Genomic DNA, 107,663 nt, shown 5'->3' on the forward strand with positions numbered 1-107,663 from the left:
CGCACAGAAAAAAGCCGTTACCTGGGTAACGGCTTTTTCGTTTCAGCTGGGGCTCTTGGCCTTGCGCCGCCGCTCCTGGCGCTTGCGCCAGTTATGCCGGACCCACCAGTGCCAGTAGGTGTTGGTAGCCAGGTAGCCGACGACGCCGAGCAGCAGGCCCAGCACCAGGGAGCCGAGGTACAGCGGCTGCCAGTGGCTCTGCAGCACCTGGCCGATCCAGCGCAGGGTGACCTGGTCGGGCAGGTGCAGGGTCGGGGTGTTGGTCATCCAGGCGCCGAATTTGTAGCTGCAATAGAACACCGGTGGCATGGTGATCGGGTTGGTCAGCCACACCAGGCCGACCGAGATCGGCAGGTTGGCGCGGGCCGGGATGGCCACCACGGCGGCGGCGATCATCTGCAGCGGCATGGGGATCATCGCCCAGAACAGGCCGATGGCCATGGCCCGGGAGACCGAGTGACGATTGAGGTGCCAGAGATTGGGGTCGTGGATCAGCGTGCCGAGAAAGCGCAGGGACTTGCTGCCCTTGATGCGGTCCGGGTGGGGCATGTAGCGCTTGAAGAAACGACGCGGCATTGGGGGTCTCTGGCGGGCTGAAAAGCGCAGTTATTATGCACAGATTCGGAACCGGCTGCTTTTTGAGTTTGTGACAGCAAGTACGTAGCAGTCGGTGGTCGGCCTGAGTCCATGGATGGCTCTTCAGGAGTGTAAGGCGATGCGCCTAGGGATGCTCGCGCTGGTCGCAGGTTTGCTCGTGCTGCGATTCATGCCGGTTCTGCCGCCGGCCTGGTTGCTGTTTCTGTTGGCGCTGGCGGGGCTCTCGTGCCTGCCATTTCGAAGCTATCCCGTGGGCTGTTTCCTGCTCGGTTTCGCCTGGGCCTGCACTTCGGCCCAGTGGGCCCTGGACGACCGCCTGGCGCCCGAGCTGGACGGTCGCACGCTATGGCTGCAGGGGCGGGTGGTCGGGCTGCCCGATGTGAACGACGGCGTGGTGCGCTTTGAACTGCACCAGGCCAGCTCTCGCCGAGCCCAGCTGCCAAGGCTGATACGCCTGGCCTGGTACGGCGGGCCGAGTGTGGGGAGGTTCTAGATTTGGCACAGGCCCGAAAGCCGGTGGGATGAGCCGGGACGAACCGGGATAAGCCATGACAGCCAGGCGTGGCGCGGGTTTCGGTGGAGTGCGCCTGGGGTGGCCGGTGCCAAAGGGCCGCTAAGCGGTGAACATCCATTTCAATCAGAGGGCCCGCTGTTTAGCGGGCTCTTTGGCATCTGCGGCTCAGACCATCCAGCCGCCGGCCCAGACTACGCGACCGATGATCTGCAATTCGCCCAGCCGGTCCTTGGGCACGGTCATGGTCTGATAGTCCTTGTTCTGGCTGATGATGCTCAGCGAGCCGTCGAACTGGCGCTGCAGGCGCTTGGCGTAGAGGTGGTCGTCCAGGTGGATGACGTAGATACCCTCGCCCTCCAGGCTGTTGCGCTTGTGGTCGATCAGCACGGTGTCGCCGTCGTCCAGCAGGGGCTCCATGGAGTCGCCATTGACCTGGATGGCCGAGAGGTTGTCCGGGTTGAGGCCCTTACGCTGCAGCGAGTAGCGAGTGAACGCCAGGTGGGTCCATATCTTAGCGCCCTCATTCCAGGCGCCATCGCCAGCGCTACAGCGGGCGTCATAGAGCGGAACATAGACGTACTTGTCATCGGCAGAGGCGCCGCTGCTCTGCGATGGCCGCATTTCTCCCTCACCAGAAGCCAGCCATCCGATATCGACTCCTACGGCCTTGGCTATCTCTACACAGCGCGCCACTTTGGGCTCGCGCTCTCCAGTTAAGTAGTACTCCAGCGTTCGCCTCGGGATTGCCGATAAGCGTGCAAGTTCGTCGCCGCTTCCGGCTATGTCGGCGCATTGCCTGATGCGTGCTGCCAGCCCTTCGCTCATTTCGCTTTCTCCACCTGTGAATGCGAAATGGCGCCTTCCAAGAAAACGAAATTTCGCTTTCCCATAAATTCCTTTAAAAACAATGACATGGCCGTTTAGCTCTATTTTTTGCCGGTTCCGGCAAAGCGAAATGCCGTTTTTCGCTTTACCCGTTAGAACAAAGCGGCTATGTTTATGCCGTAAGTGACGTTAGACACCCCAAAAAAACCACCCCGCAGGTGGTTAGAAATGGACGCCAGGCATGAACAAAACCGATATCCCGCTTGACCCGACCCAGCGCTGGGAATGGATCAAGTATCAGCTGCGCGCCAAAGGCACCTCACTGGCCAAGCTGGCGCGTGAGCTGGGCGTTTCCGATACCGCCGTGAAGAACGCCAAGCGCACCGCCTATCCGCGCATGGAGCGGGCCATTGCCAAGGCGTTAGGCCTGAAGCCTATCGACCTGTGGCCCGAGCGGTGGACCAGCAACGGTCAGCCGCACCGAATTCGGAAGCAGCGCGCGGAAAAGAACGCAACTTCTGGCCAAGAGCATAGCGAAGTTTATGCCCTTGGACACCGTAAAAGCGGCAGGGAGGCCTAGACATGCGTCACGGAAAAGACGATCGCACCCTGGACATCTTCGAAGTCCCCCAGCCTGTTCTGACCGTGCCGGGCTGCGGCAACTACGCCGCCCAGGTGAGCGAACTGGTCAGCGAGATGCTGAAAGGCACCGAGCTGGACCGCTACGAGATCGCCGCGCGCATGTCGCGCCTGTCCGGCGACGACGTGAGCAAGAACATGCTCGACGCCTGGGCCAGCCCGGCCCGCGCCGACCACAACCTGCCTCTGTATAGAGCCGCCCTGCTGGAGGAGGTGTGCGCCAGCCATGCACTGACCAACTGGCAGGTCAATCTGCGCGGCGGTCGGGTGGCCTACGGCCGCGAAGCCCTGGACGCCGAGCTGGGGCGACTGGAGCGTGTCGCCGCCGACGCCTCACGCAAGGCGCGAGAGCTGAAGCGCCTGCTGGGAGATCACCATGCGTAACTGGTATTCCGCCCAGGAACTGGCCGGGCTTCCCGGTATGCCTGGCACCGAACGCGCCATTCAGATCCGCGCACATCGCGAAGGCTGGGAAGGCCAACGCCGCCTCGGCAGCAAGGCCATCGAGTACGCCTTCGCCGTGCTGCCCAAGGAGACCCAGGCCGCCCTGATCGCCGCTTCGGTGTCGGCAGACGCGCCAGCGGAAGCCCCCGAAACCGCGCCAAGTCCTGTGCAGCGTGACGCCGTTCCCGCGTCACGCCTGACAGAAAATCAACGAGCGGTGATGATGGCGCGCCTGGCCTTCGTCCGCGAGATCGAGCGCATGAGCCAGGTCACCAGCCAGCAGCGGGCGATCCTGACCCTGGTTGGCCTAGCCAAAAGCGGCGAGCTGAGCCCCTACCTGAATGACCGGGTGATCCGGGCCAACGACCGCAAGAGCGAAGATCGCACCCTGTCCGAGCGCACCCTCAAGCGCTGGCTGGCCGACTACCGCAAGCACGGCGAAACCGGCCTGGCGCCGGGCCGCCGGCAGCAGGACTTGGCCGTGCCGGACTGGGCCAAGGACTTCCTGCGCTGCTTCCAACGGCCGACCAAGCCCAGCGTCGAAGCCAGCTATGCCGAGTTCGCCAGCAAGTGCCAGGGCGAGCGCCCGAGCATTCACCAGGTACGCCGCTTCCTCAACAAGCTGAGCCCCGAGGCCCGCGAGCAAGGCCGCCGCACCCCGCAGGAACTCAAGGCGCTGCAGCCCTTCAAGCGCCGCGACACCAAGAGCCTGCGCCCCTGCGACGTGTTCACCGCCGACGGCCACAAGTTCGACGCCGAAGTGCTCAACCCGCGCACCGGCAAGCCGTACCGTCCCGAGACCACCACCGTGCTCGATGTCGCCACCCGCAAGGCCCTGGGCATCTCCATAGGCGAGGCCGAGTCGACCATCGGCGTGATGGACGCCCTGCGCGACGCAGTGCAGCGCGGCGGCATGTTCGCCGTCTTCTATGTGGACAACGGCTCGGGCTTCGCCAATGACACCGTGCGCGAGGTGGTCGACCGCCTCGGCGGCACCATGACCCACGCCCTGCCGTACAACAGCCAGGCGCGCGGCCTGATCGAGCGTGCCCACCAGACCATCTGGGTCAACGCCGCGAAGAAGCTCACCAGCTACATCGGCGCCGACATGGACAAGCACGCCGGCACCCGCGTGCACCGCATCAGCCGCCAGCAGCTGCGCGAAACCGGCAGTACCCGGTTGATTCCGACCTTCGCCGAGTTCATGGCCGGCATCGAGTACGAGATCGAGGTCTACAACAACCAGCCGCACCGCGGCCTGGCGAAGATCCGCGACCCGCAGACCGGGCGCATGCGCCACATGAGCCCCAACGAAGCTTGGGAGGCGGCCATCGCCGATGGTTGGGAGCCGATGCTGGCCCCGGCTGAGCTGGTCGCCGACCTGATGCGACCGCAAGTGATCCGCCCGACCCGGCGTGGCGAGGTCACCTGGGCCGGCCAGCGCTACTTCCTCAACGCCCTGCGCGACTTGCATGGCGAAGAGGTCAGCCTGGCCTACGACGTGCGCGACGCCTCCCGCGTGTGGGTGCGCACCCTGGCAGGCGAGCTGCTCGGCGAAGCCCTGCTGGACGGCAACGCCAGCGACTACATGCCCAAGACCATGATCGAAAAGGCCGTCGAGAAGCGCGAACAGGGCCAGCTCAAGCGCGCCGTCGACAAGCTGGAAACGCTGACCGGCAAGCGCGTGGCGATGCTCGCCCCGGCCAGCGCACCCAGCGCCACCCTGGCGCCGGCCCAGCTAGCCAGCGCCCAGCAATACGCCGCCCAACTGATGGCCGAGGAGACCGAGGCCTTCGTAGTGCCCGGCGACTCCATGGCCCGCTACCGCCTGTGGAAGCAACTCGACAGCCGCCTGGTAGGCGGCGAACCCCTCACCGAAGACGAAGCCAGGTGGCATGGGCGCTACCCGAACCACCCGGACTTCGCAGCCATTCAACGCATGTTTGACTTCGCGGACGAACAGGCCCGCGCTTGACCAAGGGAGCTACACCGATGAGCGTAACCAAGATCGTACCTCTAACCAACGTCGGCCTTCTGGCCAGTGCCATTGAGCGCGCCATGATGCGCCCCCAGGGCCTGCCGGGCCTGGTCGTGAAGTACGGCCCTAGCGGCCTGGGCAAGAGCGTGGCGGCCGCCTGGGCGGCCAACCAACACCGCGCCTACTACGTCGAGTGCCGCGACACCTGGAGCAAGAAGGCCTTCCTGCTCGCCATCCTGCGCGAGATGGGCATCGCCCCGCAGCGCACCCTGTCGGAGATGGTCGACCAGGTCGCCGAGCAGCTCAGCCGCAGCGGCCGCCCGCTGCTGATCGACGACGTGCAGTATCTTCTCGACAAGGCCGTGGCCAACATCCTCACCGACATTTACAACGCCAGCCAGGGCACCATCGTACTGATCGGCGAGGAGCGAGTGCCGGCCAGCCTGGCCAAGCTGGAGCGCCTGCACAACCGCGTGCTGGAGTGGGTGCCGGCGCAACCCGCCACCCTCGACGACCTGCGCAACCTGGCCAGCGCCAGCTACCCGAAGCTGCACATCGCCGACGACCTGCTGGACAACCTGCGCCACCAGGTGCGCGGCTGCCTGCGCCGGGTGGCGGTCAACCTCTACCGGGTGCACAGCGAGGCCCAAGCCCTGTGCCTGGACAGCATCGACCTGGCCCAGTGGGGCAAGCGCGGCTGGTTCACTGGCGAAGCCCCGGCGCGGAGGGTCGCTTGATGACAGGCCGAAAGCGTATCGACCTGGAAATGCAGGGAACAAAAGGTAACCGTCAGCGCTGCTGGGAGGCCATGCGCGCACGCCGCGACGGCTTCACCAGCTACGAGATTGCGCGAGCAGCCAAGGTGCATGACTCCCAGGTACTCACCTACATAAAGGCGTTGATCGCGGGGGGCTTTGTTGAGGTGGTCAGCGGCGGGGTCGCCGGAAAGCGTGGCCTGATTGAGGAGCGCACGTTGCGGATCATCCGCGACATCGGTGTAGAAGCCCCGGCAGTCACCCCAACTGGCAAGCCGAGTACAGCTGGGCTGGGTAACGAGGCGCTCTGGAGAACTCTGCGCATCCTGGGCGAGGTTGATGCACGTCAGTTGGCCAGCCACGCCTCTGTCGCGGTGCCGGTCAGCTTGCATGCCGCGCGCTTCTTTCTGAAGTGGCTGAAGCGTGCCGGGTATGTCCAGGTGGTGGTACCGAGCAGGGGCGGCAAGCAGGAACGCTACCGCCTGGCTCCAGGGCGCTACACCGGCCCTAAGCCGCCGATGATCCAGCGCCTCGGCCAGGTGTTCGATCCCAACCTGGGCGAGGTGGTGTACCGCCACGAAGCGGAAGCGGGGGTGGAGGCATGAGCGCCGTTCGCCTGGAAGCCTGGGGCGAGCAGCCACCGCTGTTCGTCCAGCTGCTGGGTGCCGAGGTGGCGCGCAGCAACATCACCGAAACCGGCAAGCGCATCGGCATGAGCCGCACCGCCGTCAGCCTGGTACTGGCCAACCGTTACCCCTCGCCCAGCACGGCCGGTGTCGAGCGCCGGGTGATGGATGCCCTGGGCCGCCTCGACTGTGTCGCCCTCGGCGAGGTGGTGACTGTCGAGCAGTGCCAAAGCTACCGCGCAAAACCGGCACCGACCCACAACCCGCAGGCCATGCAGCACTGGAAGGCCTGCCAGCACTGCGCCTTCAACCCCAACTGCAGCAACGCCCAGGAGAAGCCCCATGCACGGCACAACTGAACGCCCCCTGAAAGTGCTGACCCCGCAGAACGCCGAACGCCTGCGCGTGTTCAACAGCGCCGCCCGCACCCTGCAAGGCATGGGCATCCGCCTGCTGCAGATCGTGCCCCAGGACAACCGCCTGGTGATCGCCCCCGAGGACGGCCAGCACCTGTTGAGCAAGCGCCTGACCGAGGGCTACCAGCGCCATGCCTCGGCCGGCAGCACCCGCTACACCGTGCTGTTCCAGGGCGTGACCCTGGAATGGCGCGAACCGATCAGCCACACCCGCCCGGCCGAGTACGCCGGCATCACCCTTCACTGAGGACACGCCGCATGCACGCACAACCGCAAATCCCCGCCGGCTTCCGGCAAGACGCCCAAGGCCGACTGGTACCCGAGGCCATGATCAAGCCCATCGACCAAGAGCGCGATCGCCTGGTGCGCCACCTGGTCGACCGCGCCAGCGAGCTGAGCAGCGAACTGGCCGACTTCAAGACGGCTGCGTTTGGCGACATCCGCGCCTTCATCGACATGAGCTTCGAGGAGTACGGCGCCAAGGTCGGCGGCAAGAAGGGCAATGTCACCCTGCTGAGCTTCGACGGCCGCTACAAGATCCAGCTCGCGGTGCAGGAAAGCATCGCCCTGGACGAGCGCCTGCAGGCAGCCCGCGCGCTGATCGACGAATGCCTGCGCGAATGGACCACCGGCGCCCGACCCGAGGTGGTCACCCTGGTCAACGACGCCTTCCGCACCGACACCAAGGGCGAGATCCGCACCGCCCGCGTGCTGGCCCTGCGTCGCCTGGAGATCGGCGACGAGCGCTGGCAGCGCGCCATGCAAGCCATCGGCGAAGCCTGCCAGGTGGTCGGCTCCAGGTCCTACATCCGCATCTACGAGCGGGTCGGCGACACCGACCAGTACCAGGCCATCAGCCTGGATATCGCCAGCCTGCAAGTGGCGGGGGTGTGACATGCAGCGCTACCACGAACCCCGCCACGACCCGCTGCCTCTGCGCTCGCCTTACCACGAAGCCGAGAGCCAGCGGATCGAGCAGTTGACCCAGGCGTTTCTCGCACGCGGCGGCCAGATCGAGCAGGTCGGCCATCGGATGAGCGAGGCCCCGGCCACCTTCGTCATCAACCCCGAGCGCACGCCGGTCTATGCCCACCTGTTCACCTCGCCCGCGGTTGAGCCGGAGGCCTCGCCAGAGCCGGCGGAGCTGGAGCCCGAGCAGGGTCAGGACGGTGACATCGAGGTCAAGCAGGCCGCCCTGGTCATGGCGGCCGCCGCCCTGGGCGACTCGCCCAAGTGGATCGCCAAGAAGCTGCACATGACCGAAAAGCGCGTGCGCCAGCTGGCCCGCGACTACCACATCGACTTTCGCGCACAGCGCTAAGGAGGGCCCATGGCCAAGCACACCATCACCATCAGCGACGAAGAAGGCGGCGGCATCTGCATCCGCCTGGGCAGCGAGGGCTCCCTGGAGAGCATGGCCGGCATCACGGCCGCCGGCTTGATGTTGCTCGCCAAGAAGATAGTCCCGGTTGCCGCGAAGACGGCGGCAGAGCGCAACGTCTGCCCCTGCGTCAAGTGCCAGGCCGCCCGCGCCTCGCTGGAGATTCCGCCCGGCACCACCATCCACTGACCACCACATTGGAGGCCGCCATGCTCTCACTCGCCTGGTTCATCTTCGCCTACCTCCGCGCGCCCCGTGCCCGGCGCCTGGAGGTGGTCTACCACTTCGCGGCACAGGAGCAGCCAGCATGAACCACGGATTGGCGAAATCCGCCTGTCAGCTGCGCGTCGAGCGCCAACTGGCGGAGTCCATCGAACTGCTGCGGCGCGCCCACCGCTACGTCAGCGTTCATCCCACCATCGGAGGGCAAAAACTCGGCGATGAGATGCACGCCTTCATTGTTCGCCCCCGGCCTGAACTGGCGGCAGAGGAGGACAAGCCGACCTTGCATTGAGCCCGTGCGAAACCATCCGCAAGGATGGTCTGCCCAGCGTGGTGGCTGGGTACTGATGAGCAGCTGAGGACGATATGGACCACAAGAAAGCCCTGGAGAAGATCAAGAAGTGCCTGCGCCTAGGGGCGAGCAGTAACCCGCATGAGGCCGCCGCTGCGATGCGCCAGGCCCGCTTGCTGATGGAGAAGCACCAGATAGACGAAGGCGATGTTCTGGCTTCCGAGGTGCAAGAGTGCGCCACCCGCAGCGGCGCCAAGAACCGCCCAGTGGCCTGGGAGATCAAGCTGGCGGCCATCGTCAGCCGGGCCTATGCCTGCCGTTACTTCTTCATGGCCGGCCAGGGCGAGTACCGCTTCATAGGTGAGATGGCCGAGGTGGCCAGCTACACCCTGACCTTGCTGCTGCGCCAGGTCCGCCAGGCGCGCCGCGACTACATCGCCGCCCACCTGACCCGCTGCAAGGCCGCCACCAAGACCAAGCGCGCCGACGTGTTCTGTGATGCCTGGACGTATGCCGTGCACTCGAAGGTGCTGGAGTTTGCTGGTAGCGAACCCTCTGCCGCCGTCGAGGCGTACATGGCCAAGAACCATCCGGACCTGGTGACCGGCAAACCCACCGAGCGCAACGCCAGCAAGGGGATGAGCCAGCGCAGCATGAAAGATGCGCTCAACGGAATCGCCGCCGCAGGCGATGTACGCCTGAACCATGGGGTGAAAGGTGCGGAGCAGTTGGCACTGAGTTAAGCGAAACCTAGCCCCGCGAGGGGCGACGGTCTGCCGGGCGTGGTTGTCCGGTACTGATGAGCAGCCAAGATGAGCACGAAACCCCGAACCGACCGTATCCGTCAGCAGGATGCCGACCGCCAGCAAGCCAGGAGCGACCGCGTGGCCGCGCACAAGCAGCGGGTCGGCGCCGAGGTGATCAAGATCGAGATGTACGCCGGCACCCGCCGCGACCTGGAGCTGATGCAGCAGGTCGCGGCTATGAGGAGGCGAGCGAAGCCCTAACCCTGGCCATCCGCTATATGGCTGGCCTGGCCCGGCGCGACCCGGCGGCGTTCCGCCAGGCCATGGACCCGAGGAATCCCCTATGAGCATTGCCCAAGGCCTGGTGCCGGCCCCGCCCAAGCAGCGTGCGGTCTGGTATGGCATCGAGCGCTTCTGCCCGCGCTGTGGCGAGTACTGGCCGGCCGACGAGGAGTTCTTCCACGGCCGCCCAGGCGGCAGGCTGGACTCCTGGTGCCGCGCCTGCTCCAACGAATACCGCCAGCAGAAAAGGAAAGCCAAGTGAGTCTGGCCAAGATCCACATCGCCAAGGCCCAGCTCGGTCTGGATGACGACAGCTACCGGGCCCTGCTGGCCCGCGTAGCCGGTGTGCGCTCGGCCAAGGACCTGACCAAGCGCCAGGTCGGCGCGGTGCTGGCCGAATTCGAGCGCCTGGGCTTCCAGCCCAAGCCGGCGAAGAAGGCCGGCCGCAAGGCCCCCAAGCCGACGCCCGACCGCCAGGCGCTACTTGGCAAGATCGAGGCCTTTCTGGCCGAAGCCAAGCGCCCCTGGACCTATGCCGATGCCATGGCCTTGCGCATGTTCAAAGTCGACAGGCTAGAATGGCTCGATTCTGACCAGCTGCGGCGCCTGATCGCCGCGCTGGCCTACGACGCCAAGCGCCACGGGAGGCCGACCGCATGAAGATCGACCAGGTGAAAGAGCTGCTGCCCAAGCAGCTCCTGGATATCGCCGAGGCCATTGGCCTGCCGGCCACCCAGCGCCTGGTCGACGAACTCGGCGGCACCACCTGGCCGGTGGCCAAGGGCGTGCGCCGGCTCGGCATCATCCGCCATGCAGCGCTCACCGACGTGATCGGCGAAGAGGCGGCCGGCATCATGGCCAAGCACTGGGGCAGCGTGCCGCTGTACATCCCCAAGTGCGACAGCGCCATCCGCCGCCTGCGCGATCTGGAGATCAACAACCAGTTCGAGCAGGGCGTGCGCGAAGGCATCAGTGCCAACACCCTGGTGGCCGAACTGGCGCGCAGCTACAAGCTGAGCGATCGGCGGATCTGGGAAATCCTCAAACAGCCCTCGCCCGAGGCTACGGGCGATCTGTTTCATTAAGGAGAATGAGCATGCAGCGCATTTATAAGGGAATTGCTCTCGCTGCCAGCCTCTGGCTGGCCAGCCTCTGCGTGGCCAATGCCGGCCAGGACGCGTTCGCGGAAATGGCGCTCGAATCGTTCAGGGAAACGATGACGACTCACCCTGTTCAGTCTGCGGAGCTATCGGTTGAGCAGCAGGCCAAATACCTGATGCTGGTCAAGAATGGACTTTCCTTGTACCGGGATGGTGTCCTGCAGGCCGAAGACAAACGCCACCTTGTCGCTCTCGTCGAACAACAGGTGACGGTATCGAGCACCGCGCTGGGTGGTTCACAGTTGCCCGTAGAGCAGAAGGAGCTGGCCAAGCGGATGCACACAGCGGCGCTGGCAGCCAAGCAGCTCCTGGAGCTACAGCCGGCCGCACCGGAGTTCGCCGGGCTGATGGACAACTACCATGACGGCATTGGATACGATGCCTATCGACTCGCCCAGGACAGCGGTATCGAACAGTATTGACCGACTGTTTAGGTATCTCCCCCAAGCCCCGCCCAGTGCGGGGCTTGTGCTTTCTACTGAACCCCTTCCACCTGTTTTGACCGTTCGTCGCCGCTGACCATAGCGGCATGACCAATCAAGCCGCCTCTCGCCCACTGCGCCATGCGCGCGACTACGCCCAGGCCATCGTCGACGCCCAGGGCGACGTGGCGCGCCAGCGCGAGATCTTCGCCGCCTGCCCTCAGCATTGGCGTGCCCAGGTGCGCGACCTGGCCAAGAGCGCGATCGCCCTGGCCGAGCAGCGTACCCAGCAACTGATCGAGCACCGCCGCCTGATTCGCCGCGCTGCCGAGCGTGACCCGGCGCCGCTGGTGCCTACCCGCAGCGTGACCAGCCTCACCAAGTCCAGCCCGGAGGTCGGCCGAGCGCGGCTGGCCGAGTTGCGGGCGGCCATCGGCAAAAAGGAGTCTGCATGAATACCCGCCTTCCTCGCGGCATCCGCAACTACAACCCTGGCAATATCGACCGCGTCGCCGGTACCCGCTGGCAGGGCCAGGCCAAGGAGCAGCGCGACGAACGCTTCGTCACCTTCCTCGACCCGGTGTGGGGCATCCGCGCCATTGCCCGGGTGCTGATCACCTACCAGGACAAGCGCCGGGCCAAGGATGGCAGTCGCATCGACAGCGTGCGCGAGCTGGTCGAGCGCTGGGCCCCGGCCAGCGAAAACAATACCGACGCCTATGCCAAGCAAGTCGCCAAGGCGCTGGGCATCGACCCCGATCATGAGTGCGTGGATGTCTACGACTACCTGACCATGCGCACCCTGGTGCAGGCCATCATCCGCCATGAGAACGGCCCCGGTCCGCTGCCCGGCGGGCACTGGTACGGCGAACCGCTGATCGCCGACGGCCTGGCTCGGGCCGGCATTGTGCCGGGGGTGCGCCATGGCTGAATGCAAACACTGGTGTCGCAGCCGCACCCTGTGGGTCAACGCCATCGCCGCCGGGCTGGTGGCCCTGGAGGCCAGCACCGGCCAGCTGCAGCCGCACCTGCCGGTCAACCTCTACACCGCGCTGGCCGTGACCCTGCCGGTGGTCAACGCCGTGCTGCGGGTGATCACCACCCAGGGGGTGCGCGCATGATCCGCGTCTTGATGGGCTGGTTTGACAGGCTGTTTGGCACTGGCCCGCTGTGGGTGCCGCCTTGTTTACACCTGGTGCAATGGCCGCGCGTGCGCCCCGGCAGGAGCGGTGTCGCCGCCGCCCGGCGCAAGGCGCGCAAGCTGCGCAATCGGCGGAGGGCGCGACGTGCTTAAGCCCTTGATTCCTGACCTGCCGTCCGGTCTGACCTTAGGCCTGCTGGCCTGCCTGGTGTGCGGCGCTGCCGGCGCTGGCCTCGGCTATGGATTCGGCTATCGCTTCGCCGCCGCCTTGGGTGATTCGGCGCTCAAGGATCTGCAAGCCGCGCACGCAACCCAGGCGGACAAGGTCTCGCGAGAAAACAGCGCCCTGCTGTGGCGCGAGGTTCAGCGGGCCAACGCGGCCGAGGCCCAGTTATTGGCCGATCAGCAGGCCAATGCCGGCGACCCCCACGGCATCGAGGAGCGAATTCCCTATGTTGTCACCCAGTACCGCCCGGCGCCGGCTGCTGCGCCTGAGCCTATTCCTCATTGCGTGTTCACTGTTGGCTGGCTGCGCGACTACAACACCGCCCTCGGTGTGCCCGGCGCCGCTGTCGGCCCCGTTACCGGCCTTGGTGGCACAACCCCCTGGGCCGCCGCCAGCACTGACGCCGAACTATTGGAAAGCGGCGTCACCCAGGCCGACATCCTCGCCCACGCCCGGGACTACGGACGCTGGGCCCGCAACCTCGCCAGCCAAGTGACGGCTCTGCTCAACACCAAGGAGGGCCGCGCGCCGTGACCTTTGAACTTGAACTCGGCCAGCTGATCGGCTGGGCCGCCGGCCTGCTGAGCCTGTTCGCCTCCGTGGTGACCGGCCTGGTCAAGCTGCTGCTCAACCAGTTCGAGCGACGCCTGGGCGATCGCTTCGCCGCCCAGGACTCCGCGCGCCAGGCCGCCACCCGGCACTGGGAGGAGAACTTCGCCAAGGTCCTGGAGCGCCAGGACAAGGACGCCGAAGCCGTGGCGCAGCTGGAGCGCAGCTTCCTGCGCTTCCAGGCCGAGCTGCCCATCCAGTACGTGCGCCGCGAAGACTGGGTGCGCAACCAGACCATCATCGAAGCCAAGATCGACGCTGTTTTCTCCAAGCTCGAAGTCATCCAGATCAACGGAGCACGTAACCATGATTGAGATCGATACCGCCAAGATCCGTCGGGAGTCCATGCGCTGGTACATCCTGCTGACCCTCAACAACGCCCGCCCGGTGGACCCGCACGAGGCCCTGGTGCTGTCCACCATCCAGGGCATCTATGCCGATGCCACCCAGCATGAGGTCCGCCGCGAGCTGGATTACCTGAAAGACCGCAGCCTGGTCACCCTCGACAAGCAGCCCAGCGGCGTGTGGATCGCCGGCCTGACCCATTACGGCGTCGACATCGCCGAGTACACCATCCCCTGCAACCCCGGCATCGCCCGCCCGGCTCGGGGCGCCTGACATGCCGCCGCGCAGCAAGGTGGCCGGCCTGCCCGCCGAGGTGAAAGCCTGGCTGGACCAGGCCCTGGCCGAGAACAACTTCAGCGACTACGAAGCCCTGGCCGCCGAGCTGACCCAGCGCGGCTTCGCCATCAGCAAAAGCGCGCTGCACCGCTACGGGCAGGACTTCGAGGATCGCCTGTCGGCCTTGAAGGTGGCCAGCGAGCAGGCCCGCGCTGTGGTCGCCGCCGCCCCGGACGAGGAAGGCGCGGTCAACGAAGCGCTGATGCGCCTGGTTCAGGAACACCTGTTCAAGCTGCTGATGAGCGAGGGCAGCCAGATGGACCTGCCCAAGGTGGCCAAGGCCGTGGCCGAGCTGGGCCGCGCCAGCGTGGTGCAGAAGAAGTGGCAGGCCGAGGTGCGCGCCAAGGCCGAGGCGGCCGCCAGCCAGGTGGAGAAGATCGCCAAGAAAGGCGGCCTGGATGCCGCCACCGTGGCCGAGATCCGCCGCGAGATTCTGGGGGTGGCCGGATGAATTACGTGATGGCCTTCATGATCTGCATCGCCCTGACCAGCCTGTCGGCGAATGAGGAAAACCTGCGCCTGCTGTTGATCAGCGATTTCAATGTGGCGATCTTTTTGGCACTGGCGTGGTTCCTGGAACGGCGGAGAGTGCAATGACCATTCCCGCCGTCCTGGAGAACACCGCCGCCCTCGATGTGCCGGCCGTGCTGCTCGACTACCAGAAGAGCTGGATCGGCCTGCGCTCGCCGCTCAAGGTCGGCGAGAAGTCGCGCCGGATCGGCCTGACGTGGGCCGAGGCCGCAGACAACGTGCTGGTCGCCGCCGCCAGCCGCCAGGCCGGCGGGCAAACTGTGTACTACCTGGGCTACAACCAGGACATGACGGTGGAGTACATCCAGGCCTGCGCCATGTGGGCGCGGGCCTTCAACTACGCCGCTGGGGAGATCGAGGAAGGCATCTGGCCGGACGAAGATCCCGACAAGCACATCAAGACCTACACCATCGCCTTCCCCTCGGGCTTTCGCATCGTCGCCCTGACCAGCCGGCCGTCCAACCTGCGCGGCCGCCAGGGCATAGTAGTGATCGACGAGGCGGCCTTCCACCAGGACCTGGCCGAGCTGCTCAAGGCGGCCCTGGCGCTGCTGATCTGGGGGGGCGAGGTGCATGTCATCAGCACCCATGACGGCACCGACAACCCCTTCAATGAGCTGATCGAGGAGATCCGTGCCGGCAAGCGCAAGGGCAAGCTGTTCCGCTGCACCTTCAAGGAGGCGGTGGCGGACGGCCTCTATAGTCGGGTCTGCCTGCGCAAGGGCATCACCTGGACGGCCGAGGACGAGGCCGCCTGGGTCCAGGACGTGTACGACTTCTACGGCGACGCCGCCGAGGAAGAGCTGGACTGCGTGCCCAGCCAGGGTGGTGGCGCCTACCTCAGCCTGGCGCTGCTCGAGCAGCGCAGCAGCCGTGAGGTGCCGGTGCTGCGGCTGGCCTACCCGCAAGGCTACGAGACCATTGCCGAGCATCTGCGCCTGGCCGACTCCCTGAGCTGGTGCGAGCGCGAGCTGCTGCCGCTGCTGGAGACCATCCCGGCCGAGGCGCGCAGCTTCTACGGCATGGACTTCGGTCGTTCCGGCGACCTCTCGGTGATCGTGCCGCTGCTCCAGGAGCAGGACTTGCGCCGCCGCCAGCCGTTCCAGGTGGAGCTGCGCAACGTGCCGTTCAAGCAGCAGGAGCAGATCCTGTTCTTCATCGTCGACCGCCTGCCCAACTTCCTCGGCGGCGCCAACGATGCACGTGGCAACGGCCAGGCGATCGCCGAGGCAGCCGCCGTGAAATACGGCCACACCCGCATCCACCAGGTGATGCTCACCGAGGGCTGGTACCGGGACAACATGCCGCCGTTTAAGGCCGCCCTGGAGGACGGCACCCTGTACGACCTGCCGGCCGACAAGGACACCATCGACGACTACCGCGCGCTCAAGGTGATCAAGGGCGTGCCTCGGGTGCCGGACAGCCGTACCACCGAGAAAGGCGGCGGCAAACGCCACGGCGACGCCGCCGTGTCTGGGGTGCTGGCCTATGCGGCCAGCCGCAATCCGTCGGCACCCATCGAATACACCGCCGTGCCGCCCCGTGCCGACCGCTGGGCCGAGGCCGACCGCGACGACCAGCCCGGCGGCTGGAACGGCGCCTGGTGAGCCCTATGGCAACGACAACCCCAGGCCGCGAGCTGCTGATCACCGGCTGCCGCGATCCGCTCATGTGGTACGCCGACCTGGTCGGCCAGCGCGTGCCGCTGGTGCGCATCGAGGCCGACTGCTACCTGAGTCGCGAGCCGGCCGGCTGGACCAACATGGTTTACAAGACGGACGCCGAGATAGTCCCGGCCCTGCAGGCGAACAAGGAACACGACACATGACCCGCATCGTCGACATACACGGCAAGCCCTTCGAGCAACAGACCCTGCGCGAACAGCAGACCGCCAGGCTGAGCCAGCTGCACGAAGAGTTCGCCGACCATCCGTCCAGCGGCCTCACGCCGCCACGCCTGGCCGCCATCCTGCGCGCCGCCGAGCAGGGCGACATCAAGGCGCAGTGCGAGCTGTTCCAGGACATGGAGGAGAAGGACGCCCACCTGCTGGCCGAGATCGGCAAGCGCCGCCGCGCGCTGACCACCGTCGACTGGGCCGTGGTGCCGCCGCGTAACCCCAGCGCCACCGAGCAGGCCGAGGCCGACTGGCTGAACGAAGTACTGCAGGATCTGCCGGACTTCGAGGATCTGCTGTTCGACCTGCTCGACGGCATCGGCAAGGGCTTCGCCGGTATCGAGCTGAACTGGGCCCGATACGGCCGCGAGTGGATACCGGCGGCCTTCGATTACCGCGAGTCGTCCTGGTTCCAGCTCGATCGCGCGACCCGTACCCAGCTGCGCCTGCGTGACGGCAGCGCGGACGGCGAGGCGCTGCAGCCGTTCGGCTGGATCATGCATCAGCACAAGGCCAAGTCCGGCTATGTGGCGCGCGGCGGCCTGTACCGCGTGCTGAGCTGGCCCTACCTGTTCAAGAACTACGCGGTGCGCGACCTGGCCGAGTTCCTGGAGATCTACGGCCTGCCGGTACGCCTCGGCAAATACCCCAATGGCGCCACGCCAGACGAGAAGGCCACCCTGCTGCGCGCGGTGGTCAACATCGGCCACAACGCCGCCGGCATCATCCCCGAAGGCATGGCCATCGACTTCAAGGAAGCCGCCAAGGGCCAGCACGACCCGTTCGACTGGATGGTGGACTGGGCAGAGAAGTCCATGTCCAAGGCCATCCTGGGCGGCACCCTGACCAGCCAGGCCGACGGCAAGAGCAGCACCAACGCCCTCGGCGCGGTGCACAACGAAGTGCGCCACGACCTGCTCAAGAGCGATGCCAAACAGATCGCCACCACTCTGCGTCAGTACCTGCTGTACCCGCTGCTGGTGCTGAACCGGGGCGGTGAGCGTGACCCGCGCCGGCTGCCGCGCTTCCAGTTCGACCTGGTCGAAGCCGAGGACATGGAGACCTACGCCAATGCGCTGCCCAAGCTGGTCGAGTCCGGCATGCAGATCCCGGTCGCCTGGGCCCACGACAAGCTACGCATCCCGCTGCCGGGTAAGGATGACGCGATACTTGGCACTGCCCAACCGGCCGCGCCGGCCAGCGCCGCCACGCGCATGGCCGCGCTCAAGGGAGAGCTGGACGGCGACCCGCTGGACGATCTGGCCGAGCGGCTGGCCGGCGACTGGCAGCCAGTGGCCAACCTGGTTGCCCCGGTGCAGCAGCTGCTGGCCAGCTGCAAGAGCCTGGAGGAGTTCCGCGACCGTCTGCCGGAGGTGATCCCCCAGCTTGACGCCGAGCAGCTCACCGAGCTGATCGCCCAGGGCCTGTTCGCCGGCACCCTGGCCGGCCGCACCGGGGCCGCCTGATGGTCGACCTCGTCGCGCTGCCGCCCCAAGAGGCCATCGAGTACTTCCGCCAGAAAGGCTTCGCCATCGGCTTCGACCACCGCGACGTGTGGCAGGCCCAGCACCAGGCGGCCTTCACCGTGGCCAAGGTGATGCAGCTGGACATCCTCCAGGACATCCGCGCCGAGGTGGACCGCGCCCTGGCCGAGGGCACCACGCTGCGCGACTTCCAGCAGCGCCTCACCCCGGCCCTGCAGGCCAAGGGCTGGTGGGGACGCCAGCCGCTGCGCGACCCGTTGACCGGAGAAACGCCGCAGGTGCAACTGGGCAGCCCGCGCCGGCTCAAGACCATCTACGACACCAACCTGCGCACCGCCCACAGCGAAGGCCAGTGGCAGCGCATCCAGGACAGCAAGGACGCCTTCCCCTACCTGGAGTATGACGGCGCCAACTCCGAACACCCGCGGCTGCAACACTCCGCCTGGGACGGCCTGACCCTGCCGGTGGATGATCCGTTCTGGCTGGATCACTTTCCGGTCAAGGAGTACGGCTGCAAGTGCCGGGCTATTCCGCGCACCGCGCGCCAGGTCGAGCGCTCCGGCAAGCCCATCGGCCCGGCGCCTGAGGTGCCCAAGCAGCCTTATGTGAACGCCCGCACCGGCGAGGTGCAACAGATCCCGGCCGGTGTGCATCCCTCTTTCCATTACCCGCCGGGCGGTCGCCGCGCCAGCCTCAACCGCCACCTGGTGGACAAGCTGGAGGTGGCCGACCCGGCCCTGGCTCGGGCCAGCATCGCCGACCTGGTCGGCGGCCCGGCCTTCGCCGAGTGGTACCGAGCTCCGGCTGGCAGCTTCCCCCTGGCCTACCTGGGCCGTGAGGTGGCCGCGCGCTTGGGCAGCAAGACCCAGCTGGTCGGCCTGTCCGGGGAGACCCTGGCCAAGCAACTGCGCGAACACCCGGAGATCACCCTGGACGAATACGCCAAGGTGCAGGTGGCGATAGATCGCGGCGAGGCCATCCTGGACGCCAGGGACGGCTCGTTGATCTACATCCTAGAAGAGGACAGCTATGTCACCGTGATCAAGGCGACCAAGAGCGGCAAGGCCGTATTCATGACCAGCCTGCGCCGGCTGAGCAGCCGGGAAGCACAACGGGATCGGGAGTTGCTGCGCCTCAGAAGCAAGGCGAAGAAGAAGGGGTGAGGCAGACGGTGGGGCCTCCCAGTCCGACCGAGGTCGGGAACCCCACATAGCCATCCGCAGCATGCTGCGTCGTACGGCCGGGAGAATTTCACCGTGTCACGTCTGCCCAGCCCCACTATAGCACTCTAGCTGGGCGAATCAGGCGACCGCCTAGGCGGCCGCTGGTTGCGTTTTTGACGCGGGGGGCGGGCAATGTCTGCCGCCTGATGGGATTGGCGCGCTATGACGAATCTAACGCGCGTCTAACGCGGCAGCTTGGTTATTCGGGATCGGCGGCTTCGGAGATCAACTCAATGGCAGTGATTTGCACCGGCTCCATCTTCTTGGTCCTATTGCTCATGCGGTACAGAATTTCGACATCGGCACGGACCTTGAATTTTCCTGCCAGATCCTCCGGCTGGATATTTTCGCCGAGCTTCAACTTGACCCGTCGCTCTACCAGGCCGGGGATGATTGCCGCCCAGCCACGCTGCAAGGAGTCCAGGTCGGTAGCCCGGATCTCAAGATCAACATCACTATGAGGATCGGTAATTTCGAAGGGGTCGAAGTCAACCGTATCAGGGATAGCTTTGACGACGTCCGTATCGACCTTGAGCGACTCATTGTCATCAAGGACAACGGTGGCACCTTCCTCGCTTTTGGCGGGGGCGATGATCTTGGCAGATTGTTGGGCAAGCTTCTTCTTATCGTGACCGGCTACACCCTCGATGATCTGGAGAAAGTCTTGCGGATTTTTACCGTAGGACTCCGCGCCGATGATGATGATGGTGTTATCGGTCAGCGTTGTCACGGAAGCGGGGGGCGCCTCATTCGTGGTTGCGATGGCCCAAGCGGCGCCGACAAGAATCAACGTGCCCAGCGCGGCCGAAACCACTACGACTCCTTTCATCACCGGATAATCCCCCCCTGGAGCACGCTTGTAGATGTCACGTAGTTTTTCCCTTGAGCTGTCGAGAAATTTCTCCAGCTCTTGCTCATCACGGAAGAACAGCTTCACCAGTACCTTTTCAATGAAGGAGCCTTCCTCCAGGCCTTCCACGTACAGCTCGGCGCTTACGATATCGGCATTGGACAATGCTGAGAGCGTAGACGGGAGAAAGTGAACCGATACCTTCTCCAGCGCCTGGAGCGAGTCCACAACCTCGCGCACTGTTAACGGCTTGGAATTTGTGTACTTGAGGGTGTGTTCAACTAGCAGCGAGACTTCAGACATGCCCAGATCCTTTGATGGTCACAGCCAGCATCAACGGGATGCTCATCACTCCATTGATGGGGCCGTAACTCTAACGGCAGGTATCTCTGACCGCCAGGGTTATTACTGAACCCCTTCAATCTGTAACGCCCCCACCATGCCGCCGACACTGGCGGCATGAAGACACCACACGCCCTCAAAAAGCCCGCCATCGCCGCCTGCACCTTCGAGATCCAGGCGGACGGTGCTGCCATCCAGCTGTTCCCGGCCGGCGCCTTCAAGGCGCGCGACGGGCGGCCCAAGGATGTGCAGGCCGGTCACTGGTACATCGACGCCCAGGTCGCTGCTCAGGTGATGGCCCGAGCCGCCACCCGCAAGACCGATTACGTCATCGACTACGAGCACCAGACGCTCAACAGCGAGAAGAACGGCCTACCTGCGCCTGCTGCAGGTTGGGTCAAGGGCATCGGGCTGGAATGGCGCGAGGGGCAAGGCCTGTTCGCCACTGAACCCGATTGGACGAGGAAGGGCGCGGACTATATCGAATCCCGCGAATACCGCTACCTCAGCCCGGTATTCACCTACGACACCCGCACGGGTGCCGTCCTGGAGCTGCTCCACGTCGCCCTCACCAACTACCCCGCACTCGACGGCATGGAATCCCTGCCGGCGCTGGCGGCTGCCCGCTTTCAACTGGCCGACCCGGCCGCCCCATCCGCAGAGGAGAACCAAAGTGTGAACAAGGAACAACTGATCGCTCTGCTGGGCCTGTCTAGCGACGCCAGCGAGGAAGATATCCAGACCGCCCTGACCGCGCTCAAGGCCGACGCCGGCAAGACCCAGGAGCTGCAGACGGCGTTGGCCGCCGCCAAAGCCCAGGGCGAGCCCGACCCGGCCAAGTACGTGCCGGTGACCGTGGTCGAGGACCTGAAGAAGGACATCGCCGCGCTCAAGGCCACCCAGCTGGGCGGTGAAGTCGACGGTCTGGTGAGCGCCGGCCTGGCCGACGGCCGCCTGCTGCCAGCCCAGGAGAAGTGGGCGCGGGAGCTGGGCCAGAAGGATGTCGCCGCGCTCAAGACCTACCTGGAGCAGACCCCGGCCATCGCCGCGCTCAAGGGCCAGCAAAGCCAGGCCCGCCAGGCGCCGGCGCTGACCACGGTCGAGCAGCTGGACGCCGAAGCCTTGGCCGTGTGCAAGGCCATGGGCATCGAGCCGACCGACTACCTCGCCACCCTGAACGCTTAAGGAGCCCCCATGACCGCGCTCACCCGTGACCGCAACACCCCGCTGAAGAACGCCGAGGTTATCGGCGTGCCGGCAGCCGCCAATGCCGTCATCCATGCCGGCGCCATCGTGGTGGCCAACGCCACCGGATTTGCCGCGCCTGGCAGCACCGCCACCACCCTGACCTACCTCGGCCGCGCCGAGGAGTCGGTGGACAACACCGGCGGCGCGAATGGCGCGGCCACCGTGCTGGTGCGTCGGCTCAACGCCTTCAAGTGGGCCAACGACGGCTCCATCACCCAGGCCCACCAGGGCAAAACCGCCTACATCGTCGACGACCAGACCCTGGCCGCCACCGATGGCACCGGCACCCGTTCCGCCGCTGGGCGCATCGTCGGCATCGACACCGACGGCGTCTGGATCGAGTAACCAGGGAGATCTCCGCACATGCTCATCAACAAAGCAGCCCTCGGCGCCGTGTTCCTGGCGCTGAAAACCACCTTCAACAAGGCCTTCATCGCCGCGCCGAGCACCTGGCAGAAGATCGCCATGGAGGTGCCGTCCAACAGCGGCCAGAACGATTACACCTGGCTGAGCAACTTCCCGAAGATGCGCCGCTGGATTGGCGCCAAGGTCGCCAAGGCCCTGGAAGCCTACAAGTACGTGGTGGTCAACGAAGACTTCGAGGCCACGGTGGAAGTCGACCGCAACCACATCGAAGACGACCAGCTGGGCATCTACCAGCCGCAGGCGCAGATGGCCGGCTATTCGGCCGCACAGCTGCCGGACGAGCTGGTGTACGAGGCAGTCAACGGCGGCTTCACCAAGCTCTGCTACGACGGCCAGTACTTCTTCGACACCGACCACCCGGTGGCCGGTGCTTCGGTCAGCAACAAGATCACCGCGGTGCTCTCCAACGCCACCCTGGCGGCGGCTGCGGCTGGCTATGGCGCGGCGCGCACCGGCATGAAGAAGTTCAAGGACGAGGAAGGCCGCTCGCTGAACATCACCCCCAACGTGCTGCTGGTCGGCCCGGCCCTGGAGGACACGGCGCGCATGCTGTTGACCAACGACAAGCTGGCCGACGACACCCCCAACCCCTACAAGGGCACCGCCGAGCTGGTGGTGGATGCGCGCATCGAGTCCGACACCGCCTGGTTCCTGCTGGACACCAGCAAGCCGGTCAAGCCCTTCGTCTACCAGCCGCGCAAGAAGCCGGTGTTCGTCTCGCAGACCAACCCGGAAGCCGAGGACGTGTTCAACCTGAAGAAGTACAAGTTCGGCGCTGAGGCACGGGCGGCGGCGGGTTACGGCTTCTGGCAGCTGGCCTTCGGCTCCACCGGCACCGGCGCCTAAGGGAGGGCTTGAGCATGGCTAAAGCAACCACCCGCGCAGCGGCCAAGCCCGCTGCCGCCAAGCCGGCCGCGCAGAAGCGGGCCGCTGAATCCGAGCTGCTCGACGGCATCTTCGTGCGCAGCCTGCCGGCGACCTTCCGCCGCGCCGGCTTCACCTTCACCCGCGAGGGCGTCGGCCTGCTGCTGGCCGACCTGAGCCCGCAGCAGCTCGATGCCATCGAGGCCGAGCCAATGCTCAGCGTGACCCAGGCGCAGTTCCCGGCCACCGCCGAAGCGGACGCCAGGCTGGCCGAGCTGGCCAAGGCCCAGGCCGCTGCCAGCGATGCCAATGACGACGCAAACAAGCCGCCGGCTGATGACGGTGCCGGCGACAACCCTGCACCTGAAAACCAGGAAGGTAACGCCTGATGTACGCCAGCGCCGCCCAACTGCTCGCCCGCTACAACGCCGAGGAGATCGCCCAGCGCGCCGACGCCAGTGTGCCGCCCATCGTGTATGGCGAGCTGCTGAGCAAGGCCGCGAATGGCGAGGACCTGTCCGGCTATACGGCAGAGGAGCAGGCAGCCGCTGTGGCGGCGCTGGCCAAGGTCAACCGCGCCCTGCAGGACGCCGAACAAACCATCAACGCCTATCTCGGCGGCCGCTATCAGTTGCCGCTGAGCAACGCCCCTCAGGTGCTGGAACGCATCGCCGGACAGATCGCCCGCTTCGTGCTCTATGACGACGCCGCCACCGAGCAGGTGACCACGCTCTACAAGGGCTCCATCAAGTTCCTGGAGGACGTGGCCAGCGGCAAGGTGCAGCTCGGCCCGACCGATAGCGGGGCCACCGCGCAGCCCTCGGCCGGCGCCGAGATGGTCAGCGATGGCCTGGTATTCAGCCGCCCCCGCAGCCGAGGCTTCATCTGATGGCCGTGAGCATTCGCATCAACTCCAACCTGCCGCTGGTGCAACGGCTGTTCAAGGCCATGCGGCAAATGGGGGCCGACCCACAGCCGCTGCTGCGCGACATCGCCTTCCTGGGCGAGAGCAGCACCCGCGAGCGCTTTCGCAGTCAGTCCGGGCCGGACGGCCAGCGCTGGAAGCCGAGCCTGCGCGCGCAGCTGTTCGGCGGCAAGACGCTTACTCAGGACGGCCACCTGGGCGACTCGATCACAAGCACCGCCGACCGCACCACGGCGGCCTGGGGCACCAACCGCATCTATGCGGCCATCCACCAGTTCGGCGGCGAGATCAAGGCCAAGGGCACCGCTGGGCTGCGCTTCAAGATCGGCGAGCGCTGGGCCACCAAGCGCCAGGTATCCATCCCGGCGCGGCCGTTCCTCGGTGTTTCCGCCGACGACGCGCAGGACATCCTCGACCTGGTCAGCGACTACGTCAGCAACCTGGTACGGCGCAGCGCGCCCGGAGGTGCCTGATGCTCGGCGACCTGGAGAACCAACTGATCGCACTGATTAAGGACAGTCCGCTGGGCCTGAGGTTAAAGACCGTCGACAGCCTGCCGGACACCCCCGACAAGGACGTGATCAAGCGCTGGGGCCTGGATGCCCCGGCGGCCTATGTGGTCGCCATGGATGGCTCTATTTCGCAAGCTGTCGCCACCCCGCAGTTCGTGGTGGTGCTGGTGGCACGCAATGCCCGTGGCCACCAGGCCGCGCGGCGCGGCGACGGCAAGACCATCGGTCTGTACCAGATGCTCGATGCCGGCATCGCCGAGCTGCATGGCGGGCAGACCGAGGACGCCAGTTGGCAGGTCAACCGCTACCAGTTCCTGCAGGAGGACGCCCTGCGCGAGCAGGGCCTGCACGTTGCCCTGGTGCAGCTGCAGGCCGACACCGACCCGCCGCAGAAGGAGGCGGTGAACCTCGGCGAGTTCCTGGAGTTCCATGCCGACTACGACCTGGAGCCGCACACCCCGGCCGAGCACCCGCGCTGGCTGGACGAAAACCACGACGCCCCGGCGCCGGACATGCACTCGCACATCAACCCTCAGGAGGGCACATGAGCCAACCCGTTTACCTGAAGCCCGCCGAGGGCCTGAAGGTGCGCCACCCGCTGGGCGGCCACCTCAAGGCCGAGGGCGATCACGTGGTGCTGGACAGCTACTGGCGCCGGCGCCTCGCCGAGCAGTCCGTCAGCATCGCCAAGCCGCCCAAAGACAAGCCTGCGGCGAGCAAGGAGTAACCCATGGCCGAGAACGTCAGCTTCAACGAAATCCCGGACAACATCCGGGTACCGGGCATCTACATCGAGATCGACCCGAGCAAGGCCGCCGGTGGCGGCGCCGTCATGGAGCGCCGCCTGCTGCTGGTCGGCCAGCGCCTGGCCGGCGGCACCGTCGCCGCCCTGACCGCCACTCGCCTGGGCAGCCAGGCCGGCGACCAGGCCGCCCAGGCCTTCGGCGAGGGCAGCATGCTGCATGGCATGGCCGCCGCCGCGCGCAAGGCCAACGACTACGTGGACATCTGGGCGATCGCCCTGGATGACGACGGCGCGGGCGCCGCCGCCACTGGCACGGTCACCCTCAGCGGCACGCCGACCGCCACCGGCAGCCTGGCGCTGTACATCGGCGGCCACCAGGTGCGCATCGCCGTGGTCGCCGCCGAGGCGGTGGCCACCCTGGCCAGCCGCCTGGCCGACGCCATCAACGCCGACACCAGCCTGCCAGTCACCGCCTCGGCCAACCTGGGCGTGGTGACCCTGACCAGCCGCTGGAAGGGCGAGACCGGCAACGACCTGGATCTGCGCCTGAATTACTACGGCGAGCAGACCCCGGCCGGCCTGACGGCGGTCATCGTGGCCATGGCCGGAGGCACCGCCAACCCGGACGTGCAGCCGGCGCTCGATGCGATCGCCGGGCAGCAGTACTACAGCATCGTCTGCCCCTACCTGGATGGCGCCAACCTGACCGCCCTGGAGACCGAGCTGGCCAGCCGCTTCGGCCCGATGGACGTGCTCACCGGCCACCTGTTCAACGCCAAGGTCGGCAACCACGCCGCACTGACCACCTGGGGCGACGGCCGCAACTCGCCACACGTCAGCACCCTGGGCCTGTACGACGTACCGACCGCGCCCTGGGTGGTGGCCTCGGTGTGGGCCACGGTGGCCGAGTTCAGCGGTGCCAATGATCCCGCCAGGCCGTTCCGCAGCCTGGTGCTGCCGGGCGTATTGCCGCCGCCGGAGAAGAGTCGCTTCACCCGTGCCGAGCGCAACCTGGCGCTTTACGACGGCATCAGCACCTTCACCGTCGATGCCGGCGGCCAGGTGCTGATCGAGACCATCATCACCAACTACCAGGTCAACAGCTTCGGTCTGCCGGATATCGGCCTGCTGCGCCTGGAGACCAAGTGGACCGCCGATCTGATCCGCTTCCGCTTCAACGCCGCCGTGGCCCGCGACTACCCGCGCCACAAGCTCGGCGATGTCGCGGTGCCGGGCCAGGCCTACGCCACGCCGACCACCGTGCGCGCCACATTGATCGCCGAGGCGGTGAAGCTCGCCACCCAGGACGGCCTGCTCGAGGACATCGAGGGCTTCAAGCGCGATCTGCTGATCAAGCGTTCCACCCAGAACCCCAACCGCCTGAACGCCGTGCTGCCGCCGAACCTGGTCAACCAGTTCGACATCTTCGCGGCCGCCGTTCAGTACCGCCTGTAAGGAGCCCCTATGAAGCACCACGGCCGCGCCACCATCGCCTACAACGGCAAGCGCTTGCGCTCCAAGCCGGGCGCCACCCTCAACCTGGGCGGCACCGGCCGCACCCCCGAGCCGCTTGACGACGGCTCGGTGGGCTACATGGAAGCCACCGTTGCGCCGGAGCTGACCTGCACCGTGCCGCTCACCGCCGACCTGAGCGTGCAGGAGCTGCGTGACCTGACCGACGCCAACGTGGTGTTCGAGAGCGACACCGGCAAGAGCTGGGTCATCCGCGAAGCCTTCACCGTCGACACGGTCAGCGTCGGCGCCGACGTATCCCTGAAATTCAGCGGCCAGCCCGCTGAGGAACTCTAAGGAGCCCCCATGCAGCAGCTCACTACCACCGGCAAGTTGCCCCATGGCCTGGTGATCACCGGCGTCATCTACACCGCCTTCGAAATGCGCGAGGCGCTGCTCGCCGACATGATCGAGGCCGAGCTGGAGTCCGGCGGCCCCGGCAATGCCATCCACTACAACGCCCAGCTGGCTGTGCGCCAGTTGACCAAGGTCACCAGCGCCGACGGCCAGGAGTTCAAGGGGCCGTTCGTGGTGGACATGGTCAAGAAGCGCGGCGACTTCCTCGCCCTGCGCAAGGCCCAGCTCGACCTGGACGAACTGGGAAACGGCGCGCCGAGCGACTCCGCGGGCACTGGGACGCCGTCCAGCTGATCGCCCTGCGGCACCACTGGTCGCGCGAGCAGATCCTCGCGCTACCGCCCCGAGAGTTCGCCCACTACCTGAGCAACCTGGCCAAGCCCAATGAGTAACCGCGACCTTAACCTGGCCCTGCGCCTGACCGCCGATGCCACCCGCCTGCTGGGCGGGCTGGCCAAGGGCGAAGGCGGCCTGCGCAAGTTCGGCAGCGCGGCCAAGCGCGAGATACAGGCGCTCGGCCACTTCGCCGGATCGGTGGAGGGCAAGCTGGCGCAGTTGGGCCTGGGCGTTTCGGCGATCGCCGCCGGCATGCAGTCGGCACGGTTGGACAAGGACCTCAAGCAGCTGCAGCTGACGGCCGGAGCCACGGCCGACGAGGCCAAGCGCCTGCGCGCCGAGCTGCTCGGCGCCCAGATCGCCACCGGCCAGGGTGCGGACGAACTCAAGGCCGGCGTGGATGCGCTGATCGCCGGCGGCCTGAGCATGGCCGAGGCGACCGCCACGGTCGCGCCCATGTCGGAAACCCTGGCCGTGGCCAAGACCAACGCCGATGCGCTGGCCAAGGCCATGGGCGTGGCCGGCAAGCAGTTCGATATCGACCTGAGCAAGACCGAGGACGCCCGGCTACTGCTGGACAAGATGGTGGTCGCCGGCCGCGCCGGTAATGCCGAGCTGGAGAACCTGCCGGACATCTTTGCCCGGGTGGGCAGCAGCGCCAAATCGTCCAACCTCAGCCTGGACCAGACCCTGGCCCTGGTCGAAACCCTGTCCCTGGTGGAACCGAACGCCGAGCGGCTGGCGACGCTGGCAGACAGCACCCTGCGCGTGTTCACCAACGCCAACTATATGAAGGCTGCCGGCAAGGCGACCGGCATCAAGTTCTTCGACGCGGATGGCTCGCGGCGCGATGCCCTGGCAGTGCTCGGCGACATCAAGACCCAGTACGACAAGCTCGACTCAGATCGGGCGCGCTTCGGCTTCATCGATAAGGCCTTCGGCAAGACCGACCTGGACACCCAGCGCGGTATCAAGAGTCTGCTCGACGGTAACTCGCTGTCGCGCCTGGACGGTATCTTCAGCGATATCAACGGCGCTGGCGGCACCATCGCCCGCGACCTGCCGGAGGCGATCGGCAACGCCGTCGACCAGACCGGCCGCCTGAAAGGCGCCCTGCGCGAGGCCGCCGACGGCTTCGCCCAGCCCATCAACGATGCCCTCAGCGAAGCCATCAAGTTCGGCCTGGATCGCAAGGCCAACGGCGGCCTCGGCCTGGACGGCACCGACATCCTGGTCGGCGGCGCAGGCCTGGCGCTGGGCACGGCCGCCGCCGCCCGCTACGGCGGCAAGGCCATCAAGGGCCTGGCCGGCAAGATCGGTGGAGTGGGTGTCGGCGTGGCCACCGGCAAGGCGCTGGAGGCGGCCGCCGGGGTGCAGCCGGTGTTCGTCGTCAACATGCCCGGCGAGGGGATTGGCGGAACACTTGGCACAGCCGACAAGCTGGCCAGCAAGGCTGGCGAGCTGTTCAACCCCAAGACCTTCAGCAAGCTGAAAACCACCATTGGCCTGCTCGGCAGCACGTCGCTATCTGCCTTGCCCATGTACGGGGCGGGCGCTATGGCCACCGCCGGGGCTGCCGTCGCAGGTGCCGGTGCGGCCGGTTATGGCATCGGTACGCTGCTCAACGACTACCTGATCGACGGCACCGCCGTCGGCGATGCCATCGGCAAGGCCGTGGCTCATGCCATCTCGCCGTTCAGCGAGGAGGCCCGCGCGGCCATTGCGGCCAATCAGCGTGCCGCCGAGGTGGCCGGCAAGATCGAGATCCACGTGACCAGTGAAGGCAAGGCCAAGGTCACCCAGCTGCAGAGCAGCGGCGGTCCTGACCTCAACGTCTACACCGGCGCTACCGGGGTGGGTCGCTGATGGCCTGGCGCGACGACTACCGGCCGGGCGCATTCCGCGGCGTGCCCTTCCATCTCAAGAGCAGCAGCTCAAGCGGTGGGCGCCGTACTGTGCTCAACGAGTTCCCGCTGCGCGACGAACCCACGACCGAGGACCTGGGCCGCCGGGCGCGCCAGTTCCAGCTGAGCATGACGGTGATCGGCCCGGACTACATGGCCCAGCGCGATCGCCTGATCGAGGCGCTGGAGACGGCTGGCCCCGGCACCCTGATGCACCCCTTCCGTGGCGAGCTGCTGGTAGCCGTGTACGGCGACTACAGCTGCGAGGAGAGTACCGAGCGCGGCGGCCTGGCACGCATCAGCGCGACCTTCGTCGAGGCCGGCGCCACTCCGCGCCCGGACAGCCAGCTGGCCCAAGGCAGCGCCGGCAATGCCGCCGCCGACGCCTTGCAGGCCGATGCCCAGGCCGAGTTCGAGGAGGCCTTCAGCGTGGCCGGCTTCGCCAGCTTCGTCGCCGAGGGCACCATCGACAGCTTGCAGGCGGCCACCCAGTCGGTTCTCAATGCCGGTGGCCTGCTGCAGGGTGCCGGCGAATTCGGCTCCCTGTACCGGGGCCTGACCAGCAACCTGCAGCAGCTGATCCTGGCTCCCGGCAACCTCGGCGGCCAGCTGCTCGGCCTGGTGCGCGGCCTAAGCGGGGGCTTCGGCAACCCGCTGCAGGCGCTCAGGGCACAGGCGACGCTGTTCGGCCTGGGCGACAAGGCCAAGCGCGTCACCGGGGCGACGGCCTACCAGCCTCCGGCCCGCGCCCAGTTGGCCGCCAACCAGGCGGCGACCTATCGCCTGATCGAGCGGGCTGCCGTCAGCGAGGCCGTGCGTCTGGCTGTGAGCAAGCCCGCTGCCGGCGTCGACTACGACAACCGTGACCAGGCGGTGCAGATCCGCGATCAGTTGCTCGAGGAGCTGGACCGCCAGCAACTGGCCGCCAGCCCCCAGCGTTATCGCCAGCTGGCTCAGCTCAGCGCCGCACTGGTCAGCGAGATGAATCAGCGCGCGGCCAGCCTGGTGCCGCTCACCCGCGTGACCCCGGCCACCACCATGCCCGCGCTGTTGCTGGCCCACCGCCTGTACGGCAATGCGCGCCAGGCCGAGCAGATCGTCAGCCGCAACCGCCTCAGCCATCCAGGCTTCGTGCCGGGCGGCGTCTCGCTGGAGGTGCTGAAGAATGCCTGAAGTGCGCCTGGCCGTAGACGGTACCGAGTGGGGCGGCTGGCAGAGCTACCGCATCAACCTGGGCATGCAGCAACTGGCCGGCAGCTTCGAGCTGCGCCTGACCGAGCGCTGGGCCGGCCAGGATAGCCGCCGCGCCCTGCGCTTCGGTGCGCCCTGCACCCTGCATTACGACGGTGAGCTGCTGATCACCGGGTACCTGGACAATGTGGCGCCCACCTATAACGGCCAGGACCACAGCCTGATGGTCGCCGGCCGCGACAAGACCGCCGACCTGGTGGACTGTTCGGCCCCGGCCACCCAGTGGATAGGCCGCAGCCTGGCCGCCGTCGCCCGCGAACTTTGCGCGCCCTTTGGCATTGCCGTGATCGATCTGGCCGGCGCCAATGCACCGTTCCGCAGCCTCAAGCCCAACGATGGCGAGACGGTGTTCGAGATGCTCGATCAGGCCGCGCGCATCCGTGGCGTGCTGCTGATCACCGACGGTCGGGGCAACCTGGTGATTACCCGTGCCGGCACCGAGCGCGCCAACGACGCGCTGCGCCTGGGCGACAACATCCTCAGCGCCTCGGGCAACTTCGACCTGCGCGACGTGTTCAGCAGCTACAGCCTCAAGGGCCAGCAGCCAGGCGACGACTGGCTGTCGGGGGAGACGGCCGCCGCCGTGCTGGCCAAGGCCAGCGACAGCCGCATCAAGCGCCACCGCCCACTGACCCTGATCGCCGACGCGCCCCTGGACGCGGCCGGGGCCCGCGACCGAGTGATCTGGGAGCGCAACGTGCGCTGGGGCCGTTCGCAGAGCGTCACCTACAGCGTGCAGGGTCACCGCCAGCGCAACGGTGCCCTGTGGCGACCGAACATGCTGGCCCCGGTGTTCGACGCCTATCAGTTCCTGGACGGCGAAGAGCGCCTGATCACCGACCTGACCTACATCCTCGACGAGCAGGGCGAGCGTAGCGACCTCACGGTGATGCCACGCGAAGCCTTCGACCTGGTCGAGCAGCCCGAGCCGGAGGCCACCGATGCAAGTTGGTAACCGCGTGCTCGGCCCGATCCGTCGCCGCCTGGCCCACCTGGTGGCCCGCGCCGTGGTCACCCTGGTCAACGATGCCGCCAAGATGCAGACCCTGCAGCTCGGCCTGCTGGCCGACGAGGCTCTGGACGGCGCCGAGCACTGGCAGCCCTATGGCTACACCTACAAGCCGCACGCGGGCGCCGAGGCCCTGGTGCTGGCCGTCGGCGGCCACCGCGCGCACAGCGTGGTGATCGCCTGCGCCGACCGCCGCTACCGCCTGACCAGCCTGGAAGACGGCGAGGTCGCGCTCTACTCCGACGAGGGCGACAAGGTTCACCTCAAGCGTGGCCGGGTGATCGAGGTGGTGACCGAGACCCTGAACATCAGCGCCAGCTCGGCGGTGAACTTCGACACTCCGGTGATCAACACCACCGGCCAGATCGTCTCGGCCGGCGACCAGGTGGCCGCCGGCATCAGCCAGACCGGACACGTTCATGTCGGCGTGCAGTCCGGTGGCGAGAGCACAGGGGCGCCGCAATGAGCGATATCGCCCTGATCTGGGACGGCCACGGCTGCGACCTGGCCCTGGACGGCAACGACCTGCAGCTGGATGACGGCCTGCAGACTTCGATCCTCATCAGCCTGTTCAGCGATCGCCGCGCCAGGGCCGACGACCAACTGCCCGGCGAGGACCGCGACCGCCGGGGCTGGTGGGCCGATGCCTACCCGGTGATCGAGGGCGACCAGATCGGCTCGCGCCTGTGGCTGCTCGACCGGGAAAAGGAGATCCAGGAAACCCTGCGCCGGGCCAAGGAGTACGCCGAGGAGGCACTGGCCTGGCTGGTTGTCGACGGCATCGCCGCCCGCGTAGAGGTCAGCGCCAGCGTGCCGCGCCGGGGCGTGCTCGGTCTAGCAGTGGCGGTCAAGCGGGTGGATGGCCGCCTGGAAAATTATCAATACGACGTCATCTGGGGGGCATTCTGATGGCCTTCATACAGCCAACCCTGGTCGAGTTGCGGCAGCAGGCCGCTGCCGATATCGAAACCTACCTGCCCGGCGGCGATGCCCGCACCCGGCGCACCGTCAGCGGCGTGCTCGGCCAGGCCCTGGCCGGCGCGGTGCAGGGCCTGCATGCCAATATCCAGGCCCGTGAGCGCAACTTCCTGCCAGACGAGCGGGCCGAGGCCGAGGGCGTAGAACGCTGGGCGGCCCTGCTTGGCTACTGGTACCTGGATGCCACGGCGGCCGCCGGTAGCCTCGCGGTGAGCGGCAGCAGTGGGGCGGTCCTGGATGCCGGCACGCGCCTGCAATACAGCGACGGCACAGTGTATGCCACCACGGCCGACCTGACCCTGGCCGGTAGCAGCGGCAGCGTCGCCGTCTCGGCGCAAGCCCTGGGCGCGGCCGGCAACCTGCCGGCTGGCGCCAAGCTGACGTTGCTCAGCCCGGTGGCGGGCATCAACTCCACCTTGACCGTGGAGGGTTCGGGGCTGACCGGCGGTGCCGACCAGGAGGACCTGTCCGCTCTGCGCAGCCGGGTACTGTCCCGGCTGCGGCTGCCGCCCATGGGGGGCAGCGCGGCGGATTATCAGGCATGGGCCCTGGAAGGCCATGCGGCCGTGACCCGCGCCTGGGTATCGCCGCTCGAACAGGGCCCCAACACCGTGGTGGTGCGGGTGGTCTGCGACAACGAAGTGGATCTGATTCCCACCACCCCCGTGCTCGATGCGGTACTCGCCTATATCGACAGCCAGCGACCCGTTACCGCCGAGGTGTTCGTCGTCGCCCCCGTCGCGGTGCCGCTGGACTTCGAGATCCAGCTCACCCCGGACAGCACCGCCCTGCGCGAGCGGGTGAGCAGCGCCCTGCAGGACCTGCTGCGCCGCGAGGCCGAGCCCGGCGGAACCATCTTGCGCACCCACATCGCCGAGGCCATCAGCACCGCAGTGGGAGAGACCGACCACGTACTACAGGCGCCGGCTGCCAACGTCACCCATGCCGCCGGCGAGATGGCGGTGTTCGGGAGCATCACATGGCTGTGACCGGGCAAGACTACGGCCGCCAGCTCGGCCAGCTGCTACCGCCAGGCTCCGCCTGGACCAGCGAGCCGGACAGCAACCTGCAACGCCTGCTGCTGGCCTTCGGCGAATCCCTCGCCCGCGCGCACCGTCGTGCCGATGACCTGGACCGCGAGATCGATCCGTCGCTCACCCACGAGATCCTGGAGCGATGGGAGGCGGCCTTGGGCTTGCCGGACAAGTGTTCGGGAGCGCTGGAGGCCACCCTGCAAGGTCGCCGCAATGCCGTGGTGGCCAAGTTGTTCGCCACGGGTGGCCAGTCGGTGGCGTTCTTCCAGGGCGTCGGCCTGTCGCTCGGCTTCGACGTCACCGTCAGCGAGTTCCGCCCCTTCCGCGCGGGCCGCTCGGCGGCCGGCGATCCGCTGGCCAATGGCGACTGGGTCTATGCCTGGCGGGTCAATGCACCGGAGACCACGGTGATTCCGTTCCGCGCCAGCCGTTCGGTGGCTGGCGAGCCGCTGCAGGCCTGGGGCAATGACACCCTGGAATGCAAGATCAACCAGCTGAAGCCGGCGCAGAGCCTGGTGCTGGTGGGCTATGGCGCCATCGAGGCCGAGGCCGCGTATCTGGCCTCGGATGCGCTGTTCAATGCGGCTAACTATGTGATGCCTGATGACTTGGGGGCTGTATGAGTATTCCAGTTGATATCAATGACCGCCTGGAGGCGGCGGCGCTCAAGGCCGAGGGCGGCAGCGAGATCATGCGGCGGTTCGCCAATGACCCAGCCGGCACCCTGATCGCTACCGAGTCCGGCCCCTTGCCGAGTCTGGCCGAATGGCTAGCCCAGCAGGGCGAGGCCATTGGCGGCTTACCTGCGCTTACCGGCAGGGTCCAGGTGCTTGAGCAGTTCGATGCTGACCTCGCAGGCTCTGCAGGTGGTGCCATGGTGGGATGGCAGCGCACGCCGCTGGCGGATGCCGTCGGGACCGTCGGCGGCATGCTGTCGGCGCAGTGGCTGAGCGTCTGGGAATACGCCGGACTCATCACCAGCAAGCCCAATCCCGCTGACCCCGCGACCTGGGACTGGCAGCCTGCTATTCAGGCAGCCGTAGATTCCGGTGCCGAGGTGGTCTATTTCCCGGGGCAGTACACCTACAACATCCTCACCCCGGTAGTGGTGGACGCCGATGTGTTCTTGGTCGGTGAGCGTTCGCGCAGAGGCAGCAATGGTGGCGCCAAGCTCGACAACATCGGCATCGGTGATGCGGTGGTCTATTCGAACACCAAGGCCATCTATGACTGCGGTATCAAGCAGCTGAACATCAGCAGCACCACGGGCCACGCCCTCAACCTCAAGTACGGGGCGGTGCGCTGCCACTTCACGCAGAATTACCTGTATACCCGCGCGACCAACAAGTCCTGTGTCGCCGGGATCTATACCGCCGGCACGCTGGGCGTGGACTGGATCGGTACCTACAGCTGCGTGTTCGAGGGCGGTGAGTTCATCGTCGACAACGTGACGCGCACGGCGCCGATCATCGATTTCATGGCGAAGGGCACGGTCGTCAATGAGAACAACTTTCGGAATATCTGGCTCACCCAATCGAAGGGCATACAGGCCATTCGATTGATGGCCACCGTGGCGGGTGTGTACCTGACCAACAACCGTTTCGAGGGCTTGACCTTCGAGATCTGCTCGGGAGGCGGGTTCCTGCTGCAGGCGACCTCGCACACCAAGATCTCCGGCGTCAGTTTCTGGGACATGGTGGCAGGCTACGATGGCAGCTTGATACAGGTCTCGAATGACACTGCGGTTGCGCAGAACCGTGGCCTGCTGATCGAGAACTTTGCGCGGATCGGTAACGCCCTGAACGGCGCGGCGGTGGATGTAGACCTTGGCTACAGCCAGGGCACCACCATCATCAACCATGCGGCGCAGGCGTCGGCCAATGCGGTCATCAACTTCCGCGGCCGCTCGGCAGTGTTCATCGGCCCGAAGAATGCCACAGTGCAGAACGACGCGGCCGTGACCTACATAGAGGGTGCCTTGGTGACCTCGCCGGTCTACACCACGAAGGCCGGCAACCAGTTTCGCGACCTGAGTGGGGCGGCCGACCTGAACGCGCCGGCCGGGACTTCCGGTCTGTCGGCGACCAACTCGGGCAACAGCCAGCGGATCTACCTGGACGCCAACACCTTCTTCGGCGGCAACGGTGCACTCCTGCCTGCGACCGACAACACCCTCAACCTGGGCCATACCAGCAACCGCTACAAGACGGTGTATGCCGCCACCGGCACCATCAACACCTCGGACGCGCGCGATAAGCAGCAGGTGCGCGAGCATTCCGTGGCCGAGCGTGCCGTGGCGCTGCGCCTCAGAGGCATGATCCGGGCGTTCAAGTTCAACGACGCAGTGGCACTCAAGGGTGAAGCCGGGGCGCGTATCCATTTCGGCGTGCTCGCCCAGGACGTGAAGGCTGCCTTCGAGGCCGAGGGCCTGGTGGCCGAGCACTATGCCTTGCTGTGCTACGACGAGTGGCCAGAACAGGCCGCAGTGGTCGATGACGATGGCCGTGTGGTCACCCCCTACCAGCCGGCCGGAAACCGCTATGGCGTGCGCTATGACGAGCTGTTGGCCTTCCTCCTGTGTGCGCTATAGCGGACTGAATAACCCCATTTGACAGTATCGAAGAGAGGTCGAACATGCATCGAATCGACGCGCCGTCGGCAACGGTAGACAACAAATTCACAGAGGGCAGCCCGTCTGGCGGTGTCCCCGCCACCGTACTGACGGCGGAATGGCTGAACGACATCCAGGAGAACCTTGCGGCGCTCATAGAGGGCGCAGGGATCGCCCTCACCAAGGGGCGCGCCCTCGATCTGCTGGATGCGATCCAGGCGCTGATAACCGCCATCGGCGCGACGGCCGTCGCCAACATTAATGGCCGCTACCCACTTCCTGGCGGCTTCTTGTTGCAGTGGGGGCGAGTTGCCGGGCCGGCCTCACCCGCGAACAACCGCTGGGACGGCGCGGTGACTTTTCCCGTGGCGCTTACGCAATTCGCCCATTGCAACGCGCACCCAGCAATCTCTGTCGACGACCTGGACAGTGTCTCTGGTGCCGGTGGTGGCGCCACCTTGCGCACTGTAGAGACCCACATGATCACGTCTCGCCCGTTGGCCGGCGGTTTTGAGTTCTCGGTGTTCTACAAAGTATCGCCAACCGATGCGCGCAGCGTGTTCTGGTGGGCAGTTGGTAAACCATAGGAGGTGGGGATGGCTTTCTTCTACGCGGCATCGGTGCGTGCATTGTTTGACGACACCTACAACCAAAGCATTCCGGCTGATGCCAAGCCGATCACCGTTGAGCGTTATGAGGAGCTGCTCGCTGCTCAGTCGCTTGGCAAGATCATTGTGCCGGGTGCCGGAGGGTTTCCCGAGGCCATGGATCTGCCCATGGCCACACCCGCGCAGTTGCGCGAGTCAGTCATCGAGCAGCGGCGGGCGGCCTATAAAGCCGAGTCGGACCCGCTCAAGATCGAGGCGGAGTACGACGCGCAGATTGCCGGCAGCGAACCCGACTACAGCGCCTGGCTGGCCAAGGTGGCCGAGATCAAGGCACGGTATCCGCTGCCGGAGTAGCTTTTGGTCAGACAGCCTTACTCGACCAGATGGAAGTCCTTACGGTCGCGCGGATCGTCGGTCGCTCCGCGCACGTCCATGCCCCATAGAGGCTGATGCCCGTTGATAAAGACCAGGCCTTCCGCCTCGAGCCGGAAGGCCAGTGCCTGGCGAGTTACCTCACTCAGCTCCCGTTTTTTGGCCTCGTATTGTTGGATGGCCTCAAGGGATACCCCGGACTCCTCGGCCAGGTGTTCCTGAGACCAGCCCAGCAACTCCCGCGCCTGGGCGCAATGCTCGGCAGTGAAATGCAGCGGTATCTCGATGTAGTCGTCCATGGGGTCTCCTGGTTACTGAAGCGGCTCACGGTCGAACAATACTGTTTGTGCATACAGTATTCAATCAAGCCGCAAAAGGATCTCACATGCACTCTGCGCCCATCATTCCCTGGCTCGGTGGCAAGCGCCGCCTAGCCGACCGTCTGCTTCCACTGTTCCCTCCTCATGACTGCTATGTCGAGGTGTTCGCCGGAGGCGCCGCGCTCTACTTTCTGCGCCCGATGCCAGCCAAGACCGAGGTGCTCAACGACATCAACGGCGAGTTGGTGAACCTCTACCGCGTGGTGCAGAACCATCTGGAGGAGTTCGTCCGCCAGTTCAAATGGGCCCTGAGCAGCCGCCAGGTGTTCAAGTGGCAGCAGGAAACCCGCCCGGAGACCCTAACCGACATCCAACGCGCGGCCAGGTTCTACTACCTGCAGCAGCATGCCTTCGGCGGCCGGGTCGATGGCCAGTCCTTCGGCACCGCCACCACTGGCCCGGCCATCAACTTGTGCCGGATCGAGGAGAACCTGTCGACCGCTTACCTGCGCCTGGCCGGCACCTACGTCGAGAACCTGCCCTGGCTGGACTGCGTCGAACGCTACGACCGCCCGCACACCTTCTTCTATATGGACCCACCGTACTGGCAGACCGAAGGCTACGGAGTCGACTTCCCCTTCGAGCAGTACCAGGCGATGGCCGCCTTCATGCTCCACTGCAAGGGCAAGGTGATGGTCAGCATCAACGACCACCCCGACATCCGCGAGGCGTTCGCTGGCTTCCACATGGAACAGACGGGGATCAAATACAGCGTCGGCAATCAACGTCAGGGAGGGCCCGCAGCCAGCTCGGAACTGATCATCATGAACTGGCAACCGGAGGTGATGGGCGGGCTGTTCTAACTATGCCAATTAGCCCGCCAGTTTTTTGCGCGGTGTCTGTGCCAAATTACCCGCGACGCGATGCCAATTCCGGCGCGCGCTTACACCGAGGCTCCAGGGCGGTGAAACCTGGCGCCTGGCGGTGCGGCTCAAGCGGCCCCGCGGCCTGGTCAATCCGCAGTCCTTCGATTACGAGGCCTGGTTGCTGGCGCAGCGCATCGGCGCTACCGGCACGGTGAAGAGTGGGCGCCGGCTGACTGCGGCGCACGGCCCCTCCGCCTGGCGCGATGCCCTGCGTCAGCGCCTGCTGGACAGCGACGCCCATGGTCGCGCCGGGGGACTGGCGGCGCTGGTGCTCGGTGACGACTCGGGCCTGTCGGCAGCCGACTGGCGGCTGTTGCAGGAGACCGGAACCATTCACCTGATGGTGATCTCCGGGCAGCACATCGCCCTGATGGCCGGCTTGCTCTACGGGCTGGTCGCCGGCCTGGCGCGCTTGGGCTGCTGGCCGCGCCGCTGGCCGTGGTTGCCTGCGGCCTGCCTGCTGGCTTTTGCCGGCGCGCTGGGCTACGGCATCCTGGCCGGGTTCGAGGTGCCGGTGCGTCGGGCCTGCGTGATGGTCGGTCTGGTGCTGCTGTGGCGCTGGCGGTTTCGCCAGCTTGGCGCCTGGCTGCCGCTGCTGATCGCCCTAGCCCTGGTGTTGCTGGTGGAACCCCTGGCCAGCCTGCAGGCCGGCTTCTGGCTGTCGTTCGCCGCAGTGGCCTTGCTCATCCTGATCTTCGGCGGCCGCCTGGGCGCCTGGTCCTGGTGGCGCACGCTGGGGCGGGCGCAGTGGGCAATGGCCATCGGCCTGCTGCCCTTGCTGCTGGCACTGGGGCTACCGGTCAGCGCCAGCGCGCCGCTGGCCAATCTGATTGCGGTGCCCTGGGTCGGCATGGCGGTGGTGCCGCTGGCGCTGCTCGGCAGCCTGCTGCTGCCAGTGCCCTGGTTGGGCGAAACGCTCTTGTGGTTCGCCGGTGGGGCGCTCGAGCTGCTGTTCAGGTTGCTGACGCTAATCGCCGCCTGGGTGCCGGTCTGGCTTCCGAACAGCTTGCCGATCTGGCCCTGGTTGCTGCTGGCACTGGGGGCGTTGCTGCTGCTGTTGCCGGCTGGCATTCCATTGCGCGCGTTTGGCTGGCTCCTGCTGCTACCGCTGTTCTTCGCTCCTCAGCCGCGGCCGGCACCGGGGCAGGCCGAGGTCTGGCTGTTGGATGTCGGCCAGGGGCTGGCGGTGCTGCTACGTACTCACGAGCACACCTTGCTCTATGACGCGGGACCGCGCTTCGGTGAGTTCGATATGGGCGAGCGGGTGGTGCTGCCGTCGCTGCGCGCCCTGGACGTAAGGAAGCTCGACCTGATGCTGCTGAGCCATGCCGACAATGACCATGCCGGCGGCGCCCTGGCAATCAAACGGGGAATGACGGTCGGGAAGGTGTGGAGCGGTGAGGCCGAAGCCTTGCCGGCAGACTTGCAGGCCAACTCCTGCGAATCCGGCCATAGCTGGCAGTGGGACGAGGTGCGTTTCACCCTGTGGCGCTGGGACCAGGCGCTCGACAGTAATCAGGCCTCCTGCGTGCTCCTCGTCGAGGCGGCGGGCGAGCGCTTGTGGTTGACCGGCGATATCGACAGCCGCGCGGAGCGAGCCCTGCTGGCCAGTGGCCTGGACCTGCCTGCTGACTGGCTGTTGGCGCCGCACCATGGCAGCCGCAGTTCCTCCTCTGCCGAATTTGTGCGTGCGGTGGCACCGCGGGCGGTGCTGATTTCCCGAGGCCAGCACAATGCCTTCGGTCATCCCCATCCCGCCGTGGTCGCGCGCTATGGGGCGCTGTCGGCTCGGCTCTATGACACGGTCGAGCAGGGCGCCGTGCAGCTGCATTTGGGCACCTACGGCGAGGCGCGCGGGCTTCGCGGCGAGCGTCGCTTCTGGCGAGAAAAATGAGAACGGCGGCGGTCGGCGAGGGTACGACCCTATGCTAGAGTGGCGCCACTTTTGTGAGGGGGATCTGCCACCGTGTGGGAACTGGTCAAAGCTGGCGGCTGGATGATGCTGCCAATCATTCTCTGTTCAATTGCCGCGGCCGGCATCATTGCCGAACGCCTGTGGACTCTGCGGCCCAGTCGCATCACCCCGCCCAATCTGCTCGGTCAGGTGTGGCGCTGGATCAAGGACAAGAAGCTCAACAACCAGAAACTCAAGGAGCTGCGCGCCGACTCGCCCCTGGGGCAGATCCTGGCGGCGGGCCTGGCCAACTCCAAGCATGGTCGCGAAATCATGAAGGAGTGCATCGAGGAGGCCGCCGCGCGGGTCATCCACGAGCTGGAGCGCTACCTCAATGCTCTCGGCACCATCGCCGGTATCGCGCCGCTGCTCGGCCTGCTCGGCACGGTGCTGGGCATGATCGAGATCTTCAGCTCCTTCATGGGCTCGGGCATGGCCAATGCGCCGGTACTGGCCGGAGGCATCGCCAAGGCGCTGATCACCACCGCCGCCGGCCTGATGGTGGCGATCCCGGCGCTGTTCTTCCATCGCTACCTGCAGCGCCGCGTCGATGAGCTGGTGGTCGGCATGGAGCAGGAAGCGATCAAGCTGGTGGAAGTGGTGCAAGGAGACCGCGACGTCGACCTGAGCGAGGCCAAGGCGTGAAGTTCCGGCGCAAACCGCGGGAAAACGTCGAGATCAACCTGGCTTCGTTGATCGACGTGGTGTTCATCCTGCTGCTGTTCTTCGTGGTCACCACCACCTTCACCCGCGAGACCCAGCTCAAGGTCGACCTGCCCGAGGCGGCCAGCGGCACGCCGCCGGAGCAGACCGAGCTCAAGCAACTGGAAGTGCTGATCGCCGCCGATGGCAGCTACTCGCTCAATGGCCGCCAGTTGTTGAAGAGCGATCTGGCCGGACTGAGCGCCGCGCTGCAGAAGGAGTCGGAAGGCGACAACAGCCTGCCGCTGACCATCAGTGCCGATGCCAAGACGCCGCATCAGGCGGTGATTACCGCAATGGATGCGGCCGGCAAGCTGGGTTTCGCCCATTTGCGCATCACCACGGTCGAGGCGCAGGCCGCGCCGTGATGGGTGGCTGTTGATGGGCTGGTCCGATCGGCTGGTCGCCGCCTGGTATGGCGGCCATCCTGCGCTTGGCCTGCTGCGCCCGCTGGAGGCGCTGTATCGCCAAGTGGTGCAGCGTCGCCGCTCGCGCTTTCTCGCCGGCGAGGGCGAGATCTATCGCGCCCCGGTGCCCGTGCTGGTGGTGGGCAATATCACCGTCGGCGGTACCGGCAAGACCCCGCTGATCCTCTGGCTGATCGAGCACTGTCGCAGTCGCGGGCTCAGGGTCGGCGTGGTCAGTCGCGGCTATGGCGCGGTCCCGCCACGGTTTCCCTGGCGCGTGCGCGCCGAGCAGGCGGCCAGCGTCGCCGGTGACGAGCCCCTGCTGATCGTCCAGCGTAGCGACGTGCCGTTGATGATCGACCCGGATCGCGGCCGGGCGGTACGCGCGCTGCTCGAGCAGGAGGAGCTCGACCTGATCCTCAGCGACGACGGTCTGCAGCACTACCGCCTGGCTCGCGACCTGGAGCTGGTGCTGATCGATGCCGCCCGCGGCCTGGGCAATCGCCGCTGCCTGCCGGCCGGGCCTCTGCGCGAGCCGGCAGAGCGTCTGCGCAGTGTCGACGCACTGCTCTACAACGGTAGCGACAACGACCCGGCGGGCGGCTACGGCTTTTGCCTGCGTCCGCGTACGCTGGTCAATGTGCGCAGTGGCGAGCGTCGCCCGCTGGATTACTTTGCGCCCCGGCAGCGCCTGCACGCCGTGGCCGGCATCGGCAATCCGCAGCGTTTCTTCGCCACGCTCGAGGCGCTACACTGGCGGCCGATTCCGCATGCCTTCGCCGACCATGCGCAGTACAGCGCCGAGTTGCTGGATTTCAGCCCGCGCTTGCCTGTGCTGATGACGGAGAAGGATGCGGTGAAATGCCGGCCCTTTGCCGCCGACGACTGGTGGTACCTGGCGGTGGATGCCGAACCCTCTGCGGCCTTTGTCGCCTGGTTCGATGCCCAACTGGCCCGCTTGCTGCCAGGCTCACCCTAGTCCTTCGCGGCGCTTGGGCGCGCCGGCGGCTCCTGCAGCCCCCTAGCAAGGATCTCCCATGGACCCGAAACTTCTCGATATCTTGGCCTGCCCGCTGTGCAAGGGGCCGCTGAAGCTCGCCGCCGACAAGAGCGAGTTGATCTGCAAGGCCGACGGCCTGGCCTTTCCCGTGCGTGACGGCATACCGGTGATGCTGGAAAGCGAAGCCCGCACCCTCAACGTCGACGAGCGCCTGGACAAGTAGATGAGCACAGCCTTTACCGTGGTGATCCCGGCGCGCTTCGCCTCCAGCCGCCTGCCGGGCAAGCCGCTGCAGGATATCGCCGGCAAGCCGATGATCCAGCATGTCTGGGAGCAGGCGTGCAAGAGCAGTGCGCAGCAGGTGGTGGTGGCCACCGACGATGCACGCATCGTCGAGGCCTGTCGTGGCTTCGGTGCCGAGGTGGTGCTGACTCGTCCCGAGCACAACTCCGGGACCGATCGCCTGGCCGAGGTCGCCAGCGCACTGGGCCTGGCGGCCGACGCCATAGTGGTCAACGTGCAGGGCGACGAACCGCTGATTCCGCCGGCGATCATCGACCAGGTGGCCGCCAACCTGGCAGCCAACCCGCAGGCGGCCATCGCGACCCTGGCTGAGCCGATCGACGAGGTGGCGGCGCTGTTCAATCCCAATGTGGTCAAGGTGTCCACCGATCACAGCGGCCTGGCGCTGACCTTCAGCCGTGCGCCGCTGCCCTGGGCGCGCGATGCCTTTGCCGTCAGCCGTGAGCAGCTGCCGGCCGACGTCCCCTACCGCCGGCATATCGGCATCTACGCCTACCGCGCGCAGTTCCTCCATGACTTCGTTGCCTGGGGGCCTTGCTGGTTGGAGAACAGCGAGTGCCTGGAGCAGCTGCGCGCGCTCTGGCACGGCGTGCGCATCCATGTCGCCGATGCCCTGCAGGCGCCGCCCGCCGGGGTCGATACCGCGGAAGATCTCGAGCGCGTGCGCCGATTGCTGGAGGTCTGATGCGCGTACTGTTCGTCTGCCTCGGCAATATCTGCCGCTCACCCACCGCCGAAGGCGTGTTTCGCCACAAGCTGCGCGAGGCGGGGCTCGAGGCCCGTGTCCAGGTCGATTCCGCGGGTACCGGCGACTGGCACGTCGGCAAGGCGCCGGACCTGCGCACCCGTCAGGCGGCGCTGCGCCGCGGTTATGACCTGTCGGCCCTGCGTGCTCGCCAGGTCGCCGGCGACGACTTCAGGCGTTTCGACCTGATCCTGGCCATGGACGGCAGCAACCTGCAGCATCTGCAGCGCCTGCGCCCGAGCGCCAATGCGGCCGAGCTGGATCTGTTCCTGCGCCGCTATCAGTTGGCATTGGACGAGGTGCCGGACCCTTACTACGGCGGCGAGGACGGCTTCGAGCAGGTTCTCGATCTGATCGAGCAGGCCAGCGACGCCTTGCTTGCTGAAATCCAGGGGCGCCTATGAGCTTGCAGGTTCGTCACAACGTTTCGCTCAAGGCCTACAACAGTTTCGCGGTGCAGGCGCAGGCGCGTCAGTTTGCCGAAGCGAGCAGCGATGAGCAGGTGCGTCAGGCCCTGGCCCATGCGGCCGAGCAGAAGCTGCCGCTGCTGCTGCTGGGTGGCGGCAGCAACCTGTTGCTGACCGGCGATGTCGAGGCGCTGGTGCTGCGCATGGCCAGCCGCGGGATCCGCGTGCTCGAGGATGACGGCGAGCGTCTGCTGGTCGAGGCCGAGGCAGGGGAGCCCTGGCACCCCTTCGTGCAATGGACGCTGCAACGGGGCCTGGTCGGCCTGGAGAACCTCAGCCTGATCCCCGGCACGGTCGGCGCCGCGCCCATGCAGAACATCGGTGCCTATGGCGTCGAGCTGAAGGATGTGTTCGCCGGGCTGACCGCGCTGGATCGCCATACCGGCGAGCTGCGCGAGTTCGGCCTGGGTGATTGCGCCTTCGCCTACCGCGACAGCCTGTTCAAGCGCGAGGCCGGGCGCTGGGTGATCCTGCGGGTGCGCTTTGCCCTCAGTCGTTCGGCGGCCTTGCACCTGGACTACGGGCCGGTGCGCCAGCGCCTGCGGGAGCTGGGCATCGAGGCGCCAAGCGCACTGGACGTCAGTCAGGCCATCTGCGCCATTCGTCGCGAGAAACTGCCGGACCCGGCGGTGCTGGGCAATGCCGGCAGTTTTTTCAAGAATCCTCTGGTGAGCGCCGATCTCGCACAGCGTCTGCGCGAACAGCATGCGGATCTGGTGGCCTATCCACAGGCCGATGGATCGGTGAAGCTGGCGGCCGGCTGGTTGATCGAGCGCGCCGGCTGGAAGGGTTTTCGCGAGGGCGATGCCGGGGTCCATCGGCTGCAGGCGCTGGTGCTGGTCAACTACGGTCAGGCGAGCGGACAGCAGTTGCTGGACCTGGCCCGGCGCATCCAGGCCGATATCGCCGAGCGTTTCGCGGTCAGGCTGGAGATCGAGCCCAACGTGCTCTGAGTACCTAAGGCGAGCTAAGCGGTACGCGCTTAGCCGGGGCCTGCAGTAAAGCCACAAAGAAAAAGGGGATGCCGAAGCATCCCCTTTTTCATGTCGCCGAATCGCCTCAGGCGTGTGGTTTCGCCTGCTGCTTGTCGTCTTCCTCGGCCTTTTCTTCAGGCTGAGCCTCGGCTTGCTCGGGGGCGGCTTCTGCTGCCTCGACCGGGGTCTGCTCGACTGCCTCTACCTTGGTCTCGACCGCTTCGGCATCGGCTTGCGCCGCGCTTTCGGCGGCGCCGGACTCGGCCTGCGGGGCAGCGGCTGCCGCTTCGGCTGCTTCGCGGGCCAGGCGCTCGGCTTCGCGCTGGCGGCGACGCACTTCGCGTGGGTCGTTCGGCGCACGGCCGCTGGCGCTAGGAGCCGGAGCGGGCTCTGGCGCAGCTTCTTCCGGGGCCGGTGCGGGCTCGACGATCGGCTCGGCGGCAGCAGTCTCGACTACGGCCTCGGGCTGCGCTTCGCTGACACTCGGCGCGGCTTCGGCGGCTTCGGCGGCTTCGGCGGCTTCGGCGGCTTCGGCGGCTTCGGCTGTGGGAGCTGGAGCTGGCGCTTCGCTCGGAGCCGGAGCGGCTTCTACCACCGGCTCGGCCTCTGCTGCGGGCTCGCTCGCCGCACTGGCTGCCTGCTCGGCCGGGGCTTCGCTGGCGACTGGCTCGGTGACTGCCGCTTCGTTGCTCGCGGTTTCGCCGGCCACTTCCGCGGCGGCTACCACGACCGCCGCCGCGCTAGGAGCAGCTGCAGATTCGCCGCCGTCTTCGCCTGCTTCGTCGTTGCCTTCGATCAGGTTGCCGCTGGCATCACGCTGACGCTCGCGGCGATTACTGCGGCGGCGCTGGCCGCGGGAGCGGCGACGGGGACGCTCGCCGCCTTCGTTGCCTTCCTGCTCGTCGTCAGTCGCCTGGGGCTCGGCATTCAGTACTTCTTCGTCGGCCGCAGCCTGTTCGGCGCGCGGCTGACGCTCTTCACGCGGCGGACGTGGCTGGCGCGGTTCGCGCTGCGGACGCTCGGCACGTGCCTCTTCTTCGTTGCCGGCGCTTTCCGGCGCGTCCAGCGGTGCGCGCAGTTCGCGCGGCTGGCGCTCTTCACGCGGCTTGCGTTCGCGGCGGCCTTCCTGGCCTTCGCGCGGCGGGCGCGACTGACGCACTTCCTGCGGCTCGCGCACTTCGACGGCTTCGCGAGGCTGACGCTCTTCACGCGGGGCACGTTCTTCGCGTTGAGCGCGGTCTTCACGGGGCTGACGCTCTTCGCGAGGGGCGCGGTCTTCACGCGGCTTGCGCTCTTCGCGCGGCTTGCGCTCCTCATCGCGGCGACCACCGCGGCTGCGGTTCTGCTGGCGGCCGCTGCGGCGTTCTTCGCCGCGAGCCGGACGCTCGCTGGTCTTCTTCTCGATGACGACCGGCTTTTCCTCTTCCTTGCCGGCGAACAGGCTGACCAGGGACTTGACCAGGCCACGGAACAGGCTCGGCTCGCTGGCAGCCGGCTGGGCTACCGGCTCTTCCTCGACCTGCGCCGGGGTCGGTACAGGAGCGGTGCGTGGCGGCGCGGCCTTGATAGCGGCTTCCTGGCGAACCAGGGTGCGGGTGGCGGCAGCCTGCTTTTCCTCTTCCACTTCGGTCGTGGCGATTTCGTAGCTGGACTGGGCGGTTTGCGCTTCCGGGCTGTCGTCACGCAGGCGCTGCACTTCGAAGTGCGGGGTTTCCAGGTGATCGTTCGGCAGGATCACGATGCGCGCACGGGTGCGCAGTTCGATCTTGGTGATCGAGTTGCGCTTCTCGTTGAGCAGGAAGGCGGCGACCGGGATCGGCACCTGGGCGCGGACCTCGGCGGTGCGGTCCTTCAGGGCTTCTTCTTCGATCAGGCGCAGGATGGCCAGCGACAGCGACTCGACGTCGCGGATGATGCCCTGGCCGTCGCAGCGCGGGCATACGATGCCGCTGGTTTCACCGAGCGACGGGCGCAGGCGCTGACGGGACATTTCCAGCAGGCCGAAGCGCGAGATGCGGCCGACCTGGACGCGGGCGCGGTCGGCTTCCAGGCACTCGCGGACTTTCTCTTCCACGGCGCGCTGGTTCTTCGCCGGGGTCATGTCGATGAAGTCGATGACGATCAGGCCGCCGATGTCGCGCAGGCGCAACTGACGGGCGATTTCTTCGGCCGCTTCGAGGTTGGTCTGCAGGGCCGTTTCCTCGATGTCGCTACCCTTGGTGGCGCGCGCCGAGTTGATGTCGATGGACACCAGGGCTTCGGTCGGGTCGATGACGATGGCACCGCCGGACGGCAGTTTCACTTCGCGCTGGAAGGCCGTTTCGATCTGGCTTTCGATCTGGAAGCGGTTGAACAGCGGCACGCTGTCTTCGTACAGCTTGATCTTGCTGGCGTACTGCGGCATCACCTGGCGGATGAAGGTCAGGGCTTCTTCCTGGGCCTCGACGCTGTCGACCAGTACTTCGCCGATGTCCTGGCGCAGGTAGTCGCGGATGGCGCGGATGATCACGTTGCTTTCCTGGTAGATCAGGAAGGGCGCGGCGCGATCCAGGGAGGCTTCCTTGATGGCGCTCCACAGTTGCAGCAGGTAATCCAGGTCCCACTGCATTTCTTCGCTGGAACGGCCGAGGCCGGCGGTGCGCACGATCAGGCCCATGTCGCCCGGGGCGTTCAGGCCGTTGAGGGCCTCGCGCAGTTCGTTGCGCTCCTCGCCCTCGATGCGGCGGGAGATGCCGCCGGCGCGCGGGTTGTTCGGCATCAGTACCAGGTAGCGGCCGGCCAGGCTGATGAAGGTGGTCAGGGCGGCGCCCTTGTTGCCGCGCTCTTCCTTCTCGACCTGGACGATGACTTCCTGGCCTTCCTTGAGCACGTCCTTGATGTTGACGCGGCCCTCGGGGGCCTTGCTGAAGTATTCGCGGGAGATTTCTTTGAGCGGGAGGAAGCCGTGGCGCTCGGAGCCGAAGTCGACGAACGCCGCCTCGAGGCTCGGTTCGACGCGGGTGATGCGGCCCTTATAGATGTTGGCCTTCTTCTGCTGGCGGGCGCCCGACTCGATGTCCAGATCGTACAGGCGTTGGCCGTCGACTAGGGCAACACGCAACTCTTCGGGTTGAGTCGCGTTAATCAGCATTCTTTTCATGTAGTACCGTCGGTTTCCGGTGCTGGCGGAAACGGCGTTCGGCACACACGACTCTCAGGGTCGGTGTCAGGCGCGTCAGAAACGGTCGTAAATCGTTTCATTGTCGAGCGGCAGTCAGCCAGTTGGGCTGGGCCGCGACGGACGTCTCCTGCTTGCTGTTGTGACAGAAAGCACTTGCTCAGGAGGAGGAATCAGCTGTCGGTAGCGGACGAGATGAAGCGTCTTGGTAAAGCTATTTGCTACGCAGTCCGACAGTTGTACATCTCCACCCTACACGTATCGCTGAAAATCGGGTGCCGCTCGCAGAATCTGCAGCGGGTTGGCATTTACCGCGGCTCTCCAAAGGGGAGGCGCGCGCGTCATGGCTTAAGGCTTTATTTCCGAGTTATTCGCGGCCTTTGCGGCGAAAGTCCCGTCGGACGGCCTTACGTCCTGAATGGGTTGCGTCGGTGTGGGGATGGCAGTTTTGGCGAACATCCGCAGACCAGACCGCTTTTGGCGGCGTTCGCGACTATAGCAGCAATGATTAAGTGCTTCAATTCCATAAAAAATTGTTATTATTGCGCGATGACTACTCCCCTCTCTCCAACCTCCGGCGTCCAGCTGCTCGAGGTTGCACCGGAACTCGCCGGCCAACGTATCGATAACTTCCTCCGCACCCAGCTCAAGGGTGTGCCCAAGACATTGATTTACCGCATCTTGCGCAAGGGCGAGGTGCGGGTGAACAAGGGGCGGATCAAGCCGGAATACAAGCTGCAGGCAGGCGATATCGTGCGCGTGCCGCCGCTGCGCCTGGCTGAGCGGGATGAGCCTGAGCCCCTGGCGCAGGGTTTGCTCGAGCGCCTCGAGGCGGCAATTGTCTACGAGGACAAGGCGCTGATCGTATTGAACAAGCCGGCCGGTATCGCGGTGCATGGTGGCAGTGGCCTGAATTACGGGGTGATCGAGGCGTTCCGTCAGCTGCGCCCGGATGCCAAGGATCTGGAGCTGGTCCATCGTCTCGATCGCGACACCTCGGGCCTGCTGATGATCGCCAAGAAGCGCAGCATGTTGCGCCACCTGCATGAGGCGCTGCGTGGCGATGGCGTGGACAAGCGCTATATGGCGCTGGTGCGGGGCTATTGGGCAACGGCGAAGAAGCAGGTCAATGCCCCGCTGCAAAAGAGCAACCTGCGCTCGGGTGAGCGCATGGTCGAGGTCGATGCCGAGGGCAAGGAGGCTTTGACCGTGTTTCGCGTATTGCGCCGGTTCGGCGAGTTCGCGACCTTGGTCGAGGCCAAGCCGGTGACCGGGCGGACTCACCAGATTCGCGTGCACAGCAAGCATGCCGGGCATTGCATTGCCGGTGACAGCAAGTACGGCGATGAACAGTTCACTCGCGAAATCCGTGAGCTGGGCGGCAAGCGCCTGTTTCTGCATGCCTATGCACTGGTGGTGCCGCTGCCCGATGGCGGTGAGCTGCGGCTCGAGGCACCGGTCGATGAGGTGTGGGCGCGCACGCTGGAGCGATTGAGTGTCTGATTACCAGCTGCTGATCTTCGATTGGGATGGCACGCTGGTGGATTCCATCGGGCGGATCGTCGAGGCCATGCATCGGGCGGCCGATGCCTGTGAGTTGCGGCGCTGCAGTGATGTCCAGGTCAAGGGCATCATCGGCTTGGGATTGCCTGAGGCGATTCGCTCGTTGTATCCGGAGCTAGACGAGCCTGTGCGCGTCGAGCGCTTTCGGCGTTGCTACAGTGAACAGTATCTGCTGCTGGAGTCCGAGCCTTCGGCGTTGTTCCCTGGTGTGGCCGAGGCGCTGGAGGCATTCCGGGTGGCGGGCTATCGTCTGGCTGTGGCGACGGGTAAGGGGCGTAATGGCTTGCAGCGGGTGCTCGCGCAGCGTGGCTGGCTGAATTATTTCGACGCGACGCGCTGCGCGGATGAGTCGGCGAGCAAGCCGGAGCCGCTGATGCTGGAGCAGATACTGGCGTATTGCGAGGTCTCTCCGGAGCGGGCGCTGATGGTTGGCGATTCGGCTTTCGATCTGCAAATGGCCCGGCGGGCGGGTGTTGATTCGGTGGCGGTGGGTTATGGCGCGCAGCCGCTATCGGTGCTGCGCGAGCATGGGCCAAAGCTGGCGATAGAGAATTTCATGGAGTTGCGCAGCTGGCTGGAGCGTCGCGCAACCGGATTGATCGGTGGGGTGAGTCAATATGTCGGATGAATGGAAGGCGTCGACTGTGGGTGAGAGTGATGCCAAGAGCTGGAAGTTGCTGGAGAAGACGCTTCTAGCGGGGGTTCAGGAGCAGCGCCGGGCGAGGCGCTGGGGGATCTTTTTCAAGCTGTTGACCTTCGTCTATCTGTTCGTCGCCTTGGCCCTGTTCGCGCCTTTGCTCGATTGGCAGAAGGGTGTCGCGAAGGGTGGCGCGCATACCGCGCTCATCGAAGTGCGGGGCATGATTTCCGACAAGGAGGTTGCCAGTGCCGACAACATTGTCGGCAGCCTGCGTGCGGCCTTCGAGGATGCCAATACCAGGGGCGTGGTTCTGCGGATCAACAGTCCGGGCGGCAGTCCGGTGCAGTCGGGGTACATCTTTGACGAGATTCGTCGTCTGCGCGCCCAGTATCCGGCGATCAAGCTGTACGCGGTGATCAGTGATCTCGGGGCCTCGGGCGCTTACTACATCGCTAGTGCCGCGGATCAGATTTACGCCGACAAGGCCAGTCTGGTGGGCTCTATCGGTGTCACTGCGGCGGGCTTCGGTTTCGTCGGGGTGATGGAGAAGCTGGGGGTCGATCGTCGGGTCTATGCCTCGGGCGAGCACAAGACGTTTCTCGATCCGTTCCAGCCGCCCAAGGAGGAGGAGGCGCGCTTCTGGCAGGAGGTCCTCGAGACCACCCATCGCCAGTTCATCGACAGCGTCAAGCAGGGGCGTGGCGAACGCCTCAAGGTCGACGAGCATCCTGAGCTGTTCTCGGGGCTGGTCTGGTCGGGGGAGCAGGCGCTGGAGCTGGGGCTCGTCGATGCCTTGGGCAATAGCAGCTACGTGGCGCGGGAGGTGGTCGGGGCGGAGAAGCTGGTCGATTTCACCGTGCAGGAGTCGCCTCTCGATCGCTTTGCGAAGCAGCTGGGCGCCGGTGTCGCAGGGCAGGCGGCGCTGTGGATGGGGGTCCAGGGGCCGGCCCTGCGTTAGTTTTCCTTGTCGCGTTGAGAAGCCCGGCTTAGGTCGGGCTTTTTCGTTGTTGGGTTATGGGATGTCGATGCCCGCGTCGTGCAGCATGTCCACCAGGCGGATCAGGGGCAGGCCGATCAGGCTGCTGGCATCGGATCCTTCGGTGCTGCGGAAGAGGCTGATGCCCAGGCCTTCGGCCTTGAAGCTGCCGGCGCAGTCGTAGGGCTGCTCGGCTTCCAGGTAGCGGCGGATCTGGCTTTCGTTCAGTGCGCGAAAGTGCACGGTGAACGGCACGCAATCGACCTGGCAGTGGCCGGTCTCGCTATTGAGCAGGGCCAGGCCGGTGAGGAAGGTGACGCTGTTTCCGCTTGCGGCGAGCAATTGGGCGTGCGCACGCTCGAATGTGTGGGGCTTGCCGAGAATGTCCTGGCCAAGAACGGCGACCTGGTCGGAGCCGATGATCAGATGCTTGGGATGGGAGGGGCTGAGGGCGCTGGCTTTTTCCTGGGCGAGGCGTCGAACCAGGCTGCTGGCGTCTTCGCCGGGCGGGCGACTTTCATCGATCGCCGGGGCGCTCCAAGTGAAGGGCAGGCGCAGGCGGGCCAGGAGCTCGCGGCGGTAAGGTGAGCTCGAAGCAAGTACCAAGGGCAGCATGATGGACTCCTTATATAAGGAGGGCGATTCTAGCTGTCGGTCCGGGTGCCGGACAGGCCGAATTTCCTTTGACAGGGGGTGGGCGCATCCCTAGAATGCGGCGCCTATGTCGAATGGTCCGATTCCACCTCACGTTGATCCGCGCAAACTGGCTGATCGTGGCACCGCTCTCGAGGGAACGGTTTCGCTGGCTGGCTTGCTGCGACTCTGCGACCCGCTTGCCGATAACCAAGGCATGGTGCGCGCGAAGTTTATCTTCGGGCGCGACGAGCGCAATGCTGTGGTCATGCGCAGCGAGCTCGAGGTTGAGGTCAAGATGGTTTGCCAGCGTTGTCTGGAGCTGGTCGCACTGCCGATCCAAAGCGCATGTGATTACGCTGTGGTGAAAGAAGGCGCGAATACCCAGTCTGTGCCGAAAGGCTATGACGTGTTGGAGTTGGGTGAAGAGCCATTGGATCTGCTGGCGCTGGTTGAGGATGAGCTGTTGCTCGCCTTGCCTATCGTTCCGGCTCATGACCCTGAAGATTGCCAGCAGCCGGCCGGCCTCGAAGAGCCCGAGTCGAGCGAGGACGAGGTAACGCGGTCCAACCCGTTCAGTGTATTGGCACAGTTAAAGCGTGACCCAAACGTTTAGGAGTTAATTAGTTATGGCTGTTCAGCAGAACAAAAAATCCCGTTCCGCCCGTGACATGCGTCGTTCGCACGACGCTCTCGAAGGCAATGCTCTGTCCGTCGAGAAGAGCACCGGTGAAGTACACCTGCGCCACCACGTCTCTCCGGAAGGTGTGTACCGTGGTCGCAAAGTGATCGACAAGGGCGCTGACGAGTAATCCTTGTCTGCTCCGATCATCGCGATTGACGCAATGGGTGGGGACTTCGGTCCCCGCTGCATTGTTCCAGCCAGCATCGCCTGTCTGGCCGAGTTCCCCTCGCTGCACCTGGTCCTAGTCGGCCAAGCTCCTCTAATCGAAGACCTGATCGCCCGTAACCCTGGTGTTGATCGCGCGCGCCTGCGTGTCGAGCACGCCAGTGAAGTGATCGCCATGGATGAGCGTCCGGCGCAGGCGTTACGCAGCAAGGCCGATGCCTCGATGCGCATCGCCCTGGAGTTGGTCCGTGACGGTCGAGCGCAGGCCTGTGTCAGTGCCGGCAATACTGGGGCGCTGATGGCGTTGTCACGCTACGTGCTGAAGACGCTGCCGGGTATCGATCGCCCGGCCATGGTGACGGCGGTTCCGACCCGGGCGGGGCATTGCCTTCTGCTCGATCTGGGGGCGAACGTCGACTGCAGTGCCGAGCATCTCTATCAGTTTGCCGTGATGGGGGCGGTGGCCGCCGAGGTCGTGGGGATCGCCAGGCCGCGCATTGCGCTGCTCAATGTCGGAACCGAAGACATCAAGGGCAATCAGCAGGTCAAGCTCGCCGCGAGTCTGTTGCAGCAGGCGTCTGGCTTGAACTACTGCGGCTTTGTCGAGGGCGACGGCCTGTATCGTGGTGAGGCCGATGTGGTGGTGTGCGACGGTTTTGTCGGCAACATCCTGCTCAAATCCAGTGAGGGCCTGGCGGCGATGATTTCCGCGCGCATCGAGGCGTTGTTCAAGAGCAGTGCCGGTGCGCGCATCGTCGGCGCGCTGGCGCTGCCGCTGCTACGGCGCCTGCGGGCGGAGCTGGCGCCGGCGCGGCTTAACGGCGCGAGCTTTCTCGGTCTGCAGGGGATCGTGGTGAAGAGCCATGGGGCGGCCGGCGAGGATGGCTTCAGGAGCGCGATTCGCCGGGCGTTGGCGGAGGTCGAGGAGAATCTTCCGCAGCGCTTGCATGGGCGGCTCGAGGACCTGTTGCTCTAGGATGTGACCGGGGCTGGCGCCCTGTCATCCAACCTTCAGTTTGTTGCGCTTGGTTGTTGCTTGGCGCGACTTTGACCGACGCTAAGATCACTAGGGAAACCTATACATGTCTGCATCCCTCGCATTTGTCTTTCCTGGTCAGGGCTCCCAGTCCCTGGCGATGCTGGCCGAGCATGGTGCGCAGCAGAAGCTGATCATCGACACCTTTTCCGAGGCTTCCGATGCGCTCGGCTACGACCTGTGGGCATTGACCCAGCAGGGGCCGGAAGAACAGTTGAACCAGACCGACAAGACTCAGCCGGCGATCCTCGCGGCCTCCATCGCGCTCTGGCGCCTGTGGCAGGCGCAGGGTGGGGCTCGTCCGGCATATGTCGCGGGTCACAGCCTGGGTGAGTACTCGGCGCTGGTGGCCGCCGGCAGTCTGGACTTCGCTGCCGCGGTGAAGCTGGTCGAGCATCGCGGTCAGTTGATGCAGCAGGCGGTACCCGCCGGCCAGGGCGGCATGGCTGCTATCCTGGGGCTGGAGGACGCCGATGTGCTGGCGGCCTGTGCGGAAGCCGCGCAGGGTGAGGTGGTGAGCGCGGTCAATTTCAATGCCCCGGGGCAGGTGGTCATCGCCGGTGTCGCGGCCGCCGTGACGCGTGCCGTCGAGGCCTGCAAAGCCCGTGGTGCCAAGCGCGCCATGCCGCTGCCGGTCAGTGTGCCTTCGCATTGCGCACTGATGCGCCCGGCTGCCGAGCGTTTCGCCGAAGCCGTGTCGGCGATTGCCTGGCAAACTCCGCAGATTCCGCTGGTGCAGAATGTCAGTGCGACGGCGGTGGCGGATCTCGATGCGCTCAAGCGCGATCTGCTGGCGCAACTGTATAGCCCGGTGCGCTGGGTCGAATCGATGGTATGCCTGGCCGGACAGGGCGTGACCGATCTGGTCGAGTGCGGGCCGGGCAAGGTGTTGTCAGGCCTGAACAAGCGCTGCGTCAAAGGCATCAATACCCATAATCTGGATACCCCGGACGCCTTCGCCGCCACCCGTGCGGCATTGGCCTGATTGAGGAGAGGTTTTATGAGCCTGCAAGGTAAGGTTGCCCTGGTCACTGGCGCAAGTCGCGGCATTGGCCAGGCGATTGCGCTCGAGTTGGGGCGCCAAGGTGCCGTAGTTATCGGCACGGCGACCTCGGCATCTGGTGCCGAGCGTATCGCCGAAACCCTGAAAGCCAACGGCATCGAGGGCGCAGGTCTGGTGCTGGATGTTGGCGATGACGAGTCGGTGGCGAGCACCCTGGAACATATCCAGCAGCATCTCGGTCAGCCGTTGATCCTGGTCAATAATGCCGGTATCACCCGCGATAATCTGATGCTGCGGATGAAGGATGACGAGTGGTTCGATGTCATCAACACCAACCTGAGCAGCCTGTACCGCCTGACCAAGGCCGTGCTGCGCGGCATGACCAAGGCGCGCTTCGGGCGCATCATCAATATCGGATCGGTGGTTGGCGCCATGGGCAACGCCGGGCAGGTAAACTACGCCGCCGCCAAGGCCGGATTGGAAGGTTTTGGTCGTGCGCTGGCTCGCGAAGTCGGGTCGCGGGCGATCACCGTAAATGCGGTGGCGCCGGGCTTTATCGATACCGACATGACCCGTGAACTGCCGGAAGCTCAGCGCGATGCGCTGTTGACGCAGATTCCGCTGGGCCGTCTGGGGCAGGCAGAGGAGATTGCAAAAGTAGTCGCTTTCCTCGCTTCCGATGGCGCAGCCTACGTCACAGGAGCTACTATCCCTGTGAATGGCGGTATGTACATGAGCTAAATGTGACGGATGCTTCCGGAAAACTGTCATAGACGCTGTCTAAAATCCGATTCAAAGCTGCAACTGGTTTATAGACAGATCGTTGAAGTGTTCCTGGGGGCACCCTGGCATTCAGCTTGAAATGCTAAAAACCCTTTCTATACACTTGGCCGCCGACCAGTGGCCTGGATTTGTCCCATTAGGAGTGAGAACAAGGTATGAGCACCATCGAAGAACGCGTCAAGAAAATTGTTGCCGAGCAGCTTGGCGTCAAAGAAGAGGAAGTAACCAACAGCGCTTCCTTCGTTGAAGACCTGGGTGCCGACTCTCTTGACACTGTTGAGCTGGTGATGGCTCTCGAAGAGGAATTCGAGACCGAGATCCCGGACGAAAAAGCTGAGAAGATCACCACCGTTCAGGAAGCTATCGATTACGTTACTGCCAACGCGCAGTAAGCGAATCGTCGATTCCCGACTAGGAAAAGCCGCACGCCTTCATCGGGCGTGCGGCTTTTCTTTAAGCGCAATGCGAGCGTTGTAAACCGAACAAGAGGAGATTGCTGTGTCGCGTAGACGCGTCGTGGTTACCGGTATGGGCATGGTTTCGCCGCTGGGTAACGATGTGCCGAGCAGCTGGCAGGGCATTTTGGCCGGGCGCAGTGGCATCGGCCTGATCGAGCACATGGACCTGTCCGCCTATTCCACCCGCTTCGGCGGTTCGGTGAAGGGCTTTGACGTCGAGCAGTATCTGTCGGCCAAAGAGGCTCGCAAGCTCGATCTATTCATTCAGTACGGCCTGGCGGCCAGTTTTCAGGCGATGCACGACTCAGGCCTGGAAGTGACCGATGCCAACCGCGAGCGCATCGGCGTCGCGCTCGGCTCCGGCATCGGCGGTCTTACCAACATCGAGAACAGCTGTAAGTCGCTGCATGAGCAGGGGCCCCGGCGCATTTCGCCGTTCTTCGTGCCAGGTTCGATCATCAACATGATTTCCGGCTTTCTGTCGATCCATCTGGGTCTGCAGGGGCCCAATTACGCCATTGCCACGGCATGCACCACCGGTACCCATTGCATCGGCATGGCGGCGCGCAACATCGCCTATGGCGAAGCCGACGTGATGGTGGCAGGCGGCGCGGAGATGGCGGCCTGCGGTCTGGGGATCGGCGGTTTCGCCGCGGCGCGCGCGCTGTCGACGCGCAACGACGAGCCGACCAAGGCCAGCCGCCCCTGGGACAAGGATCGTGACGGTTTCGTTCTGTCCGATGGTGCCGGCACGCTGGTGCTGGAAGAGTTGGAGCATGCCAAGGCGCGGGGCGCGACCATCTACGCCGAGCTCATCGGCTTCGGCATGAGCGGCGATGCCTTCCATATGACCTCGCCACCGGAAGACGGCGCTGGCGCGGCGCGCTGCATGGCCAACGCCCTGCGCGATGCCGGGCTTAATGGCAGTCAGGTGCAGTACATCAACGCTCATGGCACCTCGACCTCGGCGGGCGACAAGGCTGAGGTGGCGGCAATCAAGTCGGTATTCGGCGAGCACGCCCACCAGCTGGCCGTCAGCTCGACCAAGTCGATGACCGGCCACCTGCTCGGCGCAGCCGGGGCGGTGGAGGCGATCTTCAGCGTGCTGGCGCTGCGCGACCAGGTCGCACCGCCGACCATCAACCTGGATCAGCCGGACGAGGGCTGTGACCTCGACTTCGTGCCGCACCAGGCCAAGGCGATGGACATCGACGTGGTTCTTTCCAACTCCTTCGGCTTCGGTGGGACCAACGGCTCGCTGGTGTTCCGCCGGTTCGCCGGTTGATGCTGAGCTGGGTCGACGGGCACCCGGCCGAGCTGCTTTCCGTAACGGACCGCGGCCTGGCCTACGGCGATGGTTTGTTCGAAACCCTCGCCGTCAGTGGCGGCACCCCTAGGTTGCTGGATCGCCACTTGGCGCGCCTGGCTGATGGCTGCGCGCGCCTGCAGCTGCCGTTCGATGTGGTAACGCTGCGTGGGGAGCTGCTGGCCTTCAGTCGGCAGTTGGGCGAGGGTGTGGCCAAGCTGATCCTCACTCGCGGCGATGGCCTGCGCGGCTACGCGCCGCCGCAGCCGGCCTTGGCGCGGCGTATCCTGCTGGGCAGTGCGAAGCCGGACTACCCGAGGCAGCATGCCGAGTTGGGTGTACGCCTGTTCTCGTGTGCGACGCGCCTGGCCGAGCAGCCATTGCTGGCCGGCCTCAAGCACCTCAATCGCCTGGAGCAGGTGCTTGCGCGGGGCGAGTGGCAGGACGCCGAGCATGCCGAGGGCCTGATGCGGGATGGGGCCGGGCGGGTGATCGAGGGCGTGTTTAGCAACCTGTTTATTTGCAAGGGTGGCGCGCTGCTGACGCCGGATCTGTCGCGTTGTGGTGTCGCCGGGGTAATGCGTGCGGAGCTGCTGGTGCAGGCCGATGCGCTTGGCGTCCGCTGCGAGGTGCGCGATATAGCGCTTGGCGAGCTGCTGAGCGCCGATGAAGTCTTCCTCTGCAACAGCCTCTACGGAGTATGGCCGGTGCGGGCGCTGCTCGAGCGCGACTGGTCGGTAGGCCCGCTCACCCGTAAACTGCAGGCCATAGCCCGCGATCTACTGGACTGCTGATCTGTGATACGCAAGATATTGTTGCTGCTCGAGGCCGGCGTTTTGCTGGCCGGCTTGCTGGTCGTCTTTGCTGCCTGGCAGCAACACACGGCGCTGCAGCAGCCGCTGCAGCTGAGCGAGGAACGCCTGCTCGAAGTGCCTGGCGGTTCGACCCCGGGCGGCGTGCTCAATCGCCTGCAGGCCGAAGGGATGTTGAAGGATGCCTTCTGGCTACGGCTCTACTGGCGCTTCAATCTGCGCGGGCAGCCCCTGCACAGTGGCGAGTACCGTCTGACCCCCGGCCAAACGGTAAATGACCTGCTGCTGCAATGGCGCCGGGGGGACGTGGTGCAGTACAGTCTGACCCTGATCGAGGGCTGGAGCTTCCGCCAGGTACGTGCCGCCTTGGAACGTGCCGACAAGCTCCAGTCGAGTCTGGCTGGCTTGAGCGATGAGCAGTTGATGGAGCGCCTCGGGCTGCCCGGGGTCAATCCCGAGGGCCGCTTCTTTCCCGATACCTACCGCTACGTGCGCGGTACCAGTGACCTGGACCTGCTCAAGCAGGCCTACGCCCGCCTGCAGCATGTGCTGGCTGAGGAGTGGCAGGGGCGGGCCGATGGGCTGCCCTACAGTGAGCCTTACGACGCCCTGATCATGGCCTCGATGATCGAGAAGGAGACCGGCGTGCCCGAGGAGCGCGGCGCTATCGCCGGCGTGTTCGTCCGCCGCCTGCGCATTGGCATGCGCCTGCAGACCGACCCGACGGTGATCTACGGCTTGGGCGAACGCTACAACGGCAAGCTGTCGCGTGCCCATTTGCGTGAGGCCACCCCCTACAACACTTACATGATCGACGGCATGCCACCAACGCCGATAGCCCTGGTCGGGCGTGAGGCGATCCATGCGGCCTTGCACCCGGTGCCGGGCAGCAGCCTGTATTTCGTGGCCCGTGGCGACGGCAGCCACGCATTTTCCGATACGCTGGAGGCACACAATCGAGCGGTGCGTGCCTACCAGCTCAATCGACGCGCGGACTATCGCTCCAGTCCCGCTCCTGCACAGTCAAGCAATCATAAGGACGCCCCGTGAGCGGTTTGTTTATTACCCTGGAAGGTCCGGAAGGGGCAGGCAAGAGTACCAATCGCGAATACCTGGCGGCGCGTCTGGCGGAGCAGGGGATCGAAGTACTGCTGACTCGCGAGCCGGGTGGTACGCCGCTGGCCGAGCGAGTGCGCGAGCTGCTTCTGACGCCGAGCGATGAGCCGATGGCGGCAGACACCGAGCTGCTCCTGATGTTCGCCGCGCGTGCCCAGCACCTTGCCCAGGTCATTCGTCCGGCCTTGGCACGCGGTTGCGTGGTGCTCTGCGACCGCTTCACCGACGCCACCTATGCCTACCAGGGGGGCGGTCGTGGTCTGTCCGAGGCGCGGATCGCCGTGCTCGAAGACTTCGTCCAGGGGCCGCTGCGCCCGGATCTGACCCTGGTTTTCGACTTGCCGATCGAGGTCGGCTTGGCGCGTGCCGCCGCTCGGGGGCGCCTGGATCGTTTCGAGCAGGAAGGGGGCGCCTTTTTCGAGGCGGTGCGCCAGGCCTACCTGCGTCGTGCCGAATCGGCGCCGCAGCGCTACCGAATCCTCGATGCCGCGCAGCCGTTGAGCCTGGTGCAGCAAAGCCTGGATGCCCTGCTTCCGCAGATCGTGGAGCTGTGCCGTGGCTGAAGCCTATCCCTGGCAGGCTGCGTTGTGGCAGCAGCTGGCCGGTCGCACCCAGCATGCCCATGCCTACCTGCTGTTGGGCCCCGCCGGGATCGGCAAGCGCGCCCTGGCCGAGCGCTTGATGGCGCGCCTGTTGTGCCAGCAGCCCGCCGGACTGGAGGCCTGCGGCCAGTGCAAGGGCTGCCACCTGCTGACGGCCGGCAGTCATCCGGATATGTTCGAGCTGAAGCCGAGCGGGGACAAGAAAAGCGTCGGCGTGGACGATGTGCGCGAACTGATCGGCTTTGTCAACAAGACCGCGCAGCTGAGCGGGCGCAAGGTCGTGATGATTGCCGAGCCGCCTGCCGAAGACATGACCCTGGCGGCATCCAACGCCCTACTCAAGAGCCTGGAGGAGCCTTCCGGCGACACCGTGCTGCTGTTGCTCAGCCACCAGCCAAGCCGGCTGTTGCCGACCATCAAGAGCCGCTGCGTGCAGCAGGCCTGTCCGCTGCCTGATCCGGCGACCAGCCTGGCTTGGCTGGCGCGGGCGCTGCCGGAGTGCGGCGAGCAGGAGTGTCGCGAGCTGCTGGTCCTGGCTGCGGGTTCGCCATTGACTGCGCGCGCCCTGCAGCAGCAAGGGGTGCGTGAGCAGCGTGCGCTGGTGGTCGAGGGGGTGAAGAAGTTGCTCAAGCAGCAGGCTGCTGCCAGCCAGCTGGCCGAGGCCTGGAAGACCCTGCCAATGCCCATGCTGTTCGACTGGTTCTGCGACTGGGCGCAGCTTATGTTGCGCTATCAGCTGACCCGCGACGAGCAGGGCCTCGGGCTCGACGACATGCGCAAGGTGGTGCAGTACCTGGCGGAGAAGACCCCGCAAGCCAAGGTGCTGGCCATGCAGGACTGGCTGCTGCAGCAGCGCCAGAAAGTGCTGGGAAAGGGCAACCTAAACAGCGTGTTGCTTCTCGAAGCGCTGCTGGTGCAGTGGGCAAGCCTGCCCGGACCGGGCTAGAATCGGTCATTGAGTAATGAAGCTAGGAATGCCGCATGAGCTTGCCACCTAACTTGGGTCCGCGTAATGGAATCTTGTCTCTGACCATCAAGGACAAGTCCGTGCTCTATGCCGCCTACATGCCGTTCATCAAGAATGGCGGGCTGTTTATTCCGACCAACAAGAGTTACAAGCTCGGCGACGAAGTGTTCATGCTGCTCAACCTGATGGATGAGCCGGAGAAGATTCCGGTCGCCGGCAAGGTGGTCTGGATCACCCCGAAGGGCGCGCAGGGTAACCGGGCGGCCGGCGTCGGCGTGCAGTTCAACGAGGGCGACAACACCGCCCGCAACAAGATCGAGACCTACCTCGCGGGAGCGCTGAAGTCGGACCGTCCGACCCACACCATGTGACCCGCTGTCTTTCCATCCGGGCCACGGAGCCCGCGGTGCCTGTTCCGGCATCGATCTTCAAGTGATTGTTATCCATGCTGGTAGATTCCCACTGTCATCTCGACCGCCTCGATCTGGCCGCCCATGAGGGTTCGCTCGATGCGGCGCTGGCGGCTGCGCGCCGCCGTGGCGTCGGCCATTTTCTCTGCATCGGCGTGAGTGCCGACAATGCGGCGGCGGTCAAGGGCCTGGCCGAGCGTTATGTTGATGTCGACTGCTCGGTGGGCGTCCACCCGCTGGACCTGCAGCCCGGCGCGGCGCCTGCCCTAGAGTGGTTGTTAGCCGAGTTGAATCACCCGCATGTGGTCGCCATCGGCGAGACCGGGCTGGACTATCACTACGAACCGGAAGCCGCGCAGGCGCAGCAGCAGGCCTTTCGCCTGCACTTGCAGGCCGCCCAGGTCACCGGAAAGCCGGTCATCGTGCACACTCGCGAGGCCCGCGCCGACACGCTGGCGCTGTTGCGCGAGGCCGCCTTGCCGCAGGCCGGGGTGCTGCATTGCTTTACCGAGGACTGGGAGATGGCCAGGGCGGCGCTCGATCTGGGGTTCTATATCTCCCTGTCTGGCATCGTCACCTTTCGCAATGCCGAGGCACTGCGCGAGGTCGCCCGGCAGGTGCCGGCTGACCGCTTGCTGGTGGAAACCGACTCCCCCTATCTGGCGCCGGTTCCGCACCGCGGCAAGCCGAACCTGCCGGAGTATGTGCGTGACGTGGCCGAGTACCTGGCGCTGCTGCGTGGGGTAAGTTTCGAGACTCTGGCCGAGCAGACCACCGCCAATTTCAAGCGGCTGTTCCCGTTGGCACGCGTCGCCTAGCGCGGTGCCCGGGGTGTGGGGACGGAACTCGGGACAAAAAAAACCCGGGTTCTGGGGGATGAATCCGGGTTAAGACCATTAGGAGTAAATCAAGGTACGCGGTCCACGGTACCTTGCCTGGCGGGGCACTTGGGGGGAGATGCCGCGCACCAGTACTCCTTAGTATTGGCGAAGATTCCCGATCGTCCACCCTGGTTCGCCGCGTTTTTAAACAGTTTTGGAATACTCGGATAGCTGCTGAGTCCTCAACCTGCTGCAAGCCGGTGCAGCAGCTGCAGGGTTTCCTCGATTATCCGCGCTTCGCTGTAGAAGTGTGGCGACAGGCGAATGCCCCCGCCACGCTGGGCGCAGATCACCTGTTCGCCCCTGAGGTGTTCGAGCAGCGCCTGATTGTCCCAGCCAGCCAGGCTGAAGGTGACGATGCCGGCGCGCCGCGCAGGATTGCGGGGGCTGTGCAGGCTGACGCCGGGCTGTGCCTCGAGGCCATCGAGCAGCCATTGCACCCGCTCCTGCAGCGCTTTGCCCACTTCGTCCATGCCGACTTCCTCGAGCAGTGACAGGCTGGCCTCCAGGGCCGTGGCGCCAAGCAGGTTCGGGCTGCCGCATTCGAAGCGCCGGGCGCTCGTGGCGACTTGCCAGTCCTGGCGCTGGTAGTCCCCGGGATGTTCGAGCATGTGCCAACCGTACTCATGGAGTTTCAGCTGCTCGCGCAGCTCGCTGCGGCAATAGAAGGCGCCCAGGCCTTCCGGGCCGAGCAGCCATTTGTGGCCATCGGCCATGGCGAAGTCGCACTGATAGCGCCTGACGTCGAAGGGCAGGGCGCCGAGTTGTTGGATGGCATCGATACAGAACAGCACGCCACGCTGGCGGCAGCCATGGCCGAGGCGCTCCAGATCCAGGCGCAGTCCGCTGGCGTATTGCACAGCGCTGACCGACAGCAGGCGGGTGCGCGGACCGCAGGCGGCGAGCAGGGCGGTTTCCGGGTCGCCCTCGTGCAGTCCGACCTGGATCACCTCCACGCCCTGGGGCTTGAGCGCTTCCCAGACCACCCGGTTGGAGGGGAACTCCTCGCTACTGATCACGACCTGGTCGCCGCTTCTCCACTCCAAGCCGAAGGCCACGAATGACAGGGCTTCGGAGGTGTTCTTGACCAGTGCGATGTCATCTGTACTCGGCGCGTTGAGCAGCCGTGCCAGGCGTTCGCGCAGGGTGCCCTCGATCTTTAGCCAGGCCGGGTAGTCGCGCGCACCGATCTGGGCGTTCTGCTCGGCGAAGCGCTGGACCGCTGCCACGGCGCGTTGTGGCCAGGGGGCGACGGCGGCGTGGTTGAGGTAGCGCAGTTCGGCTATCTGGGGGAATTCTTCTCGAATGGCGTACATGGTCGGATGATCCGTGCAATTTGGCGCTAAACAGGCATAATAGCCGGCTTCGATTTTCGACTCCTTAGCCCCTTTATGCAGAAAGAACCCCGTAAGGTCCGTGAGTTTCGCCGCCGCGAACAGGAAATTCTCGATACCGCGCTGAAATTGTTCCTCGAGCAGGGCGAAGACAGCGTGACCGTCGAGATGATTGCCGATGCGGTCGGAATCGGCAAAGGCACCATCTACAAGCACTTCAAGTCCAAGGCGGAGATCTACCTGCGTCTGATGCTCGACTACGAGCGTGACTTGAACGAGCTGTTCCACTCTGCCGACGTCGATCGCGACAAGGAAGCGTTGTCGCGTGCCTACTTCGAGTTCCGCATGCGTGACCCTCAGCGCTACCGGTTGTTCGACCGCCTGGAGGAAAAGGTGGTCAAGGGCAATCAGGTGCCAGAGATGGTCGAGCAGCTGCACAAGATCCGGGCGTCCAACTTCGAGCGTCTGACCCTGTTGATCAAGGGGCGCATCGCCGAGGGCAAGCTGGAAGACGTGCCGCCTTACTTCCACTACTGCGCCGCCTGGGCCCTCGTGCATGGCGCGGTGGCGCTGTACCACTCGCCGTTCTGGAGCAATGTACTGGAAGATCAGGAAGGTTTCTTCCAGTTCCTCATGGATATCGGCGTGCGGATGGGTAACAAGCGCAAGCGCGATGGCGAGCAGCCGCTAGCCTGACGTTATTCGGCTGGTCAATAACGCTTGTAGTGCGGGTGTCCGCCTGGCTTGCGGCGATATACTCGACGTTATCAATCGCCGGAGTCGTTCATGATCGTTGATCGCCAAGGCAGACGCTTTCGCAACTTGCGCATCAGTCTGACCGCCGCCTGCAATTACGCCTGCACCTATTGCGTCCCGGATGGCAAGCGCCTGGTCGCCGCCCAGGATGAGCTGAGCGCCGACGCCATGGTGCGCGGCGTCGCCTACCTGATCGAGGCGGCCGGTATCGAGCGGTTGCGTATCACTGGTGGCGAGCCCCTGGTCAGCCCGAAGCTGGAGCCCTTTCTGCGCGGTATCGGTCACCTGGGGTTAGAGGACATCAGTCTGACCAGCAACGGCCAGCTGCTCTCGCGCAAGTTGCCGCTGCTGGTGGAGAGCGGTATTCGCCGCCTCAATCTGTCTCTCGATACCCTGGACGCCGGCGCCTTTCGCGCGATCGCCCGTGGCGGTGATCTGGCCACTGTGCTGGCGGGCATGGATGAGGCGCGAGCGGCCGGCTTGAAGATCAAGGTCAACATGGTGCCGCTGCGCGGGCAGAACCTCGATCAGGTCCTGCCGATGCTCGAATACTGCCTGGAGCGTGGCTTCGAGCTGCGCTTCATCGAGCTGATGCGCATGGGCCACCTGGCGCGCGACGGCAACGGCTTCCTGCAGCGGTTCGTCGGGCTGGCGGAGTTGCTGGCGATGATCGATGAGCGTCATGACTTCGTCCAGGCCGATGCGCCGGTGGATGCAACGGCCCTGCGCTACGAGATTCCCGGCCTGGGTTACTTTGGCGTTATCGCCAACGAGAGCGTGCCCTTCTGTCGGACCTGCTCGCGCCTGCGACTGTCGTCGACCGGTTGGCTGCATGGTTGCCTGTCATCGAGCAATCGCCACTACGTCGGCGATCTGTTGGACAAACCGCGCCATCAGGCGCTGCCGGCGCTGCAGCGGCTGCTGGTCAAGGCGCTCGGCGACAAGCAGGAGCTTGCCTTCTCCGGCGGTGCGACGGTGATGAAGATCATCGGCGGCTGAGTCGTGCGCTTGCTGCCTGCTTGTCCGGCGGGTAGAAGTCTGGCGACAGTTGTGGCGTGGTTTCTGCATCGCTCCGCCATCTGACGATTTTCTGTCACCCGGACGGGAGAGGTGCAATGCGATTCCTGATGCTTACGCTGGCGCTGCTGGCCTTGGCCGGCTGCATGAAGGTCAGCGACCTGGCCGATGGCGCCGAATGCCACCTGCGTGATGCCGGCATACTCGATCACGGGCGGACCGAGCGTATGGCCTCGCGTCGCTTGCAGCAGGACTCCTTTATCTATATCGCCCAAGGGCATTTCGTCCCGCCGGGTCACGGCTATCCGCGGCCTAATGTGATTGCCGAGGAGGCGTTCAGCGGCTTCGTCCAGTACTTCCCGATGGTGCGTCGTGCCCGCAATCCAGCCGGCCTCGAGGAGGCCATGGCGCAGGCGCGTACGGCGGGCGCGCACTACCTGCTCTACAGTCGTTTTGCCTATAGCGATGATCGCATCGGCACTGCGGACGAGTGGGCCGATCAGGAGGCGCTGGATCGCCTCGGCACCGACCGCAGTGTGATTCAATTGATGCTGATCGAAACCAATACGCGCTTTTTGGTGGATACTGCCCGCATTCGCAGTCGAGGGGGTTTCCTGACCTTCTACGATGCGCAACCGCAAGACCTGATCGGCCCGCCGCTGCGCGACTATGCCCGCAGCCTGCTCGGTGTCGGTCGTTGAGGAGCATTGATGAGCGATTCAGGCAAGGCCGGCGACCTGCTGGCACAGATTCCCAAGCCCGATAAGCCGGGCCTGCCGCCGGTTCATCTGTGGAATCCGGACTTCTGCGGCGACATCGACATGCGCATCGCGCGGGACGGCAGCTGGTTCTATATGGGCACGCCGATCGGCCGCAAGCCGATGGTTAGGTTGTTTTCAACCATCATCCGACGCGATGGCGATGACTATTTCCTGGTCACCCCGGTGGAGAAGGTCGGCATTCAGGTCGATGATGCGCCCTTCGTGGTGGTTACCTTGCGGGTCGAAGGGGAGGGGGAGCGGCAGTCGCTGTACTTCACCACCAATGTCGAGGATGAGGTTCTGGCCGGGGCCGAGCACCCGCTGCGGGTGGCGCTGGATGCCGCGACCCAGGAGCCTGCACCCTACCTACATATACGTGCGAACCTGGAAGCGCTGGTGCATCGCAACGTGTTCTACCAGTTGGTCGAGCTGGCGGTGCCGCGGAAGATCGAAGGCCAGGCCTGGCTGGGGGTGTGGAGTGCCGGTACGTTCTTCCCGCTCGGCCCGCAGCCGGATTAGTTGCGGGCTGTTAGCGGATAGGAAAAAAGGCTCCCGAGGGAGCCTTTTTTGCGTCTTACATGTTGGGATAGTTCGGGCCGCCAGTGCCCTCGGGCGCCACCCAGGTGATGTTCTGGGCGGGGTCCTTGATGTCGCAGGTCTTGCAGTGCACGCAGTTCTGCGCGTTGATCTGGAACTTCTTCTCGCCATCTTCCTGGGTGACGATTTCGTACACCCCGGCCGGGCAATAGCGCTGCGCCGGTTCGTCGTACAGCGGCAGGTTTTTCGCCAGCGGAATGCTCGGGTCGGTGAGCTTCAGGTGGCAGGGCTGTTCCTCTTCATGGTTGGTGTTGGAGAGAAATACCGAGCTGAGCTTGTCGAAGCTGAGTTTGCCGTCGGGCTTGGGGTAGCTGATTTTCGCGCAGTCGGCAGCCGGCTTCAGGCAGGCATGATCCGGCTTGGTGTCGTGCAGGGTGAAGGGGATCTTGCCGCCGAACAGGTTCTGGTCGACGTAGTTGAATGCGCCACCGCCCAGTACGCCGAACTTGTGGATCGCCGCGCCGAAGTTGCGGCTGCGGAACAGTTCGTCATACAGCCAGCTGGCCTTGAATGCTTCGACATAGCCGGTCAGCTGGTCTCCGCCCTCGGCGCCGGCGAACAGCGCATCGGCCACGGCGTCGGCGGCGAGCATGCCGGACTTCATGGCGGTGTGACTGCCCTTGATCTTGGCGAAGTTCAGGGTGCCGAGGTCGCAACCGATCAGTGCGCCGCCATTGAAGACCATCTTCGGCAGCGAGTTCAGGCCGCCCTTGCAGATGGCGCGGGCGCCGTAGGCCACACGCTTGCCGCCTTCCAGGTACTGGGCAATCACCGGGTGGTGCTTGTAGCGCTGGAACTCGTCGAACGGCGACAGGTGCGGGTTGCTGTAGGACAGGTCGACGATCAGGCCGACCACTACCTGGTTGTTTTCCAAGTGATAGAGGAAGGAGCCGCCGGTGTTTTCGCTGTCCACCAGCGACAGCGGCCAACCGGCGGTATGCACCACCAGGCCTTGCTCGTGCTTGGCCGGATCGATATCCCAGATCTCCTTGATGCCGATGCCATAGTGCTGGGCGTCGGCTTCGGAGTCGAGGTTGAACTTGTTGATCAGCTGCTTGCCGATATGGCCGCGGCAGCCTTCCGCGAAGAGGGTGTACTTGGCCCGCAACTCCATGCCCGGGGTGTAGTAACCCTCTTTCGGGTTGCCCTCGCGATCGACCCCCAGGTCGCCTGTGACGATGCCGCGGACCACGCCCTGCTCATCGATCAGCGCTTCCTGAGCGGCGAAGCCCGGGTAGATCTCCACGCCAAGGTTCTCGGCCTGCTGGGCCAGCCAGCGGCACAGATTGCCCAGGGAGATGATGTAGTTGCCCTGGTTGTGCATGGTCTTGGGCACGAACAGGTCTGGAATGCGGCTGGCCTTTTCGGCGTTCTTCAGCAGGTAGATATCGTCACGCTTGACCGGGGTGTTCAGCGGCGCGCCGAGTTCTTTCCAATTGGGGAACAGTTCGTTCAATGCGCGGGGCTCGAACACCGCGCCAGACAAAATGTGCGCACCGACTTCCGAGCCTTTCTCGACCACGCAGACGCTGATTTCCTTACCCGCTTCGGCGGCTTTCTGCTTCAGTCGGCAGGCGGCGGACAATCCGGCAGGGCCGGCGCCGACGATGACGACGTCGAACTCCATAAATTCGCGTTCCACAGGCTATCTCCTACTCAAAGGCTCTCTAATTTTATTTGAGGATCAGGCTCGTTCCCCGGGCCAAGCGCGGGCATTATATCTACACCCTCTGGTCGGTCCAATACAAACGTTTGTTTGAATTTTCTGTAGGACTGGTAGAATCTTACTACATCGCAGATGCCTGGCCGGCCCGTCGTATTGACCGGACTGGGGCGCGCGGTCAAGATACGGGCGGTTTTGCGCCCGCCGCTTGGGCTGGAGAGCGGTTCCGGCCGACTCGCATCACCCGCCATGTTCGCTTTGGCGACATCCTTATTCACCGGAGAGTAACGAGGAATCCATGAAGGTTCTTGTAGCTGTCAAACGAGTGGTCGACTACAACGTCAAGGTTCGCGTGAAGGCGGACAACAGCGGCGTTGATCTTGCCAACGTCAAGATGTCGATGAACCCCTTCTGCGAAATCGCCGTGGAAGAAGCCGTGCGCCTGAAAGAGAAGGGCGTGGCGAGTGAGATCGTCGTCGTGTCGATCGGCCCGACCGCAGCTCAAGAGCAGCTGCGTACCGCCCTGGCACTGGGCGCCGACCGCGCCATCCTGGTCGAGTCCAGCGACGAGCTGAACTCGCTGGCCGTGGCCAAGCTGCTCAAGGCAGTGGCCGACAAGGAGCAGCCGCAGCTGGTGATCCTCGGCAAGCAGGCCATCGACAGCGACAACAACCAGACCGGCCAGATGCTCGGCGCCCTGACCGGCTTCGCCCAGGGCACTTTCGCCTCCAAGGTCGAAGTGGCTGGCGACAAGGTCAACGTGACCCGTGAAATCGACGGCGGCCTGCAGACCGTTGCCCTGAACCTGCCGGCGATCGTCACCACCGACCTGCGCCTGAACGAGCCGCGCTACGCGTCGCTGCCGAACATCATGAAGGCCAAGAAGAAGCCGCTGGAAGTCGTAACCCCGGCTGATCTGGGTGTTGCCACTGCTTCCACCGTCAAGACCCTGAAAGTCGAAGCGCCGGCTGCCCGCAGCGCCGGCATCAAGGTCAAGTCCGTGGCTGAACTGGTCGAGAAACTGAAGAACGAGGCGAAGGTAATCTAAATGACTATCCTGGTTATCGCTGAACACACCAATGCCGCCCTGGCGCCTGCCACTCTGAACACGGTTGCGGCCGCTCAGAAGATCGGTGGTGACATTCACGTGCTGGTTGCCGGTGCCGCCTGTGGCGCTGCTGCCGAAGCCGCCGGTAAGATCGCCGGCGTAGCCAAGGTGCTGGTCGCCGACAACGCCGCCTTCGCTCACCAGCTGCCGGAAAACGTCGCGCCGCTGGTAGCCGAACTGGGTGCCGGCTACAGCCACATCCTGGCTGCCGCCACCAGCAATGGTAAGAACATCCTGCCGCGCGTAGCCGCCCAGCTGGACGTCGACCAGATCTCCGAGATCATCGCGGTTGAAAGCGCCGACACCTTCAAGCGCCCGATCTACGCCGGCAACGCCATCGCCACCGTGCAGTCCAGTGCCGCCGTCAAGGTGATCACCGTTCGTGCCACCGGCTTCGATCCGGTTGCCGCCGAAGGCGGCTCCGCTGCCGTGGAAGCCGTCGACGCTGGCAGCGATGCCGGCAAGTCGGCCTTCGTGGGTGAAGAGCTGGCCAAGTCCGATCGTCCGGAGCTGACCGCTGCCAAGATCGTCGTATCCGGCGGCCGCGGCATGCAGAACGGCGACAACTTCAAGCATCTGTATGCCCTGGCCGACAAGCTCGGCGCGGCCGTCGGTGCCTCGCGCGCCGCAGTGGATGCCGGCTTCGTGCCGAACGACATGCAGGTCGGTCAGACCGGCAAGATCGTCGCCCCGCAGCTGTACATCGCCGTCGGCATCTCCGGTGCGATCCAGCACCTGGCAGGCATGAAGGACTCCAAGGTGATCGTCGCGATCAACAAGGACGAGGAGGCACCGATCTTCCAGGTGGCCGACTACGGCCTGGTCGCCGACCTGTTCGAGGCCATTCCGGAGCTGGAGAAGCTGGTTTAACCCACTTCTTCTTGCGAAACAAAAAAACCGCCCGTTGTGGCGGTTTTTTTGTTGTTCGGCCAAGTGGCGCTACGGAAGTGCCCGGGCGTCTGTTTCGCCTTCGTCCTGACGCGCCGTGCTCCGCAAGAATGCCTGGTAGTGCTCGGCGGTTTCCTGCGGGCGCTCAATCATCGGCGCGTGGCCGCAGTCCTTCATGATTACCACGCTTGGTTTCGGCAGCAGTGGCCGCATCACCTCGATACTGGAGACATCCAGCACGCGGTCACGGTCGCCCCACAGCAGCAACGTCGGCGCCTGGATCTTTGGCAGTTCCGGCTCCAGCGGGATGTAGCGCTCGATCAGCTGATCGAAGATTCGGCGGTAGTGCTCGCTGTTGGCGCTGGCGCGTTCGCCCAGGTGTTCCTTGAGGTGGAAGGGGAGTACGGGCGGCTCGACGAAGACGAAGTCGAGTAGGCGCTCGAAGTCCTCCGGTCTCTCGACGATCAGTGGGTTGCCGGTGCCGCTCTCCAGGCGCTGGATCAGCTCGCTTTTCTGCGGCGCGCTGACTCCGGCGTTGTCGAACAGGGCCAGGGAGCGTACCTGCTGCGGATAGCGGGCGGCATAGAGTGCGGCAATGTGGCCGCCCATGGAGTTGCCGACCAGGTGCAGGCGATCGACCCCGAGTGCCTCGACGAAGCTGGCGACCCGCTCGGCCTGGGTGCCGACGTCGTAGCTGGCGAGCGGCTTGCTGCTGTCGCCGAAGCCGGGCAGATCCATGGCAATCACCTGGTAGCCTTCGCTCAGATGGCGGGCGAAGCGCAACCAATTGTTCTTGTCGGCCGCGAAACCGTGGATCATCAGGATGGTTTCAGCGTCGCGCGGACCGCCGCGGTAGTAATGAATGCTAAGATCCGCGACCTCCATGCGCTCGTGGGACAGGCCGGCGGCCTGTTGCTCGAACCACAGCACGCTGGCCAGCAGGGTGGCGGGAAAGGCATAGAACACGCTGGCCGCCGCGCCGATCAGCAGCAGGAGTGCGAGCAAGAGTTTTTTCATTGCATGTCCTTATCGCGAATTATTATTGCGCTGTCGCTAAGCTAGCATGGAAGCACGCGCCTGGCCTGCAGCCGCTGTGGGCGGGCCATCGAACGATCAACCGAGACCCATCGAATGCTCGAACGTCCTTTTCTCAAGTCCTGCCTGTTGCTCCTCGCCTTGCTGGCGATGCCGGGCTTGGCCCCCGCGGCCGGCAAATGTGAGCGCCTGGTCGCCACCGGTCATCCTGATTATCCACCCTTCGTGTGGCGCGATCCGCAGAATCCGAAGCAGCTGATCGGCGCGCAGGCCGACCTGCTGGCCAGGCTGGGCAAGGAGCTGGGCGTTCGCATCGAGGTGCTCTACAGCAGTACCTGGGACAAGGCGCTGGATGAAGTGCGCAGCGGGCGGATCGATCTGCTGGCTGGCGCGCGTCTGACGTTGGCCGAGCTGGAAACCATGGATTACGTGCATCCGGCGGTGTTCAGCCGTGCCGACGTGGTCTGGGTGCGCAATATCGCCAGTTTTCCCTACATCGAGTGGGCCGACCTGCGTGAGCGTCGTGGCGCGTCCGTCGGCAGGCGCTTCGGGCCGGCCTTCGACGACTATGCCAAGGCGCACTTGAGCCTGGAGCAGGGCGGCAATCTGACCCAGCTGTTGCAGAAGCTGATGCTCGGCGAGGTCGACTACGTCGTTCATGAGCGCGAGCCGGCGCAGGCGTTGGCCCTGACTCTGGGGTTGCAGGACGATCTGCTGAGCCTGAGTCCGCCCATCCGCAGCGAAGGGCTGCACCTTGCGCTGTCGCACAACTCGGCGTGCAACGATCCCTGGTTGCGCGGACAGCTGGCGAAAAAAATGACAGAATTGGCCGCCGCCGGCGCGCCGGAAGCCTTGTTGCAGCGCAACCTGCAGCGTTGGAAGGCGCAGCAGTTGCAGCCCGCCAGCGCCACGAATCCGTAGGAAAATCCAGTGATCAATCGATTTCTATGCGCCGTGCTGGCGCTGTTGGCCTTGACGGCTTGTGCCAATGATCCGGCGCCCACCGAGCAGATGCGCCTGACCGAGCAGGCGGTTACCCAGGCCCGGGCCGTGGGGGCCGATGAGCAGGTGCCGGAGCTGGTCCTGGCCGAGGACAAGCTGAAGCGCGCCCAGGCCGCCATGGCCGCCGAGGCGTACAAGGAGGCGCGGGTGCTGGCCGAGCAGGCCGAGCTGGATGCCCGTCTGGCGGAGGCGCGGGTGGTGACTGCCAAGAGCCAGGAGCAACTGAGCGAGCTGAGCAAGCGGATCAATCGCCTGCGTCGTCAACTGGGGGATCTGCAATGAAGGGGCCTTTGCTGATGACCGGCGCGAGTCTGTTGCTCCTGCTGGGTGGTTGCGCCGGTTTGCAGCCGAGCGACGGCGAGGCGCTGGAGGCGGCCCGGGCGAGTTTCCAGACGGTCAAGGAGGATCCGGCGGTGCTGCGCAGCGCCGCCAAGGACGTGATCCGTGCCGGTGAGTCCCTGGCGCGTGCCGACCGGCTGTCCAGCTACTGGGGTAGCGCCGACGATGTCAGTCATTACGCCTACCTGAGCCAGCGCTACAGCGATATCGCCGCGCAGAAGAGTCTGCTGGGGCTCAACCAGGAGCGCGCGGCCCGGCTCGAACTGGAGCGCCAGCGCCTGCAACTGGCGTTGCGCGAGGCCAAGTTGCTGAGCATTCAGGAGCAGAGCCACTGGCTGGAGGAGCAGATGCTCAGCCTGGCCACCACCGAGACCGAGCGCGGCCTGGTGATGACCCTGGGCGATGTGCTGTTCGATGCCGGGCACGCTGACCTCACCGTCGCGGCCAACCGCACGGTGCTCAAGCTGGTGCAGTTTCTCCAGCTCAACCCGCGCCGGGTGGTGCGGATCGAGGGTTATAGTGATAGCCGTGGTGACAAGCGGGAGAATCTCGAGCTGTCGCGGGCGCGGGCGCAAACCGTGGCCGACGTGTTGATCGACCTCGGCATCGATGCCAAGCGCATCGAGGTGCAGGGCTATGGCGAGGCCTTCCCGGTGGCGGAGAATGCCTCGGCCAAGGGCCGGGCGCGCAACCGCCGGGTCGAGATCGTGTTCTCCGACGAGCAGGGTCGCCTGGGCGCCCCCCGCTGATCGGCAGCGACCGAACCAGCCCCGGTAGCCGTCAGGCACCGGGGCTTTTTCATGCCGGCAGCAATTAGCGCAACAGTTGTCCTTGCGGCCAATTGATCTAATACAGTTGCTGGCGTGCCGACGTTGTCTCGGGCAGAATTCCGGAAGCTGTACCGGTATCTATTCGAAGTGCCGGCTTACTGTTACGGTTCAGGCAAGCAGGAAAGCAGTCATGACCAATCTGTTGCTCTATCAGCGTATCGCTCAGCAGCTGGCGGAAGATATTCGTCGCGGCGTCTATCAACCGGGTGAGCGCGTGCCCTCCGTGCGCAAGATGAGCGCGCAGCTCAGCGTCAGCCATGCCACGGTGCTGCAGGCCTACGCCAACCTGGAGGACCAGGGCCTGATCCGCGCCCGCCCGCAGTCGGGCTTCTATGTGCACCAGACCCCAGCCCTGACCGCGCCGACCCCGGATATCGCCCGGGTCGAGCGCCCCAGCCTGGTGACCCGCAGCAGCATCATCAACCAGATACTCACCGAGTCGCGTCGCGAAGGGGTGTTTCCCCTCGGCGCCGCGGTGCCCCACGTCGACTACCTGCCGGTGCGCGCCCTGCACCAGCAGTTGGCGAAGGTGACGCGCTTCCAGAGTCCGCGGGCCTTCAGCTACATGTTCAGTCCGGGTTTCGAGCCCCTGCGCAGGCAGGTGGCGATTCGGATGCGTGACGCCGGGGTGGTGGTCGACCCCTCGGAGGTGGTGATCACCCATGGCTGCGTCGATGCCCTGCAGATGTCGCTGCGCGTGCTGACCCAGCCGGGCGACCTGATTGCCGCCGAGTCGCCGACCTATTACGGCTTGCTGCAACTGGCCGATCTGCTCGGCCTGAAGGTCATCGAGATTCCCAGCGACCCGACCACCGGCATCAGCCTGGAGGCGTTGCAACTGGCCGCCAGCCAGTGGCCGATCAAGGCCCTGGTGCTGACCGCGCGGTTGAGCAATCCGCTCGGCGGCACCATCCCCGAGGATCGCCAGAAGCAGCTGCTGCGCCTGGCCGGGGACTTCGATATCAAGATCGTCGAGGACGACATCTATGGCGAACTGATGTTCGAGCAGGGGCCGACCAAGTCGCTCAAGTCCCATGACCGGGAAGGGCAGGTGGTGTATTGCTCGAGCTTTTCCAAGACCCTGTCGCCCGGCGTGCGCATCGGCTGGATAGTCGCCGGCAAGTACCAGGACGAGATCCAGCGCCTGCAGACCTTCAGCACCCACTCGGCGTGCAGCGTCACGCAGATGGCGGTGGCGGCCTATCTGGAGAATGGCGGCTACGACCGCCATCTGCGGCATATCCGCCAGGAGTACCGCAAGAACCTCAGTGCCTTCCAGCTGGCGGTGCAGCAGTACTTCCCGGAAGGCACGCAGATGAGCCGGCCCAAGGGCGGCTTCATCCTCTGGGTCAGCCTGCCGGTGCGGGTCAACACCAAGGACCTGCACGTGCGCGCCCTGGAGCAGGGCATCAGCATCGCGCCGGGGCTGATCTTCAGTAACACCGAGCAGTTCAACCACTGCATCCGCCTGAACTGCGGCATCCCCTGGAACCGCGAGGCCGAGCGCGCGCTGATGACCCTCGGCCTGCTGGCCAGTCAACTGTGCCAGGAGGCCGACAGATGAGGAAAGGTTCATCGGGCTAACCCGTATCGGCCGGTCACTGCGTCTACTGGGAAGAAGCCTTCATTCGTCCCGAGGAGATGCAGCATGTCGAGGCAAATCGTCCCCATCCCACAACCGCTGATGCACGGCTTCAGCTCAGGCCTGCTGCTGTTGCTGGCGGCCTGCAATGGCAGCCAGCCGGAGCCGCCGCACGCACAGCTGATCGATCAGCCAGCCCGGTCGATCGCCGAGTCAAGCGCCAGCCAACCGAGCGCGAAGGCGCTCGAGCGTTCCAGGTATGCCGCGACGTCGACTCAGCTCGGCGCGTTGCCCATGACGCCTGTGGCGGACGATCAGGCGCCGGGTTACCGCGACGCGAACCGCGAGCAATACCAGAAGATATCCGACAATCCGGTGCAGGCGGTGGCCGAGGCGCCGGTGTCGACCTTTAGCATCGACGTGGACACCGGCAGCTATGCCAATGTGCGGCGCTTCCTCAATTCCGGGCAGCTTCCGCCCAAGGACGCGGTGCGCCTGGAGGAGCTGGTCAACTACTTCCCCTATGCCTACCCGCAGCCCACCGGCGAGGTGCCCTTCGCGGTGGCCAGCGAACTGGCGCAGACGCCGTGGAACCCCAACAGCCGCCTGCTGCGTATCGCCATCAAGGCCGGGGACAAGGCGCTGGCGACGCTGCCGCCGGCCAACCTGGTGTTTCTGGTGGATGTCTCCGGCTCCATGGACCGCCGCGAGGGCCTGCCGCTGGTGCAGAGCACGCTGAAGTTGCTGGTCGATCAGCTGCGCGCCGAGGACAAGGTGTCGCTGGTGGTCTATGCAGGCTCAAGCAGCGTGGTGCTGGAGCCGACCGCCGGCAGCGACAAGGCCAGGATCCGCACGGCCATCGAGCAACTGCGCGCCGGCGGCTCGACGGCGGGTGAGTCGGGCATTCAGCTGGCCTATCAGCAGGCGCAGCAGGGCTTTATTGCCGGCGGCATCAACCGCATCCTGCTGGCCACCGATGGCGACTTCAATGTCGGCATCAGCGACTTCGAGGCGCTCAAACAACTGGCCGCCGACAAGCGCAAGACCGGGGTGTCGCTGACCACCCTGGGCTTTGGCACCGACAACTACAACGAGCGCCTGATGGAGCAGCTGGCCGACGCCGGCGACGGCAATTACGCCTATATCGACAACCTGCGCGAGGCGCGCAAGGTGCTGGTCGATCAGCTCGGCTCGACCCTGGCCACGGTCGCCAGCGACGTGAAAATCCAGGTCGAATTCAACCCGGCCGAGGTCAGCGAATACCGTCTGCTGGGCTACGAGAACCGCGCGCTTAAGCGCGAGGATTTTGCCAACGACAAGGTCGATGCCGGCGAGATTGGCGCGGGGCATAGGGTCACCGCGCTCTATGAGGTGGTGCCGGTGGGGGCCAAGGGTTGGCTGGAGCCGCTGCGTTATCAGAACAGCGACAAGCCGGCAGGCAAGGCCGGCGAACTGGCCTGGTTGCGCATTCGCTACAAGACCCCGGGGCAGGCCAGCAGCCAGCTGCTGGAGCGGCCGATCGCGGCCGCCGAGGCGCCGGCCCTGGCCGATAGCAGCGAGGACCTGCGTTTCGCCGCGGCGGTGGCGGCCTTCGCCCAGCAGCTCAAGGGCGGCCAGTACACCGGGCGCTTTAGCCTGGCCGACAGCGCCGAGCTGGCGCGCCAGGCCAGGGGCGAGGACCGCTTCGGTCTGCGCAGCGAATTCATCCAGCTGGTGGAACTGGCCCGGAGCCTGCAAACTCCAGCGGTGCTCTCCCCGCCACCCACCGCCAAGGTCGATTGAGTGTGACTGACACCCCACCTGCAAAGGTTCCTGCCGATACCGATGCCGCGTTGCTGTGGCGTTATCGGCAGGGCGATGCCGAGGCCTTCGCGCTGTTGTACCAGCGCCATCGCCTCGGCCTGTTCCGGTTCCTCTGCGGCCTGTGCGGCGAGCCGGCGCTGGCCGAGGAAATCTTCCAGGACACCTGGCTGAGCCTGATTCGCAGTGACTCGCTGCAGCGCGAGAAGGTGCTGTTCAAAACCTGGTTGTACCAGATTGCGCGCAACCGCCTGATCGATCACTGGCGCAAGCACGGCAGGCGCCAGAGCCTGCAGGATGCCTACGACGAGCGCGTGCACGCGGCGCCGGACGAGCAGGCCGACCCGGTCCAGCAGCTCGACCTGAGCCGCGACCGCCAGCGCCTGCAGGGGGCGCTCGACGACCTGCCGTTGGAGCAGCGCGAAGTGTTCCTGCTGCGCGCCCAGGGCGAGTTCGAGCTGCAGGAGATCGCCGAGCTGACCCACACGCCGGCGGAAACCGTGAAGAGTCGCCTGCGCTATGCCCTGCACAAGCTGCGCCGGCTGTTGGCCGACCCCACCGAGGCCAAAGAGGTATCCGCATGAAAGACCCGAACGCCAACTCCCCTGTCGACGCCGACGAGCAGCAGTTGTCGCAGCACTACCGTCGTCACCAGAACGAGGAGCCCTCGGCGGCGCTGGACGCCCGCATCCTCGCCGCTGCCCGTGAGCAAGCCCGCCCGCGCGCGACTGTGCTGGCGCGCCTGCATGGCTGGCTGTTCGGCCATTCGCCGCGCCTGCGCTGGAGTTTCGCGCTGGGCAGCGTGGCGGCCCTGGGGCTGGGCTTGGGCCTGAGCCTGAAAACCCTCGAACGGGTCCCGGCCGGCTTCGACAGCGCGCTGCCCGCCGCGCCGAGCCTGCCGCGCCAGGCCGCGCCAGCTCCGGCGCAGAAGACGCTGATGGCCGAATCCGCCGCAGTCGGCGCGCAGGAGGCCATGGCCGACGCGGCCGCAGCGCCCCCCGCCCGCGTCGCCCCGGAGGCCATGGGCAAGGCGCAGGCGCCCGGGCTGGAGGCCGAGTTGGCCGAGGCGCTGCGCGAGATTCTCAGGCTGCGCGAGGAGGGCGAGCAGGGCGCGGCCGCCGCGCGCATCGAGGCGCTGCGCCAGCGTTATCCGCAGCTGGATATCGAGGCGCTGCTGGCCCGGCAGCAGGCGGCGGACGAGCTCGCGCGTTGAGCGAAATCCAGCTTGTCAGGCGACGCCGGGCAGGCGAGCATTGCCGCCTCGTTAGATCCATCAAGAGCGATCATGAGTGTCATGCGTTACCTGGCCCTGACCCTGCTGGTTCCCCTGCTGAGCGCCTGCGAGCCGGAGGTCAAGCCGGCCAAGGTCGAACCGTCGAACAACGTCGCGCCGGCGGAGGCCAAGGCGCCTGCGCAGGCGCTGTCGACCCCGCCCGCTGACGCGCCTGCAGCGGCGCCGACCGAGGCGGGTCCGGGGCCTGAGGTGCCTGAAGAGCCGCAGGCGCTTGTCCCCGTCCCGGCGGCCGTCACCCCGAGCAAGGCAGCCCCGCCGCCGGCCGCGAGCCGGGCCAAGGAGCAGCAGGCGTCGGCCCAGGCTGTCCCCGTGCAACCGGAGCACGCCACGCTGGACCTCAGCCTGCCGCCCGAGCTGCTCGAGCAGCTGAGCGCCGAGGGTGTTCCAGGCGAGGTGGCGGCGCCGCTGCTGCCGCCCCTGTTCGAGGAAGATGCGGCAGGCGACCCGTTCCAGCTCAGCGGCCGCCTGATCACCAATGAAGACGATGCCGACTACTGGGAGTCGGTGGACGGGGCCGAGCTGCAGTTCAAGTTCAAACGCTAGTCAGGCCCGTGGCCGCGCTCAATCAAGGAACAGGTCGGGGATCAGCGCGCCGCCGTCGGGATCGTAGCGGTACTGCTCGAACTCGCTCTGGCCCTGCTCGCGCAGCACCTGCTCGTCGATCAACAGGCGCCCGCTGATGCTGCGCCCGCCGCTGCTGAGGATGGCATGGGCGGCGTCGGCCATGATCTGCGGGGTGCGCGCGCGCTTGAACACCTCGCGGCTGCCCACCTCGAACTCGATGGCGGCGGTGGCGATCATGGTCTTGGGCCACAGCGCATTGACGCTGATGCCGTATTTCTTGAATTCCTCGTGCATGCCCAGGGTGAGCATGCTCATGCCGTACTTGGTGACCGTGTAGGGGCCGTGCTGGGCGAACCACTTGTTGTCCAGGCTCAGCGGTGGCGACAGGCTGAGGATGTGCCCGTTGGCGCTGTTCTTCAGGTAGGGCAGGGCGGCCTGGCTGCAGACCATCACCGCGCGGGTGTTGATCTGGAACATCAGGTCGAAGCGCTTGGGCTCCAGCTGTTCGACGCCCAGTAGCTTGATCGCCCCGGCGTTGTTGACCAGCGCATCGATGCCGCCGAAATGCTCGGCGGCGCGGTCCATGGCGACCTTCACCGCCTGCTCGTCGCGCACGTCCAGCTGCACGGCGAGGGCCTTGCCACCCGCCGCCTCGACCTCGGCGGCGACGCTGTGGATGGTGCCGGGCAGCTTCGCATGGGCCTCGGCGCTCTTCGCCGCGATGACCACATTGGCACCGTCGCGGGCGGCGCGCAGGGCGATCTCGCGGCCGATGCCGCGGCTGGCGCCGGTGATGAACAGGGTTTTTCCGGTCAGTGACATGCTGAGTTCCTTGTGGGTAGTGGTAGGGGGCGTCGTGCGCGCCATCGACGGCGTCGGCTGCGCACAGCACGCCCTACCTGGGTGTCATGCCTCGATATCCACCAGCAGCTGGCGGTTCTTCACCTGCTCGCCCTTGCTTACCGCCACTCGGCCGACGACGCCGTCGATCGTCGCCTTGAGCGGGTGTTCCATCTTCATCGCCTCCAGGACCAGCAGCAGGGTGCCCTTGGCGACCCGCTCGCCTTCGTTCACCAGTACCTCGACGATGGCGCCGTCCATCGGCGCCTTCACCGCGCCGCAACCGGCGACCGCGACGTTCCCCGCCGGTTGCTGGCTGATCTCCAGCAGTTCCAGGTGGCCGTCAGGGCCGTGCAGCCACAGCCGGCCCCCGTCCAGATGATAGGCCAGGCGCCGGCGGATGCCGTCCAGCTCCAGGCAGGCCCGGCGCGCGTCGCAGGCGAGCAGGCGCAGGGTCAGTCGTTCGCTGCCGACCTGGGCCTCGAGCAGTGGCTGCGCGCCGGCCTCCAGCACGCGCAGTTCGACCCCATGGGTGTGTTCGGCATGCTGGAGCAGGAAGCGTGACGGCACGCCCAGTGCGTTGCTCCAGCCGCGCAGCCGGCCCTGCTGCGCTCGGGCCTGGAACAGCAGGGCGGCGGCACTGGCCAGTTGGCCCGGCGTCGGCGTCTGTGGCGCGAGGCTGGGGTCGTCGGCGAAGTGCTCGGTGATAAAGGCGGTGGTGGCGTTGCCGGCGGCGAACTGCGGGTGGCGCAGCAGGTTGGCGAGGAATCGCTGGTTGCCGTTGACGCCCAGCAGCACGCAGTCCTCCACCGCGCGCAGCAGCTTGCGTCGGGCCTCGTCGCGGGTGGCGCCGTGGGCGATGATCTTGGCCAGCATGGGGTCGTAGAAGGGGCTGACGGCCTGGCCTTCGAGCAGGCCGTGATCGACGCGGATGCCCTCGTCCTGCGCCGGTTCCCAGCACAGCACGTTGCCGGTCTGCGGCAGGAAACCCTGGGCGGGATTCTCGGCGTACAGGCGCACCTCCATGGCGTGGCCCTGCAGTTCGATCTGCTCCTGCTTGAGCGGCAGCGGCTGGCCCGCGGCGACGCGCAGCTGCCAGGCGACCAGGTCCTGGCCGGTGACCAGCTCGGTGACCGGGTGCTCCACCTGCAGGCGGGTGTTCATCTCCAGGAAGTAGAAGGCGCCACTGGCATCGAGCAGGAACTCCACGGTGCCGGCGCCGACATAGTCGACCGAGGCCGCGGCCTTGATGGCGGCCTCGCCCATGGCCTGGCGCAACTCCTGGGTCATCAGCGGGCAGGGCGACTCTTCCACCACCTTCTGGTGGCGGCGCTGCACCGAGCAGTCGCGCTCGCCGAGGTGCACCAGGTTGCCATGACTGTCGCCGAACACCTGGATTTCCACGTGGCGTGGCTGGATCAGCGCGCGTTCGAGAATCAGCTCGCCACTGCCGAAGGCGTTCTGCGCCTCCGAGCGGGCGGTACGCAGTTGCGCCAGCAGCTCATCGGGGTGTTGCACCAGGCGCATGCCGCGGCCACCGCCGCCGGCGCTGGCCTTGACCATCAGCGGGTAGCCGATGCGCTGGGCCTCGCGGCTCAGGGTCGCGTCGTCCTGCTCGGCGCCTTCGTAGCCGGGAATGCAGGGCACCCCGGCTTCCAGCATGGCCAGCTTGGCCAGGCGCTTGCTGCCCATCAGCTCGATGGCCGCGGCGCTCGGACCGATAAAGACGATGCCGGCCTGCTCGCAGGCGCGGGCGAAGGCGGCGTTCTCCGAGAGAAAGCCGTAGCCGGGGTGGACGGCGTCGGCGCCGGTCCTGCCTGCGGCGGCGATGATGGCGTCGATGCTCAGGTAGGACTGCTGCGCCGGCGCCGGGCCGATGCAGACCGCCTCGTCGGCCAGCTGCACGTGGCGGGCGTCGGCGTCGGCGGCGCTGTACACCGCCACGCTGCGGTAACCGAGGGCGTGCACGCTGCGTAGCACCCGGCAGGCGATCTCGCCGCGGTTGGCAATCAGGACTTTGTTGAAGGTGGCCATGCGTGGCGCTCCGCTCTGTGGTTCATTGCGCCCAGCTCGGCGCGCGTTTCTGCACGAAGGCCAGGGTGCCTTCGGTTCCTTCGCTGCCGGTCACCGCGGCGGCGAACTGTGCGGCGGCGTCGTCCAGCAGCGTGTCCAGGGGCTGCGCCTGGCAAGCCAGCAGCAAGGCCTTGGTCTGGGCATTGGCCTGGGGCGCGCAGCGGCGAACCTGGGCCAGGGTCTCGGCCAGGCGTTGCTCGAGGGCCTCGTCCCCGGCCTCGCTGAAGTGCACCAGGCCCAGGCGCGCCGCCTCGCTGCCGTCGAAGCGCGCCCCGGTCAGGGCCAGGCGCCGAGCCTGGGTCAGGCCGATGCGCGTGGCGACGAAGGGGGCGATCTGCGCCGGCAGCACCCCCAGGGTGGTTTCCGGCAGGCCGAACTGGGCGTCCTGGCGGGCGATGGCGATGTCGGAGACGCAGGCCAGCCCAAGGCCGCCGCCGAGCACCGCGCCTTCCAGCACCACGATCAGTACCTGGGGCAGGGCCTGTGCCTCCTGCAGCAGGCTGCCGAAGGCGCGGTTCAGCGCGCGGAACGCCTCGCCCCCGGCGACGCGGGCCGTGGCCATGTCCTTGATGTCGCCGCCGGCGCAGAAGTGCCCGCCGCTGCCGCGCAGCACCAGGGCGCGCACCGCGCCAGCATCGCCCAGCGCCCGCAGCAGCTGGCGCAGTTCCTCGACCATCTTCAGGCTCATGGCATTGCGGCATTCGGGGCGGTTCAGGCCGACATGCAGCACGCCGGCCTCGAGGCGCAGCTGCAGGGTGTCGCAGGCCGGCAGCTTCATTTCTTCTTGCCCGGCAGCGTGCCCATCAGCTTGCAGATGATGCCCAGCATGATCTCGTCGGCGCCGCCGCCTATCGAGACCAGGCGGGTGTCGCGGTAGGCCCGCGACACCGGGTTGTCCCACATGAAGCCCATGCCGCCCCAGTACTGCAGGCAGCTGTCGGTGACCTCGCGGCCCAGGCGCCCGGCCTTGAGCTTGGCCATGGAGGCCAGGCGGGTCACGTCCTTGCCGGCCACGTACAGCTCGGTGGCCTGGTAGACCAGGGCGCGCAGGGCCTCGATCTCGGTCTGCAGTTCGGCCAGGCGGAAGTGGATGACCTGGTTGTCGATCAGCGCGCTGCCGAAGGTCTGGCGCTCCTTGCAGTAGTCGATGGTGGCCTCGATGCAGTGCTCCAGGCCCTGGAGCATGTTGGCCGCGCCGAACAGGCGCTCTTCCTGGAACTGCAGCATCTGCATCATGAAACCCGTGCCCTCGGCACCGATGCGGTAGCGCTGCGGCACCCGCACGCCGTCGAAGAACACCTGGGCGGTCTCCGAGCTGCGCATGCCGAGCTTGTCCAGGGGCGGCGCGATGCTGATGCCCGGGCTGTTCATCGGCACCATGATCAGCGACTTGTTGACGTGGGGCTTGTCGTCCGAGGTGTTGGCCAGCAGGCAGATGAAGTCGGCGCTGGGGGCGTTGGTGATCCACATCTTGCTGCCGTCGATCACATAGTCGTCGCCGTCCTTGCGTGCGCGGGTCTTCAGCCCGGCCACGTCGGAGCCGGCGCCGACCTCGGAGACGCCGATGCAGCCGACCATCTCACCGTTGATGGCCGGACGCAGGAACTGCTCGCGCAGCTCGTCGGAGCCGAAGCGGGCCAGGGCCGGGGTGCACATGTCGGTCTGCACGCCGATGGACATGGGGATGCCGCCACAGTGGATGCTGCCGAACGCCTCGGCAGCGACGATCGAGTAGCTGTAGTCCAGGCCCATGCCGCCGAACTGCTCCGGCTTGGAGATGCCCAGCAGGCCCAGTTCGCCGGCCTTGCGGAAGATCTCATGGATCGGGAAGCGGCCATCTCTTTCCCAGTCATCGACGTGGGGGTTGATCTCCTTGTCGACGAAATCGCGCACGGTGCGGCGCAGGGCTTCGTGTTCCTGGGTGAAGAGCATGGTTGTTGTTCTCCTGTAGGGTGCGCCGTGCGCACCGGGTCATGGGCTTTGGTGCGCACGGCCGAGGCAGGCCCACACACCCTGCGGGTCAGAAACGGGCCACGCCGAATGTGCTGGGTTTCAGCGGCCGCAGCGCGGCCTCGGCGCAGATGTCCAGCAGCAGAGCCAGCAGCGTGCGCGTATCACGCGGGTCGATCAGGCCGTCGTCCCACAACTGGGCGGTGCCGTACAGTGCGGTGGACTGGCTGTCGAGCTTCTGCGCGGTGGCGCTCTCCAGCATGTCGAGCATCTGCGGATCTGCCTCCTTGCCCTGTTTCCGGTGCTTCTCCTCGGTGACGATGCGCAACACCTTGCCGGCCTGGGCACCGCCCATCACCGCGGTCTTGCTGTTGGGCCAGGCGAAGATAAAGCGCGGATCCAGACCTCTCCCGCACATGGCGTAGTTGCCGGCGCCGTAGGAGCCGCCGACCACCAGGGTCAGCTTGGGCACCGTGGCGTTGGCTACCGCCTGGATCAGCTTGGAACCGTGCTTGATCACGCCCTGTTGCTCGGACTCGGTGCCGACCATGAAACCGGTGGTGTTGTGCAGGAACAGGATAGGGCTGTTGCTCTGCTCGCACAGCTGGATGAATTGCGCCGCCTTGGCCGCCCCCTGGGGGGTGATGGGGCCGTTGTTGCCGATCAGGCCGCAGGGCTGGCCCTCGATCCGCAGGTGGCCGCAGACGGTCTGCTGGTCGAACTCATGCTTGAAATCGAGGAACTCCGAGCCGTCGGCGATGCGCGCGATGATCTCGCGCACGTCGTAGGGTTTCTTGGCATCAGACGGCACCACGCCGAGCAGTTCTTCGGCCGGGTACAGCGGCTCGCGCCAGCTCCGCTGCGGGCGGTGCGGCAGCTGGGCGTTCCACGGCAGCATGGCGAGAATCTCGCGGGCGATGCGCACGGCGTCGGCGTCGTTCTCGGCCAGGTATTCGGCGGTGCCGGCGACCTGGGCGTGCATCTCGGCGCCGCCGAGGGCCTCGTCCGTGGCCACCTCGCCGGTGGCGGCCTTGAGCAGCGGCGGACCGGCGAGGAACAGCTTGGCCTTGCCGCGCACCACCACCACATAGTCCGACAGCCCCGGCTGGTAGGCGCCGCCGGCGGTGCTGGAGCCGTGCACCAGGGTGATCTGCGGCAGGCCCATGGCCGACAGGCGCGCCTGGTTGGCGAAGCCGCGGGCGCCTTCGACGAAGATCTCCGCGGCGTAGTTGAGGTTGGCGCCGCCGCTTTCGGCCAGGGTCACCAGCGGCAGCTTGTTCTCCATGGCGATCTGCTGCAGGCGCAGGGTCTTCTTCAGGCCGCTGGGCGAGATGGTGCCGCCCTTGATCGCGCTGTTGCTGGCGCTGATCAGGCAGCGCACCCCGGCGACATAGCCGATGCCGGCGATGATGCCGCCGCCGGCCTGGGTGCCGTCCTTGTCGTCGTGCAGCCGGTAGCCGGCCAGGGAACAGAGTTCGAGGAAGGGGCTGCCGGCATCGAGCAGCAGGCCGAGGCGTTCGCGTGGCAGCAACTGGCCGCGCTGCTCGAACTTGGCCTTGGCCTCGGCGGCCTTGGCCAGGCACTGCCGCTCGACGTCGCGGAAGGCGCCGATGGCGGCGAGCATGGCCTCGCGGTTCTGCGCGAATGCTTCGCCCTGCACGTCGAGTTCCGACTGAATCACCGGCATCGTTCTATTCCTCCTGCTCTTTCAGCACATCGGGCAGGTAGGCGCGGTGGAAGCCGTTGTAGCTCCGGCTCTGTCCCGGCTTGGCCTTGCCCAGGGGGAAGGCGCGACTGCCCTGGCTGGCGGCGCCGTCGATGCGCACCGTGGTGCCGCTGATATAGGCCGCGCCCGGCGACAGCAGGAAGACGATGGCGGCGGCGACCTCCGATTCGCTGCCGATGCGCTTGAGCGGCACGCTCTCGCGCAGGGTGGGGATCACCGCGCGAAAGGCGCCCTCGTAGGTGTCCATGCCGCTGGAGGCGATCCAGCCCGGCGCCACCGCATTGACCCGCACCCCGGCGTGGCCCCACTCGACCGCGGCGGTCTTGGTGAAGTTCTCCATGCCGGCTCGCGCGGCGCCGGAGTGGCCCATGCCCGGCATGCCACCCCAGATGTCGGCGAGCATGTTGACGATACTGCCGCCGGTTCGGCTCATGCACTGGTTGAACACTTCGCGGGCGACCAGGAAGCCGCCGACCAGGTTGGTGCGCACCACGGTCTCGAAGCCTTTCTGGTTGATCGAGGCCAGCGGCGCCGGGTACTGGCCGCCGGCGTTGTTGACCAGGTGGTGGATGGCGCCACGCTCGGCGAGCACGGCCGCGACCATGGCCCTGACCGCCTCTTCGTCGCGAATGTCGCAGGCGTGGAAGCTGGCGCTGCCGCCGTCCTCGGCGATCTCGCCTGCGGTGCTGGCCAGTTTCTCGGCCTTGCGCCCGACCAGCACCACATGGGCACCGAGGGCCGCCAGCTCATGGGCGGTGCAGCGGCCGATGCCGCTGCCGCCGCCGGTGACCAGGATGGTCTGGCCGGCGAACAGGCCGGGTTTGAAGATCGAGTCGTAGCTCATGCGGAGTGTCCTGGCTGAGTCCGGTGCGCGTGGCGCACCCTACGGGGTGGTGTAGGGTGCGCTGGGCGCACCGTTCAATGTGTCGGCCAGGGCGCGTGGCACCGGCACCGGAAATTCCAGCAGCTGCTGGGCGAAGGCCTTGCCCTGCGGGTCGATGCGCAGGCTGGCGATGCCGCCGCCGCCCAGGGCGTTTTCCAGCAGGAAATTGAGGCTGTGGCTGCCGGGCAGGTACCAGCGCTGGATGCGACCGCGCTGCGGGTCCAGCACGTGGCCCATCCAGTCGGCCAGGGCCTCCGTGGACAGCGCCTCGGCGATCCACGGCAGGTACTCGGGGCGGCGCGCCATCACGCCGATGTTGGCGTGGTTGCCCTTGTCGCCGGAGCGCGCCACCGCCAGCTTGATCAAGGGCACGCTGGCGTCGGCCGGGCCTTGCGCTGGCGCCGGCTCGATGGCGTCAGTCAGGGCCTCGGGGGTGAAGGTGTCGGTGGCGGGCAGGGCGACGGGCTGCCGTTCGCCCGCCAGCTCCACTTGCAGCGCGCAGGCGCGCTTGTCGACCAGGAAGGAGAACAGGCGAATCACCGGGTAGACCGTCGGCCGGCCGCCGACCAGGCCGGTGAGGCCCGGCGCCATGCCGGTGGCGGCCTGGGCGATCTCGCGGGAGAACAGTACCAGCGCTTCCTTGCGTGGATGGCGCACGGCCAGCTTGATCACCACCTCGCGGCTGTCCTGGCGCCGGCCGTGGGGGCCATAGGTGGCCTCGCTGCCGAGCAGTTCGATGCTGACTTCGCTGTAGGGGCCCCAGCCCCGCGAGGCGAACAGTTCCTCGGTCTTGGCGATGATCGCCTGGCTGACCCGCCGGGCCTTCTGCACCGCATCTATCCCGGCCATCAGGCAACTGGCGCTGCAGCGGAAACCGTCCGGGTAGGTGGCGCTGATCTTGTACTGGGCGGTGGGCGGCAGGCCCCGGGCGCCCGTTACGGCGACGCGATCCTGGCCGAGCGCTTCCAGGCTTACGCCGGTGAAGTCGCAGACCACGTCCGGCAGCAGGTAGGCCCGCGGGTCGCCGATCTCGTAGAGCAGCTGTTCGCCGACGGTCAAGGGGCTGACCAGGCCGCCGCTGCCCTCTGGCTTGGACACGACGAAGCTGCCATCGGCGGCCACCTCGACGATGGGAAAGCCGATGTGTTCGTAGTCCGGCACGCTTTGCCAGTCGGTGAAGTTGCCGCCGGTGCACTGCGCGCCGCACTCGATGATGTGCCCGGCCAGGGCGCCCTGGGCCAGCTTGTCATAGTCGCGCCAGTCCCAGGCGAACTCGTGCACCAGGGCGGCGCTGACCAGGGCGCTGTCGACCACCCGGCCGGTGATCACGATGTCGGCACCCCGCTCCAGGGCGGCGACGATGCCCGGGGCGCCAAGGTAGGCATTGATCGATACGCAGTGGGGCGGCAGGGCGGCGCCGCTGAACATCTCCACCGAGCCATCCTGGCGCAGCTCGGCGAGCCTGGGCTGCAGGTCGTCGCCGTGCAGCACGGCGATCTTCAGCTTGACCCCGGCCTTCTCGCAGGCGGCCCGCAGCGCCTGGGCGCAGGCCTGGGGATTGACCCCGCCGGCATTGCTGATCACCCGGATGCGCCTGGCCTCGATCTGCGTCAGCAGTGGGGCGAGGACCTCTACGAAGTCGGTAGCGTAGCCGAGTTCGGGGCTCTTCAGGCGGGCGCCGGCCATGATCGACATCGTCACCTCTGCCAGGTAGTCGAACACCAGGTAGTCCAGCTGGCCGCCGTGCACCAGCTGGGCGGCGGCGGTGCAGGTGTCGCCCCAGAACGCGGAGGCGCAGCCGATGCGCACGGTCTTGGTCATTGGCAGGGGTCCGTCATGGAGAGAAGATGAGCGAGACACTACCAAGCAAGCGCTTGGTTGAAAAGTGCAAAAGAACGGCTTTCCGGCCAAAAGTGCGGCCAAGCGCTTGCTTGGGGGCTGCGCCCGGCATAACTTTCACCAACAACGACAAACACTTGACGCGATCAGCCAAGGTTGCGGGGATAATCCGGCGATAGTGCGGGCTGCCGCAGCGGATAGGGGTAGGGGGAGTAACCAGCGTGGACGATCAACAGGCTCAGGCGGTGATGCGCGAATTGGTGGCCAAGGGGCTGGTCACCGATCCGGACAGCGCCCGCGGCAAGCTGCTGCAGACGGCGGCCCATCTGTTTCGCAGCAAGGGCTACGAGCGCACCACGGTGCGCGACCTGGCCAGCGCGGTGGGCATTCAGTCGGGCAGCATTTTTCACCACTTCAAGAGCAAGGATGAAATCCTCCGCTCGGTGATGGAGGAGACCATCCGTTACAACACCGCCCTGATGCAGGCCGAGCTGGCCGAGGCGAGCTGCCTGCGCGAGCGGGTGCTGGCGCTGATCCGCTGCGAATTGCAGTCGATCATGGGGGGCACCGGCGAGGCCATGGCGGTGCTGGTGTATGAGTGGCGCTCGCTGTCCGAGGAAGGCCAGCAATTCATACTGCAGTTGCGCGATACCTATGAGCGGCTTTGGCTGGAGGTGCTCGGCGAAGCCAAGGCGCAGGGCTATTTCAAGGCCGACCCGTTCATCCTGCGACGCTTCCTCACCGGCGCCCTGAGCTGGACCACCACCTGGTTCCACCCCGAGGGGCCGATGACCCTGGAGCAGCTGGCCGAGGAGGCCTTGTCGCTCGTGCTCAAGGAAGTTTGAGCAGAATGGACTAGGCTAAGCGGAGTCTTCGACTGCATCGTTGCGGCCAGGGAAGCGGCCGCGTGACATATACAGGGAACGGTCAGGGTCATGTGTGTTCCATGAGGTGTTCCTTGCGCGCGCGGTACGGAGTTCTGCTGGTCGCACTGAGTCTGCTGATGATCCAGCCGCTGGCGGCGGAGCTTCGGGTCGGCGTCGGCGCCTACCATTTTCCGCCCTACGTGATGAAGCCCGAGAGCGCCAGTCCAGGCGGACTGTTGCCGGAGTTGCTGGTGGCGCTGAATCGGCTGCAGGGCGACTACCGTTTCGAACTGGTGGCGACCTCGGTGACTCGCCGTTACCGCGACCTCGAGAGCGGCCGCTTCGACCTGATCCTGTTCGAGTCGCCGAGCTGGGGCTGGCAGGATGTCGAGCACAATGCCCTGGACCTGCGGATCGAAGATGCCGAAGTCTATGTCGCCCGTGTCGAGTCGGGGCGCGATCAGAGTTATTTCGACCAGCTCAAGGGCAAGCGCATGGCCCTGTACAGCGGCTATCACTATGGTTTTGCCGACTTCAACGCGGATCAGCAGTTTCTCGCTCAGGAATTCGGCGCGGTGCTCACCTACTCCCACGACAGCAACCTGGCCATGCTCCTGCGTGGGCGCGCGGACATTGCGGTGATCACTCGCTCCTACCTGCAGCTCTATCAGGATCGCCATCCCGAGCGCGCGGCGGCGCTGCTGGTGTCGCAGCGAGCCGACCAGCTCTATCAGCACCACGCGCTGTTCCGTCGGAACGGGCCCCTGGAGCCGGATCGCTTCGCCGGCTTGATGAAGCGGCTAGATGAGCAAGGCCAGCTGGAACCCTTGTTGAGGCGCTATCACCTGCTGGCACCCTAAATGGCGCAGGTCAGCCAGAGCCATACTGGCGGCCGGGGCCGGGATTAAGCAGGCCAATTATTAACCGTTAGGACCGATATTTTGGGGAAGCATATGGGGATGTCGATGCGCAGGTTGCTGCGAGCTGGTGGGGTGCTGGGCGCATTGCTTCTGGCCATGCCGCTGGCCGCCGAGCAGGTGGTGCATGTCGGCGGCGTGCACTTCCCGCCCTATGTGGTCAAGCCGGAACAGCCGAATGCTTCCGGTCTGTTGCTCGAGTTGCTCGAGGCGTTGAACCAGGAGCAGAGTGACTATCGATTCGTCATGGTGCCCAGTTCTGTTCCTCGTCGATTTCGCGATTTCCAGGACGGGCGCATCGATCTGGCGCTGTTCGAGAACCCGGCCTGGGACTGGCAGACCATTGCCCACGACACGGTCGACATGGGCCTGGAGGATGCCGAGGTGTTCGTCGCGCGGGTAGAGCCCGGTCGAGAGCAAAGCTACTTCGACTCGCTGCAAGGCAAGCGCCTGGCGCTGTACAACGGCTATCACTATGCCTTCGCCGGTTTCAACGCCGCGCCTGAATTCCTCCAGCAGCACTACAACGCTACCCTGACCTATTCCCACGACAGCAACCTGATGATGGTGATGCGTCGCAGGGCCGATATCGCCCTGGTCACGCGCTCCTATATCGGCGAGTTTCTCGAACGCCATCGCGAGTATGCCGGGCAGCTGCTGGTCTCCGAGCGGGTCGACCAGCGCTACAAGCACTATGCCCTGGTGCGCCCGCAGGGGCCGATCAGTGCCGAGCGTTTCGCGGCGCTGCTGGAGCAGCTGCGTCGCGGCGGTCAATTGGCGGAGATTTTCACCCCTAGTCGCATTGCGGTCCGGCCTGGTGCGGTGGAACGTTCGGGCGTGGCCGATGTGGTGGATTGAGCGCTTGCGAGGGGCGGCGGGTCCCTGCCGAAAATAACTCCGACGCAGCTGGACGCTGTTCAGCGCACGAACTCCGCAGGTCTAGTGGAAGTAGCGCTGCAGCAGGTGGGGATCGTCGAAGTGGGCCCGGCCGATGAAGGCCGTGGTATGGCGTCCCCATTGGCGCATGGCGCCGGGCGAACGTACCCCGGACGGCCACAGCAGCCAGCGCTCCAGGCGCTGGCTGCCGGGCACCAGGCCATCGGCGGCATACAGGCTGTGCTGCCCGCTGGGGTGCGGCAGTCGACGCAGCTGATCGAGGTCGGCCTGCTGGTAGGTCAGTGCCGGGTAGGGCGAGCGGCGTCCATCGACCCAGAGCAATTCGTGAGTGCCGGCGTTCAGCCAGAGCGTCGCGGCCTGGGTACCGTCGATGTGCAGGCGGTGCGCCAGGCGGGCCTCCTCGTTCGGCGGCTGGCGAAAGCGCAGTGGTGAGTGTTGGGGTAGGTAGAACGTGTGCCAGCAGCCGCAGGGGTGGATGCTGTCATACAGCACTGCGTGGCCCCGGCGGTCGAGGGTGACGCGCCAGAGCAAACCGTCCAGTTCGCCGCCGTACAGATCCAGGGCGTGCGGTCGCGGGCGCTGGCTGAACCACAGCTGGTAGGTCAACTGCAGGTGCCAACGGCCGTCGATTCGGCTCCAGCCCAGGTGCCGATACAGCCGCGGCTGCTGGGCGTTGAAGGTGCGCCGGCCATCGATGGCGAAATACGGGCTGCCGATGCGATCGCTGCGGCTGGCCTGTTCGATGCGCAGATGCGGTGCATGGCGGGCGAACAGGGCGTCGAGCTGGGTGGCACTCGGCCCTGGCAGACCCAGTGGATCATCGTGCAGGGGGGTCGGATTACGGGTTTCCCGATTCGCCTGTGGCGCGTAGCTCAGCCAGCCAGGCCCGTCCGCGGGTGCCCGGGCCTTGGCCGCGGCCCGCTGCCAGACGGCGATGCCCTGGCGGAAGACGGGCTTGAACAAAGGATTGAGGCCGAGCAGCCGCGCCCAGTCGCGGTAGTCGTCGGGGACCTGGGCGGCCTTGTGCGCGCGGGCGTAGGCCTCGGGGTCGTCGCTCAGGCGCTGTACCTGGTCGGTTCGGCAGCTCGCCAGTTGCTGGCGGCGGGCGCTGGCGTTCCAGATGCGCCGCTGGTCTGTAGGCAGCTGGGCGATTTCCAGCTGGCTGGCTTCGGCATCGTGGGCGGCCAGGCGTTGGGCCCATAGGTTGCGTTGCTGAGTGCTGCGCGCATCGGCCGCCAGGCTGGCCAGGAGCCTGTCGCTGCGCAAGCCGGGAAAGTCCGCCAGTAGGTGGTATTGCGCGTCCCGCTGCGCCTGGGTGGCAGCGTGCAGGCGGGCAAACAGCAGGCTGCAGTCGTCGAGCTCGGCGACGGGCGGGGTGACGCTGGCGCAGCCGATCAGCAGCGCCAACAGACTAGCGCCGGCTATCGTCCTTGGCGTCCTGCGCCTCCATCTGGATTTTTCGTTCACGGATTTTCCGCAGTTGTTCATCGCTCAGGGGCAGGGGCTTGGCGGTACGCAGCAGCACCAGCAAACCGCCGACTATGGAACCCAGGACGAGCAAGAGCAGCAGCCAGGCAAACCACGGCATGGTCGGTCCCTCTACAGGTGCATGGTCAGCTCACCATATCGCGTCAGTCGCGCCTTGTCAGTTCGGTGCCGTGTTTCCGACGACGAATGCCCGGGCTGATCGCGGGGTGCCGGCCAAGGCCCTGGGCGGGCAGCCCGGGGCCACCCGCCAGTACGATTCTAGCGGCGCACCTGCTTGAGGGTCTCGGCGATCAGAAAGGCCAGTTCCAGGGACTGGTCGGCATTCATCCGCGGGTCGCAGTGGGTGTGGTAGCGGTCCGACAGGCTGTCCTCGGTCACCGGGCGGGCGCCACCTATGCATTCGGTGACGTTCTGTCCCGTCATCTCGATATGAATGCCGCCGGCGTAGCTGCCCTCGGCCTGGTGTACGGCGAAGAACTGCTTTACTTCGGCGAGGATCTGCGCGAAGTCGCGGGTCTTGTACCCGGTGCTGGCCTTGATGGTGTTGCCGTGCATCGGGTCGGAGCTCCACAGCACCTGGCGGCCTTCGCGCTGCACGGTCTGGATCAGGCGTGGCAGGCCGGCTTCGACCTTGTCGGCACCCATGCGCACGATCAGGTTGAGGCGACCGGGATCGTTGTCCGGGTTGAGGATGTCGATCAGGCGGATCAGGTCTTCGCTGTCCATGCTCGGGCCGACCTTGACCCCGATCGGGTTGCCGACGCCGCGCAGGAACTCGACATGGGCGCCGTCCAGCTGGCGGGTACGGTCGCCGATCCACAGCATGTGCGCCGAGCAGTCGTACCAGCCGCCGGTGAGGCTGTCCTTGCGCACGAAGGCTTCTTCGTAGTTGAGCAGCAACGCCTCATGGGCGGTGAAGAAACTGGTCTCGCGCACCTGCGACGAGCCGTCCATGCCGCAGGCGCGCATGAAGGCCAGGGTCTCGTCGATGCGGTCGGCCATCTGGCTGTACTTTTCCGCCAGGGCCGAGTTGGCGATGAAGTCCAGGTTCCACTGGTGCACCTGGTGCAGGTCGGCGAAGCCGCCTTGGGCGAAGGCGCGCAGCAGGTTGAGAGTCGCCGTGGCCTGGTGGTAGGCCTGCAGCAGCCGCTCCGGGTCGGGCACGCGGCTCTGCGCATCGAACCCGATGCCGTTGACGATGTCGCCGCGGTAGGCGGGCAGGGTGGTGCCGCCGATGGTCTCGTCGTTGGCCGAGCGCGGCTTGGCGAACTGGCCGGCCATGCGGCCGACCTTGACCACCGGGCAGCCGGCGGCGAAGGTCATGACGATGGCCATCTGCAGCAGCACCTTGAAGGTGTCGCGGATCTTCGCCGCGCTGAACTCGGCGAAGCTCTCGGCGCAGTCGCCGCCCTGCAGCAGGAAGGCGCGGCCCTGGGTCACTTCGGCGAACTGCCGGCGCAGCTCGCGGGCTTCGCCGGCGAACACCAGCGGCGGGTAGCCGGCCAGGGTCTGCTCGACTTTCGCCAGCTGGGCGGCATCGGGGTAATTCGGCTGCTGCTGGATCGGCTTGGCTCTCCAGCTATCGGGACTCCAGGGTTGCGACATCAGGGCTCTCGGCTTCAGGCAATTTGGGCGGACTGGCATGGTAACCGATCAGCCGACTGCTTCAAGCCGATAGGCGCGATAGAGCCTCTGCATGATGCTGGATCGCGTCGAGGCGGGCGTCCGCCAGCCGCTCGGCCGAGGGGCGACGCGGCGAGTTTGCGCGTGACCCGGCTGCCGGCTTGTCGGACAATTGCCCCCTTTCCCGGTCCCGTTGGCTGGGGTACGCAAGGGTGGAGAGGTGGATGCCAGGTTTACCCCCGGTGGATGAGATGCAAGACGAGGTCCTGCTGGCCGAGGTGCAGGACGAGTTCGGCGTGATCCGTGTCGTGGAAATCGGTGCCTATCGCTTCCTCGAGTTCGGCGAGGCGATCGAGCAGAGCTGCGTGTTCACCGCCGACCCGAGCTGGCTGGAGTACGACTACACCCGCGCCATGCTGCTCGGCGCCCTGTGCCACGCGGCGCCGGAGAGTGCGCTGTTCCTCGGCCTGGGCGCCGGCAATCTGACCCAGGCCTGCCTCAAGTACCTGCCCCTGGACGATGTCGAGACCATCGAGCTGCGCCCCGCTGTGCCGCGCCTGGCCATGGAGTTCCTCGGCCTGGACGACGATCCGCGCCTGACCGTGCGCATCGGCGATGCCATGGACCTGCTGGATACGGCGGAGAGCGCCGACCTGATCTTCGTCGACCTGTACACCGACCATGGCCCCGGCGTCGGGCACCTGGCCTGGCGTTTTCTCGAGGACTGCCAGAAGCGTCTCAACCCAGGTGGCTGGCTGGTCATCAACCAGTGGGCCTGCGACGACGGCAGACCGCTCGGTGCCGCCCTGCTGCGCGGCCTCTACCATCGCCACTATTGGGAGTGCCCGGTGAAGGAGGGCAACGTGATCCTGCTGGTGCCGGCCGACCTGGACCAGCAGCTCGACCTGGCCGGCCTGCGCGACCGGGCGGCGGCCCTGGCGCCGCGCCTGGGCTACTCCCTGGAGCCCTTGATCGAGGTGCTGCGCCCGGCCAGCTGAGCCGGATTCAGCGGCCCTTGAAGTCGCCGGGGCGACGTTCCTGCATGGCGCGCCGGCCTTCCTGGGCATCTTCGCTGGCCATCAGCCGGACCACGTTCGGATGCAGGCTGGCCGCCGCTGCGGTCTCGCCCTCGCGCACCGCCTGGCGCGCCGAGGCCAGGGTGGCCTGTACACCGAGCGGCGCCTGGGCCGCGACCCGTTCGGCCAGGCGCAGCGCGCGCGGCATCAGGTCTTCGCTGGCCACGACCTCCTGTACCAGCCCCAGGCGATAGGCCTCATGGGCGTCGAACTCGTCGCCGGTGAGCAGCCAGCGCATGGCATTGGCCCAGCCGGCGCGCTGGTGCAGGCGCAAGGTGGCGCCGCCGAACGGCATGATGCCGCGCTGTACCTCCATCTGGGCGAAGCGGGTGTTGCTGGCGCACAGGTTGATATCCGCGGCGAGCATCAACTCTATGCCGACTGTATAGCAGCAGCCCTGGGCGGCGACTATCACCGGCTTGCTGACCCGCGGTCCGCCGAACACCCCCCAGGGGTCGCAGCCACCCTCGGGGATCTGCCAGCCGGCGGCGAACTGGGCGGCGACATTGGCCAGGTCGAGGCCGGCGGTGAAGTGCTCGCCATGGGCGTGGATCAGGGCTACCCGGGCCTCGCTGTCGCGCTCGAACTCGCCGTAGGCCCGGCACAGGTCGTTGAGCATGTCCAGGTCGAAGGCGTTGCGCTTGGCGGCGCGTTCCAGGCCGAGCAAGGTGATGGGGCCGCGCTTCTCGCGACTGATCCGACCGCTGGCGTTTTGAGTCATGGCGAAACCTCAGGTAGAAGGGCGATTGCAGGGTGTATAGACGCCGGGTCCGCGCTTGTCCATGGGTAAAGCAGCAGCGCATGGCTGCCTGGCACAGCAGGACCACCCGGCGCCTTTTGCTTTTAATTCGAGGAAAACCAGCACATCCGTCAGGATTTCCGGTATAGTGCGCGCCGGTCAATTTTTGGCCACGTTCAGGTAGTGCAACTCGCCCGAAGGCTATCTTCGGCAGCCTGTCCGCTAAAGCGGGCAATCCTTGACGATTCATTCATCACTACGTTTTCGCAAATCCCCGCCGACAGGGCTGCCAGGGTGACTCTAGGGTCTTACACGGCATGCGCAGCTTTGGAACATGGGTCTTTGCGGATGCACTTGAGGCAGACCCATGACCCAGGAAATCGGCGGCTTCGCCGCGCTCGGACTTCATCCCAATATTCTCGCTGCGCTGACTGCCGTCGGCTACGAAGAACCATCGCCCATCCAGGCCCAGGCCATTCCGGTGATCCTCGGCGGCCACGACATGATCGGCCAGGCCCAGACCGGTACCGGCAAGACCGCCGCCTTCGCCCTGCCGCTGCTGTCGAAGATCGACCCGGCCAAGCGTGAGCCGCAGGCGCTGATCCTAGCGCCGACCCGCGAGCTGGCCCTGCAGGTGGCCACCGCCTTCGAAACCTATTCCAAGCAGATGCCCGGCCTCAATGTGGTCGCGGTCTACGGTGGCGCACCGATGGGACCGCAGCTCAAGGCCATCCGCCAGGGCGCACAGGTCATAGTCGCCACCCCGGGGCGCCTGGTCGACCACCTGCGTCGCGACGAAAAGGTCCTGTCGACCATCCAGTACCTGGTCCTCGACGAAGCCGACGAGATGCTCAAGCTGGGCTTCATGGATGACCTGGAGGTGATCTTCCAGGCCATGCCGGAGAGCCGCCAGAGCGTGCTGTTCTCCGCGACCCTGCCGCACTCGATCCGTGCCATCGCCGAGAAGCACCTGCGCAACCCGCAGCACGTCAAGATCGCCGCCAAGACCCAGACCGTGACCGCCATCGAGCAGGCGCACCTGATGGTTCACGCCGACCAGAAGCACGCCGCGGTATTGCGTCTGCTGGAAGTCGAAGAGTTCGACGCGCTGATCGGCTTCGTGCGCACCAAACAAGCCACCCTGGACCTGGCCGCCGCGCTGGAAGCCAAGGGCTACAAGGCTGCCGCGCTGAACGGCGACATCGCCCAGAACCAGCGTGAGCGGGTGATCGACTCGCTGAAAGACGGCCGTCTGGACATCGTGATCGCCACCGACGTCGCCGCGCGCGGCCTCGACGTACCGCGCATCACCCATGTGATGAACGTGGACATGCCCTACGATCCGGAGTCCTACGTGCACCGTATCGGTCGTACCGGCCGTGCCGGCCGTACCGGTCGCGCCCTGCTGCTGGTCACTCCGCGCGAGCGGCGCATGCTGCAGGTTATCGAGCGCGTCACCGGGCAGAAGGTCGGCGAGGTCAAGTTGCCCAACGGCCAGCAGGTGCTGGACGCCCGGATCAAGAAGCTCACCGCCAGCCTGGCGCCGTTGGTGGCCGATGCCGAGGCCAGCCATGGCGATCTGCTCGACCGCCTGACCGCCGAGATTGGCTGCAGCCCGCGCGCCCTGGCCGCGGCCCTGCTGCGCAAGGCGACCAATGGCCAGGCCCTGACCCTGGCCGAGGTCGAGCGCGAGCAGCCGCTGGTGCCGAACAGCGGTCCCCGTGAGCGCAGCGAGCGTTCCGAGCGTGGCGAACCGCGCGAGCGTCGCGCGCCGATCCCGCTGGGCGAAGGCCGTGCCCGCTGCCGCACCGCCCTGGGCGCGCGCGATGGCATCGCCGCGAAGAACCTGCTGGGGGCCATCCTCAACGAAGGCGGCCTGGCCCGCGAAGCCATCGGCCGCATCCAGGTGCGCGAGAGCTTCAGCCTGGTCGAGCTGCCGGAGGACGGCCTGGAGCGCCTGCTGGGCAAGCTGAAGGACACCCGCGTCGGTGGCAAGCCGCTCAAGCTGCGCCGCTACCGCGAGGATTGATCCTCGGCCATTGAAAAAGCCCCGCAATGCGGGGCTTTTTTATGCCTGTGGTTCGCTGGCTCAGGCGAAGCTGTAGATGTCCATGCCCAGCGCGCCGTGGGTGAAGCCGCTGTGTTCGACGCGAAAGGCGCCGCCGGCGCCGCGGGCGAAGAACAGCGGCAGCAGGTGTTCGTCGGTCGGGTGATTGCGCACGGCTTGCGGGGCCAATCGCCGGTAGTCGTGCAGCGCCGCGTCGTCGTCGCTGGCCAGCTTCTCCACTATCCAGTCGCGGAACGCCTGGGCCCAGGGTTCGATGACCTCCGGGCCGGCGTGCCAGTCCAGTTCGCCCAGGTTGTGGGTGATGCTGCCCGAGCCGATCAGCAACACCCCTCGTTCGCGCAAGGCGCCCAGGGCGCGGCCGACCTTGCTCTGCAGGGCAGGACCTTGTTGGCTGGGCAGCGACAGTTGCAGCACCGGGATATCGGCTTGCGGGTACATCAGCGACATCGGTACCCAGGCGCCGTGATCGAGCGGTCGCTCGGCGTCGAGTCGGGCCGCCAGGCCGGCATCGCTCAGGCGGTCAACGACCTCGTCGGCCAGCTGCGGATCGCCGGGTGCGGGATACTGCAGTGCGTAGAGCGGAGCGGGGAAGCCGCGGAAGTCGTGCCAGGTCTGCGGCCGGGTGGCGGCGGTCACGCGTAGCTCATGGCTCTCCCAGTGTGCCGAGACCACCAGGATGGCGCGCGGCCTCGGCAGCTCGGCAGCCAGACGAGACAGAGTCGGACCGCTGGCGCCGGGGTCGAGGGCGAGCATGGGTGAGCCGTGGGAGATAAACAGCGAAGGCAGCATGGGGCAGGGCTCCTGCATTAGGATGGGGCCATCTTCGCGGCTTGATATATCGAGTTCCAGTATAAATTACTGAGCTATTTCATCGAATTGACTGGAGGGTTGATGGATCGGGAGTTCTGGCAGGCGCGCTGGGCGACAGGGCAGATCGGCTTTCATCAGGATCGGGTCAATCCCTATCTGCAGCGGCACTGGTCCAAGTTGGCGCTGCCGAGCGCGACACGGGTGCTGGTGCCGCTCTGCGGCAAGAGCCTGGACCTACTTTGGTTAGCCGAGCAGGGTTATCGGGTGTTGGGCGTGGAGCTGGCACAGCGTGCAGTAGAGGACTTCTTCGCGGAGCAGCGGCTGCAGCCGCAGGTCAGCCAGCAGGGGGATTTCGAGGTCTACCGCGCCGGTGCCATCGAGCTCTGGTGTGGTGACTTCTTTGCTCTGCAGGCCGAGCATCTGCTCGGCTGCACGGCGCTGTACGATCGCGCCGCGCTGATCGCTCTGCCGGCGGACATGCGTCTTCGCTATGTCGCCCATCTGCAGGCGATCCTGGCGCCGGGGAGCAACGGCCTGCTGGTCACCCTGGACTACGAGCAGGTGCAGATGGATGGGCCGCCCTTTGCCGTGGCCGATGCCGAGGTGCACCGGCTGCTGGCCGGGGGCTGGCAGCTGCAGCTGCTCGAGGAGTGCGACGTGCTGGATGAGAACCGCAGGTTCCGCGAACGTGGCCTGCAGGGCCTGGATGAGCGGGTCTATCGCCTGGTGCGGCGCTGAACTTCGGGTATGAAAAAGGGCGGCCCGCGGGCCGCCCTTTTTTCACTGCCGGTCGCTTAGCCGCGCTGGCGCAGAGCTTCGATGCGGTCTTCCAGCGGCGGGTGGCTCATCAGCAGGCCGGCCAGGCCGTTCTTCAGGCCGCCGTTGATGCCGAAGGCGGTCAGGCTGTCGGGCATGTGCACCGGCACGCCCTGTTCGGCGCGCAGGCGCTGCAGGGCGGCGATCATCGCACCGGTGCCGGCCAGGCGGGCGCCGGCTTCGTCGGCCTTGAACTCGCGCTTGCGCGAGAACCACATGACGATGATGCTGGCCAGGATGCCCAGTACCAGTTCGGCGAAGATGGTCGCGACGAAGTAGCCGATGCCGTGGCCGTCTTCGTTCTTCAGGATCGCCTTGTCGACGAAGTTGCCGAAGATGCGCGCGAAGAACATCACGAAAGTGTTCACCACGCCCTGGATCAGCGCCAGGGTGACCATGTCGCCGTTGGCCACGTGGCCGATCTCGTGGGCCAGCACGGCGCGAACCTCATCGGGGGAGAAGCGCTCCAGCAGGCCCTGGCTCACCGCCACCAGGGCGTCGTTCTTGTTCCAGCCGGTGGCGAAGGCGTTGGATTCGTAGGCCGGGAAGATGCCCACCTCGGGCATCTTGATGCCGGCTTCGCGGGACAGTTCCTCGACCGTCTGCAGCAGCCACTGCTCGTGGCGGGTGCGCGGTTGGCTGATGATCTCGGTGCCGGTGCTCATCTTCGCCATCCACTTGGAGATGAACAGCGAAATCAGCGAGCCGGCGAAGCCGAAGACCGCGCAGAAAACCAGCAGGCTGCCATAGTTCTGGCCGGTGAAGCGATCAACCCCCAACAGCTTGAGAGTGATGCTGGCGATGATCAGGACCGCCAGGTTGGTGGCCAAAAACAGCAAGATGCGCATCATGGTGTGAAACTACTCCTTGGGAGAAAAGACGGTCCGGTTCTGCCGGCTATATAAGGGCGCGCCCACCGGCTATTCAACCGAGGGACTATTTCAAACTGTGTCCTTTGCCTCGCCCAGGGCGCCGGCGAAGACCAGGCGGGTCAGTCGGGCGATTCGCTCGCCGTGCCGCTGCGCCAGCGCCTCGCGCAGCTGGTGCGCCAGGCTGCCCTGCACCCGGCGCACGCTCGGCGGCAGGGCCTCGCCTTCGGGCAGGGCATGGGGCACGCCTCGGCTCAGGCGCAGAAAGCCCTTTTCGCTGAGTACCGCCTGATCCAGGGCGTCGTAGGCGATGGTCGAGTCGAAGCGCAGGTAGCCTTCCTCGGCCAGCCACAGCAGGGCGCTCAGGCAGCTCTGGTGGCGTTTGCTCGGCAGGCCGAACTCGTCCGGTTCCTCGCGGCCGATCAGGTCTTCCACGTACAGTGCCATCTTGCGTGGAAACACCTGGTAGAGCATCAGCAGGCCGCTGGCAGCGTCCTTGTAGAAGTCGTCTATCTGCAGGTCCATAGGTTTTCGTCTGGCGTCCGCGCCGGCTCGTGGCGATCGGCTTGGGTGCTTACTGGCGGTAACTCTTGAGGAAGGAGCCGATGCGCCCGATCGCCTGCTCCAGGTCGTCGACCCGCGGCAGGGTTACCACGCGGAAGTGGTCCGGCCAGGGCCAATTGAAGGCCGTGCCCTGGACGATCAGCAGTTTCTCGGACAGCAGCAGGTCGAGGACGAACTTCTCGTCGTTGTGGATCGGACAGACCTTGGGGTCGATCTTCGGGAAGGCGTACAGCGCGCCCATGGGCTTGACGCAGCTGACCCCGGGAATGTCGTTGAGCAGCTCCCAGGTGCGGTTGCGCTGCTCCAGTAGGCGGCCATTGGGCAGCACCAGGTCATTGATGCTCTGGTAGCCGCCGAGGGCCGTCTGGATCGCGTGCTGGCTCGGCACGTTGGCGCACAGGCGCATGTTGGCGAGGATATCCAGGCCCTCGATATAGCTCTGGGCGCGGTGCTTGGGGCCGGAGATCGCCACCCAGCCGGAGCGGAAACCGGCGACCCGGTAGGACTTCGACAGGCCGTTGAAGGTCAGGCACAGCACGTCCGGCGCCAGGGAGGCGGTGGAGATGTGCTGGGCCTCGTCGTAGAGGATCTTGTCGTAGATCTCGTCGGAGAACAGCACCAGGTTGTGCTGGCGCGCCAGCTCGACGATGTCTTCCAGTACGGCCTTGGAGTACACCGCGCCGGTGGGGTTGTTCGGGTTGATCAGCACCAGGGCCTTGGTGTTCGGCGTGATCTTGGCGCGCATGTCGGCGATGTCGGGGAACCAGCCGGCCTGCTCATCGCACAGGTAGTGCACCGGCTTGCCGCCGGACAGCGCCACCGCGGCGGTCCACAGCGGGTAGTCCGGGGCCGGAATCAGCACCTCGTCGCCATTGTTGAGCAGCGCCTGCATGGCCATGACGATCAGCTCGGAGACGCCGTTGCCCAGGTAGATATCTTCGATGCCGACGCCTTCCACCTGCTTCTGCTGGTAGTACTGCATCACCGCCTTGCGCGCGCTGAACAGGCCCTTGGAGTCGCTGTAGCCTTGCGCTGTAGGCAGGTTGCGGATCACGTCCTGGAGGATTTCCTCGGGGGCTTCGAAACCGAACGGTGCCGGGTTGCCGATGTTCAGCTTGAGGATGCGGTGGCCTTCCTCTTCCAGGCGTTTGGCGTGCTTGAGCACCGGCCCGCGGATGTCGTAGCAGACGTTGGCGAGCTTGTTCGATTTGCTGACCTGCATGTGGAGAATCCCGAATAGAAGGAACGCCGCGCAAAAACGCCGTTACAGACTCGAACGGACGAGCCTTGGCAGCTTGTAACGCGGGTGACAGACTGGGGTCGAATCATACGTGGCAGCCCGATCTTGGCAAAGTGATTGGTCGGGCTTTTTGCAAGTTGAGGAGACCTGCCGTGGACAAGCTCGAAAAACCCCTGGAAGCCTGGCGCGAAGAGCTGTCGGAGGAGCAATACCATGTCTGCCGTTTGGGTGGCACCGAGCGCGCTTTTACCGGTCAGTACCATGACAGCAAGACCCCCGGCATCTATCACTGCGCCTGCTGCGGTACGGCGCTGTTCGACTCCGATGCCAAGTACGACTCCGGCAGCGGCTGGCCCAGCTATTTCCAGCCAGTGAGCCAGGAGGCGATCGCCAGCCGGGATGACTTCAGCCATGGCATGCACCGCATCGAGGTCAAATGCGCCAAGTGCGATGCCCACCTCGGGCATGTATTCCCCGATGGGCCCAAACCGACCGGGTTGCGCTACTGCATCAATTCGGTGTCGCTCAAACTGATGCCGCGCGAATAGGGGGGGCGGTGTTGCTCATGCGACGGCGCAAGCCGTCGGCGCGGCTGTGGTCGGGCATCAGCGCCGCTTATTCTTGCTCAATTAAATTGTGTACAATTTAATTGCTTGCTATTTATAGGCTCATTCCATCCCAGCCAAGGACCACCGACATGAGCAATGAGCTATTCGACATTCCCTGCACCACCATCAAGGGTGAGCAGAAGACCCTCGCCGATTTCGGTGGCAAGGCCGTGCTGGTGGTCAACACCGCCAGCAAGTGTGGCTTCACCCCGCAGTACAAGGGGCTGGAGAACCTGTGGCAGCAGTACAGGGACAAGGGGCTGGTGGTGCTGGGATTTCCCTGCAACCAGTTCGGCAAGCAGGAGCCGGGGGACGAGGGGGCGATCTCCGAATTCTGCGAGCTGAACTTCGGCGTGAGTTTCCCGCTGTTCAAGAAGGTCGAGGTCAACGGCGCCGACGCCCATCCGCTGTATGTGCAGCTGAAGAAACGCGCCCCGGGCCTGCTCGGCAGTCAGGGCATCAAATGGAACTTCACCAAGTTCCTGCTCAGCGGTGACGGCCAGCTGGTCAAGCGTTTCTCGCCAGCCACCAAGCCAGAAGACCTGAGCGCAGAGATCGAAGCGCTGCTCAAATGAGGACAGGGGCATTGGCGCCCGACGATCCGCTGCAGCTGGACAACCAGCTGTGCTTCAAGCTGTACGCGGCCTCGCGGGCGGTGATTCGCGCCTACCGGCCGATGCTTGAGAAGCTGCACCTGACCTATCCGCAGTACCTGGCGATGCTGGTGCTGTGGGAGTGGCAGGCCAGTCCGCCGGCACAGCCCACCGTCAAGGCGTTGGGCGAGCGCCTGCTGCTCGATTCCGGAACCCTGACGCCCTTGCTCAAGCGCCTGGAGCAGTTGGAGCTGCTGGTACGGCGGCGCTCGCCCACGGACGAGCGCGAGGTGCACCTGGCGCTGACCGATGCCGGCAACGCTCTGCGCGAGCAGGCGCTGTCACTCAAGCAGCGGCTGCTCTGCGAGCGGGGGATGGACCTGGATGCCTTGGCCGAGCTGCGTGAGCGGGTGGGGCAGCTACTCGAGCGGGTCAGCCAACAGCGTTGACCGCCAGCCACTGGTCGAGCAGGGCGGCCAGCTCATCACGGCGAAACGGCTTGGCCAGGTAGTCGTTCATGCCGGCCGCTCGGCAGCGTTCGCGTTCGTCGGGAAGGGCATTGGCGGTCAGGGCGATGATCGGCAGCGACTGGGTGGCCTCGCCCTGGCGGATCCGACGACTGGCCTCGTAGCCATCCATCACCGGCATGTTGCAGTCCATCAGCACCAGGTCGACGGCATGGTCTTGCAGCTGTTGCAGTGCCTCGGCGCCGTGATTGGCCAGCAGCACCTCGCAGCCGAGCTTGGTCAACATGCCTTTGGCCACCAGCTGGTTGACCGGGTTGTCCTCGACCAGCAGGACCCGCGCCTGGCGAGCTATTTCGGGTGTGGGCACCGTGGTGGTCGGCGCCGCCTCTTGCGGTGCCTGATCGAGGCCGCGGCTGATGGCCTGGAGCAGGGCCTGGCGCGACAAAGGGCGCGCGATCTGCTCGATGGGCGCCAGGGCTTGGGTTTGGGCGTCGGCGAGGAAGCTGCCATAGGCTCTGACCAGCAGCAGCGGCGCGGTGAATGCCGGGCGCAGGTCGGACAGGGCTTCCAGGCGGTCGCTGATCAGCAGGTCGGCGGTGCTTGCGGCCGGGCTGGCATCGCGATCCAGGCACCGGTAGTCCAGCCCCCAGCAGGGCAGGAGCATGGCGAGCTGCTCATTCAGGCCGGAGTCGGCCGCACACAGGGCTACCACCTGCCCGCTCAGGCGCGGCATGGCCGCGGCGGGGGCGTGGCAGGGCAGTGGCAGGTTGGCGCAGAAGCGGCTGCCGTTACCCTCGCTGGACTCCAGCTTGAGCTGGCCGTGCATGGCTTCGCACAGGTGGCGGGCCAGTGCCAGGCCGAGGCCGGTACCGCCGAACTGGCGGGTAATCCCCGCGCCGCCCTGGGCGAATGGCTGGAAGATGCGTGCCTGGGCCGCTTCGGAGATGCCGATGCCGGTATCGCGGACACTGATCTGGACGCCGTCCGGGTTGCCCTCGACGCGCACATCCACGCGGCCCGAGCGGGTGAACTTGAGGGCGTTGGACAGCAGGTTGCTGACGATCTGGCGCACGCGAGTCGGATCGCCCAGCACCTGGGCGGGCAGCCGCGGATCGATCAGGCAGGTCAGCTCGACGTTCGGCAGTGCATTCTGCGAGAGCAGGCTGGCGGTATTCTCCACCAGGCTACCCAGGTCGAAGGGGATGAGTTCCAGCTCCAGTTGCCCGGCCTCGAACTTCGACAGGTCGAGGATGTCGTTGAGCAACTCGACCAGCACCTTGCCGGAATCGTGGGCAATCGACAGTTGCTGGCGCTGCTCCTGGCTCAGCGGACCGTCGAGGGAGAGGCCAAGCATGCCCAGCAGGCCGTTGAGCGGGGTGCGAATCTCGTGGCTCATGTTGGCCAGAAACGTCGAGCGCGCCTGGGCCATTTCCAGTGCGTTATGCCGCGCCTGCTCCAACTCCTGGTTGGACTGCAGCAGCCGGGCGTTGGCAGCCTTCAGCTCGGCGGTGCGCGCCGAGACGATGTTCTCCAGTTCGCCCAGGTACTGGGTCAGGCGGTCTTCGGCTTCGCGGCGCTGCTCGATCTCCGAGGCGATGCTGGAAAACTGCTGGTTGGTGACCTTGATCAGGGTGCCGATCTCGTCCCGCTCATGGCCGGGCGGGCAGGGCAGTTTCTTGCGGTTCGGGGTGCCTGGGTCGCGCTCGCTGAGGGCGTGGATGGTCTCCACCAGCGGCTTGGTCAGGGTGAAATAGAACAGCACGAGGAGGATCAGGGCGAGCAGCAGGCTGCGGGCGAAGCCGGTCAGCAGGGTGAGTACGGCGCGTCGCAGAAAGTGATTGCCGAAGGCGTAGGTGTCGACTTCCAGGCGCAGCACGCCGAGGGCTTCGCCCGGGGCATGGCTGACGAACAGGGGGGTCTCGAAGTGGCGCCGGGCGCCGAACAGGAAGTCGCTGAACACCCGGTAGCCGCTCTTGCTGGCGGGGCGGCTGACGCTGGCGAGGACCAGGCTGCTGTTGTCGATGATCTGCGCACTGATCACCGCCGGCGAGCGCAGCAGGCCGAACACCAGCTCCTGGGCCAGTTCGGCGTCGATGTTGTAGGCAATGCGCGCGGCCGGATTGTGGCTGATCTCCATGAGCGCGCGAATCTCGCGGTTGATGGAGGCGTCCTCGCTGGCATAATCGACGCCCACCTGAACGACACTGAGGACGGTGCCCAGGATGAACGCCACCAGCACAGTCAGGCCGGCCTGTTTGAACGACAGGCGTTGGGTGAGCGGTATGTCCATGGGGCCGGCAGTCTCGTATCCATTCGCCCGCCAAGCATAGCCCATCTGCTTCCTGAGTCGGCAGAGGGAGTTGGCAGGAAATACCTATCAAGGAGTGCGCCGTGGATTCCCGGTTGAACAGCTTTCTGCAGCGGGCCGAGGCCGTGCTGGCCCGTCTCGAACCCTATCTGCCGGCCCAGCGTGGGGCCATCGACTGGCAACAGAGCCTGGCTGCCCGCTGGCATCGCGAGGGGCGCGGTGGCTACCTGCAGCCGCTGCAGATCAGCCTCGACCTCGGCCTGGTCGATCTGATCGGCGTGGATGCCCAGCGTGAGCAGCTGGCGCGCAATACCCGCCAGTTCGTCCAGGGGCTGCCGGCCAACCATGCATTGCTCTGGGGCGCCCGCGGCACCGGCAAGTCCTCCCTGGTGCGGGCTCTGTTGGCCGAGCATGCAGCGGGTGGTCTGCGCCTGATCGAGATCGAACGCGATCACCTGGCGGACCTGCCGCGGTTGGTCGAGCAACTGGCCAACCTGCCCCAGCGCTTCGTGCTGTTCTGCGACGACCTGTCCTTTGAGGCGGGTGAGGGGGATTACCGGGTGCTGAAGAGCGTGCTGGACGGCTCGCTGGAGCGCGCGCCGGAGAACGTGCTGCTGTATGCCACCTCCAATCGTCGCCACCTGCTGCCGGAGAAGCACAGTGACAATCAGGCCTCGCAGATGGTCGACGGCGAGCTGCATCCCAGCGAGGCGGTGGAGGACAAGATCGCCCTGTCCGACCGCTTCGGCCTGTGGCTGTCCTTCTACCCCTTCACCCAGGAACACTTTCTCGCGGTGGTGCGGCACTGGATCGAGGTCCAGGCAGCGGCGGTCGGGTTGGCCTGGCAGTGGAGCGAGGACCTGGAAAAGGCGGCGATCCGCTGGGCGCTGGGGCGCGGAAACCGCAACGGCCGCTGTGCCTACCAGTTCGCCCGGCATTGGGTGGGACTCAAGTTGTTGGAGGAGCAGGCATGATCGATCTGCAAGCGAGCGGCGGGGGACTCGAAGGTTATTCGCTGCTGCAGGCGCAGCTGGAAGCGCTGCTGGCCGATGAACGCGACTTCATCGCCAATGCCGCGCAATTCTCCGCCTTCCTGTTTCAGGAACTGGCCGACCTCAACTGGGCCGGTTTCTACCTGGCCCGTGGCGAGGAGCTGGTGCTGGGGCCGTTCCAGGGCAAGGTGGCCTGTGTGCGGATCCCCTTCGGTCGCGGCGTGTGCGGCGTGGCGGCGGCCAGTCGGCAGACGCAGCGGGTCGAGGACGTGCATGCCTTCGCCGGACACATCGCCTGTGACAGTGCGTCCAACAGCGAGCTGGTGGTGCCGCTGGTGAAGGAGGGGCGACTGATCGGCGTGCTGGACCTGGACAGCCCCGTTCTGGCGCGTTTCAGTGCGCAGGACCAGGCTGGTATCGAGCGCCTGGCCGAGGTGTTCCTCCGCCTCAGCGACTGCTGAATCCGCACCCCCGGCCAGCCCGCACTGGCGGACGGGGGCGCGCCGACTCAGGCCCTGGCGCTCATCTTGGCGAGCATTTTCTGCTCGCCGGGCAGGACCGACTGCGCCGACGGACGCGCCTTGATTCGCGAGTAGTGCGCGGCCAGATTGGGCCAGCGCCGCTCATCGAGCTGCTCGCCGCCGTGCTCCATGTTGATCAGCTGGCTGCAGACCGCCAGGTCGGCCAGGGTCAGGCGCCCGCCGACCAGACAGTCGACGCCTTCCAGGCGCTGTTCCAGGTAGTCGAAATGCGGCGGCAGCTTCTCCTCCAGTGCGGTCCGCACGGCAGCCTCATCGCACGGCTGGCCCATGCTCGGCTTGAGTGCCCGGTTACGGAACACGGCGAAGGTGCACAGGGGCGCCAGTTCATAGTCGGCG

At 65.9% G+C, this 107,663-nt stretch carries 125 protein-coding genes, 2 other RNA genes and 2 pseudogenes (1 of these 129 cut by a window edge); 103 read left to right on the forward strand and 26 right to left on the reverse strand.

Features of this window, described 5'->3' with window-relative positions:
* Positions 1–42: 42 nt before the first annotated feature.
* Positions 43–576, reverse strand: a complete 534-nt coding sequence (locus ACSX1D_RS07160) for a DUF2062 domain-containing protein (RefSeq protein ID WP_439861590.1) — start codon at positions 574–576, stop codon at positions 43–45.
* Between the two features lie 139 nt (positions 577–715).
* Between ACSX1D_RS07160 and ACSX1D_RS07165 the strand changes: the two are divergent.
* Positions 716–1,078 (forward strand): annotated as a pseudogene (locus ACSX1D_RS07165) (DUF4131 domain-containing protein); the annotation flags it as partial.
* Positions 1,079–1,276: 198 nt separating this feature from the next.
* Here ACSX1D_RS07165 and ACSX1D_RS07170 read toward each other — a convergent pair.
* Positions 1,277–1,894 carry an XRE family transcriptional regulator gene (locus tag ACSX1D_RS07170; protein WP_439862278.1) on the reverse strand — a complete coding sequence of 206 codons (618 nt, stop codon included), beginning with the start codon at positions 1,892–1,894 and terminating at the stop codon, positions 1,277–1,279.
* A gap of 283 nt (positions 1,895–2,177) precedes the next feature.
* Between ACSX1D_RS07170 and ACSX1D_RS07175 the strand changes: the two genes are divergently transcribed.
* The 31 genes from ACSX1D_RS07175 (at position 2,178) to ACSX1D_RS07325 (ending at position 19,028) form a co-directional block, all read left to right on the forward strand.
* Positions 2,178–2,516: a helix-turn-helix domain-containing protein gene (locus ACSX1D_RS07175; protein WP_439861591.1), complete on the forward strand. Its 339-nt coding sequence runs from the start codon at positions 2,178–2,180 to the stop codon at positions 2,514–2,516.
* A 2-nt stretch (positions 2,517–2,518) separates the two neighbouring features.
* Complete coding sequence (locus tag ACSX1D_RS07180) at positions 2,519–2,959, forward strand: hypothetical protein (protein ID WP_439861592.1); 441 nt, start codon at positions 2,519–2,521, stop codon at positions 2,957–2,959.
* Positions 2,952–4,994, forward strand: a complete 2,043-nt coding sequence (locus ACSX1D_RS07185) for a DNA-binding protein (RefSeq protein WP_439861593.1) — start codon at positions 2,952–2,954, stop codon at positions 4,992–4,994. The genes ACSX1D_RS07180 and ACSX1D_RS07185 overlap by 8 nt, the downstream gene beginning before the upstream one ends.
* 17 nt (positions 4,995–5,011) lie before the next feature.
* Positions 5,012–5,734 carry an AAA family ATPase gene (locus ACSX1D_RS07190; protein ID WP_439861594.1) on the forward strand — a complete coding sequence of 241 codons (723 nt, stop codon included), beginning with the start codon at positions 5,012–5,014 and terminating at the stop codon, positions 5,732–5,734.
* Positions 5,734–6,357 (forward strand): hypothetical protein, encoded by a 624-nt coding sequence (locus ACSX1D_RS07195; protein ID WP_439861595.1) that lies wholly within the window; start codon positions 5,734–5,736, stop codon positions 6,355–6,357. Before ACSX1D_RS07190 ends, ACSX1D_RS07195 begins: the two co-directional genes overlap by 1 nt.
* The gene (locus ACSX1D_RS07200) at positions 6,354–6,737 is read left to right on the forward strand and encodes a hypothetical protein (protein WP_439861596.1); all 384 of its coding nucleotides are present in this window, start codon (positions 6,354–6,356) and stop codon (positions 6,735–6,737) included. The genes ACSX1D_RS07195 and ACSX1D_RS07200 overlap by 4 nt, the downstream gene beginning before the upstream one ends.
* Positions 6,721–7,041 carry a hypothetical protein gene (locus ACSX1D_RS07205; protein WP_439861597.1) on the forward strand — a complete coding sequence of 107 codons (321 nt, stop codon included), beginning with the start codon at positions 6,721–6,723 and terminating at the stop codon, positions 7,039–7,041. The genes ACSX1D_RS07200 and ACSX1D_RS07205 overlap by 17 nt, the downstream gene beginning before the upstream one ends.
* Positions 7,042–7,052: 11 nt before the next feature.
* Positions 7,053–7,688: a DUF3164 family protein gene (locus ACSX1D_RS07210; protein WP_439861598.1), complete on the forward strand. Its 636-nt coding sequence runs from the start codon at positions 7,053–7,055 to the stop codon at positions 7,686–7,688.
* A gap of 1 nt (position 7,689) precedes the next feature.
* The gene (locus tag ACSX1D_RS07215; protein WP_439861599.1) at positions 7,690–8,115 is read left to right on the forward strand and encodes a hypothetical protein; all 426 of its coding nucleotides are present in this window, start codon (positions 7,690–7,692) and stop codon (positions 8,113–8,115) included.
* Between the two features lie 9 nt (positions 8,116–8,124).
* A complete protein-coding gene (locus tag ACSX1D_RS07220) occupies positions 8,125–8,364 on the forward strand; it encodes a hypothetical protein (RefSeq protein ID WP_439861600.1) in 240 nt (79 codons plus the stop codon).
* 118 nt (positions 8,365–8,482) lie between these two features.
* The gene (locus tag ACSX1D_RS07225; protein ID WP_439861601.1) at positions 8,483–8,689 is read left to right on the forward strand and encodes a hypothetical protein; all 207 of its coding nucleotides are present in this window, start codon (positions 8,483–8,485) and stop codon (positions 8,687–8,689) included.
* A gap of 4 nt (positions 8,690–8,693) precedes the next feature.
* An RNA gene (locus ACSX1D_RS07230) (hammerhead ribozyme type II) lies at positions 8,694–8,758 on the forward strand.
* Positions 8,759–8,763: 5 nt separating this feature from the next.
* Entirely contained in the window at positions 8,764–9,432 is a 669-nt protein-coding gene (locus tag ACSX1D_RS07235; protein ID WP_439861602.1) for a DUF2786 domain-containing protein, read from the forward strand.
* An RNA gene (locus ACSX1D_RS07240) (hammerhead ribozyme type II) lies at positions 9,431–9,502 on the forward strand. Before ACSX1D_RS07235 ends, ACSX1D_RS07240 begins: the two co-directional genes overlap by 2 nt.
* Positions 9,502–9,696: a hypothetical protein gene (locus tag ACSX1D_RS07245; protein ID WP_439861603.1), complete on the forward strand. Its 195-nt coding sequence runs from the start codon at positions 9,502–9,504 to the stop codon at positions 9,694–9,696. Before ACSX1D_RS07240 ends, ACSX1D_RS07245 begins: the two co-directional genes overlap by 1 nt.
* Before the next feature lie 82 nt (positions 9,697–9,778).
* Complete coding sequence (locus tag ACSX1D_RS07250; protein ID WP_439861604.1) at positions 9,779–9,979, forward strand: hypothetical protein; 201 nt, start codon at positions 9,779–9,781, stop codon at positions 9,977–9,979.
* A complete protein-coding gene (locus ACSX1D_RS07255; RefSeq protein WP_439861605.1) occupies positions 9,976–10,377 on the forward strand; it encodes a gp16 family protein in 402 nt (133 codons plus the stop codon). Before ACSX1D_RS07250 ends, ACSX1D_RS07255 begins: the two co-directional genes overlap by 4 nt.
* Positions 10,374–10,802 carry a Mor transcription activator family protein gene (locus tag ACSX1D_RS07260; RefSeq protein WP_439861606.1) on the forward strand — a complete coding sequence of 143 codons (429 nt, stop codon included), beginning with the start codon at positions 10,374–10,376 and terminating at the stop codon, positions 10,800–10,802. Before ACSX1D_RS07255 ends, ACSX1D_RS07260 begins: the two co-directional genes overlap by 4 nt.
* A gap of 11 nt (positions 10,803–10,813) precedes the next feature.
* Entirely contained in the window at positions 10,814–11,299 is a 486-nt protein-coding gene (locus ACSX1D_RS07265) for a hypothetical protein (RefSeq protein ID WP_439861607.1), read from the forward strand.
* A 107-nt stretch (positions 11,300–11,406) separates the two neighbouring features.
* Positions 11,407–11,754, forward strand: coding sequence for a hypothetical protein (locus ACSX1D_RS07270; RefSeq protein ID WP_439861608.1), 348 nt, complete (start codon positions 11,407–11,409; stop codon positions 11,752–11,754).
* A complete protein-coding gene (locus ACSX1D_RS07275; protein ID WP_439861609.1) occupies positions 11,751–12,230 on the forward strand; it encodes a structural protein in 480 nt (159 codons plus the stop codon). Before ACSX1D_RS07270 ends, ACSX1D_RS07275 begins: the two co-directional genes overlap by 4 nt.
* A complete protein-coding gene (locus ACSX1D_RS07280; protein ID WP_439861610.1) occupies positions 12,223–12,420 on the forward strand; it encodes a hypothetical protein in 198 nt (65 codons plus the stop codon). The genes ACSX1D_RS07275 and ACSX1D_RS07280 overlap by 8 nt, the downstream gene beginning before the upstream one ends.
* Before the next feature lie 165 nt (positions 12,421–12,585).
* Positions 12,586–13,200, forward strand: a complete 615-nt coding sequence (locus tag ACSX1D_RS07285; RefSeq protein WP_439861611.1) for a lysis protein — start codon at positions 12,586–12,588, stop codon at positions 13,198–13,200.
* Entirely contained in the window at positions 13,197–13,589 is a 393-nt protein-coding gene (locus tag ACSX1D_RS07290) for a hypothetical protein (protein ID WP_439861612.1), read from the forward strand. Before ACSX1D_RS07285 ends, ACSX1D_RS07290 begins: the two co-directional genes overlap by 4 nt.
* Positions 13,582–13,893, forward strand: coding sequence for a hypothetical protein (locus tag ACSX1D_RS07295; protein ID WP_439861613.1), 312 nt, complete (start codon positions 13,582–13,584; stop codon positions 13,891–13,893). Before ACSX1D_RS07290 ends, ACSX1D_RS07295 begins: the two co-directional genes overlap by 8 nt.
* A gap of 1 nt (position 13,894) precedes the next feature.
* Entirely contained in the window at positions 13,895–14,407 is a 513-nt protein-coding gene (locus tag ACSX1D_RS07300; protein WP_439861614.1) for a DUF3486 family protein, read from the forward strand.
* Positions 14,408–14,415: 8 nt separating this feature from the next.
* Positions 14,416–14,553 carry a hypothetical protein gene (locus tag ACSX1D_RS07305; protein WP_439861615.1) on the forward strand — a complete coding sequence of 46 codons (138 nt, stop codon included), beginning with the start codon at positions 14,416–14,418 and terminating at the stop codon, positions 14,551–14,553.
* Positions 14,550–16,094, forward strand: coding sequence for a hypothetical protein (locus ACSX1D_RS07310; RefSeq protein WP_439861616.1), 1,545 nt, complete (start codon positions 14,550–14,552; stop codon positions 16,092–16,094). Before ACSX1D_RS07305 ends, ACSX1D_RS07310 begins: the two co-directional genes overlap by 4 nt.
* Before the next feature lie 5 nt (positions 16,095–16,099).
* Complete coding sequence (locus ACSX1D_RS07315) at positions 16,100–16,315, forward strand: hypothetical protein (protein ID WP_439861617.1); 216 nt, start codon at positions 16,100–16,102, stop codon at positions 16,313–16,315.
* Positions 16,312–17,847: a DUF935 domain-containing protein gene (locus ACSX1D_RS07320; RefSeq protein WP_439861618.1), complete on the forward strand. Its 1,536-nt coding sequence runs from the start codon at positions 16,312–16,314 to the stop codon at positions 17,845–17,847. Before ACSX1D_RS07315 ends, ACSX1D_RS07320 begins: the two co-directional genes overlap by 4 nt.
* Complete coding sequence (locus tag ACSX1D_RS07325; protein ID WP_439861619.1) at positions 17,847–19,028, forward strand: phage head morphogenesis protein; 1,182 nt, start codon at positions 17,847–17,849, stop codon at positions 19,026–19,028. The genes ACSX1D_RS07320 and ACSX1D_RS07325 overlap by 1 nt, the downstream gene beginning before the upstream one ends.
* Positions 19,029–19,287: 259 nt before the next feature.
* On the opposite strand, the gene ACSX1D_RS07330 is transcribed toward ACSX1D_RS07325, so the two are convergent.
* A complete protein-coding gene (locus tag ACSX1D_RS07330) occupies positions 19,288–20,241 on the reverse strand; it encodes a hypothetical protein (RefSeq protein WP_439861620.1) in 954 nt (317 codons plus the stop codon).
* Positions 20,242–20,397: 156 nt separating this feature from the next.
* Between ACSX1D_RS07330 and ACSX1D_RS07335 the strand changes: the two genes are divergently transcribed.
* The 21 genes from ACSX1D_RS07335 to ACSX1D_RS07435 all read left to right on the forward strand — a co-directional run bounded on the left by ACSX1D_RS07335 (position 20,398) and on the right by ACSX1D_RS07435 (position 36,954).
* Positions 20,398–21,465, forward strand: coding sequence for a phage protease (locus tag ACSX1D_RS07335; RefSeq protein ID WP_439861621.1), 1,068 nt, complete (start codon positions 20,398–20,400; stop codon positions 21,463–21,465).
* Positions 21,466–21,474: 9 nt separating this feature from the next.
* Positions 21,475–21,873 (forward strand): hypothetical protein, encoded by a 399-nt coding sequence (locus ACSX1D_RS07340; protein WP_439861622.1) that lies wholly within the window; start codon positions 21,475–21,477, stop codon positions 21,871–21,873.
* A gap of 18 nt (positions 21,874–21,891) precedes the next feature.
* Positions 21,892–22,800: a Mu-like prophage major head subunit gpT family protein gene (locus tag ACSX1D_RS07345; protein ID WP_439861623.1), complete on the forward strand. Its 909-nt coding sequence runs from the start codon at positions 21,892–21,894 to the stop codon at positions 22,798–22,800.
* 14 nt (positions 22,801–22,814) lie between these two features.
* Complete coding sequence (locus tag ACSX1D_RS07350) at positions 22,815–23,207, forward strand: HI1506-related protein (RefSeq protein ID WP_439861624.1); 393 nt, start codon at positions 22,815–22,817, stop codon at positions 23,205–23,207.
* Positions 23,207–23,707: a gp436 family protein gene (locus ACSX1D_RS07355; RefSeq protein WP_439861625.1), complete on the forward strand. Its 501-nt coding sequence runs from the start codon at positions 23,207–23,209 to the stop codon at positions 23,705–23,707. Before ACSX1D_RS07350 ends, ACSX1D_RS07355 begins: the two co-directional genes overlap by 1 nt.
* Positions 23,707–24,216 carry a phage virion morphogenesis protein gene (locus ACSX1D_RS07360; protein ID WP_439861626.1) on the forward strand — a complete coding sequence of 170 codons (510 nt, stop codon included), beginning with the start codon at positions 23,707–23,709 and terminating at the stop codon, positions 24,214–24,216. The genes ACSX1D_RS07355 and ACSX1D_RS07360 overlap by 1 nt, the downstream gene beginning before the upstream one ends.
* A complete protein-coding gene (locus tag ACSX1D_RS07365; protein WP_439861627.1) occupies positions 24,216–24,803 on the forward strand; it encodes a phage protein Gp37 in 588 nt (195 codons plus the stop codon). The genes ACSX1D_RS07360 and ACSX1D_RS07365 overlap by 1 nt, the downstream gene beginning before the upstream one ends.
* Positions 24,800–24,982: a DUF2635 domain-containing protein gene (locus ACSX1D_RS07370; RefSeq protein ID WP_439861628.1), complete on the forward strand. Its 183-nt coding sequence runs from the start codon at positions 24,800–24,802 to the stop codon at positions 24,980–24,982. Before ACSX1D_RS07365 ends, ACSX1D_RS07370 begins: the two co-directional genes overlap by 4 nt.
* A gap of 3 nt (positions 24,983–24,985) precedes the next feature.
* A complete protein-coding gene (locus ACSX1D_RS07375) occupies positions 24,986–26,455 on the forward strand; it encodes a phage tail sheath subtilisin-like domain-containing protein (protein ID WP_439861629.1) in 1,470 nt (489 codons plus the stop codon).
* 9 nt (positions 26,456–26,464) lie between these two features.
* Positions 26,465–26,809 (forward strand): phage tail tube protein, encoded by a 345-nt coding sequence (locus tag ACSX1D_RS07380; RefSeq protein WP_439861630.1) that lies wholly within the window; start codon positions 26,465–26,467, stop codon positions 26,807–26,809.
* A 9-nt stretch (positions 26,810–26,818) separates the two neighbouring features.
* Positions 26,819–27,163 (forward strand): hypothetical protein, encoded by a 345-nt coding sequence (locus ACSX1D_RS07385; RefSeq protein WP_439861631.1) that lies wholly within the window; start codon positions 26,819–26,821, stop codon positions 27,161–27,163.
* Positions 27,164–27,253: 90 nt separating this feature from the next.
* Positions 27,254–29,071, forward strand: a complete 1,818-nt coding sequence (locus ACSX1D_RS07390; protein ID WP_439861632.1) for a phage tail tape measure protein — start codon at positions 27,254–27,256, stop codon at positions 29,069–29,071.
* The gene (locus ACSX1D_RS07395) at positions 29,071–30,282 is read left to right on the forward strand and encodes a DNA circularization protein (protein ID WP_439861633.1); all 1,212 of its coding nucleotides are present in this window, start codon (positions 29,071–29,073) and stop codon (positions 30,280–30,282) included. The genes ACSX1D_RS07390 and ACSX1D_RS07395 overlap by 1 nt, the downstream gene beginning before the upstream one ends.
* The gene (locus ACSX1D_RS07400; RefSeq protein ID WP_439861634.1) at positions 30,275–31,315 is read left to right on the forward strand and encodes a phage baseplate assembly protein; all 1,041 of its coding nucleotides are present in this window, start codon (positions 30,275–30,277) and stop codon (positions 31,313–31,315) included. The genes ACSX1D_RS07395 and ACSX1D_RS07400 overlap by 8 nt, the downstream gene beginning before the upstream one ends.
* Positions 31,302–31,835, forward strand: a complete 534-nt coding sequence (locus ACSX1D_RS07405; protein ID WP_439861635.1) for a phage baseplate assembly protein V — start codon at positions 31,302–31,304, stop codon at positions 31,833–31,835. Before ACSX1D_RS07400 ends, ACSX1D_RS07405 begins: the two co-directional genes overlap by 14 nt.
* Positions 31,832–32,278, forward strand: a complete 447-nt coding sequence (locus ACSX1D_RS07410; RefSeq protein ID WP_439861636.1) for a phage GP46 family protein — start codon at positions 31,832–31,834, stop codon at positions 32,276–32,278. Before ACSX1D_RS07405 ends, ACSX1D_RS07410 begins: the two co-directional genes overlap by 4 nt.
* A complete protein-coding gene (locus ACSX1D_RS07415; protein ID WP_439861637.1) occupies positions 32,278–33,336 on the forward strand; it encodes a baseplate J/gp47 family protein in 1,059 nt (352 codons plus the stop codon). Before ACSX1D_RS07410 ends, ACSX1D_RS07415 begins: the two co-directional genes overlap by 1 nt.
* A complete protein-coding gene (locus ACSX1D_RS07420) occupies positions 33,327–34,004 on the forward strand; it encodes a YmfQ family protein (RefSeq protein ID WP_439861638.1) in 678 nt (225 codons plus the stop codon). The genes ACSX1D_RS07415 and ACSX1D_RS07420 overlap by 10 nt, the downstream gene beginning before the upstream one ends.
* 68 nt (positions 34,005–34,072) lie before the next feature.
* Positions 34,073–35,971 carry a tail fiber domain-containing protein gene (locus tag ACSX1D_RS07425; RefSeq protein ID WP_439861639.1) on the forward strand — a complete coding sequence of 633 codons (1,899 nt, stop codon included), beginning with the start codon at positions 34,073–34,075 and terminating at the stop codon, positions 35,969–35,971.
* Positions 35,972–36,015: 44 nt separating this feature from the next.
* Positions 36,016–36,579: a hypothetical protein gene (locus tag ACSX1D_RS07430; RefSeq protein WP_439861640.1), complete on the forward strand. Its 564-nt coding sequence runs from the start codon at positions 36,016–36,018 to the stop codon at positions 36,577–36,579.
* A 177-nt stretch (positions 36,580–36,756) separates the two neighbouring features.
* On the forward strand, positions 36,757–36,954 hold the full coding sequence (locus ACSX1D_RS07435) for a hypothetical protein (RefSeq protein ID WP_439862279.1): 198 nt from the start codon (positions 36,757–36,759) through the stop codon (positions 36,952–36,954).
* A gap of 17 nt (positions 36,955–36,971) precedes the next feature.
* Here the strand turns inward: ACSX1D_RS07435 and ACSX1D_RS07440 are convergent, their stop codons facing one another.
* The gene (locus ACSX1D_RS07440) at positions 36,972–37,271 is read right to left on the reverse strand and encodes a helix-turn-helix domain-containing protein (protein WP_439861641.1); all 300 of its coding nucleotides are present in this window, start codon (positions 37,269–37,271) and stop codon (positions 36,972–36,974) included.
* 86 nt (positions 37,272–37,357) lie between these two features.
* Between ACSX1D_RS07440 and ACSX1D_RS07445 the strand changes: the two genes are divergently transcribed.
* The 9 genes and pseudogenes from ACSX1D_RS07445 to murB all read left to right on the forward strand — a co-directional run bounded on the left by ACSX1D_RS07445 (position 37,358) and on the right by murB (position 44,749).
* Entirely contained in the window at positions 37,358–38,155 is a 798-nt protein-coding gene (locus tag ACSX1D_RS07445; protein ID WP_439861642.1) for a DNA adenine methylase, read from the forward strand.
* A gap of 85 nt (positions 38,156–38,240) precedes the next feature.
* Positions 38,241–40,112, forward strand: a pseudogene (locus ACSX1D_RS07450) (DNA internalization-related competence protein ComEC/Rec2); the annotation flags it as partial.
* Positions 40,113–40,184: 72 nt separating this feature from the next.
* Positions 40,185–40,817 (forward strand): MotA/TolQ/ExbB proton channel family protein, encoded by a 633-nt coding sequence (locus ACSX1D_RS07455; protein WP_208709282.1) that lies wholly within the window; start codon positions 40,185–40,187, stop codon positions 40,815–40,817.
* Positions 40,814–41,242, forward strand: a complete 429-nt coding sequence (locus ACSX1D_RS07460; protein WP_208709284.1) for an ExbD/TolR family protein — start codon at positions 40,814–40,816, stop codon at positions 41,240–41,242. The genes ACSX1D_RS07455 and ACSX1D_RS07460 overlap by 4 nt, the downstream gene beginning before the upstream one ends.
* A 13-nt stretch (positions 41,243–41,255) precedes the next feature.
* A complete protein-coding gene (gene lpxK, locus ACSX1D_RS07465) occupies positions 41,256–42,260 on the forward strand; it encodes a tetraacyldisaccharide 4'-kinase (RefSeq protein WP_439861643.1) in 1,005 nt (334 codons plus the stop codon).
* A 58-nt stretch (positions 42,261–42,318) separates the two neighbouring features.
* On the forward strand, positions 42,319–42,504 hold the full coding sequence (locus ACSX1D_RS07470; RefSeq protein ID WP_079201660.1) for a Trm112 family protein: 186 nt from the start codon (positions 42,319–42,321) through the stop codon (positions 42,502–42,504).
* Entirely contained in the window at positions 42,505–43,269 is a 765-nt protein-coding gene (gene kdsB / locus ACSX1D_RS07475; protein ID WP_439861644.1) for a 3-deoxy-manno-octulosonate cytidylyltransferase, read from the forward strand. It begins immediately after the preceding gene.
* Positions 43,269–43,733 carry a low molecular weight protein-tyrosine-phosphatase gene (locus ACSX1D_RS07480; protein ID WP_439861645.1) on the forward strand — a complete coding sequence of 155 codons (465 nt, stop codon included), beginning with the start codon at positions 43,269–43,271 and terminating at the stop codon, positions 43,731–43,733. Before kdsB ends, ACSX1D_RS07480 begins: the two co-directional genes overlap by 1 nt.
* On the forward strand, positions 43,730–44,749 hold the full coding sequence (murB, locus tag ACSX1D_RS07485) for a UDP-N-acetylmuramate dehydrogenase (RefSeq protein WP_439861646.1): 1,020 nt from the start codon (positions 43,730–43,732) through the stop codon (positions 44,747–44,749). The genes ACSX1D_RS07480 and murB overlap by 4 nt, the downstream gene beginning before the upstream one ends.
* A gap of 106 nt (positions 44,750–44,855) precedes the next feature.
* Here murB and rne read toward each other — a convergent pair whose 3' ends face one another.
* A complete protein-coding gene (gene rne / locus ACSX1D_RS07490; protein ID WP_439861647.1) occupies positions 44,856–47,909 on the reverse strand; it encodes a ribonuclease E in 3,054 nt (1,017 codons plus the stop codon).
* 567 nt (positions 47,910–48,476) lie between these two features.
* Between rne and rluC the strand changes: the two genes are divergently transcribed.
* From rluC to ACSX1D_RS07505, 3 genes are read left to right on the forward strand one after another with little or no spacing between them, the layout of a single operon-like run.
* Positions 48,477–49,430, forward strand: coding sequence for a 23S rRNA pseudouridine(955/2504/2580) synthase RluC (gene rluC, locus ACSX1D_RS07495; protein WP_439861648.1), 954 nt, complete (start codon positions 48,477–48,479; stop codon positions 49,428–49,430).
* Positions 49,423–50,118, forward strand: coding sequence for an HAD-IA family hydrolase (locus ACSX1D_RS07500; RefSeq protein WP_439861649.1), 696 nt, complete (start codon positions 49,423–49,425; stop codon positions 50,116–50,118). The genes rluC and ACSX1D_RS07500 overlap by 8 nt, the downstream gene beginning before the upstream one ends.
* Positions 50,108–51,088: a S49 family peptidase gene (locus tag ACSX1D_RS07505; protein WP_439861650.1), complete on the forward strand. Its 981-nt coding sequence runs from the start codon at positions 50,108–50,110 to the stop codon at positions 51,086–51,088. Before ACSX1D_RS07500 ends, ACSX1D_RS07505 begins: the two co-directional genes overlap by 11 nt.
* A gap of 54 nt (positions 51,089–51,142) precedes the next feature.
* Here the strand turns inward: ACSX1D_RS07505 and ACSX1D_RS07510 are convergent, their stop codons facing one another.
* Positions 51,143–51,721 carry a Maf family protein gene (locus ACSX1D_RS07510; protein WP_439861651.1) on the reverse strand — a complete coding sequence of 193 codons (579 nt, stop codon included), beginning with the start codon at positions 51,719–51,721 and terminating at the stop codon, positions 51,143–51,145.
* 106 nt (positions 51,722–51,827) lie between these two features.
* On the opposite strand from ACSX1D_RS07510, the gene ACSX1D_RS07515 reads away from it, so the two are divergent.
* The 13 genes from ACSX1D_RS07515 to ACSX1D_RS07575 all read left to right on the forward strand — a co-directional run bounded on the left by ACSX1D_RS07515 (position 51,828) and on the right by ACSX1D_RS07575 (position 61,900).
* Positions 51,828–52,355 (forward strand): YceD family protein, encoded by a 528-nt coding sequence (locus ACSX1D_RS07515; protein WP_439861652.1) that lies wholly within the window; start codon positions 51,828–51,830, stop codon positions 52,353–52,355.
* 13 nt (positions 52,356–52,368) lie between these two features.
* Entirely contained in the window at positions 52,369–52,551 is a 183-nt protein-coding gene (gene rpmF, locus ACSX1D_RS07520; RefSeq protein ID WP_025167420.1) for a 50S ribosomal protein L32, read from the forward strand.
* Between the two features lie 3 nt (positions 52,552–52,554).
* Positions 52,555–53,565, forward strand: a complete 1,011-nt coding sequence (plsX, locus tag ACSX1D_RS07525) for a phosphate acyltransferase PlsX (RefSeq protein WP_439861653.1) — start codon at positions 52,555–52,557, stop codon at positions 53,563–53,565.
* 106 nt (positions 53,566–53,671) lie between these two features.
* Positions 53,672–54,610, forward strand: a complete 939-nt coding sequence (gene fabD, locus ACSX1D_RS07530) for an ACP S-malonyltransferase (protein WP_439861654.1) — start codon at positions 53,672–53,674, stop codon at positions 54,608–54,610.
* A gap of 15 nt (positions 54,611–54,625) precedes the next feature.
* Positions 54,626–55,369, forward strand: coding sequence for a 3-oxoacyl-ACP reductase FabG (gene fabG / locus ACSX1D_RS07535; protein WP_439861655.1), 744 nt, complete (start codon positions 54,626–54,628; stop codon positions 55,367–55,369).
* Positions 55,370–55,566: 197 nt separating this feature from the next.
* Positions 55,567–55,803 carry an acyl carrier protein gene (acpP, locus tag ACSX1D_RS07540; protein ID WP_439861656.1) on the forward strand — a complete coding sequence of 79 codons (237 nt, stop codon included), beginning with the start codon at positions 55,567–55,569 and terminating at the stop codon, positions 55,801–55,803.
* Positions 55,804–55,909: 106 nt separating this feature from the next.
* Positions 55,910–57,154 (forward strand): beta-ketoacyl-ACP synthase II, encoded by a 1,245-nt coding sequence (fabF, locus tag ACSX1D_RS07545; RefSeq protein WP_439861657.1) that lies wholly within the window; start codon positions 55,910–55,912, stop codon positions 57,152–57,154.
* Positions 57,154–57,969 (forward strand): aminodeoxychorismate lyase, encoded by an 816-nt coding sequence (gene pabC, locus ACSX1D_RS07550; RefSeq protein WP_439861658.1) that lies wholly within the window; start codon positions 57,154–57,156, stop codon positions 57,967–57,969. Before fabF ends, pabC begins: the two co-directional genes overlap by 1 nt.
* A 3-nt stretch (positions 57,970–57,972) precedes the next feature.
* The gene (gene mltG, locus ACSX1D_RS07555) at positions 57,973–59,037 is read left to right on the forward strand and encodes an endolytic transglycosylase MltG (RefSeq protein ID WP_439861659.1); all 1,065 of its coding nucleotides are present in this window, start codon (positions 57,973–57,975) and stop codon (positions 59,035–59,037) included.
* Complete coding sequence (gene tmk, locus ACSX1D_RS07560) at positions 59,034–59,666, forward strand: dTMP kinase (RefSeq protein WP_439861660.1); 633 nt, start codon at positions 59,034–59,036, stop codon at positions 59,664–59,666. Before mltG ends, tmk begins: the two co-directional genes overlap by 4 nt.
* Positions 59,659–60,651, forward strand: coding sequence for a DNA polymerase III subunit delta' (locus tag ACSX1D_RS07565; RefSeq protein ID WP_439861661.1), 993 nt, complete (start codon positions 59,659–59,661; stop codon positions 60,649–60,651). The genes tmk and ACSX1D_RS07565 overlap by 8 nt, the downstream gene beginning before the upstream one ends.
* A gap of 35 nt (positions 60,652–60,686) precedes the next feature.
* On the forward strand, positions 60,687–61,043 hold the full coding sequence (locus ACSX1D_RS07570; RefSeq protein ID WP_042556691.1) for a PilZ domain-containing protein: 357 nt from the start codon (positions 60,687–60,689) through the stop codon (positions 61,041–61,043).
* Between the two features lie 74 nt (positions 61,044–61,117).
* Positions 61,118–61,900 carry a TatD family hydrolase gene (locus ACSX1D_RS07575; protein WP_439861662.1) on the forward strand — a complete coding sequence of 261 codons (783 nt, stop codon included), beginning with the start codon at positions 61,118–61,120 and terminating at the stop codon, positions 61,898–61,900.
* 245 nt (positions 61,901–62,145) lie between these two features.
* Here the strand turns inward: ACSX1D_RS07575 and ACSX1D_RS07580 are convergent, their stop codons facing one another.
* Positions 62,146–63,279: an aminotransferase class V-fold PLP-dependent enzyme gene (locus tag ACSX1D_RS07580; protein WP_439861663.1), complete on the reverse strand. Its 1,134-nt coding sequence runs from the start codon at positions 63,277–63,279 to the stop codon at positions 62,146–62,148.
* Positions 63,280–63,354: 75 nt separating this feature from the next.
* Here ACSX1D_RS07580 and ACSX1D_RS07585 point away from each other — a divergent pair, with 75 nt between their 5' ends.
* From ACSX1D_RS07585 to ACSX1D_RS07600, 4 genes are all read left to right on the forward strand, one after another.
* Positions 63,355–63,993, forward strand: a complete 639-nt coding sequence (locus ACSX1D_RS07585) for a TetR/AcrR family transcriptional regulator (protein WP_208709324.1) — start codon at positions 63,355–63,357, stop codon at positions 63,991–63,993.
* Positions 63,994–64,083: 90 nt separating this feature from the next.
* Positions 64,084–65,052, forward strand: coding sequence for a GTP 3',8-cyclase MoaA (locus tag ACSX1D_RS07590; RefSeq protein WP_439861664.1), 969 nt, complete (start codon positions 64,084–64,086; stop codon positions 65,050–65,052).
* A 116-nt stretch (positions 65,053–65,168) separates the two neighbouring features.
* Complete coding sequence (locus tag ACSX1D_RS07595; RefSeq protein ID WP_439861665.1) at positions 65,169–65,771, forward strand: DUF4823 domain-containing protein; 603 nt, start codon at positions 65,169–65,171, stop codon at positions 65,769–65,771.
* 9 nt (positions 65,772–65,780) lie between these two features.
* Positions 65,781–66,350: a DUF1285 domain-containing protein gene (locus ACSX1D_RS07600; RefSeq protein ID WP_439861666.1), complete on the forward strand. Its 570-nt coding sequence runs from the start codon at positions 65,781–65,783 to the stop codon at positions 66,348–66,350.
* 55 nt (positions 66,351–66,405) lie between these two features.
* Here the strand turns inward: ACSX1D_RS07600 and ACSX1D_RS07605 are convergent, their stop codons facing one another.
* Positions 66,406–68,070, reverse strand: a complete 1,665-nt coding sequence (locus tag ACSX1D_RS07605) for an electron transfer flavoprotein-ubiquinone oxidoreductase (protein ID WP_439861667.1) — start codon at positions 68,068–68,070, stop codon at positions 66,406–66,408.
* 319 nt (positions 68,071–68,389) lie between these two features.
* Between ACSX1D_RS07605 and ACSX1D_RS07610 the strand changes: the two genes are divergently transcribed.
* Both ACSX1D_RS07610 and ACSX1D_RS07615 read left to right on the forward strand, forming a co-directional pair.
* A complete protein-coding gene (locus ACSX1D_RS07610) occupies positions 68,390–69,139 on the forward strand; it encodes an electron transfer flavoprotein subunit beta/FixA family protein (RefSeq protein WP_208709334.1) in 750 nt (249 codons plus the stop codon).
* Positions 69,140–70,069: an electron transfer flavoprotein subunit alpha/FixB family protein gene (locus tag ACSX1D_RS07615; RefSeq protein WP_439861668.1), complete on the forward strand. Its 930-nt coding sequence runs from the start codon at positions 69,140–69,142 to the stop codon at positions 70,067–70,069.
* Between the two features lie 69 nt (positions 70,070–70,138).
* Here ACSX1D_RS07615 and ACSX1D_RS07620 read toward each other — a convergent pair whose 3' ends face one another.
* Entirely contained in the window at positions 70,139–71,104 is a 966-nt protein-coding gene (locus tag ACSX1D_RS07620) for an alpha/beta fold hydrolase (protein WP_439861669.1), read from the reverse strand.
* 114 nt (positions 71,105–71,218) lie between these two features.
* Here ACSX1D_RS07620 and ACSX1D_RS07625 point away from each other — a divergent pair, with 114 nt between their 5' ends.
* The 8 genes from ACSX1D_RS07625 (at position 71,219) to ACSX1D_RS07660 (ending at position 78,512) form a co-directional block, all read left to right on the forward strand.
* Positions 71,219–72,043, forward strand: coding sequence for a substrate-binding periplasmic protein (locus ACSX1D_RS07625; RefSeq protein WP_439861670.1), 825 nt, complete (start codon positions 71,219–71,221; stop codon positions 72,041–72,043).
* Between the two features lie 36 nt (positions 72,044–72,079).
* Positions 72,080–72,406 carry a DUF4398 domain-containing protein gene (locus tag ACSX1D_RS07630; protein ID WP_439862280.1) on the forward strand — a complete coding sequence of 109 codons (327 nt, stop codon included), beginning with the start codon at positions 72,080–72,082 and terminating at the stop codon, positions 72,404–72,406.
* Positions 72,407–72,420: 14 nt separating this feature from the next.
* Positions 72,421–73,212, forward strand: a complete 792-nt coding sequence (locus tag ACSX1D_RS07635) for an OmpA family protein (protein ID WP_439861671.1) — start codon at positions 72,421–72,423, stop codon at positions 73,210–73,212.
* A 211-nt stretch (positions 73,213–73,423) separates the two neighbouring features.
* Positions 73,424–74,857, forward strand: a complete 1,434-nt coding sequence (locus ACSX1D_RS07640) for a PLP-dependent aminotransferase family protein (RefSeq protein WP_439861672.1) — start codon at positions 73,424–73,426, stop codon at positions 74,855–74,857.
* Positions 74,858–74,941: 84 nt separating this feature from the next.
* On the forward strand, positions 74,942–76,657 hold the full coding sequence (locus ACSX1D_RS07645; RefSeq protein ID WP_439861673.1) for a vWA domain-containing protein: 1,716 nt from the start codon (positions 74,942–74,944) through the stop codon (positions 76,655–76,657).
* Positions 76,658–76,659: 2 nt separating this feature from the next.
* The gene (locus ACSX1D_RS07650) at positions 76,660–77,259 is read left to right on the forward strand and encodes an RNA polymerase sigma factor (protein ID WP_439861674.1); all 600 of its coding nucleotides are present in this window, start codon (positions 76,660–76,662) and stop codon (positions 77,257–77,259) included.
* Complete coding sequence (locus ACSX1D_RS07655; RefSeq protein WP_439861675.1) at positions 77,256–77,888, forward strand: hypothetical protein; 633 nt, start codon at positions 77,256–77,258, stop codon at positions 77,886–77,888. The genes ACSX1D_RS07650 and ACSX1D_RS07655 overlap by 4 nt, the downstream gene beginning before the upstream one ends.
* A gap of 72 nt (positions 77,889–77,960) precedes the next feature.
* Positions 77,961–78,512: a hypothetical protein gene (locus ACSX1D_RS07660; protein ID WP_439861676.1), complete on the forward strand. Its 552-nt coding sequence runs from the start codon at positions 77,961–77,963 to the stop codon at positions 78,510–78,512.
* 18 nt (positions 78,513–78,530) lie between these two features.
* Here ACSX1D_RS07660 and ACSX1D_RS07665 read toward each other — a convergent pair whose 3' ends face one another.
* From ACSX1D_RS07665 to ACSX1D_RS07695, 7 genes are all read right to left on the reverse strand, one after another.
* On the reverse strand, positions 78,531–79,355 hold the full coding sequence (locus ACSX1D_RS07665) for an SDR family oxidoreductase (protein WP_439861677.1): 825 nt from the start codon (positions 79,353–79,355) through the stop codon (positions 78,531–78,533).
* An 84-nt stretch (positions 79,356–79,439) separates the two neighbouring features.
* Positions 79,440–81,407, reverse strand: a complete 1,968-nt coding sequence (locus ACSX1D_RS07670; RefSeq protein ID WP_439861678.1) for an acetyl/propionyl/methylcrotonyl-CoA carboxylase subunit alpha — start codon at positions 81,405–81,407, stop codon at positions 79,440–79,442.
* 22 nt (positions 81,408–81,429) lie between these two features.
* Complete coding sequence (locus ACSX1D_RS07675; RefSeq protein ID WP_439861679.1) at positions 81,430–82,224, reverse strand: enoyl-CoA hydratase/isomerase family protein; 795 nt, start codon at positions 82,222–82,224, stop codon at positions 81,430–81,432.
* Positions 82,221–83,378 (reverse strand): citronellyl-CoA dehydrogenase, encoded by a 1,158-nt coding sequence (gene atuD, locus ACSX1D_RS07680; protein ID WP_439861680.1) that lies wholly within the window; start codon positions 83,376–83,378, stop codon positions 82,221–82,223. Before atuD ends, ACSX1D_RS07675 begins: the two co-directional genes overlap by 4 nt.
* An 88-nt stretch (positions 83,379–83,466) precedes the next feature.
* Positions 83,467–85,083, reverse strand: a complete 1,617-nt coding sequence (gene atuC / locus ACSX1D_RS07685) for a geranyl-CoA carboxylase subunit beta (protein WP_439861681.1) — start codon at positions 85,081–85,083, stop codon at positions 83,467–83,469.
* A 4-nt stretch (positions 85,084–85,087) separates the two neighbouring features.
* Positions 85,088–85,966: an SDR family oxidoreductase gene (locus ACSX1D_RS07690; protein WP_439861682.1), complete on the reverse strand. Its 879-nt coding sequence runs from the start codon at positions 85,964–85,966 to the stop codon at positions 85,088–85,090.
* 39 nt (positions 85,967–86,005) lie between these two features.
* Complete coding sequence (locus ACSX1D_RS07695) at positions 86,006–87,826, reverse strand: acyclic terpene utilization AtuA family protein (protein ID WP_439861683.1); 1,821 nt, start codon at positions 87,824–87,826, stop codon at positions 86,006–86,008.
* A gap of 239 nt (positions 87,827–88,065) precedes the next feature.
* Here ACSX1D_RS07695 and ACSX1D_RS07700 point away from each other — a divergent pair, with 239 nt between their 5' ends.
* The 3 genes from ACSX1D_RS07700 to ACSX1D_RS07710 all read left to right on the forward strand — a co-directional run bounded on the left by ACSX1D_RS07700 (position 88,066) and on the right by ACSX1D_RS07710 (position 90,485).
* The gene (locus ACSX1D_RS07700) at positions 88,066–88,689 is read left to right on the forward strand and encodes a TetR/AcrR family transcriptional regulator (RefSeq protein ID WP_439861684.1); all 624 of its coding nucleotides are present in this window, start codon (positions 88,066–88,068) and stop codon (positions 88,687–88,689) included.
* Positions 88,690–88,790: 101 nt separating this feature from the next.
* Positions 88,791–89,570, forward strand: coding sequence for a substrate-binding periplasmic protein (locus ACSX1D_RS07705; RefSeq protein ID WP_439861685.1), 780 nt, complete (start codon positions 88,791–88,793; stop codon positions 89,568–89,570).
* Positions 89,571–89,663: 93 nt separating this feature from the next.
* The gene (locus ACSX1D_RS07710; protein WP_439861686.1) at positions 89,664–90,485 is read left to right on the forward strand and encodes a substrate-binding periplasmic protein; all 822 of its coding nucleotides are present in this window, start codon (positions 89,664–89,666) and stop codon (positions 90,483–90,485) included.
* Between the two features lie 81 nt (positions 90,486–90,566).
* Here the strand turns inward: ACSX1D_RS07710 and ACSX1D_RS07715 are convergent, their stop codons facing one another.
* The 3 genes from ACSX1D_RS07715 to ACSX1D_RS07725 all read right to left on the reverse strand — a co-directional run bounded on the left by ACSX1D_RS07715 (position 90,567) and on the right by ACSX1D_RS07725 (position 93,617).
* On the reverse strand, positions 90,567–91,931 hold the full coding sequence (locus tag ACSX1D_RS07715; protein ID WP_439861687.1) for a hypothetical protein: 1,365 nt from the start codon (positions 91,929–91,931) through the stop codon (positions 90,567–90,569).
* Between the two features lie 4 nt (positions 91,932–91,935).
* On the reverse strand, positions 91,936–92,112 hold the full coding sequence (locus ACSX1D_RS07720; RefSeq protein ID WP_439861688.1) for a DUF2897 family protein: 177 nt from the start codon (positions 92,110–92,112) through the stop codon (positions 91,936–91,938).
* A 158-nt stretch (positions 92,113–92,270) separates the two neighbouring features.
* Positions 92,271–93,617, reverse strand: coding sequence for a class II 3-deoxy-7-phosphoheptulonate synthase (locus ACSX1D_RS07725; RefSeq protein ID WP_208709380.1), 1,347 nt, complete (start codon positions 93,615–93,617; stop codon positions 92,271–92,273).
* 242 nt (positions 93,618–93,859) lie between these two features.
* Between ACSX1D_RS07725 and ACSX1D_RS07730 the strand changes: the two genes are divergently transcribed.
* Complete coding sequence (locus ACSX1D_RS07730) at positions 93,860–94,633, forward strand: spermidine synthase (RefSeq protein WP_439861689.1); 774 nt, start codon at positions 93,860–93,862, stop codon at positions 94,631–94,633.
* 7 nt (positions 94,634–94,640) lie between these two features.
* On the opposite strand, the gene ACSX1D_RS07735 is transcribed toward ACSX1D_RS07730, so the two are convergent.
* On the reverse strand, positions 94,641–95,432 hold the full coding sequence (locus tag ACSX1D_RS07735) for a crotonase/enoyl-CoA hydratase family protein (protein ID WP_439861690.1): 792 nt from the start codon (positions 95,430–95,432) through the stop codon (positions 94,641–94,643).
* Between the two features lie 385 nt (positions 95,433–95,817).
* Here ACSX1D_RS07735 and ACSX1D_RS07740 point away from each other — a divergent pair, with 385 nt between their 5' ends.
* Entirely contained in the window at positions 95,818–97,479 is a 1,662-nt protein-coding gene (locus ACSX1D_RS07740; RefSeq protein WP_439861691.1) for a DEAD/DEAH box helicase, read from the forward strand.
* Positions 97,480–97,539: 60 nt separating this feature from the next.
* Here the strand turns inward: ACSX1D_RS07740 and ACSX1D_RS07745 are convergent, their stop codons facing one another.
* A complete protein-coding gene (locus ACSX1D_RS07745) occupies positions 97,540–98,307 on the reverse strand; it encodes a DODA-type extradiol aromatic ring-opening family dioxygenase (protein ID WP_439861692.1) in 768 nt (255 codons plus the stop codon).
* Between the two features lie 102 nt (positions 98,308–98,409).
* Here ACSX1D_RS07745 and ACSX1D_RS07750 point away from each other — a divergent pair, with 102 nt between their 5' ends.
* Positions 98,410–99,066, forward strand: coding sequence for a thiopurine S-methyltransferase (locus ACSX1D_RS07750; RefSeq protein ID WP_439861693.1), 657 nt, complete (start codon positions 98,410–98,412; stop codon positions 99,064–99,066).
* Positions 99,067–99,122: 56 nt separating this feature from the next.
* On the opposite strand, the gene htpX is transcribed toward ACSX1D_RS07750, so the two are convergent.
* The 3 genes from htpX to ACSX1D_RS07765 form a co-directional block, all read right to left on the reverse strand.
* On the reverse strand, positions 99,123–99,995 hold the full coding sequence (htpX, locus tag ACSX1D_RS07755) for a protease HtpX (protein WP_208709391.1): 873 nt from the start codon (positions 99,993–99,995) through the stop codon (positions 99,123–99,125).
* A gap of 90 nt (positions 99,996–100,085) precedes the next feature.
* On the reverse strand, positions 100,086–100,538 hold the full coding sequence (locus ACSX1D_RS07760; protein WP_439861694.1) for a hypothetical protein: 453 nt from the start codon (positions 100,536–100,538) through the stop codon (positions 100,086–100,088).
* A 49-nt stretch (positions 100,539–100,587) separates the two neighbouring features.
* Positions 100,588–101,799 (reverse strand): pyridoxal phosphate-dependent aminotransferase, encoded by a 1,212-nt coding sequence (locus tag ACSX1D_RS07765; RefSeq protein WP_439861695.1) that lies wholly within the window; start codon positions 101,797–101,799, stop codon positions 100,588–100,590.
* 170 nt (positions 101,800–101,969) lie between these two features.
* Here ACSX1D_RS07765 and msrB point away from each other — a divergent pair, with 170 nt between their 5' ends.
* From msrB to ACSX1D_RS07780, 3 genes are all read left to right on the forward strand, one after another.
* Complete coding sequence (gene msrB / locus ACSX1D_RS07770) at positions 101,970–102,365, forward strand: peptide-methionine (R)-S-oxide reductase MsrB (protein WP_439861696.1); 396 nt, start codon at positions 101,970–101,972, stop codon at positions 102,363–102,365.
* A gap of 149 nt (positions 102,366–102,514) precedes the next feature.
* Entirely contained in the window at positions 102,515–103,000 is a 486-nt protein-coding gene (locus ACSX1D_RS07775; RefSeq protein WP_439861697.1) for a glutathione peroxidase, read from the forward strand.
* Between the two features lie 11 nt (positions 103,001–103,011).
* The gene (locus ACSX1D_RS07780) at positions 103,012–103,467 is read left to right on the forward strand and encodes a MarR family winged helix-turn-helix transcriptional regulator (protein ID WP_439861698.1); all 456 of its coding nucleotides are present in this window, start codon (positions 103,012–103,014) and stop codon (positions 103,465–103,467) included.
* On the opposite strand, the gene ACSX1D_RS07785 is transcribed toward ACSX1D_RS07780, so the two are convergent.
* Positions 103,451–105,775 carry an ATP-binding protein gene (locus ACSX1D_RS07785; protein ID WP_439861699.1) on the reverse strand — a complete coding sequence of 775 codons (2,325 nt, stop codon included), beginning with the start codon at positions 105,773–105,775 and terminating at the stop codon, positions 103,451–103,453. The genes ACSX1D_RS07780 and ACSX1D_RS07785 overlap by 17 nt on opposite strands.
* 101 nt (positions 105,776–105,876) lie before the next feature.
* Between ACSX1D_RS07785 and ACSX1D_RS07790 the strand changes: the two genes are divergently transcribed.
* Together ACSX1D_RS07790 and ACSX1D_RS07795 are read left to right on the forward strand one after the other, a co-directional pair.
* Complete coding sequence (locus ACSX1D_RS07790; protein WP_439861700.1) at positions 105,877–106,767, forward strand: ATP-binding protein; 891 nt, start codon at positions 105,877–105,879, stop codon at positions 106,765–106,767.
* On the forward strand, positions 106,764–107,246 hold the full coding sequence (locus ACSX1D_RS07795; RefSeq protein ID WP_439861701.1) for a GAF domain-containing protein: 483 nt from the start codon (positions 106,764–106,766) through the stop codon (positions 107,244–107,246). The genes ACSX1D_RS07790 and ACSX1D_RS07795 overlap by 4 nt, the downstream gene beginning before the upstream one ends.
* Positions 107,247–107,293: 47 nt before the next feature.
* Here ACSX1D_RS07795 and ACSX1D_RS07800 read toward each other — a convergent pair whose 3' ends face one another.
* Positions 107,294–107,663, reverse strand: the 3' portion of a protein-coding gene (locus ACSX1D_RS07800; protein ID WP_439861702.1) for a glutathione S-transferase family protein. Its footprint extends 293 nt past the window's final position; the window shows 370 of its 663 coding nt (coding positions 294–663); its start codon lies off the right edge, out of view; the stop codon is at positions 107,294–107,296.

It is taken from the genome of Pseudomonas sp. MBLB4136 (genome assembly GCF_051904765.1).
Lineage (GTDB): Bacteria > Pseudomonadota > Gammaproteobacteria > Pseudomonadales > Pseudomonadaceae > Aquipseudomonas.

Coding starts and splice junctions, on each gene's coding strand:
- ACSX1D_RS07160 (WP_439861590.1), bottom strand. CDS start 576: ATGCCGCGTCGTTTCTTCAAGCGCTACATGCCCCACCCGGACCGCATC.
- ACSX1D_RS07175 (WP_439861591.1), top strand. CDS start 2,178: ATGAACAAAACCGATATCCCGCTTGACCCGACCCAGCGCTGGGAATGG.
- ACSX1D_RS07180 (WP_439861592.1), top strand. CDS start 2,519: ATGCGTCACGGAAAAGACGATCGCACCCTGGACATCTTCGAAGTCCCC.
- ACSX1D_RS07185 (WP_439861593.1), top strand. CDS start 2,952: ATGCGTAACTGGTATTCCGCCCAGGAACTGGCCGGGCTTCCCGGTATG.
- ACSX1D_RS07190 (WP_439861594.1), top strand. CDS start 5,012: ATGAGCGTAACCAAGATCGTACCTCTAACCAACGTCGGCCTTCTGGCC.
- ACSX1D_RS07195 (WP_439861595.1), top strand. CDS start 5,734: ATGACAGGCCGAAAGCGTATCGACCTGGAAATGCAGGGAACAAAAGGT.
- ACSX1D_RS07200 (WP_439861596.1), top strand. CDS start 6,354: ATGAGCGCCGTTCGCCTGGAAGCCTGGGGCGAGCAGCCACCGCTGTTC.
- ACSX1D_RS07205 (WP_439861597.1), top strand. CDS start 6,721: ATGCACGGCACAACTGAACGCCCCCTGAAAGTGCTGACCCCGCAGAAC.
- ACSX1D_RS07210 (WP_439861598.1), top strand. CDS start 7,053: ATGCACGCACAACCGCAAATCCCCGCCGGCTTCCGGCAAGACGCCCAA.
- ACSX1D_RS07215 (WP_439861599.1), top strand. CDS start 7,690: ATGCAGCGCTACCACGAACCCCGCCACGACCCGCTGCCTCTGCGCTCG.
- ACSX1D_RS07220 (WP_439861600.1), top strand. CDS start 8,125: ATGGCCAAGCACACCATCACCATCAGCGACGAAGAAGGCGGCGGCATC.
- ACSX1D_RS07225 (WP_439861601.1), top strand. CDS start 8,483: ATGAACCACGGATTGGCGAAATCCGCCTGTCAGCTGCGCGTCGAGCGC.
- ACSX1D_RS07235 (WP_439861602.1), top strand. CDS start 8,764: ATGGACCACAAGAAAGCCCTGGAGAAGATCAAGAAGTGCCTGCGCCTA.
- ACSX1D_RS07245 (WP_439861603.1), top strand. CDS start 9,502: ATGAGCACGAAACCCCGAACCGACCGTATCCGTCAGCAGGATGCCGAC.
- ACSX1D_RS07250 (WP_439861604.1), top strand. CDS start 9,779: ATGAGCATTGCCCAAGGCCTGGTGCCGGCCCCGCCCAAGCAGCGTGCG.
- ACSX1D_RS07260 (WP_439861606.1), top strand. CDS start 10,374: ATGAAGATCGACCAGGTGAAAGAGCTGCTGCCCAAGCAGCTCCTGGAT.
- ACSX1D_RS07265 (WP_439861607.1), top strand. CDS start 10,814: ATGCAGCGCATTTATAAGGGAATTGCTCTCGCTGCCAGCCTCTGGCTG.
- ACSX1D_RS07270 (WP_439861608.1), top strand. CDS start 11,407: ATGACCAATCAAGCCGCCTCTCGCCCACTGCGCCATGCGCGCGACTAC.
- ACSX1D_RS07275 (WP_439861609.1), top strand. CDS start 11,751: ATGAATACCCGCCTTCCTCGCGGCATCCGCAACTACAACCCTGGCAAT.
- ACSX1D_RS07280 (WP_439861610.1), top strand. CDS start 12,223: ATGGCTGAATGCAAACACTGGTGTCGCAGCCGCACCCTGTGGGTCAAC.
- ACSX1D_RS07295 (WP_439861613.1), top strand. CDS start 13,582: ATGATTGAGATCGATACCGCCAAGATCCGTCGGGAGTCCATGCGCTGG.
- ACSX1D_RS07300 (WP_439861614.1), top strand. CDS start 13,895: ATGCCGCCGCGCAGCAAGGTGGCCGGCCTGCCCGCCGAGGTGAAAGCC.
- ACSX1D_RS07305 (WP_439861615.1), top strand. CDS start 14,416: ATGGCCTTCATGATCTGCATCGCCCTGACCAGCCTGTCGGCGAATGAG.
- ACSX1D_RS07310 (WP_439861616.1), top strand. CDS start 14,550: ATGACCATTCCCGCCGTCCTGGAGAACACCGCCGCCCTCGATGTGCCG.
- ACSX1D_RS07315 (WP_439861617.1), top strand. CDS start 16,100: ATGGCAACGACAACCCCAGGCCGCGAGCTGCTGATCACCGGCTGCCGC.
- ACSX1D_RS07320 (WP_439861618.1), top strand. CDS start 16,312: ATGACCCGCATCGTCGACATACACGGCAAGCCCTTCGAGCAACAGACC.
- ACSX1D_RS07325 (WP_439861619.1), top strand. CDS start 17,847: ATGGTCGACCTCGTCGCGCTGCCGCCCCAAGAGGCCATCGAGTACTTC.
- ACSX1D_RS07330 (WP_439861620.1), bottom strand. CDS start 20,241: ATGTCTGAAGTCTCGCTGCTAGTTGAACACACCCTCAAGTACACAAAT.
- ACSX1D_RS07335 (WP_439861621.1), top strand. CDS start 20,398: ATGAAGACACCACACGCCCTCAAAAAGCCCGCCATCGCCGCCTGCACC.
- ACSX1D_RS07340 (WP_439861622.1), top strand. CDS start 21,475: ATGACCGCGCTCACCCGTGACCGCAACACCCCGCTGAAGAACGCCGAG.
- ACSX1D_RS07345 (WP_439861623.1), top strand. CDS start 21,892: ATGCTCATCAACAAAGCAGCCCTCGGCGCCGTGTTCCTGGCGCTGAAA.
- ACSX1D_RS07350 (WP_439861624.1), top strand. CDS start 22,815: ATGGCTAAAGCAACCACCCGCGCAGCGGCCAAGCCCGCTGCCGCCAAG.
- ACSX1D_RS07355 (WP_439861625.1), top strand. CDS start 23,207: ATGTACGCCAGCGCCGCCCAACTGCTCGCCCGCTACAACGCCGAGGAG.
- ACSX1D_RS07360 (WP_439861626.1), top strand. CDS start 23,707: ATGGCCGTGAGCATTCGCATCAACTCCAACCTGCCGCTGGTGCAACGG.
- ACSX1D_RS07365 (WP_439861627.1), top strand. CDS start 24,216: ATGCTCGGCGACCTGGAGAACCAACTGATCGCACTGATTAAGGACAGT.
- ACSX1D_RS07370 (WP_439861628.1), top strand. CDS start 24,800: ATGAGCCAACCCGTTTACCTGAAGCCCGCCGAGGGCCTGAAGGTGCGC.
- ACSX1D_RS07375 (WP_439861629.1), top strand. CDS start 24,986: ATGGCCGAGAACGTCAGCTTCAACGAAATCCCGGACAACATCCGGGTA.
- ACSX1D_RS07380 (WP_439861630.1), top strand. CDS start 26,465: ATGAAGCACCACGGCCGCGCCACCATCGCCTACAACGGCAAGCGCTTG.
- ACSX1D_RS07385 (WP_439861631.1), top strand. CDS start 26,819: ATGCAGCAGCTCACTACCACCGGCAAGTTGCCCCATGGCCTGGTGATC.
- ACSX1D_RS07390 (WP_439861632.1), top strand. CDS start 27,254: ATGAGTAACCGCGACCTTAACCTGGCCCTGCGCCTGACCGCCGATGCC.
- ACSX1D_RS07395 (WP_439861633.1), top strand. CDS start 29,071: ATGGCCTGGCGCGACGACTACCGGCCGGGCGCATTCCGCGGCGTGCCC.
- ACSX1D_RS07400 (WP_439861634.1), top strand. CDS start 30,275: ATGCCTGAAGTGCGCCTGGCCGTAGACGGTACCGAGTGGGGCGGCTGG.
- ACSX1D_RS07405 (WP_439861635.1), top strand. CDS start 31,302: ATGCAAGTTGGTAACCGCGTGCTCGGCCCGATCCGTCGCCGCCTGGCC.
- ACSX1D_RS07410 (WP_439861636.1), top strand. CDS start 31,832: ATGAGCGATATCGCCCTGATCTGGGACGGCCACGGCTGCGACCTGGCC.
- ACSX1D_RS07415 (WP_439861637.1), top strand. CDS start 32,278: ATGGCCTTCATACAGCCAACCCTGGTCGAGTTGCGGCAGCAGGCCGCT.
- ACSX1D_RS07420 (WP_439861638.1), top strand. CDS start 33,327: ATGGCTGTGACCGGGCAAGACTACGGCCGCCAGCTCGGCCAGCTGCTA.
- ACSX1D_RS07425 (WP_439861639.1), top strand. CDS start 34,073: ATGCGGCGGTTCGCCAATGACCCAGCCGGCACCCTGATCGCTACCGAG.
- ACSX1D_RS07430 (WP_439861640.1), top strand. CDS start 36,016: ATGCATCGAATCGACGCGCCGTCGGCAACGGTAGACAACAAATTCACA.
- ACSX1D_RS07435 (WP_439862279.1), top strand. CDS start 36,757: ATGGATCTGCCCATGGCCACACCCGCGCAGTTGCGCGAGTCAGTCATC.
- ACSX1D_RS07440 (WP_439861641.1), bottom strand. CDS start 37,271: ATGGACGACTACATCGAGATACCGCTGCATTTCACTGCCGAGCATTGC.
- ACSX1D_RS07445 (WP_439861642.1), top strand. CDS start 37,358: ATGCACTCTGCGCCCATCATTCCCTGGCTCGGTGGCAAGCGCCGCCTA.
- lpxK (WP_439861643.1), top strand. CDS start 41,256: ATGGGCTGGTCCGATCGGCTGGTCGCCGCCTGGTATGGCGGCCATCCT.
- ACSX1D_RS07470 (WP_079201660.1), top strand. CDS start 42,319: ATGGACCCGAAACTTCTCGATATCTTGGCCTGCCCGCTGTGCAAGGGG.
- kdsB (WP_439861644.1), top strand. CDS start 42,505: ATGAGCACAGCCTTTACCGTGGTGATCCCGGCGCGCTTCGCCTCCAGC.
- ACSX1D_RS07480 (WP_439861645.1), top strand. CDS start 43,269: ATGCGCGTACTGTTCGTCTGCCTCGGCAATATCTGCCGCTCACCCACC.
- murB (WP_439861646.1), top strand. CDS start 43,730: ATGAGCTTGCAGGTTCGTCACAACGTTTCGCTCAAGGCCTACAACAGT.
- rne (WP_439861647.1), bottom strand. CDS start 47,909: ATGAAAAGAATGCTGATTAACGCGACTCAACCCGAAGAGTTGCGTGTT.
- rluC (WP_439861648.1), top strand. CDS start 48,477: ATGACTACTCCCCTCTCTCCAACCTCCGGCGTCCAGCTGCTCGAGGTT.
- ACSX1D_RS07505 (WP_439861650.1), top strand. CDS start 50,108: ATGTCGGATGAATGGAAGGCGTCGACTGTGGGTGAGAGTGATGCCAAG.
- ACSX1D_RS07510 (WP_439861651.1), bottom strand. CDS start 51,721: ATGCTGCCCTTGGTACTTGCTTCGAGCTCACCTTACCGCCGCGAGCTC.
- ACSX1D_RS07515 (WP_439861652.1), top strand. CDS start 51,828: ATGTCGAATGGTCCGATTCCACCTCACGTTGATCCGCGCAAACTGGCT.
- rpmF (WP_025167420.1), top strand. CDS start 52,369: ATGGCTGTTCAGCAGAACAAAAAATCCCGTTCCGCCCGTGACATGCGT.
- fabD (WP_439861654.1), top strand. CDS start 53,672: ATGTCTGCATCCCTCGCATTTGTCTTTCCTGGTCAGGGCTCCCAGTCC.
- fabG (WP_439861655.1), top strand. CDS start 54,626: ATGAGCCTGCAAGGTAAGGTTGCCCTGGTCACTGGCGCAAGTCGCGGC.
- acpP (WP_439861656.1), top strand. CDS start 55,567: ATGAGCACCATCGAAGAACGCGTCAAGAAAATTGTTGCCGAGCAGCTT.
- pabC (WP_439861658.1), top strand. CDS start 57,154: ATGCTGAGCTGGGTCGACGGGCACCCGGCCGAGCTGCTTTCCGTAACG.
- ACSX1D_RS07570 (WP_042556691.1), top strand. CDS start 60,687: ATGAGCTTGCCACCTAACTTGGGTCCGCGTAATGGAATCTTGTCTCTG.
- ACSX1D_RS07575 (WP_439861662.1), top strand. CDS start 61,118: ATGCTGGTAGATTCCCACTGTCATCTCGACCGCCTCGATCTGGCCGCC.
- ACSX1D_RS07580 (WP_439861663.1), bottom strand. CDS start 63,279: ATGTACGCCATTCGAGAAGAATTCCCCCAGATAGCCGAACTGCGCTAC.
- ACSX1D_RS07585 (WP_208709324.1), top strand. CDS start 63,355: ATGCAGAAAGAACCCCGTAAGGTCCGTGAGTTTCGCCGCCGCGAACAG.
- ACSX1D_RS07590 (WP_439861664.1), top strand. CDS start 64,084: ATGATCGTTGATCGCCAAGGCAGACGCTTTCGCAACTTGCGCATCAGT.
- ACSX1D_RS07595 (WP_439861665.1), top strand. CDS start 65,169: ATGCGATTCCTGATGCTTACGCTGGCGCTGCTGGCCTTGGCCGGCTGC.
- ACSX1D_RS07600 (WP_439861666.1), top strand. CDS start 65,781: ATGAGCGATTCAGGCAAGGCCGGCGACCTGCTGGCACAGATTCCCAAG.
- ACSX1D_RS07610 (WP_208709334.1), top strand. CDS start 68,390: ATGAAGGTTCTTGTAGCTGTCAAACGAGTGGTCGACTACAACGTCAAG.
- ACSX1D_RS07615 (WP_439861668.1), top strand. CDS start 69,140: ATGACTATCCTGGTTATCGCTGAACACACCAATGCCGCCCTGGCGCCT.
- ACSX1D_RS07620 (WP_439861669.1), bottom strand. CDS start 71,104: ATGAAAAAACTCTTGCTCGCACTCCTGCTGCTGATCGGCGCGGCGGCC.
- ACSX1D_RS07625 (WP_439861670.1), top strand. CDS start 71,219: ATGCTCGAACGTCCTTTTCTCAAGTCCTGCCTGTTGCTCCTCGCCTTG.
- ACSX1D_RS07635 (WP_439861671.1), top strand. CDS start 72,421: ATGACCGGCGCGAGTCTGTTGCTCCTGCTGGGTGGTTGCGCCGGTTTG.
- ACSX1D_RS07640 (WP_439861672.1), top strand. CDS start 73,424: ATGACCAATCTGTTGCTCTATCAGCGTATCGCTCAGCAGCTGGCGGAA.
- ACSX1D_RS07645 (WP_439861673.1), top strand. CDS start 74,942: ATGTCGAGGCAAATCGTCCCCATCCCACAACCGCTGATGCACGGCTTC.
- ACSX1D_RS07655 (WP_439861675.1), top strand. CDS start 77,256: ATGAAAGACCCGAACGCCAACTCCCCTGTCGACGCCGACGAGCAGCAG.
- ACSX1D_RS07660 (WP_439861676.1), top strand. CDS start 77,961: ATGAGTGTCATGCGTTACCTGGCCCTGACCCTGCTGGTTCCCCTGCTG.
- ACSX1D_RS07665 (WP_439861677.1), bottom strand. CDS start 79,355: ATGTCACTGACCGGAAAAACCCTGTTCATCACCGGCGCCAGCCGCGGC.
- ACSX1D_RS07670 (WP_439861678.1), bottom strand. CDS start 81,407: ATGGCCACCTTCAACAAAGTCCTGATTGCCAACCGCGGCGAGATCGCC.
- ACSX1D_RS07675 (WP_439861679.1), bottom strand. CDS start 82,224: ATGAAGCTGCCGGCCTGCGACACCCTGCAGCTGCGCCTCGAGGCCGGC.
- atuD (WP_439861680.1), bottom strand. CDS start 83,378: ATGCTCTTCACCCAGGAACACGAAGCCCTGCGCCGCACCGTGCGCGAT.
- atuC (WP_439861681.1), bottom strand. CDS start 85,083: ATGCCGGTGATTCAGTCGGAACTCGACGTGCAGGGCGAAGCATTCGCG.
- ACSX1D_RS07690 (WP_439861682.1), bottom strand. CDS start 85,966: ATGAGCTACGACTCGATCTTCAAACCCGGCCTGTTCGCCGGCCAGACC.
- ACSX1D_RS07695 (WP_439861683.1), bottom strand. CDS start 87,826: ATGACCAAGACCGTGCGCATCGGCTGCGCCTCCGCGTTCTGGGGCGAC.
- ACSX1D_RS07705 (WP_439861685.1), top strand. CDS start 88,791: ATGAGGTGTTCCTTGCGCGCGCGGTACGGAGTTCTGCTGGTCGCACTG.
- ACSX1D_RS07710 (WP_439861686.1), top strand. CDS start 89,664: ATGGGGATGTCGATGCGCAGGTTGCTGCGAGCTGGTGGGGTGCTGGGC.
- ACSX1D_RS07720 (WP_439861688.1), bottom strand. CDS start 92,112: ATGCCGTGGTTTGCCTGGCTGCTGCTCTTGCTCGTCCTGGGTTCCATA.
- ACSX1D_RS07725 (WP_208709380.1), bottom strand. CDS start 93,617: ATGTCGCAACCCTGGAGTCCCGATAGCTGGAGAGCCAAGCCGATCCAG.
- ACSX1D_RS07730 (WP_439861689.1), top strand. CDS start 93,860: ATGCCAGGTTTACCCCCGGTGGATGAGATGCAAGACGAGGTCCTGCTG.
- ACSX1D_RS07735 (WP_439861690.1), bottom strand. CDS start 95,432: ATGACTCAAAACGCCAGCGGTCGGATCAGTCGCGAGAAGCGCGGCCCC.
- ACSX1D_RS07740 (WP_439861691.1), top strand. CDS start 95,818: ATGACCCAGGAAATCGGCGGCTTCGCCGCGCTCGGACTTCATCCCAAT.
- ACSX1D_RS07745 (WP_439861692.1), bottom strand. CDS start 98,307: ATGCTGCCTTCGCTGTTTATCTCCCACGGCTCACCCATGCTCGCCCTC.
- ACSX1D_RS07750 (WP_439861693.1), top strand. CDS start 98,410: ATGGATCGGGAGTTCTGGCAGGCGCGCTGGGCGACAGGGCAGATCGGC.
- htpX (WP_208709391.1), bottom strand. CDS start 99,995: ATGATGCGCATCTTGCTGTTTTTGGCCACCAACCTGGCGGTCCTGATC.
- ACSX1D_RS07760 (WP_439861694.1), bottom strand. CDS start 100,538: ATGGACCTGCAGATAGACGACTTCTACAAGGACGCTGCCAGCGGCCTG.
- ACSX1D_RS07765 (WP_439861695.1), bottom strand. CDS start 101,799: ATGCAGGTCAGCAAATCGAACAAGCTCGCCAACGTCTGCTACGACATC.
- ACSX1D_RS07775 (WP_439861697.1), top strand. CDS start 102,515: ATGAGCAATGAGCTATTCGACATTCCCTGCACCACCATCAAGGGTGAG.
- ACSX1D_RS07785 (WP_439861699.1), bottom strand. CDS start 105,775: ATGGACATACCGCTCACCCAACGCCTGTCGTTCAAACAGGCCGGCCTG.
- ACSX1D_RS07795 (WP_439861701.1), top strand. CDS start 106,764: ATGATCGATCTGCAAGCGAGCGGCGGGGGACTCGAAGGTTATTCGCTG.